Below are 115,343 nucleotides of genomic sequence, written 5' to 3'. Positions count from 1 at the left end.
AGTCTTCTGGTGGTTTCGCAATATAAGAGGCACCCAAACTCATTAATATAAAGTACGTTCCACCAAGGATATAAAACGTTGTTGGAATCCCCACTGTATCCATTAACCTTGCAGCAACAGGGCTTGCAATTAATGATCCTGCACCAAAACCGAACACAGCCATCCCGGTTGCTAAACCTCTTCGGTCAGGGAACCACTTTACTAATGTTGAAACGGGTGAAATATAACCAATCCCAAGACCAAAGCCACCGAGAACACCGTACGTAAAGTAAAATCCGATTAACGATTCCATACTAATCGCAAAACCTGTACCGATTAATCCAGCACCATATAATACTGCGGCTACAAAGGCAGAAACCCGAGGACCGCGCTTCTCAACAAAACGCCCGAAAAAAGCTGCCGAAAGGCCTAAGAAGAAAATAGCTATCGTAAAAGCTGTCGTTACCGCTGAATAATCCCAACCAAGTGATTGATTTAAAGGTGTTTGAAATACACTATAAGCGTATACTGAACCAATGGATAGATGTATGAAAACTGCTGAAACAGCAATTAACCATCGATTTTTCTTCATATCGTTCTCCTTTCTTTTTTTCTTATATCACTTATCTAACTCTTATCTTAGTAGTAACCACATTTATAGAAATTAGGCATTGATGTGCAGTCCTTCTTTTACCAAAATTGCTAAAGCTTGAATTACATGAACAAGTGACCTTTGCGTATAATAAAAAAAAAGACCAAGTCATGTGACTTAGTCTTCTTACATCATTCTCATTCTTTTATAAAGCTAATTTTCATAATAGTACATGCCAATTTTTTCTCCGGCTTCCTTAGCATGTTGACGAGCTTGTTCTACTGTTTCAGCCTTACTTAACACAACTCCCATACGACGACCAACATTTGTATTAGGTTTTCCAAAAACACGCACTTGTATATGAGGGTCAGTTAAGGCATCCCTGACTCCTGAAATTTGATAATGGTTACTTTCTTTCGCTGCTTTAATAGCTCTGCTCGATCCTGTTGAAAGAAGTTCTACTGCCGTTACCGGAAAACCTAAAACAGCTCGAACATGAAGAGCAAACTCTGACTGGTCTTGGGTTGCTAACGTGACCATCCCAGTATCATGAGGTCGAGGTGATACTTCACTAAAATACACACCTTTAGAAGTAATAAACAATTCCACACCGAATACACCATATCCTCCAAGTTCATCGGTAATTGTTTTCGCAATAAGTTCTGATTCCTTTATTTGTTTTTCGGTCATTGGATGAGGCTGCCAAGACTCGATATAGTCGCCATCTTGCTGAACATGACCGATTGGTGAACAATATGTTGTACCAGAAGAAGAACGAACCGTTAATAATGTAATTTCAGAATCAAATGAAATAAACTCCTCAACTATCACCCGACTTTGGTTACCGCGTCCATCTTGGATTGCCTCCATCCAGGAGTTTTCAGCATCTCCCGGTGTACGGCAAACGGTTTGACCTTTTCCGGATGAACTCATAATCGGTTTAATGACACAAGGTGTACCTATCTTTTTAACGGCTTCCTTTAGTTCCTCTAATGTATTCGCGAATTCATATTTAGCTGTAGGAAGACCTAATTTTTCAGCTGCTAAGCGGCGAATCCCTTCACGATCCATAGTTAATTTCGTTGCATATGCTGTCGGCACGACATTATACCCTTCACTTTCCAGTTCCAAAAGCGTATCAGTAGCAATTGCTTCAATTTCTGGCACGATGTAATCTGGCTTTTCTTGCTCGATCACTTTACGTAACTGTTGACCATTAAGCATATCAATTACATGAAAACGATGGGCAACTTGCATTGCAGGTGCTTCTTCATATCGATCCACCGCGATTGTCTCAATGCCAAATCGTTGTGCTTCAATCATGACTTCCTTCCCTAATTCCCCTGACCCTAAAAGTAGTAGTTTTTTCGCATTTGTTTGTTTTGGTGCTCCGTACATTTTATCCCCCCGTTCGGTTTACGTATATATCATAACGTCAAACCCTTTTATATCGCAACTATTTATCGTAAAACTACGAACATAATTTGCATAGTTTTGATTAAAAGTTCGTCTTTTTTAGGGCGTATGACAGATGCTTAACATTTACATAAAAAAAGATGAAGGAGTTTTCTTTAGAATATTGAAGTATTATTAGATATAATAATCGTTGGAATATTTCTTCTATTTAGAGCGTGAATACATATAGTTGAAGGAGAATTATCGATGAACCATAATATTATTTCTCGTAATAATGTAATAGTAAAAGGTAAAGGAACACAACCTATCATCTTTGCTCCTGGATTTGGCTGTGATCAAACCGTATGGCGGGATGTAGCTGCAGCGTTTGAACAAGATTATAAGGTGATCTTGTTTGACTATGTCGGGTTGGGAGAATCTGACATAACTGCATTTGACCCGGAAAAATACAGTGAACTTGTCGGATATGCTCAAGATGTTTTAGACGTATGTGAATCACTAAACGTAAAGGATGCAATATTAGTTGGTCACTCGGTGGGAAGTATGATTGGTCTTATCGCTTCATTGCGTGAACCGGATTACTTTTCCGATCTCGTCATGATTGGACCATCACCTTGTTATTTAAATGATCCACCTGAATATATGGGCGGGTTTGAAAAAGAAGACTTAGTAGGCTTAATTGAAATGATGGAAAAGAATTACATAGGATGGACGAATGTTTTTGCCGGTACATTGATGAAGAACTCTGACAAGACAAATGTAACAAAGGATTTAGAAGATCGTTTCTGCTCTACAGACCCTATTGTTGCACGTCATTTTGCCGAGGCGACTTTTTTTGCTGATAATCGGGAAGACTTACCAAAGGTAACTGTTCCATCACTCATTTTGCAATGTTCTAAGGATATTATTGCTCCTAATGTTGTAGGAGAGTACATGCATGCAAACTTGCCCAATAGTACGTTAAAATATATGAAAGCAACTGGACACTGTCCTCATATGAGTCACCCTGAGGAAACAGTACAATTAATTCGCGAATACTTATAGGATACGTCTGTTAAAACTGTTCAGTAAGAATAGGGGCCGAATTGGATGGATGAACTTTTGAATTATGCACCATGTGGATACTTAACATTAGATAACGAAGGCCATATACATACAATCAATGAAACATTACTAGACAAATTAAATTATTCGTTTGATCAGTTAAAGGGAAAACATATGAATAACATTTTGTCTGTTCCTGCCCGTTTGTTTTTTCAATTATATTTCACCCCACTTATAAACGTTGAAAAACAAGTGGAGGAAATGTATATATCACTTATATCAAGTGATGGTAAAGAGATACCCGTTCTCATAAATGCTCATCAACGAGGCAACAGTAAATCCGTTGAATGTGTTCTCATTCCAATGGAAAAGCGTAATGAATATGAAGATGAATTGTTAATAGCAAAAAAGAAAGCAGAAACTGCTTTAAAAGAAAAAGATAAAATCAATACTGAGTTACAAAATACATTGAGAACGTTAGAGGACAAGCAAGAAGAGTTAATTGCGTTAAATGAACAAAATCAAAAATTTAAACATGAAACACAAAAAGAGTTGCAGTTAGCGAAGAAGATTCAAGAAACTTCGTTAACTGCTCCCATTATTAACAAAGACATTCAAATTGAATCTTATTATAAAGCGTCAAGTGAATTATCTGGGGACTTATATGGCTTTTATCAAATTGATGACAACCGTTACGGAATCATTTTGTTAGATGTCATGGGACACGGAATTTCATCAGCTTTAGTTACAATGTCCCTTCATTCCTTATTTCAACGTCTCATTACGAGAGGTGTAACAGCAGATATTGTAATGAAGGAACTTGATAAACACTTACATACTCTGTTTCGAAATGATGAAGAAGCTTGGCATTATTGTACAGCTATTTATCTTGTTATTGATACAAAGAAGAAGGAAGTTCAATTCGTCAATGCAGGACATCCTCCTGCTATCTGGCAGGATACGAGCGGTAAACAACAAGAATTAAAAACAAAAACACCTCCTATTGGTACGATAGAAGGCATTTCTTTTGAATCGAAGTCGTTTACATACAAGCCTGGTTGTAAGTTGCTTCTTTATACAGACGGTGTCGTTGACCCTTATGATGCAAGCTTTTTACATACTATATTGAAAGAAAACCGAAACCGTTCTTTAACAAGTCTGAAGCATGAACTCATCCACACAATTCATCAAGAGGATATAAACATTGATGATGATCAATGTTTCATCTTAGTTAACTTAGATTAATACAAGTGGGAGTTTCTGATTCTCACACCAGCTCTAACACTTTTTGAAGAATTTTCGACATGTTACCGCATCCTGAAGGTTAAACTTTAACTTTTAGGGTGTTTATTTATGAAAAGTTTAATCAAATAACACTTTAGCAGCTTTAACTCTAAAAAAAGCATCTATTTCACAATTCATAGGAACCCCATCAAATAACTTCGCCTTCGATAGCTTTAATTCTGCTTTAGTGCTGTCTTTGACTATGCTTGGAATTGATACTGTGACTTCCTCCGCTTTAATTGCAAAAATAAGTGACATTCATCGTTTCGCAACTTCTGATAAACTCGCAAGATATGCAGGAATAGCCCCTATTAAATAGGGTCGGGCGGTAGAGAAATGATGAAGAAAACCAAGCAAGGAAATCGTAAGTTATATGACATCCTTTACAACTTAGCTGTGCAACAAGTACAAGTATGTAAAGGTAGTCAAATCCCTCGTAATCCTGTGTTCCATACTTACTACAATCAGAAGTTAAATGAAGGGAGATCTAAGTAGGGGCTAGTAGGGTATATTTTTTAAAGTGTACGCACTTTAAAAACACTAAAAAATTATAACCTAATGTCTGAATAGTTACCTTTAACTCTTTATCTACCTTCTTGATTTCCTGTTTTTTAAAGCGAATATCTCTTACTATGCTTTGAATGATAAAGTCTCTAGATGTCTGATATTCACGCTTTACTTCACCATCAGATTGAACAAGGGATAATATCAGTTCTGCTTTACTAGTTGAACAAGCATTGTTACTCGCTTTAAGTAGGAATGTCCGTAATCCTTCAACCGTTTGCCCCTCCAAATGTGATGGTGAAGAGTAACTCTCCCAAAAGGCTAAAGCAGTTTTTCCATCCACTTCTGAAAAGAAATCCTTGTAGCTTGGATAATGATAGTTTAATTGCATATGCAGTTGGTTTTTCAATGCTGTTTGTGCTTTCACTATCGCATTTCTTCTACCAACCAATTGAGCGATTATCCAATGAATATCTGATGGTGTAGCTTCAGGCAAATACGGTAGGTCACGTATTAAAACCCTTGCCACACATTGAGCGTCCCAACTATCATTCTTTTGTGTCATCGCATAGCTGTTCCGTTCTGCATTGGACAAAGAGGAATTAACGAATTTTACATTGTAGCCTTGTTCAATCAGATATAACGCTAAACCTCGTCCATAACCGCCCACATCTTCTAATCCAAATACAGGGGTCAACTCTTCTGTAAGATACCTATTTACATATTCTAATAAACCAGGAAAGATGGATGGCTTATTTTGAAACGTTATTTCTCCTAGCTTTTCATTCCAACAATCCATTATCACCGCTGTATGTTGAAACTTGTGTAAATCTAGTCCTATATAAATATACTTATCTCTTCTCATCAGAAAACCTCACCCCTACTTTAGATTTTAACGATTAAAGCAAGACAGAGAATGTCGGCAACCTTAGGTCGAGCGTTAGTCTCATAGAGACTCGCAAGGGTACGAAAACCTATCCATTCTCTATCTGTTAACCGTTATAAAATGGCTTGATGTTTGCCATTTGCAGCTATTTCACCATAGCGGTATAACCCACTATAAAACGCTTTTCTATCTAAAATCCGTTTAACTTGGACTTTACTAAACCTCTTATCTTGTTTCGTTCGATGTCCTTCTTCATTCAATCGTTCTGCAAGTTGTGTTAATGTCCATAAAGGATACTGTTCCTTTAGGTCAAACACTCTTTGAACGGTATGTGCCTGTCTGCCATCTATGACAAGGCTTTTCTTACCTTTTTCCACTTTGTAACCTAATGCAACATTTCCACCTGCATAGCCACCCTGTGGGGCTTTCTTGTTTCGCCCTCTCCCTAGCTTTCAAGAAATTTCTAATCGTTGATATTGGTCTAATAACTCCATTAAGCCATTGATTAAAAAGTCGCTAGGGTCTTTCTTATGGATACTGTATTGCGGTTGTTCAATACTCCGAATGTCTACCCCATACTTTTTCAATTCTCGATGAACTAACACTTTCACAATGTCTGACCGCCATAATCGGCTTGTATTCAACGTGACAACATAATCCACCTCATGATGGGATAGATACTCCAACATCTCCTGAAAGCCTAATCTGTCCACTTCTAACGTTTCTTCATCGACTTTAGCCCCACTGATACCCTCGTCCTTAAACAAGCGTTATAGCGTGTATCCTTGAGTCTGACAATACGCTTTGATTTCATCTTCTTGGTACGCAAGGCTATATCCATCCCTTGCTTGACGTTGTGTAGATACTCGAATATATCCGATAACATTCATGATAGTTTCCCCCTCCGTTACGCTAATTGAGATTAACGTAACGCTTAGCCGCTATATTTAATATAAATTCATTGTATGCGGCTTTAGCGATACAATCAACCCCTTTACCGATACAAATTTATTGTGTATCGTAAAAGTAACATGAAGAAGAGGAAGGGAGATACCATGCCAATCAATATAAAACTCAAGGAAATTCTTAAAGAACGTGACCTTTCACAACGTGAGTTAGCACGAATGACAGGATTACGTCCCAATACTATAAGCCATCTTTGTTCAGACAACGTGGACAGAGTTTACCTATCTACATTAGAAACAGTATGCAAAGTGTTAGACATCGACATTCAGGAGTTAATTGAGGTGGAGTAATCCTCTTGCCATAGTAATCGTTCTATGTACGTAAAAGTTGCGAAAAATTTAAAAGGCAGGGGGAAAGCGAAGGTAAAGTATTTGGGGATAATCATGGAGGTATCTGGTTATTTTGGTTATTTTACAAGAAATGAAACTCAGTAAATAGGGTATATGTTTTAAAGGTGTTGTACGTACTAAAGAATTTGACAAAATATCATCTAGGGTTTACAAGAGTTATCTTTAAGCTATGAATAAAGAGGCGTTTATTCGGCACTCCATACCATAAAAAAACCTATGGAGTTCTCTTCCATAGGTTATATTAATATTTAATTATTTGTTACTTTTTAACTCATGTGCATATCTTATCTTTACTGCATCATGTCCAAATACTCCATAAGGTTGTGAGTCTCCCTTATTTTCTTCTGTAGTCTCTATTGAATAAGCCTCTTCGTTTTCCTTCATAAAATATTCCCCAGGTACAAGGAGTATTTTATTAGGATTAAATACATCTTTTTTCCAAAAACAAGGAAGTTTCACTTCTCCCTCCAGAGGTATATTACCTATTACATTCCATTCCCCTTTACTTAAACCATGATTTGAACACCATATTGATAATATTGTATCCATACCCTTTAATTCTTCAACAGTATATTTCTGTGAAGGGGTTATACTATAAAATTCGCAAAATAATATTGGGTAATCAACAATTAATATTCTCCCATAACCAATCTCGCTGTTTTCTAAAGGAATTTCAAAAACATCTCCAACTTTATTTTTAAATCTTTTAGACATTTACTCACCTCAATCTTAGGACTTTATTTCCCTCATCCAAATAAAACGATTTCCTTGGATTAATTGGACTAATCGGATTAATTTTGTTTAATAGATTTTCTTTACCACCATTATTTCTAAACAACGTATGCTCTATCCCTCTAGCTTGAGGATAGGTTAATCCTTGTTTAGCAGGAGTAAACACTAAATCACTTTTATCTTCAGTATTCTTATGTGCTGCTTTACGAGCATCAACATTTTTTGTTCTTCCAACATATCTAACTTCACTTGTAATTGGGTCATTTAATGTATATACCGTATGGCTTGTATTCTTTACATTACCTGTACCCTATGTTGTAATCTTAAAATCTATAAATAAAAAAACAACCAATTTATAACCTTATTAAACTACTTCTTTCTCTATTACTATCGGCATTTCATAGGCTGTTTTGTACTTCATCATACCGTAAATAATATTCACAAGCCTTCTCATAATACAAACCAATGCTTGTCCCTTTGTTTTGCCTTCCTTAAGCTTTCGTTGGTAATATGCATAAAATACTGGGTTCCTTGGCAATTTACTCCCCTTTGCTACTTGCACTTGTTGCACGGCCAAGTTGTAAAATAAAGCGTGTAACGCCCGATTTCCCTGTTTGCTTTTTTGTTCCTTGCCTTTCCCACCAGAACCAAAGTAAACAGGTGCAATTCCCGCAAATCGTGCTAATTTGTTGGCATTTGGAAAACGTCTTACATCACCTATCTCGGCAATTAATGCGGAAGCTGTCACAAGGTCAATTCCTGGCATAGAGTCTAGTTGAAAGTCTAGTAATCTCATTAAGTCTTTTAATTCTCTTTCCACCTTGCCTATTTCCTGCTTTCCAAATAAAATGTGACGGACAATGCTTTCTACCAAAAAGTCTCGTGTTTCTTGATGTTCTTTTGTTGTATTCCCATCCTCTTTCACTAACTTAAATATTTTATTCGCTTTTTTCACCGAACAAGTATTGTTGCTCACTTCTAACAAAAAGTTGGTTAATTGTTTTATACTCACACCTTCTAAACATGAAGGTGAAGGGTATTTTCCCCAAAACGCCAATGCTGTTTTTCCATCTACTTCCGAGAAAAATTTCTTATAGCTTGGATAGTGATGGTTCAATTGAATGTGCAGTTGGTTCTTTAAAGCACCTTGGGCCTTTACTAATGCATTTCTTCTAGTGACCAATTGTTGTATTGACCAAAATAAATCATTCGGTTTCGCGTCAGGCAAATGGTTCAGTTGGTTCAACAAAATGCGTGCCACACATTCTGCATCCCAGCTATCACTCTTTTGTGTGGTCATATGGCTTTTTCGTTCAGCGTATGAAAGATCTGGGTTTACTTCTTTGACAACCTGTCCATGATCGGTTAAAAACTGTGCTAACGATCGTCCATATCCACCTACATCCTCTAAACCAAATACAGGTGTCATTCCTTCTTCTATTAGTTTATCAATATCCAATAAAAAAGTTGGGAAGGCAGACGGTTTATTTTCAAATTTTATTTCCTTTAGCTTCTCTTGCCAACAATTAATGACCACTGCCACATGGTGTTGCTTATGCAAGTCTACTCCAACATACAAGTATTTCTGTTTTTCATGCATTTTCTCATCCCCTATTCAATTAAATGAAAATGCCGGCAACCTTAGTTCGAGCGTTCACCAATTGGTGCGCATTGGTACGAAAGCCTATCCATTTTCGTCGTTTCATAAGAACTTATAAGAAAATGAGTCCCTTTTTTAAGTAACCTTTTAAATTATTGCTTCATGTTTCCCATTTGCCTTTATTTTTCCGTATGTATATATCCCTTGATAAAAACTTTCTCGGTCTAATATTCGCTTCACTTGTACTTTCGTAAATGCTTTACCTTGAGTTGTTTGATAACCTTCATCATTTAATGCTTCTGCTAACCTAGACAGTGACCATTTCTTATATTTTTGTTTAAGTTGAAATAATCTTTTTACTACTTCTGCATGCCCGTTATGTATTTTTAGTTCTTTTTCACCCTTTTGTTTGGTATAGCCAAATGTCGCTCTTCCTCCTGCATATCCGCCTTCCTTTGCTTTCTTGTTTCTGCCTTTCGTTAGTTTTATGGCTATTTCAAGTCGTTGGTATTGGTCTAATAACTCCATTAATCCATTGACCAAAAAGTCGTTTGGGTCTCTTTTATGAATGCTGTAAAACGACTGTTCAATGCTTTTAATATCACAGCCATATTTCTTTAGCTCTCGTTGTATCAACACCTTTACAATGTCTGACCGCCATAATCGGCTTGTATTCAGCACCACCACATAATCAATTTGGACAGACGAAAGGTGAGCCAACATTTCCTGTAAGCCCACCCTATCAATTTCTAATGCTTCTTCATTCAGTTTTGCGCCACTAATTCCTTCATCTCTAAAAATATGTATCAAGTTAAAACCCTCTTCTTCACAGTATGCATTGATTTCATCTTCTTGATATTTCAAGCTATATCCATCTCTTGCTTGTCCTTGAGTGGAGACTCGTATATACCCAACAACGTTCAACTTTTCACCCTCCCGTTACGGAAATTAAAATTTATGTAACGCTTTTTAAACGAATAGCGAGTATTATACGACCGTCTCTAGTAAATATACAACCCAAAATTTAAATGCCAAGGCAATAAAACAACTCTCTTTCACGTTACCTATTGTTTATCGCCACGAGCTTTGTCATTCTCGTTAGTTTGTTAGCCAATCCATGTCATAACTACCCCTGCCATATAAAATGTCATATCGACCAATTCTCACACTTGTTCATTCCTTCCAAGTATTAAAACAATACTCCATGATGGTACAACCTTCATGAGTTATGAATTTCACATAAGCATTATTTAATTTTCACCAAACATAAAACCTTACCTTTTATTGATTCATTCATTTTCTTATGATACAAGTTTATTTCGTTATTAATCACTACGCTCTTTGTTATTCTATTGTGTGAATTTAAATCAAGTAGTAAGTGTGGTCATTATATTTAAATGTCACTGCAACCATTCTCGTAAATTCTAGTTACCATCATTAGTTTTTGATTCAAATACTAAATAATTGTTTAACCATAAAACTTATAAAAATGAAAAAACCTTGAAAGGCTAATAGCCAATCAAGGTACATAACTTTAAGTAAACTGAACACCTTTAATATTATTTCTTTCAAAAACCTCTTTAAGAACATCAGATACAAGGACATGAGACTTATAATCAAGGTTTCTAACTATATGATGATTGTTTGGTAAAACGTCAAATTTATATACTATCTTCTTAAAGTTCAGAATTGCATCAGTTCCTTTAATTGTAGTATATTCTGATTTACTTTTATCTACTACCTCAACAGCATTTACTATATTTAAAAGGTAGTAATTAGGGATTTTATTTTCCCCTATATAAACATTTGCTTCAAATACCTGAATATCTTGAGGACAAATTTCTGCTAGAATTTCTACTATTTTTTTTGAAACTATCAGCAATAGTCCACTATTCGGTAATACATCATATAGGTGCTTTTCTAAACATTCAAATACAATTTTTGGGGGAACTATTTGCTCAGTTAACTCTCTTCCCTCTCTAAAAATAAATCTATCAGTACCGCTACCTTTTACATATTCACCTATTCTTTTATTTGGAAAATCCTCCGGAACAGACCATATCCATAACAAGTATATCACCTCATTATTAATTAGCCCAAGGGCGTTTATTTTTATTTAAAGCTCTACTGCCATCTCTTAACAACTGTCTCTCCCCACTTATTATACCACGAAGAGCATCGTTATATTGTTGTTGAATCCACCCATTTGCTCTACCATACTCAAGAACTTCATCCATTTGATTTGCTAAATTTTCACTAACTCTATTAGTATGTCTCCCTTTATGAATACTTCTTGTGGGATGCAAGGACTCATTGGTCGGTAAAAACATTTTATTATTTCGAGACTGCAAATCATATCCAGCTGCATCTAGCAACTCGTGATTTTTTGTCAACTTATTTTTGTCACTAATGATATGGTGATCTTGAAACCCTTGTTTCTTTAAATTAGCTTCTCTAGTACCCTTAGCACTCTTCGTCTTCGACAGCTTTGATCCTGCTTTTAGTGCTGTCTTTGCTGCGACTTTTGTTGTTCCGCCTGTGAATACGCTTGCTGCTGTGGCTGCCCGTACGGCTGGGGTCAGTTGTTCACCTGTGACGAGGTCTCGTCCAGTGATCACTTCTACGCCACTTTTCACATTACTAACGACAGGTATTAGATCTAACCCTGTTGAAATGGCCGGGGCCGCCTTTTTTACGGTCTTCTTAACAGATGAAGCAATTTTACTAAAGAACCCTTTTTTCTTTTTTTTCTGTTTCGGCTTCGTTACGGTTTCGGCTTTTGGCTTAACCGTGTTACGACTATATCCATACGATGTGGCTTTTCTTGATGTTTGAATACTGGAGCCGACCCAGTTTTGATTATAACCATAGGAACCACTGTATGCGGTTGGCGTTGAGCCCGCCATAAGATTAAAGGACGCACTTCGCTCTGCCCGTATTTCTTCTGGTGTTGGTGGTGCCGGCGTTGGTTCGGGTTGTGGATCTGGCTCAGGTGCTGGTGTCGGTGTTGGTTGAGGTGTACTTCCTCCTCCACTTCCTGGATTTGCACCCCCGCCTGTATCTCCTGAATCATCGCCCGAACCTGTACCTCCACCATATCCTGGAGGAACACACTCATATGAATCAGGATCTATAATTAGGCATCTACCTGTTGGATCTGTGTATGTTGCAGGGTTGTTATGTGTATATGTGTATCGGTTTGTACTTGCCGGTAAATCAGTCCATCCTGTGAACGTATCTTTTGTTGTAAATCTTCCTTCACTAGGACTATACCATCTCGTTGCGTAGTCCATTAATCCCGCTTTAGCGTCATACGCTTTTCCTGTATATCCGTGTGCATTAAAAGGGGCTGCCATTTCGTTAAACATGTTTCCAAATGCATCATAACGATACTTCATGACGAGTTCGCCAATTCGGTCTGTAACATCCATTACATTACCTAGAGCATCTTCCTGATAGTACATTAATCCACCACGTGTTCGTATGTTGCCTTCATAACCTGCTTGTTTACGACCATGGAAGCCAAACATCTTTCTTGCTAACATTTGGTCACCGGAACTATAGTATTGAGCTATTGGTTGTCCATTTTCGCCATATTCATTTAATAATGTACTTCCATTATATAAATAGTGAGTAGACTCATGGAATGTAGCACTTTCATATCGCTTTTTCAAACCATTCTTTTTCCCTTGACCTCGATCGATGGCGTTAATAGGACCTTGGCCTATACCATTCGATAGTTTGTTAATGTCATACTCTGTTTCATGACGTGAAACTTTACGGCGTAACGCATCGTACTCATACTCTACTTGTGACCCATCAGCATAATAAACACCTTGTAAGCGATTGTCTGTTGTATATTCATATTTTATCGTACCTGTTTCAGACGCTTTTTCTATGAGATTACCATTCTGATCATAATAATAATTATGGTCATTTACTTGAACTAGTTGGTTATCTTCATTGTAATGATATTGTGTAAAGTCCCCATCTGCATTTTGCTGGATACGGTTCCCAACTGCATCGTACTGATAGGTGACACGCTCAATCGGCTTCTTCACATAATCAGGTGATTCATAGCTGGAGTCCTCTGTATAAAACTTGTTCCACTTCGTCGTTTCTCGGTTTTGTTTCGGTTTATTCTCTTTCCCTTGATTCTTCCTTTTATCTTCTTCATTTACATCCTGTTCTTTCCCTTGTTTCTTTTGCTTTTGTTCACTGTCCTCTTTATTAGATTGGTTTGATTGATTTTTATTTTTCCCGTTATGAGCTTTTGGCCCCTTGTTTTCGGCTGATACAGTTATAGTAAAAAATTGAAATACATTTTTCCACATATTTTGAAAGAAGTTCCCAACACTCTTGAAGAAGATTTTAACCCCTTCTAATGTCTTCGATACCAATCCTTGCTTCGGTTCCTCTACATCATTCTCATTCGATTCATTTGCTGCCTCTAATGTTGGCTCAGATAAAGCGCCCTCAATTTGATCTATCTCTTGACCTTCTTCGTCTGAGTAGGACTCTTCATCAATCGTTGATTCAACATTATCTTCACCGTTTACAGTGGACGTTTCATCTACTTCAGTAGAAATTACTTCATCTTCGTCATCAATTTCCTGATCTTGAACTGGTTCCTCTAACGTGTCTTCTTCATTGGAATCTTCATTTGATTGATCCAATATTTCTCCTTCCTGTTTGTTAGTTGGGTCCGATTGTTTTGAAGTATCTTTCTTCTTCTCATTAGGTGGTGTATAAGACGCATTACGTATAGATTCATTTTTTCCTTTCGGATATATAGCTTCTTTTAGGCGGTAGACATCATCATAAGCAAAAGTAGTTGTTGCACCATCTTCTTCTAGAATTGAGAGACGATTTCCTACTTTATCATACGTATATTGGTAGGAAGATTCGTACTTTTCTCCTTTATGACGAAGTAATTCGAGCTGTCCGTTTGCATCATATTCATATGTTGATGTAACACCATTTGGTCTAACGATAGATAAAGGATCTCCGAGTCCATTATACGTAAAGGTTGTCTCATTCTCATCAGGATCAGTGAACGACGTAACTTCATTACGATTGTTATATTGATAGAGAAAAACTCGGTCTTCTGGATCAATTAATTTCGTTTGATTCCCAACTGCATCATATTCAAGTTGTACAGACTTGTTAAACTTAGATTCTTGAATAGATGTAATCCGGCTTAAAGCGTCATATTTGTACGTTTCGGTTACAGCAGGACTAGCTGCTCTAACCATATTTCCATTTGGATCATATGAATAGGATAACTGTTCATTTCCTAGGTCTATATTCGTAAGCTCTTGTCGTTTGTTATACGTGTACGTAATCTCATTTCCTATAGGATCTATTTCCTTTTTCAAATTTCCAATGGAATCATAAATATATTGATGTACACTTCCCCGTGCACTTATTTCTTTTACTAGCTGACCGACTTCATCATATTCCCACTTCGTTTCATTTCCATTCGCATCTATCATATTTGTGGGTTGGCCCATAGCATCATAGTTGTAAGTGATCATTTCACCCAATGCGTCAATGATCGTTTCTACGTTCCCTAACTTATCGTAGGTGAATTTCGTTTGATTCCCTTCTGCATCCGTTATTGTCGTTATATTTCCTACTGCATCATAAGTATATGTAGTTGCGTACCCATTAGGGTCTTCTTCCTTAATCAGCCTATGCACAGCATCATATACATATCGATGCGCATTGCCCTCTTGATCGACGTAACGAACCAGATTCCCCGCAGGGTCATATTCGTAAGCCTCTGTATATTGAAGAGGATCTATCGTTTTGATCAGCTGTCCTACTTTATCATAAGAATAAGTTGTTGTTGCACCATTTTCATTTGTAACAGATGTAATGTCCCCTAATTGATTATAAGAGAACTGAATTTTATTTTCGTGTGGGTTTGTTATAGATGTTAGTTGGTCATAACGATCATAATCATACTTCCACACTTCTCCCGCCTTATCTGTTACAGCTTTCAAGTTATATTCATCGTCATAAGCCAGTTTCGTTACATAACCTTCCCGATCTATAATTTTGGTTGTATTTCCTACTGCATCGTATGAATAAGATATAGATTGTCCTAACGCATCTGTAACTTTTATTAAGCGTTGAAGGGCATCATATTGATACGATGTCTTATCTCCTTGCGCATCAATGACAGCTGTACGGTTACCATAAGCATCGTATTCATAAGTTGTTGTTTCTCCTAACGGGTTCGTTTCAGCAATTACATTTCCAACGAGATCATATTGTAATTGTGTTATACCGCCATTAGGTGCAACAATTGACTCAATTTGACCAATCCCATTGTATTCATAGGTTGTAACCTCTTCTAATGGGTTTACGATTTTCGTTAGTTGATCTAAACTGTCATATTCATACGTATAAGCCTCTCCAAATGGATCAACGACCTTCACTAAACGTCCCCAGCCATCATATACATACTTAGTTTCGTTTCCATTTGGGTCTACAAATGAAACTGGTAAACCTTCCTGATTATATGTATATACAGCTTTTGACTTTAATGGGTTTGTAATCGTCACCTTATTGTTTTCATCATCGTAAGCAAAAGTCGTTGTATAACCTGCCTCATTCGTCGTACTTGTAATTCTGTTCCGTTCATCATAGGTAAACGACTCGGAGTTGTTTAATGGGTTCGTTACTTTGATTACGTTTCCCATGTCATCATAATGAAATTGATAGATTTGACCAGATTGTGTGGTAAAACTATCCATTAGTCCGAGCTCATTATAGCTATATGTTGTCTCTTTCCCGTTTGCGTCTGTCTCAGATATTAGCTGTCCTAAACCATCATATGAAAAGGTCGTTATATATCCTAAGGGGTCTATAATACTTAATACATTTCCAAGCGCATCATATGTGTATGTGGTCTCTTCCCCATCTGGGCCTATTACCTTTGTCAGTTGCTGCAACGCATTGTATTCATATCTCGTTACATCACCTAAGGCATTCTCTTCTTTCGTGACATTGCCGAAATCGTTATACTCATATTTCGTTTCTGCTCCATTGGGTTCTACACTCCGCAGTAGGCGACCAACGGAGTCGTGTTCCAAAGTAAAAGTATTCCCATCTACATCTATGACTTCTTTCGGAAAACCATTTTTATCATAACGATAAGTTGTAAATAACGTATCATCTCGGTATATTTCCGTAATTAAACCTTGCTGGTTATATTCGTACGACCACGTTTCGTACGGTGTCGTATGTGTTGTCACATTATTTAAACTATCGTATTCAAAGGATTCTTCCATTATTCCGTTACCAGTTGTATGAACCAATCTACCTAAGTCATCATATTCGTACTGGACGTAGTAACGGGATGGACCTTCAATTCGAGTTAATTGACCCATTGCATCATATTCGTACGCAAAAGTAGCATCATTTGGTGCCAGTTTTTCTACGACTTGCCCTTTTTTATTGTAGGTATAACGGGTGGAGGAACCATTCGGCAACTTCTCCTCAACTAACCTACCATGACCGTCATATTTGTACTCAATCACCTGGCTTTTTGTGTCTGTTACTTTAAGAAGGCGATTTCTCTCATCATATTCATAATGAGTAGCAGCTCCGTTTGGTAATGTGTACTCAATTAATTGCCCGACTTCATTATATTTATATTTTGTAACATTCCCTTTAGGATCAACCATCTTGCTTAATTGACCATATTGATCATATTCGTAGTTCGTCTCATGCTTGTCCCCATTTATCGTCTTCGTCAATAAACCACGAGCATCATATTCAAAGAACTCCTTTGATCCTTGTGGGTATGTTAATTCGATAAGATTCCCAGCCTCATCATATTGTCTACGCCATATATTTCCGATCTCGTCTTCTGTTTTTATTGGCAAATTTAACTGATCATCATACGTTACAGATGTCTCTTCACCTAATGATGATACCGTGTTTGTTATATGATGATTTGCATCATAAGCGTATGTAACTGTCTCATCAGGTCCTACAACCTCTTCTAAACGTTGTTGGTCATCGTAATGATATTGATAGACATCACCATTAGGAGCCACTTTCTTCGCAATTTGCTCCTCGTTGTAGTAGTAGGTCGTCTTAGCTCCTTCACCGTTTGTTTCTTCAATTTTATTGCCTTGATAGGAATAATGGTACAGGTAATCCCCTTCGTGTAGTACCTTTGTAACTTGTCCTCCGTTATAACTAATTTCATATGTTCCTTCGCCAGAACGGGTAATAGATACTAATTTTCCATTTTTATATGTATAAGTCTCCAATGTACCATCTGGATATGTAACGGTTTGTAATAAATCATTATCATAAGTATATGTTGTTTGCTGTCCAAGTGGATTGGTCATAGATGTAATAAGACCATTATCATATTGAAAGGTTAATTTTCGGCCATCGTCACTCGAAATCGATGTAATGTTTCCTGAATGGTCATAACTAATCGATACTTCATTCCCTTGACGATCGTGGATAGCAGTTATTTTCCCAGCCTTTGGGTCTGCATTTTCCCTCCATGATGCTTTATATCCGTAAAATGTATAGACGGTGCCATTTGGCATCTCTACTTCATACTCATCTTTACTTACACGCTTTAATTCGGCTACATCATTACCTTCTGTCGTGTAGTACCCCTCGTCTAAAGGGTAGTAGATACTTTCATCACCATCGTACTCATCTACCATTAACTCTTCATCTTCTTGATGATATATATAGTTTACAACTGTGCCATCGGGCCGAAATTCGGATATATTGAAGTCCTCAAACATTTCAATAGAGTGAGCATATGGAAAGTTCCACCCATAACCAAAGGCAGATTTATCATTTTGGTGTTTCGATTGATATAATCGTTGAATCGTAATTGGAAAGCCGTATGATGGTAAAATAAAATCATCCGCTTGGTAATAAACATCCCCCTGTGGTAAGCGAACAAATTCATTTAAATAAGTAGATTGTAATTCCTCTGGTAAATCACTTGGTTCGACTCCCCACATTTGTGGTGGTTGTGATGGGTCTCTCCTTTCCCCACTTGAAGCAAGGGCGGAAAAGTTGTCTGTCCCGCTGGGAGGACCTCCAGGCTGTGGTAGCCAAGCATCTAGACCAGGACCGAAAAATATTTCCGGTGTTGCTGCATTAACATTCAATTTGTTTAAGCCTGGTACAAAGCTCGTCGCGATTAATAAGAAAGCTAAGAAACAAATAAAAGTCTTGTAAAGTAATCTTTTCAAAATGTTCTCCTTTCCTCCAAGTCAGAAAGGGCTTGTCCATTTGTATTCGGTAACCCAGCCATCATAGTAGATTTACTACCTTAGACCCGTGGCTTTGCGCCCTTAGTTTTCACTAAGTTTGCCCTTTCGTTATGGATTTACATTGATTATGAATCTATATTCTTATAAGTTCTCTTTGATGTTACCAATAATTTACTTTTTATTGAATGGTCTTTTATACTTAAAAACCTCCTCCTACACCCATTTTTATAGAACAAACTCCCTAACAAATTACATATATTGGATTTTTTATTAACTTCTATATTTTTTCTTACCATCTTGAGTGTAATATGTCGCTAAAGCTCTAAATTAGGAGTAAATAGATGAATAGCTTCATAAATGAGTCCTTTTGTATGATGTCAATCACTGAACGAACGAGATAGCCTCTCATCATGTTTTAACCGGAATAATGCATAAGAATGCAATTTGAGTTTATGTTTTGAATCTTATAAAATTTTTTAAGTAACAGTTCGTAAGGGGGGTATGCTGATGGTTCACTTCGTTAGGTATAACAGTATACATATCTTTATGTTACTAAACACGAAGTTAACTACCCATCAGCAAAAGCAATAGGAAACTATAAAACTACTACATTGGAGGATGTTATGAAAACAACGACGAAAAAGACTATCAAAACGATTTTATTTACGTTATTAATTGTTGCATTAACAGCTTGCGGTTCAGAAGAAAGCAATTCAAACGGACAAAAGAAAGAGGAAATTGTATTCGGTAATGGAGATTGGGATAGTGTTCGTTTTCATACCGCTTTAGCTCAATATATTGTTGAAAATGGATATGGTTATGAAACAGATGCAGTAACTGGTTCTACTCCTATCACATTAACAGGCTTAAAAAATGGTGATGTAGACGCTTATATGGAAGTATGGACTGGTAACTCTTCTGAACTATACGATGAAATTATCGAAAGTGGAGAGGTAGTTGAGCTAGGCGTCAACTTCGACGATAATGCTCAAGGATTTTATGTTCCAACATTTGTCATTGAGGGTGACGACAAAAGAGGAATAGACCCAATTGCACCGGACTTGAAAACGGTTGCTGATCTTGCAAAATACCCGGAGCTATTCCAAGACCCTGAAAATCCAGATAAAGGACGTATTATGGGTGGACCATCCGGATGGGATGCTACGATGATTATGGAAGAAAAAGTAAGTACTTATGGGTTAGATGATAAATATAATTTCTTTAAACCTGGTTCTGCTGCAGCATTAGCAGCTTCAATTGAAACGGCATTCCAAAAAGGTGAACCATGGGTTGGTTACTATTGGGAACCGACTTGGATTACTGGTAAATATGACTTAACGTTATTAGAAGAACCTCAATTCTCCCAAGAAAAATGGGATAATGGCTACGGTAGTGAATTTCCACCGAACGAAGTGGTTGTAGCAGCTACACAATCTTTACCAGAAAGAGCCCCTGAAGTAGCACAGTTTTTAACGGATTATCAATCAAGTAGTTTATTAACAGCCGAAGCATTAGCATACATGCAAGAAAACGATGCGCAAATTAATGATGCTGTTATTTGGTTCCTCGAAGAAAAAGAGGATGTATGGACGACTTGGGTTGACGAAGAAGTAGAAGCTGAAGTTAAAGATTCTCTTCAATAAATAAGGTAAAAGGTTGGACTATCATTAGTCCAACCTTTTTTAATAGGAATTGTAGTGAAACGAATATGGCGCTTTCAAATGTTGAACATATTTATTCGCATGTTCAATAAGTTCTTCCGTCGTATCTATACTTTCCTCAAATGTTTTAAATATAGGGATTGTTTTTGCTCGAATAAAGTTACAAGTAGCGTAAAATGGAGCTAAAATTTGTTCGATTGTAAACCGGTGAAGCCCATCAAATCGATACTCTTCAGGAGTAAAGGCTGAACTTATAGCAACCCCAAGCTCCTTACCCCGAAGGGCAAAGCCCTCTTTAAAAGCCCAGCCACGTTCCAACACTTCATCAAACCATTTCTTTAAAAGAGGGGGATAACTATACCAATAGTTTGGAAATTGAAAGACAATACGATCATGCTCTTCTAATAATTGCTGCTCTTTTTTTACATTAATTTGCTCACGAGGATAAGTACTGTATAGGTCATGAACCGTAATGTTTGGCTCGTGATCAATAGCTGATTTTAATGCCGCATTTAGCCTTGAATCTTGTAAAGATGGATGTACAACGATAACTAATACTTTCATACATTCCCTCCTACTTCCTTTAAACACAATATTACTTAGTGATAACTACTGCTATTTTGAGAAAGAAAACGGACCCCCAAAATACATGTTGAGAACATTTTGCAGTACTATTATTGACCACTTTCCCACTTGGAAATTTCTTCACGAACCCGTGGAGCAACCTCTTTTCCGAGTAATTCAATTGACCTCATGACATCCTCATGAGGCATTGTTCCGAGTGGACAGTGCAACATAAATCGTGTAATACCTACGTTTTTACGTAGATAAATAATTTTTTGTGCTACTGTTTCTACATCCCCTACGTAAAGAGCTCCTTCGAAACTTCGCGCCGCATCAAATGCTGCTCTATCATAATGACCCCATCCTCTTTCTCGACCAATTTCATTCATCACTTGCTGAGTGGAAGGGAAAAACTGGTTCGCTGCTGTGTCAGTATCTTCTCCTACAAAACCGTGGGAGTGAGATGCAATTGGAAGCTTTGATACATCATGACCAGCCTGTGCAGCTGCTTGTTTATATAAACGAACAAGCGGTTCGAACTGTAATGGACGTCCACCAATAATGGCTAATACAAGAGGCAATCCTAAAGTTCCAGCACGAACAACAGATTGTGGGTTTCCTCCACTTCCGATCCATATTGGCAATGGGTCTTGAACTGGACGTGGATAAACCCCTCTATTATTGATAGCAGGTCTATGCTTCCCTTTCCACGACACCATTTCCGCATCGCGTAACTTAAGTAATAACTCTAGCTTTTCATCAAACAACTCTTCATAATCATGCAAATCATATCCAAACAGTGGAAAGGATTCAATAAATGAACCTCTACCCGCCATAATCTCGGCTCTCCCGTTAGAAAGCCCATCTACAGTTGCGAAATTTTGAAATACACGAACAGGATCGTCAGATGATAAAACAGTGACGGCACTTGTTAACCGAATCTGTTTTGTTTGAGATGCCGCTGCCGCTAAGATGACCGCAGGAGACGAAGCAGCAAAATCCTTTCGATGGTGCTCCCCAACCCCAAATACATCCAGTCCTACTTGATCAGCCAGAACAATTTCCTCGACAACTTCACGAATTCTTTGAGCGTGACTAATCACTTTTCCTGTCTTTGGGTCTGGAGTTGTTTCAACAAAAGTACTTAAACCTATTTCCACAATAAATCCCCCTATTTTTATTTCGTCTATTCTTCGAACTATAGTATCGCAATTTTTGTTTAATAAATCCATGAATTTAATTTATCTTACCTTTTTCGTAACAAATTGACGGAAAGGTTTACATATTATAACCTTATAGAAACTTGCTTCTTCCCTATTAGAAAGGATGATTGCCTTGATACGTAAAAAGCCTGCCGAGATTAGTAAAGATGGATCTTTCAAACGGCAAATGAATCAATTTACAACCCCCTTTGGGTCGAAAGTTAACGAATTGCCAGTGGAACCGAAACGTTATCGACTAATTTGGTCACCGGCTTGTCCTTGGGCACATCGCGCTGTCATTGTACGGAGAATTTTAGGTTTAGAGGACGTAATCAGCTTAGGCACAACGAGTCCAATAAGGCCAAACATTGAACGAGTGGATTGGGAATTCGCGTTAGATGAACACGGTGTTGACCCAGTTTTAGGAATTACATATTTAAGTGAAATTTATAAACATACTGATCATCAATATGATGGCAGACCTACTGTACCTGTCATCGTTGATTTGAAAAAGAGGAAAGTAGTTAATAACGATTACTTTAAACTGACAAATTACTTTGAAACCGTATGGAAACCATATCATAAAGAAAACAGTCCGGATTTATATCCTGAACACTTACGTGGAGACATTGAACACATGAACGATGTCATTTTTCAAGATATAAATAATGGTGTATATAAATGTGGTTTTGCTCAATCGCAAGAAGCATATGAAGAAGCTTACGATGCTTTATTCCATAGATTAGACCAATTAGAAGGGCGTCTTTCTAAACAACGCTATTTATTCGGGGACTATATAACCGATTCGGACGTTCGGTTATACACAACCCTCGTACGCTTTGATATCGCCTACTTTACTGCCTTTTATGCGAATCGAAATTTAATCCGGGAATACCATCATTTATGGGACTATGTACGGGATCTATACCAAACTCCAGGGTTTGGGGACACAACTGACTTTAATGCGATTAAAAGACATTATCATCTTTCCATTACGTTATCACCCCATAAAGAACAGCTGAAAGTATTACCGAAAGGGCCTGATCTATCCGGTTGGAACACGGCACATGGCCGGGAAAGGTTAAGTAAAAAGGAAGAAAAATTCCTATTTACAGGAAGGTAGATGAACAATGGAAGAAATAAAAATCTATGATGCTGACCAAAGTATATTAAAGCAAGTCCAAAAGCAAAGAATACATGCTTACCGTGAATATGCTAAAGTGCTTCCTGAAGATCACTGGAATGCACTCAAAGCTACATTGACTTCCAATGTAGATCAGCAACCGAATGTAGACGTGATCATCGCAGAGATAAATGAGGAAATGGTAGGGAGTGTTGTCTTATTCCCAGCAAAAGTGGAAGCTTACGAATTTATAAATCAACTCGAATATCCTGAAATTCGCATGCTTGCAGTCTCTCCCGAAGCAAGGGGGAAAGGCGTGGCATTAGCCTTGATTAAAGAATGTATGACACGAGTAAAAGCAAGGCATTATGCCTCTATAGGTTTACATACCGGAGATTTTATGAAGGATGCTATTCAATTATATGAGAAGTTAGGTTTCAAACGATTACCCGAATTTGATTTTGAACCTGCTAATGATGGCATTATAGTGAAAGCATACATATATCGTTTTGATCAAAACTAAATGCTAGATTGTGTTTCTAGTAATGATTATAAGAAAAAAGGAGTCAAACTAGCACAGACAATGAACATGACGTAATTTTAAAATCGAGAAATAGCTAAAGCCCTTAATTCCTTGCTATAGCTCGTTCGCTAAATAGGAGTATAAGTCGTTTAAGTTACTATAACCTAACTGTTTCACGCTGCGTATGCCCTCTGACCATATATTGGCGGTTGCAATCGCATCATAAAGAGCATGATGTCTTTGTTCGTTATATATGCCGAAGTAATCACAATATTCATCAAGTGAAGTAAGGTTTAACTCCGGGCCAATTGGTTTCATTAAAAACGTCGTATCAAGAATACGGTGTTGGAAGTTTGTTTTCAAAGCTTCCCAGTTGGCACGCTTCATAAATTGTTTTTCATGATTAGAATGGTGTGCAACGAGAGTATCACTTTTCGCAAATTGGTAAAATTGCCTTAGCACTTCCTGAAGAGGCGGGGCTTTCATTAACTGTTCTTTTGTTATGCCTGTAAGCTTTTCTATTTTCTCGGACGGCCCTTCTTCACTATAGATGGCCGAGTAAAATGTATCATCTTCAAAAATCTGATCACCTACCATCTTTACAGCACCTATGGTTAAAATTCGATCCCCTTTATATGGGTAAAAGCCAGTAGTCTCTATATCAAATACAACGACTTGTAAATCATCAAATGGTATATTTAGCACATCATTTTTTTTTATTTCTCTTTGCAAGTTTCGAAGATATGCTATTTGATGCGGGTCTGATAAAGATGTATAATCATTTGAAATAAACCGACCTGAAATTTGCTTCATGAATTGAATCATATGATTCATTACCATGTGGAACACTCATTTTCTAATATTTTTTTTGTAGAAGAAAAAAGTTCATAACCTTTTTTCATCAAGTTTTTAAGTTCTTTCTTCTCTTTCTTTGTTAACCTTTCGACGGATATGAGATGAACGTCAGAATAACTTTGTACATCTTTTAAGAAGTGCAGACGAAACTGAAGTAACTTCATAAAGTATTGTTCATAATAATAAATAGAGGGGTGTTTTCCTTTTATTTGGTGAAATCTTGAAAGAGTAGATGAACCTTGAATTTCTTCTTTTATTGCTAGTAATCGTAACGCATTTACATATGGAAAGTACGTTGTTTTTTTAAATTGTATTTGCCCGGTGTGTTCACCATATAATTCTGGAAGTAATTGACCGAAAACACCTACTCCTTTTTTCATAAATTCAACATTTTCTACTAAACGAAGGTATAAGCTTGGTTGGCGACTTAATGTTGAAAAGGCATGTTGTTTAATACGTTCTAACATTTGCCTATCACCTAATAGTACTCTTGAATCAAAGAATGTAGAAATGTGACGCAATGACGTCCAGTTTGCATCTATTAACCAGTTAGAAACTTGTTGTTTCCAACTAGTCAAAGACTGGCACCAAAGCGGATTAGAGGCCATTACATTTCCATCACATCGTATATAGCCTACATGCTCTAACCCATTCACGATTTCTTGACCTAATCGTAAAAAGTAACTTTGACACCCCTGACTCCCCCCAAAAATAATACCGTGATCCTGATCACTCCATAATGACTGTTCAAACCGCCCAGCACTTCCCATTAAAAAGAAAGCAAAAGGAGCGGGAGGATTCCCCCACTCATTCTGCACCTTTTCTATAGCAATACTAATTGTTGCTTTCATTACTTCATCATGGAATTTGTTTAACGCTACATGATTCGTTGAAACAGTATTTATATTCGTTTGTCGCCATTTCTTTATATCTTCATAGCTATTCATGAATGTTTCCCCCTTGTTTCAACGATCATTCGTGAGACTAGGCTCCCTTTTGCCCACTTTCACTCGGAATATTCTCTGGATAACCGTAACCACCGTGCTCACTTAAGTCAAGCCCGACAATTTCCTCTTCTTCCGATACTCGAATACCTCCCATCACTTTATCCATAACCTTTAGAATAATAAAGGAAGCAACAAAAGCATATAAACCACTAGCTACAACCCCAATTGTTTGTACTCCTAATTGGGTAAAACCACCGCCATAAAATAAGCCGGCTTGCCCCCAGCCTATTTCAGTTGAATAAGCTGGTACTGCGAAGAGTCCATTAGCCAATGTGCCCCATACACCTACGGTACCGTGAACAGATAGTGCGAATATTGGATCATCAATTTTTGCTTTATCAAATAATCTCATACTGAATACGACAATAACTCCACCGATCATACCGATAATTACTGCCGCCCAAGGTTCTACGAAGCCTGCAGGAGCTGTTATCGCTACAAGGCCTGCTAATGCACCATTTAATGTTGTCGGAACATCCGCTTTACCCGTTAAAGCCCACACAACGAACATTGCCGATACGGCACCCGCTGCTGCAGCTAATTGTGTATTTAAAATGGCGAAACCAAAGAAAGCACCAGCCACTTCAAAAGTACTACCACCGTTAAAGCCAAACCAACCTACCCACAATAGTAATACACCCAATGCAGTGTATACTTGGTTATGTCCTGCAAGATCATTAGACGAGCCATCCTTATTATATTTACCAATGCGTGGTTTCAAGATTAACGTAGCTGCTAGTGCTGCCATTGCACCTGTTAAGTGAACCACCGTTGAACCTGCGAAGTCTTGCTTACCATGATCAGCTAACCAGCCACTACCCCAAATCCAATGCGCTACGACTGGATATACAAGCGCTGAGAACAAAACAGCAAAAATAATATATGACGATAGCTTTGCACGTTCAGCAAATCCGCCAAAAGCAATTGTTAATGCGATTAACGCGAACATCATTTGAAACATAAAATCAACTGCTGGAGATAACCCTTCTCCACTAAATGATGAATCTCCATAAAAGAAATCAGACAATCCGATAAATGCGTTTCCTTCTCCGTAAATAAATCCCCATCCTACTGCCCAGAAAACTAATGAACCAATACCTGCAGTGAAGATTGTTTTACCAGCTATGTGACCAGCGTTTTTCATTCGAGTCGAACCGGCCTCTAGTAAAATAAAGCCCCCTAACATCAGTAAAACTAAAAATGTACCAATGATTACCCATACATTATCCATTAATGCAATTTCCATTAAAACTTTCTCCCCTTTACGTAATTAGTGATGGTCAACTTGTTAGTTAATAAGTTACTATGGTCGGAAAATTCATACAATTAACTTGTTAGAAAATCTAACAAGGGGTGTGAGTTTTTTGTTGCGCTTGGAAGCGGTTCCATGTTTGTTGCGATGCAATGTCGGGGAATATTAAGATTTTCCATTATTTTTTTAAAAGGGGGCTATGAGTTAATTCTTATATAAAAAAAGATGTCCCTACAAGAGCTTTAACAACTCTTTAGGAACATCCCCTGTATCATCCATTAAAATGCTGGAATAGCCGTTTCATCATAATTTTCTTCTAAAAATTCACGAACTTCCGGGCTTGTCATTACTTCGGCAAGCTTTTGAATCGGCTCCCAATCAACATTATCTTCACGTGTGATTAATGTAATCGCAAAATCATTTTCTACCCCTTCTGTAAGAAGAGCGTCACTTTTAGGTGTCAATCCGAGTGGTGCAGCATAAGCAGGAGTCATAACAACTGCATCAGCGTCTTCATATGTTCTGGCTAACATTAATAAATCCACTTCTTCAAATTCATAGTTTTTCGGATTATCAATGATATCTGCCTTCGTATAATATGGGCCTGTTTTTTCTTTCAACGTGATAACATCATGTTGAGCTAATAAAGCTAAAGAACGGTCGACATTTGAGACATCATTTGCAATCGCTACGACAGCGCCCTTTGGTAGCTCTTCCATTGAATCGTACTCTTTTGAATAAACACCATAATTGGCAAAGTAAATAGGTTCTACCGGAACTAAATTCGCATCATTGCTGCGATTATATTCCTCCATATACGGAACATGTTGAAAGAAGTTTGCATCTACTTCATTTGCTGCTAGTGCAGTGTTTGGTTGTACATTATCACTTAATACGACCATTTCAAGGTTAATATTTTCCTCTGCTAATTTTGGTTTTACAAGTTCAAGAATTTCCGTCATTGGTGGAATTAATGAAGCCACTTTTAACGTTACTTCTTCTTCGTCTGCGTTTGCATGTGTATTATCATTTTCTTCTGCCTCATTTTGACCACAGCTAGCTAATATTAATAAAAATGTCGTTAGTATTAAAAAAGATAGTTTTTTCATTTATATTTTCTCCTTATTTTCATCTTTTATCTATCATTCTCGAAACTGTAGTACCAGTAAATTGAATGAACTGTACTATGATGACCATAATGATAATCATATAGAACATTAAGTCGGTTTTAAATTGTTGGTACCCGTAACGAATCGCAAAGTCCCCTATACCGCCCCCTCCGACTACACCCATAATAGTCGAATAGGAAATGAAGCTAACAATCGACGTTGTTAATCCAAACACCAGCCCAGAACGTGCTTCTACATAAAGGAACTTAAAAATAATTTCTTTCATTGATGCTCCCATTGAAACAGCCGCTTCAATTACACCTTTCGGCACATCTAATAAAGATTGTTCAACTAATCGTGAATAATGGGCAATGGCAATGATGGATAACGGCACAGTAGCAGCTGCCGTTCCAATTGCCGTTCCAACTATGATTCTTGTAAATGGAATTAAAAACACCACTAATAGTAAAAACGGAAAAGACCGTATAATATTTACTAATAGATTGAGTGAGGAAAAGACAAACTGGTTCTCAAGAATTTTTCCTTTTCTGCAGAGAAAAAGTAACGTTCCTACCGGAAGCCCTATTAATACAGCAGCTAAAATCGAAAAACCTACCATTATAAAGGTTTCTATGATGGCCTTCCAAATCTCGGATTGATATTGAATTAAAATTTCAGGCATGGTTATATTCACCAACCTATGTTAATTGTTCTACAAACCAACTTGGATTACTACTTAAATTGTGAATTCCTGTTGGTTCGATTGATAGTGTTTCGTACACTTCTCCCGCTGCCATGACAGATACGCGATTACATATACTTTTAATCACTTCCATCTCATGACTGACAATGACAATGGTAACACCGAGACGTTGATTAATATTTTCTAATACACCTAATATTTCAGCAGTTGTGTTAGGATCAAGTGAAGAGGTTGGTTCATCACATAACAATACCTCCGGCTGATTCGCTAAGGCTCTCGCAATTGAAACTCGCTGCTTTTGCCCTCCGCTTAATTCAGCAGGGTATTTTTCCATTACATGGCTTAAACCAACAAATTGAAGACATTCCATTACTCGCATTCGACGTTTCTTCTTTGGAACTTTTGCCAATTCTAATGGTACAGCGACGTTATCAAAAACCGTTTTATTCGCCACAAGATTAAAATGTTGAAAGATCATCCCAATGGATTGACGTGCTTGCCGAAGTTTTTTGCTATTCAAACTTGTTAAAGATTGCCCGTTAATTTCTACTTCACCTTCGTCTGGTACTTCTAATAGATTCATCAGACGTAGAAGTGTAGATTTTCCCGCACCACTTGCTCCTATAATGCCATAAATATCTCTATTGTTTATCGTTAAGGATACCGATTTAATAGCTTGATACTGCGAAAAACTTTTACTTACATTTTGTAAAATAATCATAAAAAAACCCCTTCTACTGAAAGGTGATTAGAACTTGTTCATTATAGCTTAATATGATGAAGTTGTCATTTTATCAATATTTATGTGTTTTTTCTGAAAATACAATAAGATGGATACTCCAATCTAACAGAAGACCTATCCCGTAACATTATTTGCTTCATTAGAAGACCGTTATCCTATTCTTATATTATTAAATTATCATGAAGGCCGTGGTTATGAAAAAGGCAAAAGCATTGGAGAAACACCAATGCTTTTGAATAATGAACTTTACTTAGTTAAAACATAATCTTTTGACGTTCATCGTTATAAAGAATTTGAGCATGGATGTATCGGTAACCTCGCTTTATTACTGAGATGACTTATACCCAAGCAGAGATAAGGGCAAACACAAACTTTTTTGTTATCTTCTGAGCGTGAACTTCTAAAAAACACGCCAGTTTATGAATTTGGACTGAAGATAGAGTCGTTAAAAACCCTCTAATTATCCGATAATATTAAGTCAATTATGACGTTTCTTTTTCTTTTACTTGATTTAAAGCCTGAACAAATGTTTCTGTTGGATGGGCACCATTAAGTGAATACTTCCCATTAATGAGGAAGAATGGAACACCAGTAATACCATACTGCTGCGCTTGTTGCTCATCGCGGCGAACTTCTTCTGACATATCATTACTAGCCAACATGTTCGCTACGGCCTCACTATCTAACCCAACTTCTACAGCCAATTCTGTTAATGTTTCATGATCACCAATATGCTTTGACTCCGTATAATAAGCATGTAAAATTCGATCAGTCATTTCTTTCATTAAGCCTTGTTTTTTCGCGAACATTGTTACACGATGGGCATCAAACGTATTGGTTAAAACGAGGTTGTCCATCTGATAATCTAAACCAACTTCCTTAGCCATTCGAACCATATTTTCTGTATTAGCCTTTGCTTGTTCTATACTCATCCCATACTTTTTCGCCAATTTTTCATATATGTTTTCCTTTACTTCCCGTTCCATTGTTGGTTCTAATTCAAAACACCTGTACGTTACTTCCACTGGATAATCAACCTTCTGAATAGCGTCCTCCAGACGCCTTTTGCCTATATAGCAAAATGGTCAAGCAAAGTCCGTCCACATCTCTATGTGCATTTATATCCCTCCTACTCTGTTTTTATTGTATAGCTTCATCACCGATCTTGAAAAACATTTGCTTATGTTTCGTAACGAACTATATAATACAAGCTTAAAATGCTTCACCTACTTATAATATGTACTTATTCACAACTGTATTAGGCTTGTCTCACATTAACCTTTGACTTAATGAACCAACTTATGCAAATTTTCATAAAAAAAGATAGGAGATTGTGTACCTCCTATCTTTTCTAAAGTATTATTTTTTTGCTATTCTGCTATCTGCTATCTGCTATTTCCTAAGATCAAAACGATCAGCATTCATCACTTTGACCCAAGCAGAGATAAAGTCACGTACAAACTTTTCTTTATTATCATCTTGTGCATAAACTTCTGCAATAGCACGGAGTTGTGAATTTGAACCGAAGACTAGATCAACTCTAGTTGCTGTACGGACGACTTCTCCTGTCTGGCGGTTGCGTCCTTCATATACTCCACCACCTACAGGCTTCCATTCTACTCCTATATCTAATAGATTTACAAAGAAATCATTCGTAAGAGTTCCAACTCGGTCAGTGAAAACACCGTGTTTCGTTCCACCATAGTTCGTACCTAAAACACGCATACCACCAATAAGTGCAGTCATCTCAGGTGCTGTTAAACCAAGCAATTGTGCTTTATCTACTAGAAGTTCTTCAGGGCTTACACTATACTCTTTTTTCTGATAATTACGGAAACCATCAGCATAAGGCTCGAGCACATCAAAACTTTCAACATCCGTTTGCTCTTCTGTTGCATCGCCACGTCCCGGAGTAAATGGAACTGTTACATCGAATCCTGCATCTTGAGCCGCCTTCTCCACTGCAACACTACCACCAAGCACAATCAGATCTGCAATGCTAACTTTTTTATCTAGATGACTTTGAATGTCTTCAAGTACAATTAGCACTTTTTCAAGTTGTTTCGGTTGGTTTACCTCCCAGTCCTTTTGTGGTGCAAGACGAATACGTGCACCATTCGCTCCTCCACGATAATCAGAGCCACGGAACGTACTTGCTGATGCCCAAGCTGTAGTCACAAGCTCGCCAATTGTAAGTCCGGAATCAAGGACTAATACTTTAATCTTCTCCACTTCTTCTTCCGTTAGTTCATAATCAACAGTTGGGATTGGATCTTGCCAAATTAGCTCTTCTTCTGGAACTTCCGGTCCAAGATACCTTGTGCGAGGCCCCATATCACGATGTAATAGTTTGAACCATGCACGAGCAAATGCATCTGCAAATTCTTCTGGATTTTCATGGAATCGACGTGCAATTTTTGCATATTCTGGATCCTCACGCAAAGCCATATCTGCAGTCGTCATCATTGTTTTAACACGAACAGACGAGTCCTCTGCATCTGGTGCAAGGTCTTCCTCAACAGGATTAACAGGAACCCACTGATGTGCACCAGCCGGGCTCTTTGTAAGCTCCCATTCATAACCAAAAAGCAAGTCAAAGTATCCATTATCCCATTGTGTCGGGTTTGCAGTCCAAGCACCTTCAATACCACTTGTGATCGTATCGCGACCCTTACCAGTTCCATGTGAGCTTAACCAACCTAAGCCTTGCGCTTCAATCGGTGCAGCTTCCGGTTCTGGACCTACATGTGCAGCATCTCCTGCACCATGTGCCTTTCCAAAAGTGTGACCCCCAGCCGTTAATGCAACTGTTTCTTCATCGTTCATTCCCATACGTGTGAAGGTCTCGCGAATATCACGAGCACTTGCAAGCGGATCTGGATTGCCGTTTGGACCTTCAGGATTGACATATATGAGTCCCATTTGAACTGCAGCAAGGGGATTCTCAAGTTCACGATCACCTGTATAACGGTTATCTCCTAGCATTTCTGTTTCAGAGCCCCAGTAAATGTCTTCTTCTGGATGCCAAATGTCTGCACGTCCAGCCCCAAAACCAAAAGTCTTGCCGCCCATTGATTCAATGGCAACATTACCGGTTAGAAGGAGCAAGTCTGCCCAAGAAATCTTGTTACCATATTTTTGCTTAATTGGCCATAGTAATCGACGGGCTTTATCAAGGTTGCCATTGTCTGCCCAGCTATTAAGTGGGGCAAAGCGCTGTGCACCAGTTCCGCCACCTCCACGACCATCTCCTGTACGATATGTACCTGCTGCATGCCAAGCCATCCGAATAAAGAACGGACCATAATGACCATAGTCGGCTGGCCACCAATCTTGGCTATCCGTCATTAGATCATGAAGATCTTTCTTTAACGCGTCATAGTCTAGCTTTTTAAATTCCTCTGCATAATTATAATCTTCTCCCATAGGGTTTGATTTTTGGTCATGTTGATGTAGAATGTTCAAGTTTAACTGGTTCGGCCACCAATCCTTATTCGTTGTTCCGCTAGATTTTTCAGTAGTTGCACTCCCATGGTGAAATGGGCAGCCCCCAACTTTAGCTTGTTCTTTGGAATCCATCATATTTCCCCTTTCTCTGTAAATTCAGAATCTAATATTGATTTTCTAATTAAAATTATTATAATTTAATCATTAATAAAATGAAAGCAAAAAGAACTAGCTTTATGTAATTTTATATAAAGGAAATGTTTCATGTTTCAAAAACTGTAGTCTTCATATAACAAATGTCTCTAAAGAACAAAACCTCTCCCTATATATTAAATGGACGAATGATTTAAACAGGTTATTTGTTACTAAAACATATGCTCTTTAAGGTTATTCATGCGCAGGATGTAGCAAATGGAGATACACTAGATTTAAGAATGCTTACTTTGAAACAGACAATTATCTATTAATTGAATTAAAGGAGGCATATATTAACCTGTGGAAAGTTGCGAACGTGGTAGATTGTTTCAGAAAGGCGCTTCTAAGTAACGTTGATACGACAATGCCTATTGTTTCGAACACTTGATATCCATTTCTGCATATGTTCTTATTAGTTATTGATAAGCTAAAGGATATAAGAAACCCCAGCTAAAGGACTTTTTTATCAGTCCAGTAACTAGGGTACGTAACATCACAATCTTATGTTCATTTTGTTTTCTTTAAAGCTGTATTTACAGTATTAACTATAAACGGGTTCATCTTCATTTAAATTAAGTGTTTCCGTTGTTGAAGTATGAATATGTTCAAATAGCTCTCGATCCTCCGCTAACGATATTCCGTAAGAAGGAATCATTTCTTTTATTTTCTGTTCCCAAGTCTTCCATTGTTGTGGAAAGCATTTCTCTAGTACCTCAAGCATTACATGAACAGCAGTAGAAGCACCAGGAGATGCACCGAGCAACGCTGCTATCGAGCCATCAGCAGAATTTACAACTTCGGTGCCAAATTGAAGAGTTCCCTTCCCTTCAATTTCATGATTTTTAATAACTTGCACACGTTGTCCCGCTACTATAACATCCCAATCTTCGCTTTTAGCGTCCGGGATAAACTCTCGTAATTGTTCCATGCGCTTTTCATTCGACAATAAAACTTGCTGAATTAAGTATTTTGTCAATCCCATCTCTTTTACTCCTGCCGCTAACATCGTAAGAATATTATACGGCTTTATGGAGCCTACTAAATCAAAAACAGAACCCGTTTTTAAGAATCTTGGTGAAAACCCTGCAAACGGTCCAAAGAGTAATGATTTTTGGTTATCAATATATCTTGTGTCAAGATGAGGGACAGACATTGGAGGAGCACCAACCTTAGCTTTACCATAAACTTTTGCATGATGTTGCTTTACAACATCTGGATTACTACATACCATAAATAATCCGCTTACAGGAAAACCTCCGATATTCTTCGACTCAGGAATACCGGTCTTTTGTAGTAAAGGAAGACTACCACCCCCGGCGCCGATAAATACGAATTTTGCATTATGGTATTTGATTTTATCATTTTCAATATCATGCACTTCCAAATTCCATGAACCATCACTCGTACGTATAATATTCTTAACACTATGCTTATAGTGTACCTCTACATTCTTATTTTCCAGATGGGCAAACAACTTACGTGTTAACGCACCAAAATTGACATCCGTTCCAGACTCGATTTTTGTTGCCGCTATTGGTTCATTCAATTTACGGCCTTCCATAATAAGTGGAAACCACTCCATCAGTTGTTCTGGATCATCGGAAAATTCCATTCCTTGGAATAGTGGGATTTTTGATAACGCTTTAAATCTCTTTTTTAAAAAAGAAACGTTTGCCTCCCCTTTTACAAAACTCATATGGGGTATCGGTCTAATAAATTCCTGCGGATTACGGATAATATTGCTATTCACAAGATAAGACCAAAATTGTCTTGAAAGCTGAAACTGTTCATTAATTTTAATCGCTTTGTTAATATCAATAGAACCATCAGACTTTTCGTATGTATAATTAAGTTCGCAAAGTGCAGAATGGCCTGTCCCAGCATTATTCCATTCGTTCGAGCTTTCTTCTCCTGCGTTTGCAAGTTTCTCAAAAACTTTAATTTCCCATTCAGGTGCTAACTCTTTCAGTAATGACCCTAAAGTGGCGCTCATGACTCCGGCACCTATTAGGATAACGTCTGTTTTTTTCTGAATATTATTCATGATAACCATCCTTATCCTTATAGTTGGAAAAAGAGTAGGCGCTCCTACTTAGGTGCCATAAGAGAACATAGTGCCACCCGGGAACACACCTTTCCGACCTCAATAAACCACAAGTTGATATAAATACGTACTATTATTTGTTAATTATAAACGAAATTGAGTATATAAAAAAGTGGCATCCGACTACAAGTTATTGTGACTACACGATAAACTATAATTTAAATCATTTTATCCTGAAGATAGATCTGTTCGTCAAAGACATTATTATTTTGCACATATTTATGAAAGGCTAATCGTTATCTTCCATTATTTCCAGAACTATAATTCCCATTTTCATTTGTTTTTCGTCTCACGCTCATCTTCAAATCTAGACCGAATCAATAATTGATTAAACCAACCGTAATCTATATTTTGGTTGACCTTTTCAATATGGGATAACCATAGATTATAAGGAATGTAGCATTATAAACACACGCATATTTATGAGTAAATTATGTTTCTATATCATTTCAGAAGTTACTTTTCAAACTAATAAAAAACCAACCTCTCTTATGAGGTTGGTTTTTGGGTTACCATTTTTATTCAGCATCTTTTAAATCTTCAATGGAATCAATGTCCATATAAGCGGGAACAACAAGGCCATTTTGTGTACCAGTAAGGTTTGGACCAAGATCTACGAAGTCTCCCTCAAATTTAGTGTAATACTTATCGTGTGTGGTAGGTAACCATGCGCCGACCATAGCATCAGCACTACCGTCAGCAACACCGGCCCACATTGCGCCAGCATCAACTTGAATTAAATTAACTGAATAATTTAACTCATTTTCCAATACGTATTTTACTACATTTGAACTTGCGATAACATCTGACCAAGAAACATATGTTAATTTAACTTCTTCACCGTTACCAGATTCTACTCCCTTAGTCCAAGCATCAACCATATCTTTATTTTCTGCAGCCCACTCTTTTGCTGCTTCTTGCTCATCCGTTCCGTTTTCGATTTTAACCATAACGTCTTGCAACTCATCTGGTCCCCATTCGAATTGGTCAAAGAACGAATATACACCTGGCAGATCCTCATCTAACCCTTGACGAACGATTGTATTGATATCCTCTTTACCACCGTAGAGCCCTTTAGGATCTTCAAGCATTTTTAAATCAAATTCAGAAAATTTCCAGTGTGGGATCCAACCTGTCACGATAATTGGCTCTTCCTTAGTAATTGCTTTTTTTAAAGCTGCTGTCATCGCCGCACCAGAACCTGATACTACATCCCAATTATCCTCAAGACCATACTCTGGTAATATTTTGTTGATCGTTATATCCATAATACCTGATCCTGGATCAATTCCAACAATCTTGTAATCTACTGAATCTCCTACAGTTTCATTTCCGCTTGCTTCTTCATTTCCACATGCTGTTAAGCCAATAGATAGTGCTAATGCTGCTGTTACTCCCATAAGTTTTTTTAACATTTACTTTTTTCCTCCCTGTTCTTTTTTACCTATATTTTGAGTAAGTCTATCAATCACAATTGCTACAACCACGATTGCAAGACCTGCTTCAAAACCAACTCCAGTTTCAATGGTTGTTACTGCCCGGTATACGTCAGCTCCCAGACCAGGTGCTCCTACCATGGAAGAAATAACTACCATAGATAGCGCCAACATAATACTTTGATTAACACCAGCCATAATGGTTGGCGTTGCGAGCGGTAATTGTACTTGTAATAACCTCTGTTTTGTTGTGGAACCAAATGCATCAGATGCTTCTATTAAATCAGCAGGAACCTGTTGAATTCCTAGTGTCGTTAAACGAATTGTAGGTGGTACCGCAAATATCACAGAAGCAAATACCCCTGGTACGACACCGATGTTAAAAAAGAAGATGGCTGGCAATAGATACACAAAAGCGGGCATCGTTTGCATAAAATCTAAAATTGGTGTAACAATTTGCCTTACTGTATTATTCTGTGAAGCCCAGATTCCCATCGGTATTCCAATAATAACGGAAATAAGGACGGCGATTAACACTAGGGCAACGGTTTCAAGCATTGCATCCCAATATCTCAAGTTATCGATTAAGTTCAATCCCAGGAAAATAAATAGTCCTATTTTCCAATTGCAAACCTTCCAACCTAGTAAACTAACAAGAATGATAAGTGCAATTGCTGGTATAAACCCTAAACCAATAACAATACCTTCTACTGCTCCTTCAATTCCAACTGCCATTCCCTCAAAAAATACTTCAAAGGTAAGAGTTAACCATTCTACGAACGCATCAACCCATTTAGCTAAAGGAAGCTTTGGTAAAAGTTCTTGCATCTACCTCACCTCCGTTTTTAATTGTTTTTCTTGCTGTTGTATTTCAGACATTTCATTAATATGTTCTTCATTACCAGCCAAAGCTCCTAGAACTGACCCGCGGATCACGATACCTTTAATTCGATTTTGTTCATCTACAACTGCTAGCGGAATTTCAGCGTTGGACACTTGGTCAAAAATATCTGTTAGAAGTGTATCTTGATTTACTTTTTCAACATCTTTAATCATTGCTTCTTGAAGCGTGAGATTTGAATCAACGGCTTTCCTTGCACCTTGTGCCATAATTGCACCTAATAATCGATTTTGCTTATCAACGACATAAAGGGAGGAAATTCCATTATCCTTCATTAGTTGCAACGCCACTCGTGGCCCTTTATCAACTTGAATCGTTTCTCCACGTTTCATAACGTGCCCGGCCGTTAATACTTTAGAAAGATCGACATCTTCAACAAATTTCTCAACATAATCATTGGCAGGGTTCATCAAGATTTCTTCCGGTGTTCCAATTTGATCAATACTTCCGTCCTTCATTAAGGCAATTCGATCGCCAATTCTTAATGCTTCATCTAAATCATGCGTAATGAATACAATCGTTTTTTCCATAGTGGATTGCAACTGCAATAGCTCATCCTGCATATCTTTTCGTATTAAGGGATCCAATGCACTAAATGCCTCATCCATCAATAATATATCCGGCTCACTTGCAAGTCCTCTTGCTAATCCAACTCTTTGCTGCATTCCACCACTCAATTGACTTGGGTACTGATTCTCATAGCCTTTCAGTCCTACTAATTCTAATGCGTTTAACGCTTTTTCACTTCTTACGTCCTTTTCAACATCTTGAATCTTCAAACCGTACTCCGTGTTTTCAAGTACTGTTTTATGCGGGAATAAAGCAAACTTTTGGAAAACCATGCTGATTTTTTTCCTTCTAACTTCCCTTAATTCTTCCTTCTTCATCTTCACTATATCTTTACCATCAATATGTACTTGCCCAATTGTAGGCTCAATAAGTCGATTAAGTAATCTTACTAAGGTAGACTTTCCACTACCAGATAAACCCATGATAACGAAAATTTCACCTGCTTTAACATCAAAGGACGCTCGGTTCACACCTACAGTTGACCCGGTTTCCTTCAAAATGTCATCCTTTGACTTACCTTCCTTTAATAAATGCAAAGCCTTTTTTGATGACTTACCAAATATTTTAGTCACATCACTGACTTTAATCTTAGTTTGTTCCTCTTTCATTATTTCACCTCGTTTAATTTGTCGCTTCCGACCTTATTAATTATAGTTTGATTATTTAATCAAATTCAAACCGTATATTGAATCTATATCATCCATATAATGCGTACAATATTTATTAAACAAACTAAACATCAAAATTATGTACAAATACTCTTATATCATCCAATTTCCTTTGAAAATGTGGTCTTTACATTTTCTCACCCAATATGTAACCTAAATGTTGGGATGTGATATAAATGTCTGAAGATAATACATTAAAACAAGGAAGAGCAAGAGTCATAGAAGCCATTTCACAAAATATGAACCTTTATGGAGTCAGTCCTTCCATTGGAAGAGTATACTGTCTTCTTTTCTTTTCCGATAAACCACTTACACTTGATGAAATGAAAGAAGAACTCGGAATGAGTAAAGCCAGTATGAGTCTTGCGGTAAGAACCTTACTTGACTTAAATATGGTAGAAAAGGCTTGGAGAAAAGGTGTAAGGAAGGATTTGTACGTAGTTAATGATAATTCTTATCAGCGCTTTTTTGATTACTTTACAACTAAATGGCGCGCAGCCGTTACAATGAATAAACGCGCCATTGAAAAAACGATTGCTGAATTTCAAGAGCTGCATGATAATTCAGAGGCATCTAATGAAATTCGTGAACAGGCTGAAGTTGATACGGAAAAGCTTCAAAAATGGCTTGAATATTATGATTGGCTTAACAGGCTAATTGACACTTTTGAAACAAAGGAAATCTTAAATTTTGTTCCCATTAAAAAGAAAAGGGATTTGGAAGAATAACGCTAGTCCAGTTAAAATCACTATCCTTCGCAATATACTAAATTTGAGAAACTACAGTTGAAAAACTGGTGTACTAATAAAAGAGCCGTAAATAAAGAAAACAACTCGCTTATCTACCAATAAATACAAAGGGCCAGACTTCTGATTACTAAGCAGAAATCTGGCCCCATCTTTATTTTGTGCATTTTTCATCACTTTTGTTGTAGATGAAAATCCATTCCTTTCTTTCATTTTAAATATCTTCATTAATGAAAACTACACCATGCAGCCTCACAAATTTATTTGAGGTGAGTAATCATTTGCATTTATGCCTTCTTATTAAATTAATCAAGAAGATGCACTTCATCATCTACTTGGATATCTCCTGTCTTTATCACGGAAGCATATACGCCGAAATTGTTATTTCTCTCCTTTATGATCGTTTTATGTAAACTTGGATCTTTTTCGGCATTCTCAGGATTAACCGTAATAATCATGCACCTTTTACAATGTCCGACGAACTCCATTTCTACTTCACTTCCTATTTTAATTCGCCTTCCGATCCACTCTTCTTCAATAAAAGGTTTTTTTTCCTTTAATGAAAGAAATAAATTAGGACGAAATCTTCTCAAATCAACGTCGTCTTTTCCCCATAATTGCTCCAGCTTATTTAATGAAGCATCTGTTGCAAGTAGAATATGTTCTACAGCTATTGGCCCAATAGGTACATAAGATGGCGAATATTTTCTCGTAGAGATTTTTCGGTTCGATTGTTTCTCTATTTCTTTGATTAATTCAATATCTTCCCAATCATAAACCGTCCCATCGGGTGTGATTACTTCGACTTCTGGATATTTGTCGATTGCCTCTTCTCCGCTAAATCTTGCTGTATATTGAACCATTTCTTGAAATTGGGTAATTGTTAAAAAATCCCCTTTATTCGTTTCATCTAAATAAGCATGGCTACGGTCTCCATATAAACCATATTTCATTACTTTTGTTTCTTTTACACTTTCTCCTCGTAAAGATTTTACCGGGTGACGAACGATTTCTTTTATATGACCGATTAACATTTCCTTCACTCCAATATAAAATTTATCCTACTAAGATTGTAACAAAGTGCATTTCTTAACTCTATTGCAACTAAAAAAGCTTACTTAACTTTACACATATGTTAGCATTTATTTCTTTTCTCCGGTAACTAAGCGATTATAGTTCAAGATTACAATTACTTAATTAAAAGAAAATCTCCTTTTTTGTTTACCGTTTTATATCATATAAATTATTATTTTTTACAAAAAACCGTCTAGACGGTACAATAAAATTGGTAAAGGTTATTTTAAATAAGGAGAGATTTTCAAATGAAAGCGAAAGCAGATGAGAAGCGTCAGCTTATTTTAGGTACAGCAAAACAAATTATCCTTGATAATGGTTTACAGTCTTTGACATTGGATGCTATTGCTAAGAAAGCTAGTATTAGCAAAGGTGGGTTGTTATATCACTTTCCAAATAAAAAGTCTTTAATCGAAGGACTAGCACAACATATTTTCGATGACTTTGCCTTTCATTTCTACAATGCGGCTGAAAAGGATCCAAATGAGACAGGGAAATGGTCCCGCGCATTAATTGAAGCTACAAAAATAGACATAGAGCAAAATGCGGAGTTAAATGTAGGAATTCTTGCTGCTTCATTTTTAGAACCAGAAATAACGGAAAATATTTCGGAAAGCTATGTAGATCTTTTGAAAAAATTGGAAGGTGACAAGATAAATCCGATAACTACAGATATTATTCGATTTGCGCTAGATGGTATTTATTACTCGAAAATGTTTAATGTAGCTTCACTCGAAAAAGAAAAGGTAGACCACGTAATGCAACAATTATGGGAAATGACAAAAAGGGAGGGATAATGATGAATGCCTATCTGTTATTAGGCCTTTCTATTATATGTGAAGTGTTTGGAAGTTCCATGCTTAAGGCAACCAACGGCTTTAAAAATCTCTTCCCTACTATTGGGGTGCTTGTCTCATATGGAATTGCTTTCTATGGTTTATCTTTAGCATTAAAGACGTTATCCCTTGGTACAGCATTTGCTATATGGGCAGGGTTAGGAACAGCATTAACAGCATTAGTTGGCATTACCATTTATAAAGAGAAAATGAACGGCAAAATAATCTTCGGTTTAACTTTCATTGTTTTCGGCGTTATATTATTGAACCTTGGTGGTGGACACTAAAAATCTACAGAAAGAAGGGATTATAATGAAAGGGTATACTGCATTAGCTATTTCAATTACCGCCGACATTTTGGCAGCTACAATGCTCAAAATATCAGAAGGATTTACCGTACTCTTGCCTTCCATAGCTGTAACTGTTGGATATGGAATTTCATTTTATTTCTTATCATTAAGTGTAAGATCCATCTCTTTAAGTTTAGCTTATGGTATTTGGGCAGGAGCAACAACAGGGATCATTGCATTTATAGGTGTAGTTTTATGGGAAGAGGCCTTGAGTACAATAAAAGTATTAGGGATTATCATGATTATTTTTGGCATTGTACTATTGAAGACTCCTAAGACTAGAAAAACGGTAACAGAACTTTCACGCTAAGGTCCTTCTAATCCCTCTCGTCTATCTAATTCGAATAACAACTTAGAGCATAAGAAAAATGAACTTAGCGTTAACCTAAGTTCATCAGACTCAAAAATCATACCACCCTATATGATATTATTTTATATTCGGCCCTCCGCTTCTTTTATCCTTTTTCTCTTATTCATGCTGACAGAAATCACAAAGAGAAATAATGGAATCAACGCTCCCATAATAATATTTAACGGAACGTATGAGACAAATAGGAACTCATTCAGTTCTGGGTAATTATTCGCAAATAGAATTGATCCTATCCCCATTAACCAGGCTAAAGGAATTACTAAGGGCTGGTATGTAGTTAAACGTAAAGATGAGCTATCATAAACTAAATCTCCTCCCCCTTTAGGAATCAATTTAATTATGAAACTTGTCGAAATTTAAGGCGACGATTTTGTATATTATTAGCCGGCTATATTGTCCATTTTAAATGTGACTCTTTCATCAAAACCTGTTTCTTTAGAGATAGCGGTAATTGACCATCCTTTTTGATGTAATTCTCTAATCATAAAAAATTCCCCAATCTTGATCATCATTTCTACACTCCAAATCTCTTTCTAGTATATAAATGATTATCTGTTATTTTTGGGAATTTAAAACCGTTGTTATTAGGGATTTTATCACCGTTGATTACAGGAATGTTGAGAAGGAGCTTTCTGTAGAATATTGAAATGTAGTTTTTCACCTTATCACTTACATATTAAGAGCCTGTTCCTTAACAAATTTAAAAGACCCTTCAAACTTATAAATTGTTTAAAGGGGCATTTAGAGATACTCTTACTTTTAATTACTCTTATAAGTTTATTTAATTACAGTTTTACCTCTATTTATGGTACGGTTCACCTCGATTTATGCGAAATGCGCGATAAATTTGCTCTAACAATATAAGTTTCATTAATTGGTGTGGAAATGTCATATTTGAAAATGAAAGTGCATAATCACTTCGTTTCAAAACATCGTCACTTAATCCTAATGAACCGCCAATGATAAACGCGATTTTACTCTTGCCATATGTTGAGAGATCATCTACCTTTTTAGCTAATTGTTCTGATGTTAATTGTTTTCCTTTTATTTCAAGCGTAATCACATATGTATCTGTGGATAACTTGTTTAAAATCCGTTCTCCTTCCTTCTCTTTCACATTCTCTTCTTCTGCCTCACTTAATATTTCAGGGGCTTTTTCATCTGGAACCTCCACTAGTTCCAATTTTGTGTACGCTGATAGTCTTTTCGTGTACTCGGCTATTCCTTGCTTTAAATACTTCTCCTTTAACTTTCCTACTGTTATAACTGAAATTTTTAGCATTTCCCCTACTCCTTTATTCGTCTCAATTAAAGTTATAAACAAATGTTGTGATTAAGTTGTGGATAACCACCTTGTACACAACTTTTCAACGTTTTAACACGTGTTATCCACATTCTTATCCACATATGCACATATGTTTCCCTTTTATTTTGTATCAGAATCTATGTTCGCTACTACATATAGAGCATTATTCTCACAATATTCACAGGCTGTTGATAACTCTTCATTTCCTGTTAATTGTTCTAACTTTGGTGGAAAAGCTGTTTCATCTATTAACTTTTCCATTGCTAAATCAACATGTTTTCCACAAACGTATTGTTTCATGTTAGTCCTCCTCTGAGATGAAAAAAAGCAGGGAATCATCCCCGCTTTTTTCTTAAAATTCTTGTGCTGACAGTGTAATCGATACTTCTCCCTGTTTTCCTTCCCTGTAATACGTGACCGTCATTTCATCTCCAGGATTTTTCTTCGTATATAAATGTTTTCTTAAATCAATAACATCCATGACTGGTTCACCATCCAGGGCTACGATTACATCATACCGTTTTAGTCCACCTTGGGATGCTGGTGCAACTGGTTCAATCATTTCAATAACTACGCCACCTTCTACACTCCGTGGCAACTTCAGTGTGTTTTGCCAATGGTAGCTGTGGATTTCTGAAAGTGATCGTGGTTCAATTCCCATATATGGACGAGCTATTTTTCCATCCTCTTCAAGATCATCAATAATTGGTTTTGCTACATCAATCGGGATAGAAAATCCAATCCCCTCTACCGCATGTTGGGCAATTTTCATCGAATTAATCCCAATTAGCTGACCCTGCATATTAATTAAGGCCCCACCAGAATTCCCTGGATTAATTGCCGCATCGGTTTGGATTACTTCTGCATGCCAGTCCTCTACTCCATCACCGTTTAAATCCTGTGGTACAACTCGTTCTTTACCACTTATGATTCCCTGGGTAACCGATCCTGCAAATTCTAGTCCCAAGGGGTTTCCAATCGCAATAACAGGTTCTCCAACCTTCACATTTTCCGAACTTCCAAGGTCTATTGCCTGGTCCACTTCTTCTGCTGATACACGCAATACGGCTAAATCGGAAAACATATCACTTCCTAACAATTTAGCTTCTATTCTTGACCCATCTGCTAGTACGACTTCAACTTCTGAAGCACCTTGTACAACGTGATGATTGGTTACTACATAAGCATACTGACCCTTTAATTTGTAAATGACTCCCGAACCAGTTCCTGCTTCGTTTCGTTGATTGATCCAAAAGTCTGATCCGCCAATATTCACTACACCAACTACGGTGTTTGAAACATTTTCCACAATGTCTGTAACCTGAGTTGATATGTTAACATTCACAGATTGTGTAGTGCCATCTCCATTACCTTGAGTAATTGTATTGTTTTCATCATCTATCGTGAATTGATATGGAAGTAAATTGGCTTGTATTAATGTAGGTAATGACAGTATGACGAGAAAAATACCTAAAATAAGTCCAAGTATAGACGGTATAATCCAGCTCTTTCCGCTTCGCTCTTGTCTTTTTGGTCCATGGTCATCATAATAACCCAATTTTATCACCTAACCTTTCTTCATACTCTTTTACTTTTAATAAATACGTACGAAAAAGGAAAATAGATTTATAAAATTAGCTAACTTCATAAAGAGGTGTCGCCTGTTTAGGATCTGTATCATATAATTCCAAGCTCGTATTCCCCATGAACCCACGTTCTTCTAGGATTTGACTCACGGACATACGTGCTAAATCTTTCATATTGTTATCTTGGCTTAAATGAGCTAAATAAATGCGTTTCGTTTTATTTCCAATAATATCTGTTAATGCGAGGGCACAATCTTCATTCGAAACATGACCAAGATCACCTAATATTCTTCGTTTTACATTCCAAGGGTAACGCCCCATACGAAGCATTGAAATGTCATGATTGGCCTCAAATATATAGGCATCAGCATTTTCCACGGTTTTCTTAATTCGTTCAGATACATAACCTAAATCTGTTACGAGTGCTACTTTTTTTCCATTATGGTGAAAAACATAAAACATAGGTTCTGCAGCGTCATGGGAAACACCAAATGATTCGACATCTATATCACCAAATGTTTGAGTTGTTTCCATATGAAACATAAACCTTTGACCAAGTTTTACGTCCCCTATTTTCCCTTCCATAGCTTTCCATGTTTTCTCGTTTGCATAAATCGGCAACTGATATCTCCGGGCTAATATCCCCAAACCTTTAATGTGGTCGCTGTGCTCATGTGTAACCAAAATCCCATCCAAATCATTAGGATTAATATCAATTTGGTTAAACAAATTCTCCATTTGCTTTCCACTAAGTCCCGCATCTACTAATAGTTTTTGTTTATCAGAGCCAATATAAAAAGCATTCCCCGAACTCCCTGATGCTAAAACACTAAAATGTAATGTCACTGTTCTTCACTCCGCCAGTTTGATTCAACTTCATTAATAAGTTGTTGTATTTCCTCTATAAATTCATTTTCATCTCTGGAAATCATTTGTCTCTCCATAGCATTAACAAAATAATTCCGATCCCTGTTAATTGTTACTCTCCAAGTCGGTACAAACGCTTGTACACCTTCTGTTAATGGAACTAACGTATGGTAACCGAGTACTACATCTGTAATTTCATCCCCTGAATAAACTGCGTTATTAGCATATAAAACTTCAACCGCTTGTATCGGTTTTATGATTTCTTTTTCGTTGCCTTGAATTTGGATGTCATCTAACATTTTTTGTACATATCGAACCATTTCGTTATCCTCATTTAAGAAAACGAGGAGCATTCCCCCTGCATTAAAGTATACAGGTTGATCTTCGTATCGTTGGAAAAACAGGAGGATATTTAAGTCGGTATTTAATCCCCAAAACATGTACTCGTTACTGTATAATACATTGTCGTTTACCTTTCGAATAATCGTTTCACGATTCGTTATATCATCAATTGCAATAGGTTGCTGAAATTCATAGATGAGTAGTTCATCATTATAAATGTTATAGGTACCGCGTTGATTTAAATGACTGACTTCCTCTTCTGTATATTTATGAGGCCGTGCAGAAATATAGTGGGCTTTTTCAGTTACATCTGGTAGATCATCGATGATAATTTCTTCCGCTTCAATTTGCTCTTCAAAGGTAGATTCCGAAATAACTTCCCAGTCTCCTTGGTTTTGTTTATTAACATATTGGGTAAATAGAAAGATATCCAAGGCAAGGAAGCATATGATAAAAATGGTTTTAATCTGCCCCCATTGCATCTTTACTGCCTCCTTGCTTTTCGATTGAGTCAGAGTTGTATAAAGGTATCCACGTTCCATTATACTCAATATACCACTCCGGTTCTAAAGAAATAATATCCCTCGAGAACCCTTCACTTTCCTCTTTGATGGTGTATCCAATTTTTATATCACTGATTAGGTTTGGATTATAATATGTCTCTATAAAGTTTAATACACGTTCCCCGGAGACTAGATTGATGACTTGATCATAACTTTCAAATGATGTTGTTAAACGGAATAACGGGCGATCATAACGATTCACTTCTTGGTTAATCCATTTTATATTAATGGCGCTTAGTTCGTCATGCCCAAAAATAGGAAAATTATTAAAATGCATTCGATATGTTACTGTGTTATCCGTACTGATTTGAAACAAATAATAATCTCCAGTCCATCCATGGTGATCATTAATAAATTGCACAGTATTATAGATTAACTCATCATGATCCAAACTGTTCCGCTCGTCAGTTACTGGATTAACAAACTCCATAAATCGTTGATTTTGAATCCCTTCAAATATACGTATTGAACGGCTGCCATCCGTGTAATATTCCTTCCCTAGATTCGCTTCATTTCTTCTTACAATAGACGGTTCGGTAAACAGCGCATTTACAAGCGGTGATACGGAAATATTGTTTGTTGTAAATGTTCGTCTCGGTAATCTTACTTCCTGACGAGGCAAATAAATCTCCGTATTTGGATTTATTTCGTATTTATTTACTTCTATATATTTTTCATTTCCGATTCGTTGAAATAAACCTGAGATATACTCATAAGACTCTTCATTTCGAACCTGAGCTGTAATTGTGTCATGATTTACAGACGATACAAATGAAATGTTAATCCCTAATGTACCATCTGCCAACTCAATAATCATTTTATCAAATTCACGATTAGCAAAGCTTTCATTATCTACAAGTAAAAGAGAGCCTATCATAGAATATGGAATTGGTTCTGGAAAAAGTAGTTCAATCGTTGTATGCTCCGAACTGTGTTGACCTCTTTGTGAAAAGTGGTCAAATTCATGTATCGGCCACTCTTGTAAATGGTTTAATAATTGGTCTCTGTCATGATTGTCCATCAATAAAAAGTGTTGGCCCATATAATTCATAACGATATGAGATGGTTTCACTACATCTCGAATCTCCTGTTCAGTCCCATTTATAAACGTATCATGTAAAATAACAGGCGTTTCTTCCAACTCATCATAAATTGGCTGATAACTCCAAAGACCTACAGTCAATACAATACTGAGACTTACAAGAATGACTAGTAAGATTGATTTTATCCGTTCAATATTCATAACTCATCACCCGGAATTTCTGTAAGAGGGAGAGAGAATGAAATGGTCGTTCCCTTTCCTTCCTTACTTCTAGCCCATATTTTTCCGCCATGAGCTTCAATTAACTCTTTTGCAATGGCCAACCCTAAACCTGTTCCTCCTAAATTACGTGAACGAGCTTTATCTACCCGATAGAATCTCTCAAAGACTTTATCTACCTGTTCCTTCGGTATTCCGACTCCTTCGTCTGAAATATGAACTTGGAGCAGGTTATTGTTTATTTCCATCCGAAATGTTACATTCCCGCCTTCTGGTGAATATTTAATGGCATTAGAAATAATGTTATCCACTACTTGTGTCAGTTTATCTTTATCTGCTAATACCCATACATCATCTTCTGCAACGTAGCGAACAAATTGAATATCCTCACGCTTGTTCATCTCAAACCGGTCAATAATATGATGGAAAAAAGGGGTAAAATTGATTTTCTTCCTACGAATTTTATAATCTTTATTATCCATTTTTGATAATTGTAATAAGTCGTTCACAAGGCGAATCATACGTTCCGTTTCCGTTTGCGTCACATGTAAAAACTTTGGGGCAATTACAGGATCTTTCCATGTTTCCCCTTCGGTTAAGGCATCAATATAGCTCCGCATGGTTGTTAAAGGTGTTCGCAGTTCATGGGATACGTTCGCAACAAACTCTTTTCGCTCTTGCTCTATTTTTTCTTGTTCGGTTACGTCACTTAATACTGTTATAAATCCATTCATTTCGTCATTTTCATCTTGAATAACAGAAAAGCGGGCTTTTAAAAGCAACGGCTGCTTAGGGGTACTGAAATCAATAATTATAGAATCTTTTTCCCATATATCTGTAATGTTCTTCAACTGATGATTTAAATCTAGGACTTCGATTAAGGGTTGTCCTTTTATTTCTTCAAATGGCTTTCCTAACAGCTTTATAGCCGGGTCATTCATGAGTATGATGTTACCAACATGATCTGTTGCGATGACCCCGTCATTCATATTTCCCAGTACGGATATGAGCTTACGCCGTTCTCCCTCGGTGTTGGCTTGAGCCTGTTTTAACTTATCATTAAGTTCGTTAAAGGAAATAGCCAGTTGTCCAATTTCATCCGCACCATATATATTCACTTTGTTGGAGAAGTCACCTTCTGCCATAATTTTTGCTTGCTTGCGCATCTCTGTAATTGGTTTGGAAATAGTTCGAGCCACAAAAATCCCTAATAATGCTGAGATGGTAACTGCGAGCATTGTTCCTTTAGCAAATATGTTATTGATTTCCTGTAACTGGTTATAAACGTTCTCTAAATTTGCTTGTAAATATATCGCTCCGCCTACCTTATCATCATTTATAAAGATAGGTACGGTCATGACGAGATTTCGATTTCCTGTATTGGGATCAAGTTGTTTTCTTTCCGAATGAGTCCCAAAAATTAACGTACGGTTTGCTCTTGTCGTCTTTTTCCCTATATCACTTTTATTGAATCGGTTTGTTGTTCCAACAATTCTACTATTCATATCGATCACTTGTAATTCTGTTACAACATCTGAATCAAAATCCGATAATATTGAACTTATCGATTCTTGTAGGGTTGGTGAGCCTTCCCTCCGTTCACTTGAAAAGGCTTGTTCTAAACTATATGTTAACAGTTGGATACGGTCATTAATGGATTGTGAATAGTTCTCTAACAGTTTCGTCTCTAGCTGTCTTGCAAAATAACCCCCAATTACTTGTATCGCAATTAAGAGTAACAGTATATAAATAATAATAATTTTAAATCGAATAGATTGGAAAAAGTTGATAATCCTTTTCATAAAGCACTACTCCTGCTCTGGATTTCGCAAATAATAGCCTACTCCTCTTCTCGTAACAATCCACATAGGATTACTTGGATTCTCTTCGATTTTTTCTCTAAGTCTTCTTACCGTTACATCTACAGTTCTAACATCTCCATAATAATCATAGCCCCACACCGTTTCTAATAAATGTTCCCTCGTCATTACTTGTCCAATGCTCTTCGCTAAATAATGGAGTAATTCAAATTCCCTGTGAGTAAGCTCTATTTGCTCCCCGCCTCTTGTTACCGTATAAGCATCTGGATGGATGACTAATTTTCCAATTGTAATATCCTGATTGTTTTCTTGTTCATCATCTGTTTTATTATGACGTCGTAAATTAGCCTTTACACGAGCTAATAGCTCACGATTACTAAATGGTTTGGTAACGTAATCATCCGCACCCAATTCCAATCCTAGTACTTTATCTATTTCCGAGTCCTTTGCTGTTAGCATGATGATTGGCATACTATATTTCTTACGAATATCACGACATACTTCCATCCCGTCTTTTTTCGGAAGCATAATATCGAGTAAAATCAAATCAGGCTTTTCTTGTTCAGCTAGTTGAATCGCCTCTTCTCCATCATATGCACAAACGACTTCATATCCTTCTTTTACTAAATTAAACTGCAAAATATCAGCTATAGGTTTTTCATCATCAACGACTAATATTTTTTGATCCATATTCATTCACTTCCTCTCGAAGCTTTTCCTTATAGTCATTTTATCGTATTTTACAAAAAAAGTCTTTTACGATTATATTAAGAAAAGATAGAAGACCTCTAGCCTTTAGCTAGAGGTCTTTTAAGTTTAATAATAATCCAATGGGTTCTGTAATCGCTCTTCGAAGTACATTTCAAAATGTAAATGGATTCCTGTCGAACTACCGGTTGACCCTATAAATCCAATGGGTTGACCCTTTTTCACTGATTGTCCTTCACTAACATGTAGTGTAGATAAATGGCTATATGTTGTTTCAAAACCATTTTGATGGTCAATTACGATTCTCTTTCCATATCCTCCTCTAATTCCAGAGAAAGTTACTACACCATTATCTGCAGCAAAGATATCTTTACTCTCTACCCCAGCGATGTCGATTCCTTTATGATAACTACCCCAACGCCATCCGATGTGGCTCGTAATCTCTCCTCCATCTGTAGGCCAATAAAAGTCTCCCGAACCCTTCGTTGGAATTTCTTTCGTACCTCGTATAATAATTTCATTTACAGGTTTTTTTATCATTTCTTCGCTCAATATTTCTTTTTCTTTTACTTCACCATTATGAATAAATAGACGGGAATGAACTAACATTTTTCCTTCCTCGCCAGGTTGCTTCACTTTCGTCTGACCCTCATATAATTCAGTAGATGTTTCATATTTAGTATTGTAGGCAATTGCCTTCTCTTCCAATTCTTCCTCTTGAACCATAACATGCAAATACGGTTCCCTCTCTTTAATAATAATATTATCCCCGTCTTCAACTTTCTGTTCCACAATATTGGGGTTATTTGTCTCGATTTCATCAAGTGACATTGCATACATTTCTGCAATTTGTTCGATAGTTTGGCCATCTTGAACAGTGTGTGTTCTTTCTACGTAGTGTCCCCTATCTAATAACTTCACCCCTTGTTCAACGAGCAATAAATCAGTTGGAGGTACCTTAGCCTCCTTTATTTCAACATCTTCTATTAATGTCACATCGACTACTTGTCGTTCCCCTAACGTTAATTGTTGTTCTATACTACTATGTTTATCTTGAGAAGTATCTATCTTTAATTGCTCTAATATATCTTCTGTTACGTATTGTTCTATATACTTATCGATAACTTGTTGGGCTAATTGTTTATTTTGAAAATACCCGACTAAGTGTCCATCCACTACTAATTGTACTCCGCGAATGCTATAAGTTAATTTATTATAAAGTCGTTTAATAACTTGATCGTTATTGTAAATAGGTTGGAATGATACTTCAGGAACGTATTCCACCGTTTCATTGATAGTTAAATTTAATTCATCATATTTTTCTTCCTCTGTTGTGATTTGCTTCTCAATATACGTTTCTACTAACTCTCTATTGCTTACAGTTCCCATAAACTGACTATCAATATATACATGGTAGACTTGAGGATATGCTGCACCGGATGCTTTAACGAGGTCCGACTTCGTTCCAGAACCAAAACATAAGGTGAAAACAATTATCATCATGATACAAATTTTTATTTGTAGCAATGTTCTATGTTTTCCCCTGCTTTTTTTCTTCACAACCTTTTCCTCCTATATCGCTTTTCTAGCGTTATCATTATTTCTATCCCTATACTTTTACAATCTACCACACGATTATTAAGAAGAAAATATAAGTAGAAACATTGTAATATACTTGTATAATATGGGATCGAATTATCGCTATAATAGTCTATCGTTAGACGTTATTCGTGATAATTAGCTAGTATTTCAAAACCCTTTGTTACAGTTATATTACAGGCAAAATAGACTACTTCTTTTTCACCTTTACCTATAATTCTAAAAAATATACCTGTTAATTGATTTAATTCTATCTTAAAGCAAAAAAAACTGCGTATGGAACCATACGCAGTTTTTGTTATTAATAAATTGATTTAAGTACGTTCGTCTGTTCACGGTCAGGGCCAACAGAAAAAATAGCTATATCTACCCCTGTTAATTCGGAAATGCGTGTAACATAGTTTTGTGTTTCTTTCGGTAATTCATCAAAGGCTTTTACGTCCGTAATATCTTCTTGCCACCCAGGTAGTTCCTCATAAATTGCTTCACAATCAGCCAAAACATTTAAACTCGCTGGGTATTCCTCTAAAACTTCACCTTTATATTTATAAGCAACACAAATCTTTAAAGTTTCAATGCCTGTCAACACATCTAACGAATTTAAAGAAAGGTCTGTTATACCACTCACTCTACTTGTATGCCTGACTACAACAGAGTCAAACCATCCTACACGGCGAGCACGCCCTGTTGTCGTTCCGTATTCCTTACCTGTTTCTCGAATGTGATTTCCGACCTGATCAAACAATTCGGTAGGGAATGGTCCATCTCCAACACGTGTCGTATATGCTTTCGAAACGCCCATAATTCGATCGATCTTTGTAGGTCCTACTCCAGTACCAACGGTTACACCACCAGCCGATGGATTTGAAGATGTTACGAATGGATATGTGCCGTAATCTAAATCAAGCATAACTCCTTGTGCACCTTCAAATAAAATGTTTTCCTTCTCATCAATAGCTTTATTTAATAAAACGGAAGTATCACAAACATATTTAGCAATTTGTTGGCCATATTGAAGATATTCTACGTAAATATCCTCAACATTTAATGGTTCGACTTCGTAAACTTTTTCAAGTAATACGTTCTTTTCTCTAACATTTGCTTCTAGCTTTTGGCGAAATGTTTGTTCGTCCAAAAGGTCACATATACGTATTCCCATACGAGCAGCCTTATCTGTATATGCTGGGCCAATTCCCTTTTTCGTCGTCCCAATTTTGTTATCACCTTTAGACTCCTCTTGAAGTTCATCCAGTCTCATATGATAAGGTAAAATGACATGGGCACGGTTACTTATACGTAAGTTATCCGCAGTTATATTTCTTTCTTTTAGATAGGCTAATTCCTCTAGTAATGCTTTTGGGTTAATGACCATTCCATTACCCATGACACAAACTTTATCATTATCAAATATCCCCGATGGAATTAAGTGAAGTTTATATGTTTCACCGTTAAATTTAATTGTATGTCCTGCATTATTTCCACCTTGATAACGTGTGACAACATTTGCTTGCCGAGATAAAAAATCAGTAATTTTCCCTTTTCCTTCGTCTCCCCATTGTGTACCAACAACTACCGCCGTTGTCATAAAGACACCTCCAACAATATACCTCTAATTACAAACAACACGCTTAATTTTACCAGTAATATTGTAGAATCGTCAACTAATTACCGAACATTTATAAAACGAACAACCATTTTGTTCGCAAATTCACCATAAAAAAACCGACCCTTTTCGGAGTCGGTTAGGCTGGTGGTATTTCTTCTGGTGAGTATCGATGGTCTAAATCAACGAACTTATTATATTCTTTTACAAATGCTAGTTCTACTGATCCTACTGGGCCATTCCTGTGCTTTGCAATAATTATTTCGATAATATTTTCCTTTTCAGATTCCTGATTGTAGTAATCATCACGATATAAAAACCCTACGATGTCTGCATCCTGCTCAATACTTCCTGACTCACGAATATCAGACATAATTGGTCGCTTATCTTGTCGTTGTTCAACTCCACGGGAAAGCTGTGATAAAGCAATTAAAGGTACATTTAACTCACGGGCCAATCCCTTCAAGGAACGGGAAATTTCCGATACTTCCTGCTGGCGGTTTTCGCTTCCATTCCCCTGGATTAACTGTAAATAATCAATTAAGATCATACCTAAACCGTGTTCTTGCTTAAGCCTACGACATTTTGAGCGAATTTCACTCACCTTTATCCCTGGGGTATCGTCAATGAAGATTCCTGTATTTGATAGATTCCCCATTGCCATTGTTAGCTTACCCCAGTCTTCTGCTTCAAGTTTACCTGTTCTTAGACGTGTTGCGTCTATATTACCTTCTGCACATAACATACGACTAACAAGTTGATCGGCTCCCATTTCTAAACTGAAGATAGCAACATTTTCCTGAGCATGTGTTGCCACGTTTTGAGCAACATTTAATGCAAATGCTGTTTTACCCACCGATGGACGAGCTGCAATAATGACTAAATCATTACGCTGGAATCCTGATGTAATTTGGTCTAAATCCCTAAAGCCAGTAGGAACACCTGTTACTTCCTCATCATGGTGATGAAGCTGTTCAATATTATCATAGACTTCTATTAATACGTCTTTTATATTTTTAAACTTACTTGTATTCTTCTTTTGTGAAACTTCTAATATACTTTTTTCCGCATCGTCTAAAACATTATCGACTTCATCTTCCTCAAAACTAGTTTTCACAATATCTGTTGCTGCTGATATAAGTCGACGAAGTGTAGCTTTCTCTTCTACGATTCTCGCATAATATTCAACATTTGCAGCTGTTGGAACCGAGTTAGCGAGATCACTTAAATAGGATACACCTCCAACTTCATCTAAAAGTTGGGCATTAGATAATGAAGTTGTAACTGTAACAAGATCAATAGGCTCACCTTTATTAGATAGATTCATCATTGCACTAAAGATACGCTGGTGACTAGCACGATAGAAATCATCAGGTTGCAATATTTCGGAGGCCGTAATCATCGCTTGGGGTTCTAAAAAGACAGCACCAAGCACCGCCTGCTCTGCTTCAATATTATGTGGTGGTGTTCGGTCATTCCACTCCTCGTTCAATTCCGGTTCCTCCTATCATGTCTTTATTTTTCTTTGATGTGTACTTTAATTGTACCTGTTACATCCGGATGTAATTTTACGGGTACATCTGTGTATCCTAAAGCACGAATCGGTTGGTCTAACTCAATTTTCCGTTTGTCAATTGAAATGTTATGCTTTTTCTTTAACACTTCAGCAATTTGCTTACTTGTTACCGAGCCAAATAAACGTCCGCCTTCTCCTGATTTCGCAGCAATCTCTACAGTTAAATTAGCAAGTGTATCTTTTAATTGTTTTGCCTCATCTAATTCTTCTTCTTTTAGCTGTTGTTCTTTTTTCTTTGTTTGTTCCAAAGCTTTCAAATTTGCTTTCGTAGCTTCAACAGCAAGATTGTTCTTTAACAGATAGTTTCTCGCGTAACCTTCAGAAACGTTTTTCACTTCACCCTTTTTGCCTTTTCCTTTTACATCTGCTTTAAAAATTACTTTCATTCGTCTTCTCTCCCTTCAAAGTATTCATCAACAATTTCCTTTAATTGTTGTTCTACTTCATTAATGGATGCTTCGCTTACTTGTGTAGCTGCGTTTGTTAGATGTCCACCGCCATGCATTTTCTCCATGATCACTTGGACATTAATGTCACCCAATGAACGTGCACTTACACCAATTTTCTCGTCTTCCCGCTCCGATATTACGAACGAAGCTTTTACACCACTCATTGTTAGCAATGTATCGGCTGCTTGTGCTATCAAAATAGGTCCGTAACGTTCTCCTTCGTTGGCTTTGGCAATCGCTACACCTTGTTTGTAAATATAGGCCCCTTCAATTAACTTACTTCGTTGTATATAAACGTCGATGTCCTCTTTTAGAATCTTTTGTACTAATATCGTATCAGCACCTTTTGATCGTAAATATGAGGCTGCATCAAACGTTCTTGAACCTGTTCGTAAAGTGAAATGCTTCGTGTCTACAATAATACCAGCTAATAAGGTTGTAGCTTCTAGCATGTTTAGTTTTAAAGTAGACGGTTGGTATTCTAATAACTCTGTAACCAGTTCTGCAGTGGATGATGCGTAAGGCTCCATATAAACTAATGTTGGATCTTCAATAAACTCTTCTGCACGACGGTGGTGATCAATGACTACAACATGTTCTGTTCGAGGTAACAGTCGTTCTTCAATAACGAGTGATGGTTTATGTGTGTCTACTACAACGAGTAACGTGTCTTTTGTCACAATATCCAATGCTTCCTCTGGCGTAATAAACCACTTTGCTAAAGATTCATTTTCGTAGATTACGTCCATTAGACGTTGCACACCTGCATTAAAACCATCAGGGTCATATATAATATACCCTTCTTTATCATTGGCTTGTGCTACTTTTAAAATCCCTATGGCGGCACCAATTGAGTCCATATCTGGGTTTTTATGGCCCATAATTAACACTTTGTCACTTTCCTTCGTCAATTCTTTCAACGCGTGAGAGATTACCCGTGCTCGGACTCTAGTTCGTTTTTCCATTGGATTCGTTTTTCCACCATAAAATTTCACTTTACCTTGTTCATCCTTAATGGCGACTTGATCACCGCCTCTACCTAACGCTAAATCTAAACTGGACTGTGACAATTCTCCTAAGTCAGGTAGAACAGAAGTCCCCTTTCCAACTCCGATACTTAATGTCAAAGGAACATTTTTATCGGAAGTAAGCTCTCGGACTTCATCTAATATTTCAAATTTCGTTTGTTCTAATTCTGTTAAAATTTCATTATTCATGATACCGATAAAGCGTTCTTGAGAAATACGTTTTAAATAAATCCCATGTTCATTTGACCATTTATTTAGTAAAGCAGTCATTCTTGAGTTTAAATGACTTTTTACCGTATCGTCCATTGCCTGTGTAACATCTTCATAGTTATCTAAAAAGATAATCGCCAGTACTGTTTGTTCGTTGATATATAAATTTTCAATTTCCTTTTGTTCAGTACGGTCAAAGATATAGAGTAAACGTTCATCTTTTTTAATAATGGTTTCAAATGTTTTTTCACCGTATTGAAACCACGTGCTTTCTTTTTCGTCTTTTAAAGCAGTAATAAGTTCATTAGATATCTGATTTAATTCATGACCTACTAATGTTTCTTCCTCAACAAAATCGTTCATATAAGGATTGGCCCATTCTATTTCAAAATCATCACTATAAAGCACGATTCCGATCGGCATTTCTAATAATGCTTCCTCTCCCACCTTTTTTACCCGGTAAGAAAGTGTAGATATATATTCTTCAGCTATATTTTGTAAATGCTTTTCTTTTTTCACACTGTAGTATACGGACCCAATTAATAAAACGGCAAAGATAGCTCCGAATACCCATTGATAGTAAGTAACAAAAGCTAATAAAATAATCGCTAACCCATATACAGTTAAAATGTGACTGCTAAAGGTTACCTTTTTTAAAAAATTCGACATGAATGTCAGCTCCTAACCATGGTTCCAACGTTAAGCAGAATCTTTTTCACTTAAACGTTTTCTAAGGTTGAATGCTATATCAATTATACCTAAAATCCTGATTGGATAAAGAACCAATAATGGGAAAAGTACGACCCCAACAATTGTAATAATAGGGACCGTTTTTGACCACTTTTTATAATGTACGTAATAAAAGATGAAAGACAAACCGTGCAATGCTAAAAACATACCTGTGAAGATATACACATTTACCGCTGCCTGGTTTATATAATTTCCGGATTCAGGATATATCCACATTAATACTAGGGCAATCATATAATACCAAAATACTGGAACGGGAATTTGAAACTCGCGAAATGGTGGAAAAGCATAAGATTGGTTGTCGATACGATTAAGTATTTTGAATCCAATCCATATTGTAATAAAGGAATAGATAACACCAACAATCCCTAATATAGTGGGAATTAAGTACGGTATTTGTTTCATCTGTTCTTCTAATTGGGTTATTGTATCTTCCGAAGTTCCTCCTATATCACCGATAATTTGTTCCGTATTGGATACAGATGTTTCAATTAATGTGTTCATTTCTTCAGTCCAATTGATTTGAAAGAACCATTGTGTGATTAGAAAAAGAAGGACAAATCCTAAGGCAAAAGCTAGGGATCCTTTTGCCCAAACTTCATATGGTGATTTCTTTTGGTATAAAGCAAAGCCTATTGTTAAACCGCCTATTCCTGTTAATAAAACTAACGGAATGGTGAAAATTGATGTCAGTAAAGACGCAACAATTATGACCGCTACAAACATGATTAATGCTTGCTTTAAACCGTTTCGACTCGTATAAATTAAAAATGGAATCGGCAATAAAAATAACGTGAAAACTTCTACTAACGGCACTAATAAAGTGATTAACAACATCACTAAATATGTGCCAACAAATAAAGCTCCTTCAGTTAAAGCTGTTAAATTCTTCATTACGGCACCTCGTTAAACATTCATTCCACAGTTGTTATTTTAACAGTGGACATAGTTTCTGTAAAAAAGTATGTGCAATTACATATATCCTCCATCATACCACGAAAAAACAATGTATGAACAAACAACATCTTAACAATGAATTCATTATTTCCTAGTTTTTTACTCTATATTACATTTCCGAATAGTATATCATCTTGTTGAAATGAAAAAAGAAATGATATAGATTTTGATCTACACCATTTCCTTTATGAAATCACTATTCCACTAAGTATTATGTTGACTGTTCCTGTCTTTTCACAAAATGTCCTGATCCTAACCAAGCAGACAATGCAAACATTAAATATATGGCCTGTGTGGCCGATTGCCCCTGTAAAAGAATTTGTAATCCAACACCTATTCCTAATGCCGGAATTACGAGTAGGAATGTCCTTATAATCCGTTCAATTCCCTTTTTAATTGGAAGTGGCCATATCTTTGAAAATATAACTCCTAATGCTACTCCTAAGCTTACGACTGTAAGGATTTGCATAATAATTGCTGGTGTAGGAAAAGGCCATTCAGCCATATACGCACCAATAAGATAAAATAATTCCAAGAAGAGGGCAATTCCAAAGACCTTTCGTATCACAAGCAAATTTAAATAAGGATGAACAACATATAAAGCAAGTGTGACAATTGCAAATAATATTGTTGCTACCATCTTTTATTTCCCCCTTTCCTTTTTTGAAAAAGGGAACCTCCATATGGAGGCCCCTTTTCCCTTTTATTCTGATTTTTCTTCTGATACTTTTGGAACTCGAATCTCTTCTACCATTTGAGAAATTTCTTCTGGTGGAGCTTTAGTAGATCGAGATACGATAAAGGAGACAGCAAAGTTTATAACCGCTCCAACAGCCCCAATACCTTGTGCATTTATGCCGAGGAATGACTCCATAACTTGTGTTTCTGTTCCAAATATTTGTGAAGAACGCATTAGTAATATCATCATTACCGTAAAGGATAGGCCAGAGAGAATACCCCAGATTGCACCCTCACGGTTCATCCGTTTATCAAAGATACCAAGGAAAATAGCCGGGAACAAGCTTGCTGCTGCAATTCCGAATGCAAAGGCCACAACCTCTCCAACGAAGCCTGGTGGATTCATACCGAAGTAACCCGCAACGATAACGGCTAGGAAAATCATCCATCTTCCAAAGGCTAAACGTTGTTTCTCTGAGGCAGTTGGTTTAATTATTCGATAATATAAATCGTGAGACACTGCACTAGACATCGCTAATAATAGGCCTGAGGCGGTTGATAGTGCGGCTGCTAGCCCTCCGGCGGCTACCAGTGCAATAATAAATGGTGACAACTCTGCAACTTCAGGTGTTGAAAGAACGATAATATCACGATCAATAATAACTTCGTTTGTATCATCTCCAGAGAAGGTCAACAAACCGTCACCGTTCTTATCATCAAGTTGGAGTAAGCCGGTTTCTTCCCATTTACTTACCCAGCTAATGTCCCGCACTTCCTCAACAGGTTCGTTGTTAAAGCTATTAATTAAATTGTATTTTGCGAAGACACCGATAGCAGGAGCTGTTGTATACAGTAATGCAATGAAGATGATCGCCCATCCAGCTGACCAACGTGCAGAACGTACATCTTTAACTGTGTAGAAGCGAATAATAACGTGAGGAAGACCTGCAGTACCAATCATTAATGCCAGAGTTACCGCAAAGACGTTTAAAGCTGATAGATTTTGAAATGGAGCTAAATACTCATTCATTCCTAACTCAATTTGAAGATGACTTAAGTCTTTTGCTAGACTTGAGAAGGTTAATCCTAATTGCGGAACAGGAATACCAGTAAGTTTTAATGAGATAGCTACTGCTGGTATTATGAAGGCGATAATTAGTACAAAGTACTGAACTACCTGTGTCCACGTAATTCCTTTCATACCACCCAAAACGGCGAAAAATGCTACAATCGTCATACCAATTAATACACCAATGGTAATTTCTACTTGTAGATAACGACTAAAGACAATTCCTACCCCTCGCATTTGTCCTGCAACATATGTCAAAGAGATAAACAATGTAGCAATTGCTGCTACCGCCCTAGCACCATTTGAATAATAACGGTCACCAATGAAGTCTGGCACTGTATAACGGCCAAATTTACGTAAATAAGGGGCCAATAATAGAGCGAGTAATACGTAACCGCCTGTCCATCCCATTAAATATATCGTACCATCATAACCTAAGAACGATATTAACCCCGCCATGGAAATGAAGGATGCAGCTGACATCCAGTCTGCAGCAATTGCTGCACCATTAGCCACTGCAGGGATTTCTTTACCTGCAACGAAAAAGTTGCTCGTATCCTTTACCTTCGACCACCAACCGATGTATATGTAGATGGCGAAAGTGAGTAATACCAGGGTGAGTGTTATATGTTCAACCGTCATGACTCATCCCCCTTTTTATCCTTTTCTGTCAAAATAACCTCTTTTACATCATACTGTTCATCTAATCGATCCATTTTAATGGCATAAAAGAAGATCAGGCACACAAATACGATGATAGACCCCTGCTGTGCAAGCCAAAAAGAGAATGGAACGCCAAAGAATGGTATATTGCTAAACGGATTGGCCATTATAATGGCACCAAACAATGATACAGAAGCCCAAATAATTAACAAAGTAATGATTAAGCGAATATTTTTCTTCCAATATTCTCTTTGTTTTTCAGAAATGTTCTGCTCATTTTTTACCATTCTTTTTAACACCTCCTTAATGTTTTAACGAAAACGCTTACAAACGAAACAAATATATTTTACTCCTTTCAACACCTCCCTCGGACTTCCTATAATTCATTCATATATTCCTAGATGGTAAAGTATTCTAAATTTTGCGTAAAAAACTATTTTTAGCTAAAAAAAAGGTATAGGAATTAGTTCCTATACCTTCTCATTTCATTCCTCATAAAAAAACGCAGTTAAAGTTGTCCCTTAACTGCGTCTATCCAAAAAATTATTCACTCACGTATGGCAATAGTGCCATTTGACGAGCGCGCTTAATCGCTTTTGTCAATTTACGTTGATACTTCGCTGAAGTACCTGTTACACGGCGTGGAAGAATTTTTCCTCGCTCAGAAATAAATTTTTTCAACAAATCTACATCTTTATAATCGATGTGCGTAATCTTGTTTACTGTGAAGAAACACACCTTTTTACGTTTGCGTCCGCGACGAGCCATGTTCTTCCCTCCTTCTTAATTGATATTAGAATGGTAAGTCATCATCTGAGATATCGATCGGTTCACCATTATTGGCAAACGGATCATCATCACGATTGTTATTATTTCCAGTATCGTAATTAGAAGAATTTCCCGTTGAACCTGAGCCGCCTTGAGGTGAGCCTTTCGACTCTAGGAACTGAATAGTATCAGCGACCACTTCCGTTACAAAAACTCTTCGGCCTTCTTGACCTTCAAAGCTCCTCGTTTGAATCCGACCATCTACACCAATTAAACTTCCTTTTTTCATAAAATTGGCTAGATTTTCAGCTGCTCTTCTCCATACTACACAGTTGATAAAGTCAGCTTCTCGATTTCCTTGCTGGTTAGAAAATGGTCTGTTAACAGCAACCGTAAAATTTGCAACAGCTACTCCGTTAGGTGTATAGCGCAAATCCGGGTCCTTTGTCAGTCTTCCTACCAAAACGACACGATTCAACATTAGAAACACTCCTTATTGATCATCTTCACGTACAGCTAAATGGCGAATTACATCGTCAGAAAACTTAGCTTGGCGATCAAATTCATTAATAGCTTCTGCGTTACCATTAAAGTTGATTAGTACGTAGTAACCTTCGCGGAAATCGTTGATTTCGTATGCAAGTCTACGCTTACCAAGTTCGTTAACTTCTGTAATTTCCGCACCGTTATTTGTAAGCACGTTGCTAAAACGTTCAACTACCGCTTTCTGTGCTTCCGTTTCTAAATCCGGGCGGATGATATACATAATTTCGTACTTTTTCATCCGTCTTCACCTCCTTTTGGTCTTAGCGGCTCCGTTAGGAGCAAGGAGTAATACTCACGTATTTACTCACAATTGTATATTATAGCAAAGTAGTCCTTAAGTTACAATAGTAACCTTCTTATACGTTAAAACGGAAATGAATAACATCTCCATCTTTCACCACGTAATCTTTTCCTTCAAGACGGACTTTTCCCTTTTCTCGCGCTACAGCCATGGAGCCTGCTTCCATTAAGTCACTATAAGATACGGTTTCAGCTCTAATAAAACCACGTTCAAAGTCACTATGAATAATGCCAGCAGCCTGAGGAGCTTTCATTCCTTTTTTAAATGTCCATGCTCTGACCTCTTGTTCTCCTGCAGTGAAAAAGGTAGCTAAACCTAACATATAGTATGAAGCACGAATTAACTGGTCTAATCCTGACTCCTCAATCTCGAGATCTTCTAAAAACATTTCTTTTTCTTCGCCGTCAAGTTCGGCAATTTCGGATTCAATCTTAGCACAAACTACAATAACCTTTGCGCCTTCGTTGCTTGCGTACTCTTGGACTGCTTGTACATTTGGATTGCTTTGTGGATCTTGTATTTCATCTTCTCCAACATTTGCTACATATAGTATTGGCTTTGATGTTAATAGATGCAGTTGTTTAACAAGTTTCTCTTCCTGTTCGGTGTACTCCAGGGCGCGTGCTGGTTTTTCAGATTCAAACGCTTCCTTTAGTCTCACTAGTACTTCGTATTCAGTTAACGCTTCCTTATCTTTTTGTTTTGCTAACTTTTCGACACGACTAATACGTTTTGTAACTGTTTCAAGGTCAGCCAATATTAATTCTAAGTTTATTGTTTCAATATCATCAATTGGGTCAACTTGACCAGCTACGTGTGTAATATTTTCATCATGAAAACAACGCACTACTTGACATATCGCATCTACTTGGCGGATGTGGGATAAAAATTGGTTCCCTAACCCTTCTCCTTTACTTGCTCCTTTTACAATTCCTGCAATATCGGTAAACTCAAATGTAGTTGGCACTGTTTTTTTCGGTTTTACTAATTCAGTCAAGGCTGTTAATCGTTCATCAGGTACTTCTACAATACCTACATTCGGATCAATTGTCGCGAACGGGTAATTGGCCGCTTCTGCTCCGGCTTGTGTAATCGCGTTAAATAATGTAGATTTCCCTACGTTAGGTAGTCCTACAATTCCTGCTGTTAATGACATTTATTCCACTCCTTATTCCGTCCCTTTTCCCTCTTCGGTCATACCAATTATAGAGAGTACCCAAAAAAAATACAAGCTAGAGACAAAGAAAAACAAGGAACATATCCCCTTGTTTTTTCACTTTATTTCTTATGAAAGTTTACATTTTTCCATGAAATATACTGTTGTTCTTTTTGTTTCACGTGGAACAAGAGTTATTTACTCACTCACCTTCATGTTTTACAAGTATCTTTTTTACTTTTTTTTCAAATTGTTTTCTTGGAATAAGTACGCTATGTTGACATCCTTCACATTTCACCCGTATATCCATTCCCATACGAATAATTTTCCATCGATTTGTACCACATGGATGTTGTTTTTTCATTTCTACTACATCATGTAAACCGAATGATTGCTCCTTTTGCACTTTATCCCCTCCTCTATTTATTTCATTTCATTTATTGGTTCCAGCTTAATTTTAGTAATGTATGTTCAATTTCTATTTTAGCAACCTTTTATTCAATTTTGTACCGGTTTGCGACGGGATATAATAAAATTGCTGACAAAATATATAAATTTAATATTCCATAGAGAGGATATAAATACTTAATTAAAGTGGCAAAGCCAAAACTTGTAAATGGAATCATTAATGAAATCGTGACCAAAGCTAGTAACCATAAAGGTAATTTCATTTTACCTTTTAACCGGCTGATAAAACCAAACACCCCTGATAATGCGGTTGTGAAAAGTGCTAGCCATAATAAAGCACTAATAAATAAGAAAAACTGATAGGGATAGTGTTTTAAGATAGCGAATAAAGGGATTTCATATAAAAGAATTTCCTCTGCTAAGTAGATTAAACTATTATTATAAATGTACGTTATCACTCCTAACACAAGCCCACTACCTACACTTGCAATCCAAATCTCACCTTTCACTTTCACATGTTTTCCAACAGCACCTAATACGGCAATTAACGGTAATATATTTAAAGCTGTGAATGGAAAGGCAGATGACCAATTGTGTTGTTCAACCCACTGAGCAGAAAGCGATAAATGTTGTTCCGCATGAAATATATAGAGCACATAAAATAGTCCACCTATTAAAAGAGGCAATAATAAATTATTCATGGATAAAATCCCTTTAATGTCCCATACAAACGCAATAACGAGAGGAATACATAGGGCCCCTATTCCCCACCAATAAGGAAAGTGAAAGGCTTGCCACGTAGCTCCACTGCCCGCCATCATTACGACAGTGGTTGTAAATAAATAAAACAAAATAAGTTTATCATAAAGAGATGTTAAATGTTTGCCTACAATTAACCTTAATACAGGCAAGTAGTGAGAGGACCTTTGTTCATAGCTGATGGATAATATGACGTAACAACATATCGCAAACATAACGGTAAACAAGATTATAGCTAGTCCACTGCCGTGGCCAAAAAATTGCCATATTTCCCTTCCAGAAGCATATCCTGCACCAATAGTTGTCCCAATTATAAGGAACATCCACTTCATTCCAGATTTAATCATGACGTCTCCACCACTTTCTGAACAATCGTTCAATAATCTTTACAACAGAGGTATAGGAACTGTAATTAATCCGTATACTTATACCATTATGTTTGTGGAGGAAGAGCTATGAGTCTAAAAGACATCCTTTTTTTAAAAAAGAAGGAACAAAGGTTTTCCTATTTAGAATCTACGACTCCATTAAAATTAGGTAAAACCCTTTTTCAACTTGTTCCTAAGGAGCACTCGGAAGTCGTTGTTATATGTATTGGAACCGATCGATCAACCGGGGATTCTTTAGGACCTTTAGTAGGTACCTTTTTAAAGGAATTCGAATTAAAATCAGTAACGGTTTATGGAACGCTACATCTACCTATTCATGCAAAAAATTTAGAGCAGCAAATTGAAGCGATCTCTAAAAGACATCATAACCCATACATAATTGCAATTGATGCTTGTTTAGGAAGGGCATCTTCTATTGGAACATTAATATGTGGTGTAGGCTCAATACAGCCCGGAGCAGCTGTACAAAAAAATCTCCCCAATGTAGGAGATGTATATATAAGTGGTGTCGTTAATGTACATGGATACATGGAATACTTTGTTTTACAAAACACCCGCTTATCTGTCGTCATGGAAATGGCTAAACAAATCGCACGTAGTATTAAATGGTTTGATCAGTACATGAACCGTGATAGAAAACAAAAAGAGAATTGGGTAAACTAGCCCAATTCTCTTTTCTATATTAAAATGGGAAAAATTGATGATAGAGATATAAAATAAAACCCACCGTTAAAATGCTAGGTAGTAGATTTGCAATACGGATTTTTGTAATATTTAACAAATTTAAACCTATTGCTAATATGAGTAGTCCGCCTGTAGCAGTCATGTCGTCAATAAAATAACCTAAGAAGGGCTCTGGAAGTAACTTTTCGATTTGCGTAGCAAACAAAGCTATAAACCCTTCATACAGAACAACTGGTATGATAGAGAATATAACGCCAATTCCGAGGGTTGTGGTCAAAACAAGAGCAACAAAACCATCAATCATCGCTTTTGTAATTAATATTTCATGGTCGTTCCGCAGCCCACTATCTAAAGCCCCAATGACAGCCATAGCCCCGATAACAAAAATAAGTGATGCTGTTACAAATCCTTGCGCTATAGTAGATGTCTCATTCGGTTTTTGAATCTTCTCTTCGATCCATTTTCCAAAAGCATTAAGTTTATCCTCTAGCCTCAACCATTCTCCAATGATTGCACCGGTTAATAGACTAAGTAAAATTACGATAATACGGTCTGAGGCAAAAGCCATACTAAGTCCAATAAGCATTACTGTTAAACCAATTCCACTCATAACTGTTTCTTTTATACGTTCTGGTATTTTTGTTAAAAACAACCCCAATAACGTACCGACTAATATACCAATTCCGTTTACAATTGCTCCTGTTAGTACCATATTCACAACTCCATATATGTTAGTTTGTTTCACGTGAAACATTAATTTATGAATTTCGTAAAGAAAAACGTGCTTATTGGAATAAGCACGCCTGTTAAGATGTTCCTTTCAAAAGGTGAAGTATTCGATCTAAATCATCTTCATTAAAGAATTCGATTTCAATTTTCCCTTTTCGTTTCCCTTTATGGATTAAAACATTCGTACCAAACCGCTCCCGCAAGTCTTCTTCTCTAGCTTTTATAAAGACATCTTTTTGTTCTTTTTTCTTTTTCGGTTGTGGTTTTTTATCATTGATTTCCTGGATCAGTTGCTCTACTTGTCTTACGTTTAATTCTTCTTGGCGAATTTTATCAACGACAAACATCACTCTATCCTTATCTTTCAAACCAAGTAAGGCACGCCCATGCCCCATCGATAATTCACGATTATTTATATAAGCTTGTACAGGTTCTGGCAATGATAATAAACGAACAAGGTTAGCAATATGTGGGCGACTTTTACCTAAGCGTTTTGCTAATTCTTCTTGGGTAACTCCTAATTCGTTTAAAAGTCGGTCATATGCTTGAGCTTCCTCTACCGGAGTCAAATCTTCACGTTGCAAGTTTTCCAACAACGCTAACTCCATCATTTTTTCGTCAGTTAAATCTCGAACAACTGCTGGGATATGTTCAAGGCCCGCTTCCTTCGCAGCACGAAATCTTCTTTCCCCTACAACAATTTCATATCCTTTGATACTGCTTCTAAGGATAATAGGTTGTAAAATTCCATGTTGGATAATAGATTCCTTTAGTTCTTCGATGGCTTCTGCTTCAAACGTCTTACGAGGTTGATATGGATTTGGACGACATTCTTTTATCGGTATATCGCGAACTGATTCGTCCTCTTTCACAACTTCCGGAAAAAAAGCATTAATCCCTTTACCCAACCCTCTGGCCATTTGCCATCACTTCCTTCGCTAATTCAAGATAAACCTCAGCACCGCGTGATCGGGAATCATAGCTCGTTATTGGTTGACCATAACTCGGTGCTTCGCCAAGACGAATATTACGAGGAATAATAGATTGGAAGACTTTATCTTGAAAGTATTTTTTCACTTCGTCTATAACTTGTATTCCAAGGTTCGTACGAGCATCTAACATCGTTAATAAAACTCCTTCAATCATTAACGATTTATTTAGATGTTTTTGAACTAGTCGAACTGTATTCAATAACTGACTTAATCCTTCCAATGCGTAGTATTCACATTGTACAGGTATAAGCACTGAGTCAGCAGCGGTAAGTGCGTTTATCGTTAATAGCCCTAAGGATGGAGGACAATCAATTATAATATAATCATACTCTTCACGAATTTGTTTCAACGCCTTCTGTAACCTTACTTCACGAGAAATGGTTGGAACAAGTTCGATTTCAGCTCCAGCCAATTGGATTGTTGCTGGAACTGCATGCAAATTTTCCACAGTTGTGTTTACACATACATTCTCAGCTGGCAAATCTTCTACTAGAACGTTATAAACACATTGATCTACATCAGCCTTTTCAATGCCTACCCCACTTGTTGCATTACCTTGGGGATCGACATCAACAACTAAAACTTTTGACCCTAATTGTGCTAATGATGCACTTAAATTTACGGCTGTCGTTGTCTTTCCAACGCCGCCTTTTTGGTTTGCTATGGCAATGACTTTGCCCATGGTGTCACCTGCCTCAATTTATATCATGTTGTCTCCTTTATTTTAACATGATTTTTGATAAAAAATAGGAGATTTTCATTGAAAAATCCCCATAGTCGTCATAACCATTTTTATAAAGGAAACATCACGATTTTTTCTTTGGAATTTTAATTGTTACTTGATAGTATTCATCATAATCTTCTTCATCCGTCTCAATTGAAATACCGGAGTCTGAGACCATGTTCAATGATTGACGGATTGTGTTCATCGCAATTCTCACATCACGACTAATGCCCTTTAATTTCGGTTTTCGTTTAGGTTGCTCTTTCGGCTCTTCTATTGATTTGATTCGATCCTCAGTTTGGCTTACGTTCAAATCTTTTTCTATGATTTCTTTTAAAATAGCTAATTGCTTATCTTCGTCTTTTAAACGAATCATTGCTCTAGCGTGTCTTTCTGTTATCTTTTTGTTTAACAATGCTTCTTGGACAGGGAATGGAAGTTTTAATAAGCGTAGTTTGTTAGCTATCGTAGATTGACTCTTTCCTAATCTTTGTGCTAATGCTTCTTGTGTTAAACCGTGCAATTCCAGTAATTGTGCATAAGCTGTTGCTTCCTCTACAACCGTTAGCTCTTCCCTATGTAAATTCTCAATTAAAGCAACAGATGCAGTTTCTGTATCTGTCATATCTTTAATAATAGCGGGAATTTGCTCCCATTCAAGGAACTGAACTGCACGCCATCTTCTTTCCCCTGCAATAATTTCATATTTTCCTTGATGTTCTTCTATTTTCCGTACAACAATTGGTTGAATGATACCGTGTGTTCTTATTGTTTGAGCGAGTTCTGTTATTTTATCATCATGAAAAATAGTTCGCGGTTGGTACCGATTAGGTTGAATATCGAGGACTGAAATGTGAACGACGTCCTCCTGCGAAGCACTTTGTTGATTTGATTTTTGCTTTTCCCCCAAGCCAAAAAACCGGTTCATAGGGTGCATATAAACAACACCACCTTTTCTTATCACTTCTAGTAAACATATTTCGAGATGTTCTGTGTAAATCCCTGCAATGTTTCACGTGAAACATTGGATTTTAATAAAAGCGCTACGTTTTTTCGTTTGCGCCGTATAGAGAAGCTTTCTTTCATATTCTATCATATTTTAAAATAAGAGACAGAAAAAAACCGATTTCTTTACGAAATCGGTTTTTTTATAGGCGTTCCTGGTTTCCGGGGATATTTTTTCGGCGTTTGTTTAACTTTCGATATGATTGCGATGTTTCTTTCACTATCCTCTTCCGGTAATGTTAAGGTGTGAACTTCGTCCCATTTCCCACCTAATAGTTGAACAGCTTTATCCGCTCCTTTTTTCTCCTCGTGAAATTGGGACCCTTTCATTGCTATCATGTGTCCACCTACTTTTACTAAAGGCAAGCAAAACTCAGTTAAAACTGACATTTTCGCCACCGCTCGAGCCATTACGACATCATATTGCTCTCTAAACTGTATATTTTGCCCGAAAATTTCCGCTCGATTATGATAAAAAGTAACATTATCAAGCTCTAACTCATCTTTTAACGTATCTAAAAACGTTATTCGTTTTTTTAATGAATCAACAATGGTGACGTGGATGTCTGGAAAAGCAATTTTAAGCGGAATGGAAGGGAATCCTGCCCCCGCTCCTATATCGCAAACTTTCAAGTTACCTTGAAACGGAAAGTAAAATGCCGGTGTTAAGGAATCATAGAAGTGCTTAGTGTACACGTCTTCTTCTTCCGTTATTGCCGTTAAATTCATTTTTTCGTTCCATTCAACCAACAATTTATAGTACTTATCATATTGGTTAAGCTGCTTTTCAGATAATGTAATCCCCTGCTCTTGTAATAAGTTTTGAAATGTTTGCTTATTCATTTCCATACTCCTTTAGTCATTGGTTACTTTGGCAATCTTCCCTTGTTCGATATATACAAGTAGGATTGACACATCAGAAGGATTAACACCAGATATTCTTGATGCCTGGCCAACCGAAAGTGGTCGTACAGATTTTAGCTTCTCTCTTGCCTCAGTCGCTAATCCTTGAATGGCATCGTAATCAATATCAGAAGGAATATGCTTTTCTTCCATCTTTTTCATTCGGTCTACTTGCTGTTTTGACTTTTCGATATATCCTTCATATTTAATCTGAATTTCAACTTGTTCTTCAACGTCAGTGGATAACGGTTTCTCTAAAGGATACAAGGACTTAATAAGATCATAAGTGATTTCAGGTCTTTTCAACAAATCCGCAGCACGAACGGCCTCTTTTAACGGTTGGGCCCCTGCATCTTCAAATACCTTTTGAACCTCTTCAGTTGGCTTTACGATGATTCCTTGTAAACGCTTCTTTTCTTTCGCTATCTCTTGTTTCTTTTCTTGAAATTTCCCATAGCGGTCTCCTGAAATCAACCCATATTGATAACCTATGTCTGTTAAACGCAAATCTGCATTATCGTGACGTAGCAGTAAACGATACTCTGCACGTGAGGTAAGTAATCGATACGGCTCGTTCGTTCCTTTTGTCACTAGGTCATCAATCATAACTCCGATATAGGCTTGGGAACGATCAAGGATAAGCGGCTCCTTATCTAGTGCCTTAGCCGCAGCATTTACTCCTGCCATCAGTCCTTGTCCTGCCGCTTCCTCATAACCGGATGTACCATTAATTTGACCGGCAGTAAATAATCCCTCTATTTTTTTCGTTTCCAATGTAGGCCATAATTGGGTTGGAACGACAGCATCGTACTCAATTGCATAACCAGCTCTCATAATTTCTGCTTTTTCCAAACCAGGAATTGTCTCTAACATTTTCTTTTGTACATCTTCAGGTAAAGATGTTGATAAACCTTGTACATAAACTTCTTCTGTATTACGACCCTCTGGTTCAAGAAAAATTTGATGTCTTGGTTTATCATTGAAACGTACGACCTTATCTTCAATGGATGGACAATAACGGGGTCCTGTCCCTTTAACTGCACCAGAATACATTGCAGACCGTCCTAAGTTTTCATCAATAATTTTATGTGTAAACTCTCCTGTATACGTTAACCAGCAAGGCAATTGATCGGTAATATATTCAGTCGTTTCATAGGAAAATGCCCTCGGTATATCGTCCCCAGGCTGAATTTCAGTTTTTGAATAATCTATAGTGTGACTATTGACTCTAGGTGGTGTACCTGTTTTAAATCGGACCAAATCGAACCCGAGTTCTTCTAGATGTTCTGATAATGCTGTTGAAGACCTTTGGTTGTTTGGACCACTTTCATATGCCAAATCTCCAATCAATACTTTCCCACGCATAAAGGTACCAGTTGTAATAATTACTGTTTTAGCGTAATAAACAGCCTTTGTTTCCGTTACTACACCTTTACAAGCACCATCTTCAACAACTAACTTTTCTACCATACCTTGGCGTAGAGTTAAATTTTGTTGATTCTCTAACACTCTTTTCATTTCGGCTTGATAAAGGACTTTGTCAGCTTGTGCACGTAGCGCACGAACTGCTGGTCCTTTACTCGTATTTAATAAACGCATTTGAATATGGGTCTTATCAATTGTTTTCCCCATTTGACCGCCAAGAGCGTCAATTTCTCTTACAACAACTCCTTTAGCTGGTCCTCCTACTGATGGATTACATGGCATGAATGCCACTAAATCTAAATTCAATGTTAACATGAGTGTCTTGGCACCACGCTTGGCAGCGGCAAGACCTGCTTCAACACCAGCATGCCCAGCACCAATCACAATTACATCATAATGCCCTGCATCATACATATGGATGTCTCTCCTTATCTTCAAACTTATTTCCCTAAACAAAACTGCGAAAACAGTTGGTCAATTAAACTCTCGTGAACTGTATCACCTATAATTTCCCCTAGAATTTCCCACGTTCGCGTTACATCTATTTGAACTACATCTATTGGAACTCCACTTTCTAATCCTGTCATAGCATCTTGTAATGCTTGTTTTGCCTGTTTAAGCAATTGAATATGACGTACATTTGACACATACGTTAAATCTGCAGCATCTAGTTCACCTTCAAAGAAGGTCGTAGCAATTGACTGTTCTAATTCATCTACCCCCTTTTCTTCTAATAAAGAAGTCATAACAATCGGGTGATCTCCTGCCCATTCTTTTACTTGTTCTAAATTAATCTTTTTCTCTAAATCTGTCTTGTTAATGATGACAATATAATCCATGTCCTTCGCTGCTTCAAATAAATTCTTATCCTCTACAGTTAATTGTTCCCCGTAATTTAATACGAGTAAAATTAAATCCGCTTCTTTCAGAACTTGCCGCGATCGTTCTACCCCAATTTTTTCAACAATATCCTCTGTTTCACGAATCCCTGCTGTATCGACTAATCGTAATGGAATTCCACGCACATTCACATACTCTTCAATAACATCCCTTGTTGTACCTGGTACATCAGTAACAATTGCTTTATTTTCCTGTGCAAGTGCATTTAACAATGATGATTTTCCAACGTTAGGACGTCCTATAATCGCTGTGCCAATACCTTCTCTTAATATTTTCCCTTGTTTTGCTGTAATGAGTAGCTGTTCAATTTCTTCCATTACTTCTGTTGCTTTTTCACGCATAATCTCATGTGTCATTTCCTCAACATCATCATATTCAGGATAGTCAATATTCACTTCTACGTGTGCTAATGTTTCTAATAGTTTTTGCCTTAAAGATTGGATCAGTTTTGACAATCGACCGTCCATTTGCTTTAACGCTACATTCATTGCCCGATCGGTCTTTGCGCGAATCAAATCCATAACAGCTTCGGCTTGAGACAAATCTATTCGACCGTTTAAGAAAGCACGTTTCGTAAACTCCCCTGGTTCAGCTAGCCTTGCATTATGCGCAAGTACCAGCTCTAATACACGATTGACTGATACTAAACCTCCGTGACAATTAATTTCTACAACATCTTCTCTTGTAAATGTCTTCGGTCCTTTCATAACAGTAACCATTACTTCTTCAACAATTGCATCTGTTGTAGGATCAACTAGTTTTCCATAGTGCATTGTATGTGACGGCACCGTAGATAAATTTTTACCTCTAAATATTTTATTTGTAATCGGGATTGCCTCTTCTCCACTTAGACGCACAATTGCGATAGCTCCCTCGCCTAATGGAGTTGATATAGCAGTAATTGTATCTGTATCCACTGTCAAACCTCCTATAGAGGATTTTTATTGTAAATTAAACTATTTCTAATTTATGAGAATAGCATAATATTGTTATGAAGACCAACTTAATCCGTAATCATAAAATCATTATTTTCCTATTTTGTGACAATTCCCTGGTCACCATACATTAGAACCCCTCAACATGAAACAACACCTCCAAATCGGAATCGATTTTTGGAGGTGTCATAAATTACTAGTTGTTTTCTGGTTTTATAATCACTTTACGTCGAGGATCTACGCCATCTGAGTATGTTTGAACTTTAGGATGATCATGCAACGCAGTATGGATGATTTTTCGTTCGTAGGAAGGCATCGGCTCTAGATGTACTTCTTTCATTGTCCGAATTGCCTTATCGGCCAGCCGGTTCGCCAGTTGCTGTAATGTTTCCTTCCGTCTTTCCCGGTAACCTTCAGCGTCTAACAACACTGTATAGTATTGCGTATTATCCCGATTCACAACAAGCTGTACTAAATATTGTAATGAGTTTAATGTTTGTCCACGCTTACCAATTAAGACAGCAATATCTTTTCCAGAAAGTTTATATCCTATTTCTTTTCCGTTTCTCTCTGTAGTTATATCTACTGATACACCCATCTGCTCAGCTACTTGACGGATAAATTCTTCTCCCTCTTTCACTTTATCTTGGGACAAGCGTACTTTAACAATCGCTGGTTTAGAGCCAAATATTCCTAAGAGACCTTTTTTACCTTCATCAATTACGTCTACATTTACAGCATCTCTAGATGCGCCAAGTTTCTCTAAACCTGAACGAGTTGCTTCTTCCACCGATGAACCGGTAGCCGTTACTTCTCTCACTTTTATTTCCCCCTACTTGCCGTTTTGTATGTCTTTACGTCGGATGAAATAAGTTTGAACAATCATAAATAAGTTACCGATTACCCAGTATAATGCAAGTGCTGCCGGGAAGAAGAAAGCAAATGAACCAATCATAATCGGCATTAAGTAAAGCATCATTTTCATTTGTGGGTTTTCTGCAGCTGCTGTATTACCTGCCATCATAAGTTTTTGTTGGAAATATGTTGTTAAGGCAGCGATTACAGGTAAAACAAAATCTGGTGAACCTAATTCAAACCATAGGAATGCATGATGTTTAATTTCTTCATGTCGATAAATTGCATGATAAAAGGCAATTAAAATTGGCATTTGAACAAGTATTGGTAAACAACCTGCCATCGGATTGACCCCATGTTTTTGGAAAAGCTGCATCGTTTCTTGCTGCAGTTTTTGTTGCGTCTTTTGATCTTTGGAACTATATTTCTCTTTTAACTCTTTTAATTCAGGTTGAATATCTTGCATAGCTTTTGAAGACTTTAGTTGTTTTACGTTTAACGGTAACAGAACTAAACGAATAAGAATGGTAACTAAAATAATTCCTAAACCATAGCTGTTATAAAAAAAATCAGCTACAAATTCTATAAGTAAAGCTAAAGGATAAACAAAGTATTCGTTCCAAAACCCTTCACTTTCCGAAGTTATGGGTTCGTTAATCTCCATACAACCTGTTAGAAGTGCAAGCATTCCTAGTAAGGCTGCGAATAGTAGTGTTTTTTTGCGCAATTTCTTTTTCCTCCTCACAAAAACATACCTTATGTAAACCTAAGAGTATTTTACCATTATTACCAATAAAGTATCTATATAAAATAGTACAAGTACGGTAGAAACCAAAACGTTTACTTCTGTTTCTCCAACAAATTTGATTTATACAATACGTGACTTACACTTTTTTTCACTTCAAAAAAATTAAGATCTTTTGCTGGTTGTCGAGCAATCACTATGAAATCATATTCATGCTTTATTTCTTGTTCCAGCTCTTGAAAGGCTTGTCTAATATAACGTTTAATTTCATTTCGTTTCACTGCATTACCTATACGTTTTCCTACAGATAATCCAATCCGAAAGTGACTCTGCCCTTTTTTCTCGAGATAATATAGAACAAATTGACGGTTAGCAAAAGATCTTCCTTTATTTAATATTTTTTGGAATTCTTCATTCTTTTTTATTCTGTATTTTTTTCTCATCATTACCAACTCCATTTTAATGAAGCCATCCATTTCAAGTATTTAACTAGAAAAAAGACCACTGACATCTTTTCAGTGGTCTATGCAGATAATACTTTTCTTCCTTTACGACGACGACGAGCTAAAACTTTACGACCATTTTTATCACTCATACGAGAACGAAAACCATGGACCTTTTTACGTTTACGGTTATTTGGTTGAAATGTGCGTTTCATCTATTGACACCTCCTGAGGAAAGTTAGCCTTTGTGTTTGAAAAGACAGTCCTAATCATTATACGAAATAAAACACTCAGATGTCAACCTACCATCTAAAACCAAAGCACATTCACGTTATCCACAGCCGATGTTATTTACTTATTTTTCACATTATGACTGTCCACAACATTTATCGACAAGTCATACACAAAATATAGTGTTGTGGATAAAAAATATACACAACAGATAGAATTTGTGGATAACTAACAGTAAATGATTGCAACAGTAGGGTTTATCTGATATTATATTTGTGTTTTAACGAGAAAAAAGTGATTGACTAAAAGGTGTTTATCCACAGAGTGTGGATATTATGTGGACATTTATTCACACATATGTGATTCAATGTATTCACATTGTTGTGGAAAATGTCGATAAATGACAGATTCAATCATAACACAGGGGATTAGTTATCCACAATGCACGAACAAGTACATTTGGATGTTTTTCCGTTGTAGGAAGGGGTGAATCAATGGAGAACATACACGAATTATGGTCTGAGACGCTCAAAAGCATCGAGACTAAAATTAGTAAACCTAGTTTTGATACTTGGTTAAAATCAACAAAGGCTAAGGGCTTAGAGAATCAAACGATTATTATTGCAGCACCGAATGAATTTGCCCGAGACTGGTTAGAAAACAGCTATTCAACATTAATTTCCGAAACGTTACTTGAAGTAACTGGATCAGAACTAAAACCGAGATTTATTATCCCTGATGATAAAGATCAAGAGCAAAAACCGAAAAATCCTGTTCACCCAACACCAAATATTCCAGCTGATAATGGAGATTCTCCAAAAAGTATGTTAAATGCGAAGTATACATTTGATACATTTGTTATTGGTTCGGGGAATCGCTTTGCTCATGCAGCTTCTTTAGCTGTCGCTGAAGCACCTGCAAAAGCTTACAACCCTCTGTTCATATATGGTGGTGTTGGTTTAGGCAAAACGCACCTAATGCACGCTATTGGGCACTATGTTCTTGAACATAATCCGTCAGCAAAGGTTGTTTACTTATCATCAGAGAAATTTACAAATGAATTCATTAATTCTATCCGTGACAACAAAGCCATTAACTTTCGCAATAAGTACCGTAATGTAGACGTGCTATTAATAGATGATATTCAATTTTTGGCTGGAAAAGAACAAACACAAGAGGAATTTTTCCATACGTTCAATACGTTACACGAAGAAAATAAACAAATCGTAATCTCCAGTGATCGTCCTCCAAAAGAGATACCTACATTAGAAGATCGACTTAGGTCACGGTTTGAATGGGGATTAATTACGGATATTACGCCGCCAGATTTAGAAACACGAATTGCGATATTGCGGAAAAAAGCAAAGGCAGAGGCTCTAGATATACCAAATGAAGTAATGCTATATATCGCAAATCAAATAGATTCCAACATTCGTGAACTTGAAGGTGCATTAATTCGTGTTGTTGCATATTCTTCTTTAATTAATCAAGACATTAATGCCTCTTTAGCAGCTGACGCTTTAAAGGACATTATACCGAGCTCAAAGCCTAAAACGATTACTATTCCTGTTATTCAAGAAGTTGTAGGACAAACGTATAACGTAAAATTCGAAGAATTCACATCAAAAAAACGAACAAAATCGATTGCATTTCCTAGACAAATCGCAATGTATTTAGCAAGAGAGATGACAGACTACTCCCTTCCTAAAATAGGTGAAGAATTTGGGGGAAGAGATCATACTACGGTTATTCATGCTCATGAAAAAATTTCAAAAATGTTAACGAATGACCAACAATTACAAAGAGATATCGAAGAACTGAAGGAAAAAATTAAAGCAAACTAATGTTAACAATGTGAATAACTCATCCATAGTTACACACAGTCTATCCACATGTGGATAGGCTTTCTTTCCTTCTACTTTTCTAGTTATGCACATATTCACAGGCCCTATTACTATTACTACGATATTTTTATAAAAAATAATATATAAAAGAACCTGTTTAGGAGGATTCATAATGAAATTTATCATTCAACGAAATTTATTAATGGAAAGTGTACAAAATGTCATGAAGGCAATCTCTTCAAAAACAACAATTCCTATTCTTACCGGAATGAAAATAGAGGCAAATCATGAAGGGATTACATTGACGGGAAGTAATTCAGATATTTCGATTGAATCACATATTCCTGTGGAAGAGGATGGAATGATTAATATTGAACAATTAGAAAGCGGAAGCATTGTTTTACAAGCGAAATACTTCCCGGAAATTGTTCGTAAACTTCCAGAAAAAAATGTGGAAATTGAAACTGATGATCAATTCAACGTTACGATTCGATCTGGGAGTGCAGAATTTCATTTGAACGGTCAAGATGCAGAAGAATATCCACAACTGCCAAAGCTACATACAGAAAATAGTTTTGAGCTACCGATTGATATTTTGAAAAATTTAATTTCTCAAACTGTATTTGCAGTCTCTACTTCTGAAACACGCCCTATTTTAACGGGGGTAAATATGAAGCTTGAGGAAGGAAAAATTCATTTTGTTGCGACAGATAGCCACCGTTTAGCATCAAAGAAAATTCCTGTGAATGGTCACCTTAACGAGCTTTCCTTCGGAAACATTGTAATTCCCGGAAAAAGCTTAAATGAACTGAATAAAATTTTGGAATCAGCCCAAGACAAAATTGAAATAAGTGTTACAGAAAATCAAATATTGTTCCGCACGAAACATTTATACTTTCTGTCTCGATTACTTGACGGCAATTATCCAGAAACATCTCGATTAATTCCTGATCAAAGTAAAACGGATGTACTTATAGATGCTAAAGATTTACTCCAATCAATTGATCGTGCAAGTTTGTTAGCGAAAGAAAGCCGTAATAATGTAGTAAAGTTAGTCACAAAAGCAAATAGTCAATTAGAGATATCCAGTAATTCTCCTGAAGTAGGAAATGTACTCGAATCTATTTCGGCAGCTTCTGTTGATGGAGAGGAATTAAAAATTTCCTTCAGTGCCAAATATATGATGGATGCTTTGAAAGCAATTGATTCTGAAAAGGTAAAAATCCAGTTTACCGGTGCTATGAGACCGTTTATCATTAAGCCAGAGGAAAAAGATGATGAAATTTTACAATTAATTTTACCTGTCCGCACATACTAAAATTAGCAAGGGATATTCCCTTGCTTTCTTTATAGTTCATCATTTAGTAAAATATAAATAGAGCTTTGGAGAGCAGGGTGAAAATATGCAAGAACAAATTGAAATCACTACAGAAACGATACCTTTAGGCCAATTTCTAAAATTAGCCAATGTTATTGAAACAGGTGGTATGGCAAAATGGTTTTTACAAGAATATAAGGTGTTTGTTAACGATGAACCCGAAAACAGGCGTGGAAAAAAACTTAAGCCTGGAGATATTGTAACAATCGAAGAAATCGGTACCTTTGAAGTGACAAGAGAACAATAGTTGCTCAGTCGTTAAGGAGATCTATATGAATATAGAACAGTTATCGCTTGCCAATTTTCGGAATTATGATCAATTAGACCTTCAATTTGATCATAAAGTGAATGTCATAATTGGGGAGAATGCACAAGGGAAAACGAATTTAATGGAATCTATCTATGTGTTAGCCTTTTCCAGATCACATCGTACGCCCCGTGATAAAGAATTAATCAAATGGGACGAAGACTATGCTAAAATTAAAGGGAAAGTCTTTAAACGCAATCGACACTTTCCAATGGAAATAACTTTAAGTCAAAAGGGGAAAAAAGCCAAATATAATCATATTGAACAAAAGAAACTTAGCGACTATATCGGTTTCTTAAATGTTGTTATGTTTGCACCAGAAGATTTGAATTTAGTCAAAGGTAGTCCCCAGCAACGTCGGCGTTTTATTGATATGGAAATAGGCCAAATTCAACCTACGTATGTTTATCATTTAGGTCAATTTCAAAAAATCCTTAAGCAACGTAATGCATTACTGAAGGACTATCAAAGAAAACAAACAAAAGACCGAACAATGTTACGCATATTAACAGAACAGTTAATTGAACATGCTGCAATTATTGTTAAACGTAGGTTTCAATTTTTACAATTATTACGGAATTGGGCGGAACCAATCCATAGCGGGATTAGTCGTCAGTTAGAACAATTAGATATTCGTTATGATGCAACCAGCGATGTATCAGAACAAATGGAATTGTCAAAAATAGTTAAAGTCTATCAAGATCATTTTTCTGATATCGAAACGAGAGAAGTAGAAAGAGGGACATCTTTAATTGGGCCACACCGAGATGATTTACTCTTTTACGTTAATGGACAAAATGTGCAAACCTTTGGATCACAGGGACAACAACGAACTACCGCATTGTCCCTTAAACTTGCGGAAATTGAACTCATCTATAATGAAGTAGGCGAATATCCGATATTGCTATTAGATGATGTGTTAAGTGAATTAGATGATCATCGACAATCCCATTTGTTAGATACGATTCAAGGAAAAGTTCAAACATTTGTTTCAACAACAAGTGTGGATGGAATACGTCATGATACATTAAGTAAATCGGAAATATTTCATGTCCAAAAAGGGACAGTTGTCAAAGAAGGGTGAGATACGTTGTTTATACATATCGGGGAGGATCACGTAATTCGCTCAGATGATGTTGTAGCTATCATTGATCACGCATTATTTAGCTCTTCTACAATCGTAGAAGAGATGATTATGAATCTAAAAAAAGAAAAAAAAGTAGTGGAGTCGTTATATGAGAGTGCAAAATCAATCGTAATTACAGATGATTTTGTTTATTTTAGTTCTTTAGCAGTTTCTACGTTAAGGAAACGATCTCAGCTTGCGATAACGTTAGATAAATTAGAGGATTACTCCGATAATTATGATGAGGAATAATCACTTTTTACCCTTTTAGAAATGAAGGTGAGTATGAATGGCAATGGAAGACAAATTAACAGAACAAGCATATGATGAAAGTCAAATACAGGTCCTTGAAGGATTAGAAGCAGTTCGTAAACGTCCGGGGATGTATATCGGTTCTACGAATGAAAAAGGACTGCACCATCTTGTTTGGGAAATTGTAGATAACAGTATTGATGAGGCGTTAGCAGGTTACTGTGATAAAATTGATATTATTATTGAAGAAGATAATAGTATTACTGTAGTGGATAACGGACGGGGAATTCCTGTCGGTAACCATGAAAAAATGGGACGTCCAGCAGTAGAAGTTATTATGACAGTGTTGCATGCCGGTGGTAAGTTTGGCGGTGGTGGTTACAAAGTATCTGGAGGTCTACACGGCGTAGGTGCCTCTGTCGTGAACGCTCTATCTACAATGTTAGAAGTATTTGTACACCGGGATGGTAACATTTATTACCAACAATATAGACGGGGAATTCCTCAGGAAGATTTGAAAATCATAGGTGAAACAGACATTACGGGTACAAGAACGCATTTTAAACCTGACCCTGAGATTTTCTCTGAGACTGAAGAGTACCATTACGATACGTTGGCCAATCGTTTACGCGAATTAGCCTTTTTAAATAAAGGGATTACGATTACAGTAGAAGATAAAAGGGAAGGTCAACAAAAGAAAGATGTGTTTTTCTACGAGGGTGGTATTGCATCTTATGTAGAGCATTTAAATCGCACACGTGAACCTTTACATGAAACAGTTTATGCAGAAGGTAAGATGGATGATATTTCGATAGAGGTAGCTTTACAATATAACGCAAGTTTTGCCAGTAATATTTATTCATTCGCAAATAACATTAATACACACGAAGGTGGAACTCATGAATCTGGGTTTAAAACAGCGTTGACCCGTGTTATTAATGATTATGCCCGTAAGAATAATATGTTTAAAGAAAGTGACCCAAACCTTACTGGAGATGACGTTCGGGAAGGTCTTACAGCTATTGTCTCTATAAAGCACCCGGATCCTCAGTTTGAAGGACAAACGAAAACGAATTTAGGAAATAGTGAAGCTCGGACTGTAACAGATTCTATTTTTAGTGAGTCGTTTTCTCAGTTTCTTTTCGAAAACCCTGATACAGCGAAGAAAATTGTTGAAAAGGGATTAATGGCTTCTCGGGCAAGAATGGCTGCGAAAAAAGCAAGAGAACTTACCCGTAGAAAAAGTGCGCTGGAAGTTTCCAGTCTGCCAGGAAAACTAGCAGACTGTTCTGCTAAAGATGCTTCTATTGGTGAATTATACGTTGTTGAGGGTGACTCGGCAGGAGGATCTGCTAAACAAGGTCGTGATCGTCATTTTCAGGCGATTTTACCATTACGTGGTAAAATTATTAATGTTGAAAAGGCACGATTGGATAAAATACTATCCAATAATGAAATTAGGACTATTATTACGGCGCTAGGAACAGGTATCGGCGAAGAGTTTGATATAGAAAAGGCCCGTTATCATAAAATTGTTATTATGACTGATGCTGATGTTGATGGCGCACATATACGAACGTTATTGTTAACCTTTTTCTATCGTTATATGCGTCCACTAATTGAAAGAGGATATATTTATATTGCACAACCACCTTTATATAAAATCCAACAAGGAAAAGCAGTATATTACGCATACAACGATAAAGAAATGGAAGAACGTATGTCTCAACTGTCAAAAACGCCTAAGCCTAGCTTACAACGCTATAAAGGTTTAGGGGAGATGAATCCTACCCAGTTATGGGAAACAACTATGTCTCCTGAAACGAGAACATTGCTTCAAGTTAGTCTTGAAGATGCAATAGAAGCGGATGAAATCTTTGAAATATTAATGGGGGATAAAGTAGAACCTCGGAGAGATTTCATTCAAGAAAATGCCCGATATGTTAAAAATTTAGATATATAGAACAGAAAACGTACGTCTAGTTTTCTCGTCCTTCACGAATAGGAGGTAAATATAATGGTGGATCAACAACGTCCACAAGTGCAAGAAATTAATATTAGTCAGGAAATGAGAACTTCATTCCTTGATTATGCAATGAGTGTTATCGTTGCCCGTGCATTACCAGATGTACGAGATGGATTAAAGCCAGTACATCGAAGAATATTATATGCGATGCATGATTTAGGAATGCATTCTGATAAAGCATACAAAAAATCTGCCCGTATTGTTGGAGAAGTAATTGGTAAGTATCACCCTCACGGTGATTCTGCTGTCTACGATACGATGGTGCGAATGGCTCAAGACTTTAACTTCCGTTATATGCTTGTTGATGGACACGGTAACTTTGGGTCTGTCGATGGTGATGCAGCAGCGGCCATGCGTTATACAGAAGCAAGAATGTCGAAAATTTCTATGGAGATTTTACGAGACATCAATAAAAATACGATTGACTATGCTGATAACTATGACGGAACCGAAAAGGAACCAGTCGTTCTACCATCCCGTTTTCCTAATTTATTAGTTAATGGAGCATCAGGAATTGCAGTAGGGATGGCAACCAATATCCCGCCTCACCAGTTAGGGGAAGTGATTGATGGTGTATTAGCGATTAGTAAGAATCCTGATATAACCATTCAAGAATTGATGGAGGATTACATTTTTGGTCCTGATTTTCCTACAGCGGGTCAAATTTTAGGTAGAAGTGGAATTCGAAAAGCTTATGAAACGGGAAAAGGATCTATTACACTCCGGGCGAAAACAGATATCGTGGAGAAAGATAATGGAAAAACGTCTATTATCGTAACGGAAATTCCATTCCAAGTGAACAAAGCGAAGCTTATCGAAAAGATTGCCGAATTAGTGCGAGATAAGAAAATAGATGGCATTACGGATTTACGTGACGAATCCGACCGTGATGGTATGCGTATTGTTATTGAACTTCGCCGTGATGTTAATGCCAACGTATTATTAAATAACTTGTACAAGCAAACAGCATTACAAACTTCATTCGGCATTAATATGCTTGCTTTAGTAGACGGCGAGCCAAAAGTATTGAACTTAAAACAATGTTTACAGCATTATTTAGAGCATCAAAAGATTGTCATTCGCCGCAGAACCGAATACGAACTAAAAAAAGCAGAGGCACGGGCACATATTTTGGCTGGCCTTCGTATTGCGTTAGACCACTTAGATCAAGTGATTGCGTTAATTCGTGGTTCTAAAACGACTGAAATTGCTCGAGAAGGGCTTATGAATCAATTTGAGTTAACAGAAAAACAAGCCCAAGCTATCTTGGATATGCGTTTACAACGTTTAACCGGTTTAGAGCGTGAAAAAATTGAGCAAGAATATGCTGAATTAGTTAAATTAATAGATGAATTAAAAGCCATATTAGCTGATAATGAAAAGGTATTACAAATCATCCGTGATGAATTGATTGAAATTAAAGAGAAGTTTAATGATGAAAGAAAAACAGAAATTGTCGTGGGACAAACGGACTTCATCGAAGATGAAGATTTAATTCCGGAAGAACAAATTGTTATCACCCTTACCCATAAAGGATATATAAAACGTCTACCTGCCTCTACCTACCGTAGTCAGAGACGTGGTGGGCGTGGTGTACAAGGAATGGGTACAAATGATGAAGATTTTGTCGAACATTTATTATCTACATCAACCCATGACACAATCCTTTACTTTACAAATAAAGGGAAAGTATATAAAACCAAGGGATATGAAATTCCGGAATTTAGCCGTACGGCTAAAGGAATCCCAATCATAAATGTGATTGAAATTGAAAAAGGTGAATGGATTAACGCAGTTATCGCTGTTAAGGAGTTTGTAGATGATTGGTACTTATTCTTTACAACGAGACAAGGAATATCCAAACGAACTACCTTATCTCAATTTGCGAATATTCGCCGAGGTGGATTAAGAGCGATTAACTTAAGAGAAGATGATGAACTAATATCTGTTCGTTTAACTGATGGAAACAAACACATCATGATTGGTACAAAACAAGGATATTTAATCCGCTTTGAAGAAGATGCTGTCCGCCCAATGGGAAGAACGGCTGCAGGAGTAAAAGGGATTTCATTACGTGACGAAAATGATGAAGTAGTATCTATGGAGATCATAGAAGATGGATTACAAGTATTAACGGTTACAAGTAAAGGTTACGGAAAACGTACAAACTCTGAAGACTATCGAATTACCAACCGTGGCGGTAAAGGAATTATCACTTGCAACTTGACGGAGAAAAATGGACATGTAGTAGCTGTTAAAGCTGTAAGCGGTGAAGAAGATTTAATGATTATTACGGAAAGTGGAGTACTCATTCGAATGCCGGTTGAATCAATATCTGAAACGGGTCGAAATACACAAGGTGTTATCCTGATTAAGTTAGGTGATGGTGAAGAAGTTGCCACTGTCGCTAGAATTGAAAATGAGGAAGATGCTTTTGAGGATGAGGAAGTAGTAGAGGATGAATCAGAGGAGTAATATGACTAGAGAGGACACAGCCGAGTTGTTGTTGTCCTCTTTTTAAAAATGACTAAGAGCAGGAAGAAGGTGAACCGCTTGCAAGTACATCCGAGTCAATTAAAACCGGGATGTTTACTTATTGAGGATGTGATGGGGAATACGTTAAAACCAATTATACCAAGAAACACCGTTATTCAACCTTTGCACATTGAGGTGTTACAGGCATTTTTAATTGAAGAAGTAGAAGTTTCAACCCGATTAGCAAATGGTGATAAGTTTGAGCCTAATCAAAAAGTACAAAAAAATGAGGAAGAGATTAAAAAAGAAGGTGTGTTAGACCTCTATTTTCATAGCGTGAATAAGACGAGGGAAATGTTTAAGCATTGGCAGGGAGGAAAAAGTATTGACATCCAAGCCGTACGTAACCATTTTGTCCCACTTGTAAAAGCGGCATTGAAATCACCTGAAGTTATCTTTTCTTTTTACCATTACGCAGAAAAGGAACAATACTTTTACCATCATGCTGTAACTGTTGGTATCATTTGCAGCTTTTTAGGTAAGCAATTAAATCTGTCTGAGGGAGATCAAATCCAAGTTGGTTTGGCAGGTTACTTTAGTGACTGTGGAATGGCTAAAATAGAGCCAAATCTTTTGAAAAAGGAAAAGTCCTTTACAATAGAAGAGCTTGAAATTGTGAAGAAGCACCCTGTCTATTCATACCGGATGATTGAACATATAACTGCTTTGAAAAAAGAAGTAAAACTCGCTGTGTTGCAGCATCATGAGCGACTTGATGGTAGTGGGTATCCTTTTCAAATGGATCAAAATCAAATCCATTTATATTCGAAAATTGTATCTGTAGCTGACGTATTCCATGCGATGACGTGTGAGCGAAGTTACAAACGAAAAAAATCACCATTTAAAGTAATTGAGGAAATGTTACATGAAGAATTCGGGAAATTAGATTTAATTGTAATGCAGACATTAATAAAACATTTAACCAATTATTCGTTAGGCACAAAAGTGAAATTGTCCAATTCTTTACTCGGGGAAATCGTATACATTGATTCACATGCACCAACAAGACCTATGGTTCAATTAGATTATAATAAGGAATTGGTAGCTTTAGGTGAACATACGGATCTATATATTGAAGAAATATTGCTATAGAGCATTCATTAATCGAATGCTCTATTCTTTTCAATTTGATGATATAAATAAAATCCAATCATAACCGATACCTTTCGTTGAGTAATTTCTAAAAAATAATGTATATACGAGTAATCTTCACTCCCGTGTGTATGAAGAAGATCTCCCCACCATTCTGTTTCATAGCGACAAATCATACTTAAATTGTACAATATTAAATAGTGAACCATGATCTCATGCAATGGAAAAAATAAATGGCGATTTCGCATTAAATAATAATGCTCATCCTCTAGATTTAAATATAAAAAATCGTTGAGAAACGGAAACAGAGGTTGTTCCAGTTGAACGCGCATGAATTCAGCATCATATGCGACAGATTCAAACTCGGGAACGAATATACTCATTTTTCGTTTGAATCGCTGTTCAGTTATGTGTAACGTGTTTAATACATTAGTAGGTATTAAAAATGTATCTTTGTGTACATGTCCAATTTTTATTTGGGAAGAGCCACTTTGGCGATCTTTAAATAACACATTCATCTCCGGAACTCGACGAAGTAACATTTCCATTGTAAATTTATCTACGGGAAAAGATTCTGTATGAAACAAATGTTTTGAAAAATAAGGGAACAATCCATGTTGTTGAACTTTTACTTCATCATGCAAAAAGCTGTAATCTTGTTTTTTTCGTTTACGGGCAGAGACACCATGCGATAGAATTTTTGTGTTTTCCGGATACTCTGGTCTTCTTGTAAGTAAACATGCTTTAATTAATTGTGTAAGTCCATAAAAAAGAAGGACCGGTTGAATATGAACCGGGACTTTTTGAGCTTCTTTTAAATAAATCTCACCATGTTCTAAATAGTATATAAACCGATCAGCATTCTGAAAGCTTAAGCGCTCACTTTCCTCAAAAAATAGCCGATTGTAGCAATCATTTAAAAAGCTTTGTACATAAGGAATAGCCTTTAGTTTTGCATATACAGAATCAATTTCCTTTGTAATCATGCTGACCACCTTTATATATTTAGCTTGAAAAATTAATGATAATGTCGTAATGTAGGTTAAAATATTTAAATCAGATATGTATATAGTGTAACCATTTTCATAAAAGCAATTAAAATAGGAGGCGACAACTTTTGCGTACAGATAAATTTGAAAAAGAAGGCTTAACGTTTGACGATGTATTACTCGTTCCATCGAAATCAGAAATACTTCCCCGTGATGTGTCAGTTGCAACTGAACTTTCTCCGACTTTAAAGCTTAAAAACCCATTGATTAGTGCCGGTATGGATACAGTAACAGAAGCAGATATGGCAATTGCAATGGCTAGACAAGGTGGTCTTGGAGTTATACATAAGAATATGTCCATTGAAGATCAAGCTGATCAAGTCGATAAAGTAAAACGTTCTGAAAACGGAGTTATATCTAATCCATTTTTCCTAACACCTGAAAACCAAGTATTTGATGCGGAACATTTAATGGGGAAATACCGTATTTCTGGTGTGCCGATTGTTAACAACGAGGAAGAACGCCAACTAGTCGGTATTATTACGAATCGTGACTTACGTTTTGTACAAGATTATTCAATCCAAATTTCTGAAGTCATGACAAGTGAAGAGTTAATCACAGCCCCTGTAGGTACTACAGTATTAGAAGCAGAGAAGATTTTACAAAAGTATAAAATAGAAAAGTTACCATTAGTTGATGATAGTGGTAAGCTAAAGGGTTTAATTACTATTAAAGATATAGAGAAAGTGATTGAATTTCCTCATGCCGCAAAAGATGAACAAGGTCGTTTATTAGTAGGAGCAGCAGTTGGTGTAACAGCTGACAGTATGCTTCGAATTGAAAAATTAGTTGATGCTGGTGTTGATGTTATTGTTGTTGATACTGCACATGGGCACTCTCAAGGGGTAATTGAGCAAGTAAAGGCTGTACGAGAAAAGTACTCGCAATTAAATATTATTGCTGGAAATGTTGCAACAGCAGAGGCAACGGTTGATTTAATTAAAGCCGGGGCAAATATTGTAAAAGTAGGAATTGGCCCTGGTTCTATCTGTACAACAAGAGTGGTAGCAGGGGTAGGTGTCCCTCAGATTACGGCTATCTATGATTGTGCCAGTGCAGCAAAGGAATATAATGTACCGGTCATTGCAGATGGTGGAATTAAGTACTCAGGCGATATTGTGAAGGCATTAGCTTCAGGTGCGCATGCCGTTATGTTAGGGAGTATGTTTGCAGGTGTAGCGGAAAGCCCAGGTGAAACGGAAATCTATCAAGGTCGTCAATTTAAAGTATATAGAGGCATGGGATCAGTTGGAGCAATGAAATCTGGGTCTAAAGATCGATATTTCCAAAATGAAAGTGAAGCAAATAAGCTCGTTCCCGAAGGTATTGAAGGTAGAGTTCCTTATAAAGGGCAACTTGCTGAAACGGTCCATCAATTGTTAGGTGGCCTACGTTCCGGTATGGGATACTGTGGAACGAAGGACTTAGAAGCATTGAGGAATGATGGGAAGTTTATCCGAATAACAAATGCTGGACTTCAAGAAAGCCATCCTCATAATATTCAAATTACAAAAGAGGCTCCAAATTACTCATAACATTACAGAAAAAAGGTAGATAGGTAAAATTTACTTATCTACTTTTTTTAACATTCCTATGATAAAATAACCTACGTGAGGCAAAAAAATAGCGGAGGGGAACATAGATGATAAACAACATCAAACCAATATTTATCGCGTGTTTAACGCTTTTCGTAACAGTTGTTTCTTTCATTCCTAAACCTATAGAAGTAGAAGCAGCTATTAATGTAGAGGCAGAATCTGCCATTTTAATAGATGCAGAAACAGGGAAAATATTATTTGAAAAACAAGCAGACAACGCACTTCCCCCGGCTAGTATGACAAAGATGATGACAGAATATCTTGTATTGGAAGCGATTAGTGAAGGGGAAATTAGCTGGGATACAACTACATATATTAGTGATTATGCGTATCGAATTTCAGCAGATCCTATGTTTTCAGGAATTGGATTAAGACAAAATAAAGAATATACAGTTAGACAATTGTATTCCGCAATGGCTATTTTCTCAGATAATGCCACAACAATTGCACTTGCAGAACTGATTGCAGGATCTGAAGGTGAATTTGTCCGAATGATGAACGAAAAAGGGGAAGAATTAGGTTTACCAGATTTTCAGTTTGTCAATTCAACAGGAATTCCAAATAGTCTGTTAGGTAATGATTATCCAGAAGGAACAAGTCCAACTGCAGATAATTTACTTTCAGCAAAATCAACAGCCCTATTGGCCTTTCATTTAGTGAACAATTACTCAGACGCATTAAATTATTCCTCCATGAAGCAATATGAATTAGATGGCATAACGAAAACAAATTTAAACTGGATGTTACCTGGTATGGAAGGGGACTATTACTCCTCCTTTGGTTATGAAGGAGTAGACGGTTTGAAGACTGGTTGGACGGACCTTGCAGGTTATTGCTTTACAGGAACAGCAGAGCGTGATGGCAGACGACTGATTTCAGTTGTAATGCGTACAAGTAGTGAAGCTGAACGTTTCAGAGAAACTCGTAAATTGCTTGATTACGGATTTAGTGATTTTGAAGTAAAAGAACTTTATCCTGCTGGTTACCAAATTAAAGACCAATCGGCATTACCAGTAGTAAAAGGGAAGCAATCAGAAGTATCCGTATCTACAACAACTCCGATTAAAACGCTTGTTAAAAAAGGCGAAGAAGATGCTTATGAAGCTGTTTACGAATTTGATGAAGAGCTTTTAACAGAGAAGGGTGAACTAACTGCCCCAGTGGAAAAAGGGGATAAGGTTGGAACAATGAAGGTAACATATACTGGTGAAGAGTCTCTCGGATATATTAACGACCAATATGAAAATGCAGCAACAGTTACAGACATTGTCGTAAACGACTCTGTTGAGAAGGCAAATTGGTTCTCTCTAACATTACGAGCAGTAGGTGGTTTTTTTGCTGATTTATTTTCAAATATCGTAAATGGCATAAAAAATATTTTTTAATTCTGATTGGGATAGTAGGATATTAACTTATAATGCGTTAAAATAAAAAAAAGAGTGAATATCAAGAATATTGGAGGAATTACATCATGTCAAAGTTAGGAACTGAACGTGTAAAAAGAGGAATGGCTGAAATGCAAAAAGGCGGCGTCATTATGGATGTCGTAAATGCTGAACAGGCAAAAATTGCTGAAGAAGCAGGTGCCGTTGCAGTAATGGCGCTAGAGCGAGTACCTTCTGACATTCGTGCAGCTGGTGGGGTAGCTAGAATGGCTGATCCAGGTATTGTTGAAGAAGTTATGAATGCTGTTTCCATTCCTGTTATGGCGAAAGCAAGAATTGGCCACATTGTTGAGGCACGAGTTCTTGAAGCAATGGGAGTAGACTATATTGATGAAAGTGAAGTATTAACCCCTGCTGATGATATCTTTCATATAAATAAACGTGATTATACAGTACCGTTTGTTTGTGGTTGTCGCGACCTAGGAGAAGCAGTTCGTCGTATTGCTGAAGGTGCATCTATGTTACGTACAAAAGGTGAGCCAGGAACGGGTAATATCGTAGAAGCGGTACGTCATATGAGAAAAGTACAATCTCAAATTCGGGAAGTCGTTAGTCTTTCTGATGATGAATTAATGGTATACGCAAAAGAAAATGGTGCTCCATATGAGCTGTTATTACAGATTAAAGAGGAAGGTAAACTTCCAGTCGTAAACTTTGCTGCAGGTGGTGTTGCAACGCCTGCTGATGCGGCCCTTATGATGCAATTAGGAGCAGATGGAGTATTTGTAGGTTCAGGAATTTTCAAATCCGATAACCCAGCGAACTTTGCTCGTTCTATTGTGGAAGCTACAACACACTATGAAGACTATGAACTAATAGCTAACCTTTCTAAAGGTATTGGAACAGCAATGCCGGGTATTGAAATGTCAACATTATCTCCAGGACAACGTATGCAAGATCGCAGTGAGTAAGGAGAATGGATAAATGGTTAAAATAGGTGTATTAGGACTTCAAGGAGCTGTAAGAGAACATGTCCGTTCCATTGAGGCATGTGAAGCAGAGGCAGTTGTCGTTAAACGTACTGAACAGTTACAAGAAATAGATGGTCTTGTTTTACCTGGTGGAGAAAGTACGACAATGCGTCGCTTAATTGATAAATATGGTTTCCTTTCTGAGTTACAAAAGTTTGGCAATGAAGGAAAACCGATATTCGGTACATGTGCAGGTCTCATACTTTTAGCAAAAGAAATTAACGGTCAAACAGGCGGCCATTTGCAGTTAATGGATATAAAAGTAGAACGTAATGCCTTTGGTAGACAAAGAGAAAGCTTTGAAGCCGATGTGCAAGTTAAAAATATTGCTGATGACCATAATGCTGTTTTCATCCGGGCACCATACATTTTAGACGTAGGAAACAATACGGATGTTTTAGCCACTTATAACGAAAAAATTGTAGCTGCGCAAGAAGGCCATTATTTAGCATGTGCCTTTCATCCTGAGTTAACAGACGACCATCGGTTAATGGAACATTTTGTACAGATGGTGAAAAGTTCAAAGGAGCAACTTGCAACGAGTTAAAAAAACGTATATATTATATAGCAAACAATGTAATGAGATAAAAGCAATGATAGGAAATAGTAACAGTTATGTTTTTTTCAGAGAGTCGGTGGGTGCTGTGAACCGATAAAAGGTAACTGTGAATCCATCCTTGAGCTGATATGCTGAACTGTTAAGAGTAGGCATATCCGGTTAAACACCGTTAGTGTAATTAAGCTGGAAGACTTTATGTCTTCAATTAGGGTGGTATCGCGGGAAGTAACTCTCGTCCCTGTTTCATAGGGCGAGAGTTTTTTTGTGTCTAATTTTAAACGAAGGAGGAATTGTTATGCTTGATATGAAATTTTTACGTGACCATTTTGCTGAAGTAAAGGCGAAACTCCAAAATCGAGGAGAAGATTTAACCGATCTTGATCATTTTGAAGAATGGGACAATCGTAGAAGAGAATTAATAAAACAAAGTGAAGAGTTAAAGGCAAAGCGTAATGATGTTTCAAAACAAATTTCACAAATGAAAAAAGAAAAGAAAGATGCAGATCATTTAATTCTAGAGATGCGTGAAGTCGGGGAAAAAGTAAAAAGCTTAGATACAGAATTAAAAGAAGTGGAAGAAAAACTTGAACAGCTTTTACTTTCAATTCCTAATATTCCTCATGAAAGTGTACCAGTTGGGGAAGATGAAGATGACAATATAGAAGTCCGTAAATGGGGAGAAGTCCCTTCCTTCTCTTTTGAGGCTAAGCCACATTGGGATATAGCCAGCGAATTAAATATTTTGGACTTTGAGCGTGCGTCAAAAGTAACGGGAAGCCGTTTTGTTTTTTATAAAGGCTTAGGAGCTCGACTTGAACGTGCATTATTAAACTTTATGATGGATTTACAAGCGGATGAACATGGATATGAAGAAGTTATTCCACCTTTCATCGTCAACCGTGACAGCCTAACAGGAACAGGTCAATTACCAAAGTTTGAAGAGGATTTATTTAAGTTAGAAGGTTGGGATTACCACCTTATTCCAACAGCCGAGGTACCAGTTACAAACTTACATCGTGATGAAATATTGTCAGAAGAGGAACTTCCGAAAAAATTCGTAGCATACAGTGCGAATTTCCGTTCTGAGGCTGGTTCTGCTGGAAGAGATACTCGCGGCTTAATTCGTCAGCATCAGTTTAACAAAATTGAACTTGTGCAAATGGTTAAACCAGAAGAGTCATATGACGTATTAGAAGAATTAACAGGCCATGCAGAAAAAGTATTGCAACTGTTAAATTTACCTTACCGTGTAATGAGCATGTGTACCGGTGACTTAGGTTTTACGGCAGCGAAAAAGTACGACATTGAAGTTTGGTTACCAAGCTCAAATACGTACCGGGAAATTTCATCTTGTTCAAACTTTGAGGATTTTCAAGCGAGACGTGCGAAAATACGTTTTCGCAGGGGACCTAAGGCTAAACCGGAGTTTGTTCATACGTTAAATGGTTCAGGTTTAGCAATTGGAAGGACTGTTGCAGCTATTTTAGAGCATTATCAGCAAGAAGACGGGACAGTCATCATTCCAGAAGTGTTACGTCCATATATGGGAAATAAACAACAAATAGGGTAAGGAGAGGGTACTTTGTACCTTTCTCCTTATATCTATAATTTTTTTGAAAAATAAAACATTTTACATAGGACTTGCACACTTTTAGTTCATATGATATATTTTTTAAGTGTCAGTCAACGGAGGAGTACCCAAGTCTGGCTGAAGGGATCGGTCTTGAAAACCGACAGGGGCTTCACGGCCCGCGGGGGTTCGAATCCCTCCTCCTCCGCCATTAATGCGTATATAATTGGAGAAGGAACATAAATGAAGCATCCCTAAAATTGGGATGTTTTTTTATTTTGTCATAATTTTAGAAGGAAAACAGAGCGTTTTGTCGAATTATAGGGAAAGGATTACATTGGTCGGGGGATAAAAATGATAAAGAAAAAAAATCGAAAAAAAAGAACTAAAAATTGGACAATATTAATTATGTCCGATGCGAATGAGAAAGTTCGCCAAGTTAATATTCGAAAATCGTTGTTTAAAAGTACATTATCAATATCCGTTCTTTTCCTTATAGCATTCATTGTTTTCTTCGCATTTTCTCAATCGGCGATTCAAAAGTTAAAGGAAAAAAATGAGATATTATTATCAAGTATAGAAGAAAAGTCGAGTGAACTACAATCAGCTAATGAGCAGATTCATTACTTTGAAAAGAAAGCGGAATTAATAGATGTAAAAGTACAACATTTAGATCAAATCGAGCAGCAATTAAAAGAAATGATAGCAGCTATACAACCAGAACAAATAGAAGCCACTTCTAGTGCAGGACCTTCAGGTGGAATTGAATTTACAAGTATAGATGAAATATCGCTAAAAGAAGATGTTAATCGACTGGAAAAGGACCGTGCCCTAGAGTTAAAGTACTCAGAATTAATTGATACCATTCCGAGTTTAATTGAACGCTTTGAAACTACATTGGAACATTTCAGCTCAGTAAGAGAAAAGTTAGCACGAACTCCAATTGAGTGGCCTTCAAGTTCGTATCGAGTAACCTCGAATTTTGGAAATCGGGTAGATCCTTTTACATTTCAAAAGGCTGTACACAGTGGAATCGATATCGGTGGTGGATATGGTACCCCGATTTATGCAACAGCAGATGGAACAGTTACTTTCGCTGGACGAAATGGAGGCTACGGTAACTTTGTAGAAATCAAACATTCGTCTGTGTTTTCCACGAGATATGCACACATGGCGAACTTACATGTGGAAGAAGGCGAAAAAGTTGAAGTAGGAGATCAAATTGGCACGATGGGATCGACCGGTAGAAGTACAGGAGTTCATTTACATTATGAAATATTTAAAAATGGAAGAGCAGTTGATCCATATCCATATATGACATTTATTAGTCGCGTCTTAACAGAATAATCATTGGTGGAGGTTTTTTATATGTTTGCGAAAAATGGTCAAAATAGCCAGCAGTCTGCTGAAACGATGGATACAGTAATAGGAGCAGGAACTGTTGTTGAAGGAAATGTTAAAACGGAAGCTAGTCTTCGTATTGAAGGAAAAGTTCTGGGGGAAATACATTGTGATGGTGATTTAGTTGTAGGTACAGGTGGGATAGTAGAAGCAAATATTGACGGAAGAAATATCACAGTTTCTGGAACAGTTTGTGGGGATGTAAATGCTTCCGGTACTATTCATATTGAAGCGAAGGGTCAATTAAAAGGGAATGCAAAGATGAAAGCTTTTGTCATCGATGAAGGTGGAATTTTTGAAGGAGAAAGTAAAATGGTTTCTGACATTACCGTTATAGAAGGAAAGGCAAAAGAAAATAAAGAAAAGGCAAAATAAAAAAGAGGACATTTCGTCCTCTTTTTCTAGATTGTAGTTTGTCTTGTTGTAATGTTTCTAGATTTTTGTATGAACTCACCGATTCGATTTAAAATTGGTTCAAGAGACGACTCATCTTCAACAATGTCGTATTCGGCAATATTAATTCGTAATACAGGACAAGTATTAAAGTTATCAATCCAGTTTTGGTATCTATCGTACATTTCTTCCCAGTATTCTAATGGAGTTTCTTGTTCCATAGGACGTCCTCTAGATTGAATACGCTTTACAATGTCATCAAAAGAACCTTCTAAATAGATTAATAAATCAGGATGTGGGAAATATGGTGTCATTACCATAGCATCAAAAAGACTTGTGTACGTTTCATAATCCACTTTAGACATTGTCCCTTTTTCATAGTGCATTTTTGCGAAGATGCCTGTATCTTCGTAAATGGAACGATCTTGCACAAATCCTCCACCATATTCAAAAATTCGTTTTTGTTCCTTAAAGCGTTCCGCTAAAAAGTAAACTTGTAAATGAAAACTCCAGCGTTGAAAATCGGAATAAAATTTATCTAAATACGGATTGTTTTCGACCTTTTCAAATGAAGTACGAAATTGAAGTGCATTGGCAATTGCTGTAGTCATCGTTGACTTTCCTACACCTACGGTTCCGGCAATAGTGATCACTGCATCATTAGGGATACCGTAGCGGTTTTTCCTATTCATGAAATAACTTCCCCTTTTTTTAAATGGTTCTCAATCTGCTTAATCATGTACTGCAAATCTTCCTCACGCTTTATAAAATCTAAATGGTCACCGTTAAATCGTAAAACCGGAATATCAGGATTTTCTTTCTCGAAGTTTTCCATGAAAGCATCATAATCTTGAGAAAGTTGCTGTAAATAACTAGCTTGAATATTTTGTTCTACATCCCGTCCGCGGAGACGAATGCGATTTAATAATGTATCTAAGCTAGCGTGTAAATAAACCATAATATTTGGTTTAGGCATATCATTAGTTAATATGTGATAAATCTCCTCGTATTTCTTTAGTTGGCTTTCTTTTAACGTCCGTTTCGCAAATATCATATTTTTCGAAATATGATAGTCGGAAACAACAGGCATCTTGTTTTGTAAATATTTGCTCTCAGTGTCTTCTAGTTGCTTATAACGATTGCAAAGAAAGAACATTTCCGTTTGGAAGCTCCACTCTTCAATATTGTCGTAAAATTTTCCGAGAAAAGGATTTTCCTCAACAATTTCTTCAAGTAAATGATATTGAAAATGGGAAGCAATTTTGCCCGCCAAGGAAGTCTTTCCAACCCCGATAGGGCCTTCAACTGCGATAAAAGGTATGGACTTCATCCTTTTCCCCCCTAAGATGATAAAATTAGACAAAATATATTTTAACACAACAAGGGTTACCGGAGTAGTTACATGCTGTTTTGATATGACACCAATATTTGTCGAAAAAAAACATATAGTTTTTGTTGACATAATTACGTTTAACTTGCATAATACTAAAAAATCAATATAAATAAAATTGGTAATGATCAGGCCAGTAAATAATAAAACGAACGCCAGAGAATGGAATCCACCGGCTGAAAGATTCCAACGTTACGATATTATTGAAACCTACCTGTGAACCTTCAGGGATAAACCTGAACGCAAAACTTGCGTTATCAGATATAAGAGGATAACATGTACTTTCTATTACGTGTTATCAATAAAGGTGGTACCGCGGATGTTCAACCCATTCCGTCCTTTTTTAGGATGGAGTGGGTTTTTATATTTGAATTAAATAGGAGGTTAGAAGCATGGCGGATAGTAAAATATCCTTCATCGGAGCGGGTTCTATGGCTGAAGCGATTATTTCGGGTATTGTAAGTAAAGAATATGTAAAAGGTGATCAAATATATGTTACGAATAAAACAAGAGAAGATCGCTTGCAAACATTGCAAACAACATACGGAGTGAAATACTCCCAAAACAAACGGGAAGTGATTGAAGGAGCAGAGTTTATTATCCTTTCTGTAAAACCGAAGGATATTGAAGTAGCGTTACATTCTATTAAAAATTATGTAACGGAAGGTCAAATAATTGTATCTGTGTTAGCAGGAGTGTCCACTTCATACATTTCCACTCAGCTTGAAAAAGAGAATCCAGTCGTTCGGGCAATGCCAAATACCTCTGCTACGATTGGCTATTCAGCTACGGCGATTGCAGCTGGAAAATACGCAACTGATAAACATATAGAAAAGACAAAAAGGTTATTTCAGACGATTGGTACGACAACAGTAGTAGATGAAGATGAAATGCACGTTGTGACGGGCTTGTCTGGTAGTGGACCTGCTTATATCTATTACTTCGTTGAAGCGATGGAAGAAGCAGCAAAGAAAGCAGGACTCGAAGCAGATACGTCTAAAGAATTAATATTACAAACGTTGCTTGGTGCAGCAGAAATGTTGAAAGTGACGAATGAGAGTCCAACATCATTACGAAAAAAAATTATGAGCCCAGGAGGAACGACGCAGGCTGGTTTGGATACGTTACAAAAATATAATTACCAAGAGGCTTTAGTGGAATGTGTCAAACGAGCTGCTGAACGTTCAGAAGAACTTGGAAGTTCCTTTAAAGAATAATGTAGAATACATTTGCATGTAGCAACTCTTTTATATAGTAAGATTTCTCAATGGCTCCGTATTTCAGAGGATTGAGCATCGGCCCTCTAAAGCGTGCGTTACGAGTTCAAATCATGTCGGGGCAATTTCGATATATTCTTAAGATAAATCTTGACATTTTTAGGGAAGCAAGGTAGTCTTAAGTTCAAACAATTAAATATAATAAGATTATTCTTATCCAGAGAGGTGGAGGGACTGGCCCTTAGATACCTCGGCAACAGGCTGATAAGCACTGTGCCAATTCCAGAAGCGAAATTGCTGAAGATAAGGAGAGACCATTTACTAGAATGTTAATGAATTAGTATAAAGCCCTCTTCTTAATGGAAGAGGGCTTTTTTGCTATAAAAGAAAACTTGAGGAGGAACACCGATGAAAAGAAGTTTGGAACAAAGATTAAAAGAGGGAACAGTTATCGCAGGAGAAGGATATTTATTTGAAATGGAACGGCGTGGATATTTACAAGCAGGTTCCTTTGTGCCAGAAGTTGCCTTGGAGCATCCTGACGTATTAAAGCAGACATATAGAGACTATATGAACGCTGGGTCTGATGTAGTTTTAGCTTTTACATATAATGCACACCGTGAAAAAATGAGAATCATTGGTAAGGAGCATTTACTTGAGCCTTTAAATCGTAATGCAATACGATTAGCTAAAGAAGTAGCTAAAGAGCATCCGATAGAGGAAGCACTTGTGGCAGGGAATATTTCAAATACTAACATATTTGACCCTGAAGATCCTCAATCGAAAGAGAAAGTAAGAAGTATATTTGCAGAAATGGTGAAATGGTGTAAAGAGGAGGGGGTAGACTTTATTAATGCTGAAACTCTTTACTATCATGAAGAAGCTGTGATTGCATTAGAGGAAATTCAGAAACAAGATTTACCAGCCGTTGTTACATTAGGGCTTATGGGTGAAAACATCTTGCGTGATGGCTATACGGTAGAAGAATCTTGCAAAATCCTTTCTGAAAAAGGTGCATTAGTAGTCGGAATGAATTGCTTCCGCGGCCCAAATACGATGCAACCATACTTGAAGAAAATAACTGAAGAGGTAGATGGTTTTGTTGGGGGATTACCAATTCCATACCGTACATCAGAAGAATACCCAACGTTTTTCAATTTACCAGACGGTGGTTGTAGCTGTCACCTGCCAACTGAAACAACGTTCCCAACGTCGCTGGACCCTCTGTATCATAATCGGTATGAATTAGCAGAGTGGGCTAAGGAAGCAAAAAGTATTGGTGTCAACTATATCGGTCTTTGTTGTGGTGCATCCCCTGCTATGTTAAGAGCAGTAGCGGAAGCAGTAGGTATAGAAACGATTAACTCTAAATATTCACCTGACATGGAGAAACATTTCTTGTTTGGGAAAGACAAAACGTTAAAGGAACATAATCTACAATATCGTACAAAAGCATAAGCGCAAAAAGAGCCAACAGTATGATGTTGGCTCTTTTTTTATTCATTCAGTTCATTTAATAGTTGCTCAATTGCTACCGCAACACCGTTTTCGTCATTTGTTTTTGTTACGTGGGAGCAAACCTCCTTTATATCTTCATTAGCATTTCCCATTGCCACACCTCTACCTGCCATTTGTAACATGGAGACGTCATTGTAGTTATCGCCTATTGCCATCACTTCGTTCATAGAAATGCCTTTTTCATTTACATATCTTTGTAAAACCGTTCCTTTCTTTGCATCCTGGTGATTAAATTCTAAATTCCCTTTCCCAGAAGAAGTAATTACTAGTTCTTCTTCACCCTTTAACCGATGATAAACATTTTGTAGTTGTTCTTCTTGTAGAGATAGAGCAAACATTTTATAAAACGTTAGGTTTGAATGTAAAACTTGCTCATACTGATCAGTAAAATGGAATTGTTCATCTTCCATATGTTGTTCAACTAATTTTCGAATATCCTCTAATGGTGTTTGATTGTGAATCCTTGCTAATAAGGTAACAAATGATTCAACCGTTTGTTCCTTACTGCTAGAGTATACACCTTCATTTGTATAAATATCGTAATAGACTCCTTCAGCACTACATGCCGCGGCTATTTTTGAACAAAGTTCTTTGTTTAGTGGGAAATTCATGATTATCTTTCCCTCTTCTGACCGAACCTCTCCTCCGTTAAAACCAATGATTGGTGTATGCAAATTCTTTTCTCGTAATAACCGTTTTGCAGAAATATAAGAGCGGCCAGTCACAACAATTACTTCAATATTATTAGCAATCGCCTTTTCGATTGCTTGTTTATTCTCATCACTAATATCACCTCTAGAATTTAACAATGTACCATCCATATCTGTTGCAATAATCTTCATTATCCATTCCTGCCTTTTTGTTTTAACTGGACCCAGTCCATACGAGTGTAAAAGTACATATTATTTTCTTAATACTAACGTAAAGATAACAACATTTAAAGTGATGTCCCCTAAATCATACATCCATACCAAACTGTAATCCTTCGAATATTAATGACAAAGATGGTATATTCGGGAGGGAAAGGTATGCAAGTCCAACTAGTTCAGAGCAATAGTGGTATGGAGAGTCAAGTCTGTTTAATACCGTCATTAATCATAGAGCAATTATCAGTTAAAAAAGGTGCCAGATATGAAATTCAAGTCGGTCAACGAAAAATAAACGTTGTCGTAGACAGTCATGATCATAATCATGACCAAATGTATTTACCAGATAATGTGTTTAACCATTTGTTATTGATAGATAAGATGTTTGTGAATGTATGGATTCGTAATGGAATCATCCATTTAGGTCCAGTAATAGGTATATTTGTAAATCCGCGATTTATTCAGCGGATTGAAGAAGGCTGTGTACCTGTAAGTGCGACTGAACATGTGAAAGCAAATACTGAGACACACGCTTTTCTTTATTATTTTTCATTAGACAATATATATTGGTTTAAAGAGCAAATAACCGGATATGTATATAACGAATTAACACAGTCATGGGAGCAAAGAAATTTACCGATGCCTAATGTTATTTACGACAGAGCTGTGAAATTTGACACGTCATTAAAACCATTAGTTAAACATATAAGAAACCAATTCCACGAACACGACAACATTCATTATATTAATCAAGTGGACTATTTCGGAAAATGGGATGTTTATAAAGCATTGTCGAAATATAAGGATATTAAAAGCTATCTACCTGAAACCGAAGTTTACGAACGATTTGAACAAGTAAAAGAAATGTTGGATAACTATCATTTATTGTTCCTAAAGTCCTTTTACGGGAGCCTTGGTAAAGAGGTGATGGCAATCACGAAAGTAGCAGAAGGCTATGATCTCTCTTATTATGAAAAGGGATTAAAAACGATTCAACTATCCTCATTATCCGATGTAAAAGAGTATGTAAACCAATTTCTAAAAAACAAAAAATATATTATTCAACAAGGGATTCATGTGAAACGATACGGTGGTAAACAGACAGATGTTAGAGTGTTAGTTCAAAAAGATGCAAGTGGTAAATGGATTGCTGCCCCGATCCAAACAAGGGTATCAAAACGGGATTCGGCAATTACAAACGAATCACTAGGAGGGGAAGTTGCGCATTATGATGCGTTATTTAAACATGATTCAAACATGCCAACAGATCATGAAGTGAAAGAATTTGCCATTCACGTTACATCATATCTTGAAAAAGAATATGGATCATTAGGGGAAGTGGGAATAGATTTAGCCATTGATCAACGTGGAGAAATATGGTTTATCGAAGCGAATGCTAAGCCTGATAAAAATCCTGTTAAAGGATTTGATGATACGGAAGAGATATTACCTCAATTTTTATCTGTATTGGAATACGGAACATATTTAGCAGATGGCCATTTAATATCTCCTCATAAATCTTGGACTTTAACGATAAAGGAATGTGAAGGGAGTCATAACGTTATTACTGTTCCGACATTTATTTTTGAACGTTTATCCAACAACGAAATTAGTTTGAAGGTTGGATTAAATGAGAGAGAGGTAAATGTAAGGAAACATGATCTACAAGAATCAATCATTATTCCAAGTTCGATATTAGAGAAACTTCATATACAAGAGGATTGGAAGGTTAATGTTAAAGTTGAAGATGGACATTCATTACGGATTGGTCCAGTAATTGCGGTCTTTTCCTCGAACGGAAATGTAAAAAAACTCTTGAATCAGCAATACCGGTTCCGGTCGGAAGAGTTAGCGTTAGCGAATAATGATGCAAATACGATACTTTACCTTTTTACAGTAAAAGATGTTAACTTTCTTGACCGAACAATAAATGGAACGTTTTATAACGAGATGAAGAAAAAATGGGAGAAGAAGGTAATGCCATTTCCAGATATTTTGTATGATAGAGGTGGGGGGGTTCTCAAACATCAAAAGCATATTGGTCGATTTATTCGTGAACAATTTAAACAACATTCTCATATCCAAACGGTTAATGCCCAGCACTATTTCGATAAATGGAAGTTACATGAACAATTATATAAGCAGCAAGAAGTAAGACAATTTATGCCTGTAACGCTACAATATGAAAAACGGGAAGATATCGATCAGATGTTATCAAAATACCATACTATTTATGTAAAAGACCGGCAAGGTAGTAATGGAAAAGGTATTATGCGAATTAAAAGGGTTAAGGATCGTTATCATTATAGTTACGTAGCAGATGACCTATTTGAGGAATATTGTGATGACTTAGCAGAATTAATAAAGGGAATGGATCAATTTTTTGATCAAAAAAAGCTAATCATTCAACAAGGGATTGATGTTTTACAAGTTGGAGAACAGCCAATTGATATGAGAGCTACGGTGCAGCGGAATCATTTAGGTCAGCTTGAGATTGTCGCCTACCCTGTGCGAATTGGAAAAGAACGTGCTCCTATTACGAGTACGAGAACCGGCTCAGATGTTTACCAATTTGACTACTTCTTTACAAAGATTTTATCGTATAAGAAAAATGAGCTAATCCATTTAAATCGAAGAATAGAGACGTTTATATTCAAAGTGTATGAAGCGGTGGAAAAAGAGTTTGGAACGTTTGGAGAACTCGGAATTGATTTTGCTTTAGATCAAGGACATAATATTTGGTTTATTGAATGCAATGCAAAGCCGGGGCAGGATTCGTTGTTTATATCGTACGACCGGAATACAATAAAACGTGCATTTTTAAACCCGCTACAATATGCAAAATATTTAACAGGTTTTTCGTAAAATGATATAAGATATATAAAAGGAACCTGGAGTTATTACTACATTGAAGACGATACAATAACAGATCCTTCTTTCAGAGGATTTTTTACTGTTTATTAACACAAACTGATTTAAAAAGCACTGATGCATGATGTTCATGAGCAGTGCTTTTTTTCTTTTTTTTCAAAAAATACCTAGAAATGAAGGAAGGCTGAAGCATGTGTCGCTTATATAGGTAAATAGTCATAAAAAAACGTTCCGAAATCAAAGGAGTAGGTCAATCTAATGAATTCTCGTTTTTATGACAATGTTAGAGTCATTCGTGCGGCTATGCTTTCATATAATGGTATGGAAATGCACCCTCCTGTCATAAGTTGTCGTTATGTTAGCAAGGGAAGAAAAGGATGTTTAGACAGGAAAAAGAGATTCCATCATTTTTTCATCTTGCCACCAAGACCTTGCCTCAGGAAGCTCAAAGGATTGGATGATGGCAATAAATTGTTCTACTAAGTTACCATCAAACTGGTTCCAGGAGGACTTAACCAATTCTTCTAACGCTTCTTCGTACGTTAGTGGTGTTTTATTGTAACTTCTCCGGTCAATGGTCATTGTATCGAATGCATCACAAATACTAATAATACGTCCTTGCAAGGATATATCATCACCCTTTAATCCTCGGGGATAACCGTTTCCATCCCATCTTTCATGATGGTCACGGATAAATCCAGCTGCTCTTGGCATATTCAACTGTTTTCGTACAATTGTATTGCCGATGTGACTATGGGATTGAATAATTTGATATTCCAAATCAGTTAGTTTTGTTGGTTTTAATAAAATTTGGCGTGATAATCCAATCTTACCGATGTCATGGAGGAGAGAGGCAACTTGCATATCGGTATCGAGGCAACCATTTTTCTTAGCCAGGTTACACGACATATGCATGACACGTAACGAGTGGTATTTAAATGATGCTAAAATCTCATTATCTTGGGCTACGTTGTTAAATAGTTCCTTTGCTTTATGTAACATGAATGACCTCCTCAGTCATTTAAGGATACAATGTATATACCAATTTTTAAAGATATAAGGTAAATATGCTTATTTTCATAACGTCATAAATCCTTTATAACTAAAATATAAGTGATTAAATCAATGTCAACTTTGTTCTCTATGAATATAGTAAATAGAGATATTTAATTTTTCAATAGGAGGTGTAGTAAATGGAAGCACTTCTCAACCTCGAATTTACAGCCTACGTTGCCCTTGCTTTTATTTTGTATGCCATTCGAAGAGCGAGCAGAATTAGCAACCGTTATATTCCGTTAATTGGTATCTTTTTAGGTCTAGGTTTTGCAGTATTAGAAGCAAAAGCATTTAATTTTGAAATTATGTTATCGGGACTTAAATACGCTTTATATGGGGTAGGGACCGTAGCAGGTATTAAATATGTACAAAATGGAAATGGAGGGCATGATCAAGCGCTACTCTCTCTCTTACCTAAAAAGAATAAGAAAGAGGGAGCAAACACAGAAGATAACGATAATGAATCGCAGAAGGCATCAACAAATTCAGATACAAATGATGAAAATTCTAATGGTGGTGGAAGTATCCATCAACCATAAACAAGGCGCACATGGAGTGCGCCTTGTTTGGTTTAGTCATCCGTGCAACTTGAATAAGCAATCAACTAGACGCATTTCAGTTATTTTCCTCCTCAAATAGCCGTATTCATGCAGATGATAGGTTTGTCATCTTGCGCTCTTTTGAAATAGTAGTTTCCACCCTTTTTCTAATATTTCCCTTTAAAAAAAGATGGATGTTAGATATTATAAATATATGGAATATTTCAAAAATTAAATATTTTAGAGGTACTGTGCATATGTTTGTACAAAGGATTTAAGTTTCTATTAAATGAAACCGATTACATTCAAAGGGGTGGGAGAAATATGAATATGAAACCGATACGTGCGAGAGAAGGAAACTACAACTTAAAAAATTATGACGATGTGTACGCGAACTTCGATTGGAAGGAAGTAGAGAAAGAGTTTACTTGGCATGATACTGGAAAAGTAAATATTGCATATGAAGCCATTGACCGCCATGCAGAAAACCCTGAAAAACAAAATCAAGTTGCATTGCTATACTCTGATGCAAACAGGGAAGAGAAAATAACCTTCTCTGAGATGAAGGAAAAAAGTAACCAATTTGCGAATGTATTGAAAAGACAAGGTATAAATAAAGGAGACCGGGTATTTCTGTTTATGCCGAGAAGTCCTGAATTTTATATGAGCTTTCTAGGAATTCTCAAAATAGGGGCTATAGCTGGTCCACTTTTTGAAGCATTTATGGAACAAGCGGTAGAAGACCGACTGCAAGATAGTGAAGCTGTAATGCTTATTACTACACCTGATTTATTAGATCGTGTACCACAAGAAAACCTGCCGGATTTGAAGAAGATCGTGTTAGTCGGTGATACAACGAACGTTGAAGGAGAACAATATGTAGATTTCTTTCAAGAGATGAATCAAGCCTCAACGAATTACGAGCTAGAGTGGGTAGACTTAGAAGATGGAATGCTCATCCACTATACTTCTGGCTCTACTGGAAAACCAAAAGGTGTCTATCATGCCCATAATGCAATGATTCACCACTATCAAACAGGTAAATGGGTACTAGATTTAAAAGAAGAGGATATTTATTGGTGTACAGCTGATCCAGGTTGGGTTACTGGAACGAGTTACGGTGTATTTGCTCCTTGGTTAAATGGTGTTACAAATGTAATACGTGGTGGACGATTTACTCCTGATGATTGGTATAGCACAATTGAAAAGTATAATGTAAACATTTGGTATTCAGCACCGACAGCATTTCGTCGTTTAATGAGTGCAGGTGAGGAAAAAGTAAAACAATACAACTTATCTTCTCTTCGCCACATTATCAGTGTAGGTGAACCGTTAAATCCAGAAGTAATTCATTGGGGTATCGACGCCTTTAACTTGCGAATTCATGATTCGTGGTGGATGACAGAAACAGGCGGAATGCTCATTTCCAATTATCCATGTGTAGACATAAAACCTGGATCAATGGGAAAACCGTTTCCTGGTGTAGAAGCAGCAATTATTGATAACGAAGGGAATAAACTTCCACCAAGGCAGATGGGGAACTTGGCAATTCGAAAAGGCTGGCCTTCAATGATGAGACAAATTTGGAAACGTCCAGAGAAGTATGAAAGCTACTTTATTGGAGATTGGTATGTGTCAGGTGATAGTGCATACATGGATGAAGATGGATATTTCTGGTTCCAAGGCAGGTTGGATGATGTGATTCTAACTTCAGGAGAACGTGTAGGTCCTTTTGAAGTTGAGAGTAAATTAATTGAACATCCTGCAGTAGGTGAAGCAGGGGTTATTGGTAAACCGGATCCTGTTCGTGGGGAGATCATTAAAGCATTTGTTACACTGCGTGAAGGATATGAACCATCCGATGAATTACTGGAAGATATACGCCTATTTGTGAAAAAAGGGTTAAGTGCCCATGCTGCTCCTCGTGAGATTGAATTCAAAGATAAAATTCCTAAAACGAGAAGCGGAAAAATTATGAGACGATTACTTAAATCATGGGAGCTGGGATTGCCAACAGGAGATACATCAACATTAGAAGAATAGGATGAAGGCAAGGAATGTTTAGTTCCTTGCTTTTTTACGTGTTTTTATTGAGTCCTACATTTCAGTAATATACCATGTATATATCTAGTAGCAATTATAAAAGGGAGAGTACCTTCATGGGGAGTAACATATCAAAGAAAAGTACATTTTTGGAAACGATGCAATGGTTTGTCTTCTTATTAGCGAGTTCTATTGCGTTACCAATTGTTATTGGTACAATTTTTGAGATGTCCTTGCTTGAAATATCAGGACTCATGCAAAGGACTTTTTTCATTGTGGGGATTTCTTGTTTTCTTCAAGGGGTAATCGGACATCGGTTACCGATTGTTGATGGTCCGGCAGGGCTATGGATAAGTATGTTTGCTGTATATGCGACTATAGCTAGCCAAAAAGGTGTTAGTTTCACTTTAACGTTGCGCGAATTAGAAATGACGATGATACTAACAGGGATTTGTTTAGTATTGATGGGAGTGTTCCGGTTAGCCGAGAAGGTGATTCGCTTATTCAATCCTCTTATTACTGGTGCCTTTTTATTTATGTTAACCATTCAGTTGAGTGGTACATTTCTTAAAGGGATGTTAGGCATTGATGGTGAGAAAGTTGTAGCACAGCTTGATGCAACCCTTATCTCATTTTTTGTTTTCTTCTTTGTGCTTGGGTTCTCCATTCTATGGAAGGGTCCTTTGAAAAACTACGCTGTATTAATAGGAGTATCCATTGGTTGGATTTTACACGGAATTATTCACAAGCCCAAAATTAACATAGCTTCACTGCCCGTAATTCAATTTCCTGAACTATTTGCATGGGGTGCACCAAAATGGGATTGGGGATCCTTTCCGATAGCCATATTAATTGCATTAATTTTGTTATCAAATATTGTGGGATCATTGGCAGCAGCAAATCAAGTGTTGAACGGGAGCCCAGTATTCACACATGAACAGATGAATCGTGGAAGTTATACGTTAGGATTAAATCATGGGATCTCTGCTTTATTCTCCGGGGTTGCGGTTGTTACCCTCGCATCATCATCAGGTTTTATGGATATAACAGGGCAAAAGAGAAAAAAACCGTTTATGTATGCTTCCATCTTATTAATTTTTTTAGCTTTATTTCCGCCCATCGTATCTCTTATATCGATGATTCCATCTCCAGTTGCAAATGCGGCCTTATTAGCAACGTTTGTTCAGTTAATGGGTATCGGTTTATCAAACATTGCCAATGAACACTTAGATCAAAGAAAACTGACCATGCTAAGTATATCTTTTTTAGTAGGGATTGGTTTAATGTTTATGCCATCCCAAACATTTCAAGTCTTTCCTGAGCTTGTACAGAGCTTGTTAAGTAACGGTTTATTAGTAGGTACTGTCCTAATTATATTGCTTGACCAAATGTGGAAAGATAATAAAAGGGTGTAAGTAAGATAGGGGGAAGTGAGATTTGATTGTTGTTGAGAATGAACATTACTTCCAATTAATAAAACAACATGAACACGGTATTATTTCCGGGGAAATTGCTAACCATCTTCTGCATCCGTTTTTCATTGATAATGAACATACAGTTAAATACGCCATAAAGCATCATGATATTGCTTGGGACAAAATAGACGAGTATCCTAAATGGAACGAAGAAAGAATGAAGCCGTACTCCTTCATCGACTACCCAACAAATAAAAAAGTAGGCTTCTATCAACAAGGGATTAGTCTAGTTGAGTCTTCTTATCCATATGCTGGTTTGCTTTGCAGTCTCCACTATGTATCCTTCTTTTCTATGAACGACGATGAAAAGCATGTCCAAACTTTCCTGAAGAATGAATTCAATAGAAGGCAACGTATATTAGAGCAAGTAAAAGTGAGTGAAAAACGTGTGGAACTACATAAAAGGACGTTACAATTCTGTGATGACTTATCTTTATATATATGTATGAACAAGCCCGGGGTAAGTAAAGAGGAGGAATTATCTTGGTTTCGGGAAGGATTTCAACAAAGGTTTTCATTTATGGAAGACAAAATTCATGGGCATTGGCGAGACAAGAAACATGTAGTCATCGACCCCTTTCCCTTTAAAACGAACTTCACGGTATCTATACCTTTTAAAAGAGTGAAAAAAACTGATATTCTAAAAGAAGGATTTGTAAAAGCTGAGAAAAAAGCAGAACAAGAGAGGCGAGACGTTTCATTTGTACCATGTTAAAATAAACGCCTTAGAACAAAGTATCTAAGGCGTCTTCTTTTTTAAGGGTTCTTTACGACATCAAATCGGCTCTCAATTAAAGCCCAATTTTGAGGGAAAGCCAAGCCTAGTTTCCAGTAGCTTACACCTTTTAAGTTTAATTCTTTTACTAGATCAAACTTCCGTTGTATCGACCTTGCATCCTCAAACCAAACTTCGTGACGTTTTCCCTCGTCATCAGTATAAAAGAAAAAAGGTGCTTGTGATTCTTCATCATATTGAATATGCACATTTTGCTCTTTAGCCAATTGAATGGCTTGTTGGGGGCTAAGAGCCTTCGCAAACTCACCGCCAGGTTCATATGGAAGTGTCCAGTCATAACCATATAAATTTTGACCTAAGAAGATTTTTTCAGCAGGCATAACTGAAAGAGCATATTCAACAACTTCACGAACAGGCTTTATTGGCGAAACAGCCATAGCAGGACCACCACTGTAACCCCATTCATACGTCATAAGCACAACAAAGTCTACAATTTCTCCATGGGCAGCATAATCGTGGGCGGTATACCATGCACCTTCTTGTTCTGCAGATGTTTTCGGGGCCAAGGCAGTTGAAATTTGTAATCCAGCGTTAGATAATCGTTGTTTTGCTTTCCGAAGAAATTGATTATAATCTTCACGTGTTTCCGGTGGTAAAAATTCTAAATCAAAATGAATATCGCGATAACCTACCTGATTTGCAGTGTTAATAATATTAGAAAGTAGATTATCTTGAAATTGTTGGTCAGTTACAATCAAGCGCCCGAGTTCTTTATTAAATTCTCCCTCTTCTAAATTCGTTACAACCATCATAAGAGCTGCATTATTTTCGGCAGCAATTTGAGGAAATTGGTCTAGAGGTGGTTCCACTAACGAAGCGTCCCGGTTCACACGATAACTAAAAGGGGCTAAATACGATAAATGACGGGTTCTCCTTCTAGTTGACTGGCGCAATGTCTCACTAACAGAATCGCCGATTGGTTCTGCATAAGCATTAAAGTATGCTCTCGTTTTTTGTTTTTGGGGCAATTGCAAAATTTGCCCAACCTCAAGGGAGGTGTTCGGCTGTATTTGATTTACCTCTGCGATTTGTTGTTGGGAAATGTTAAATGTTTGGCCAATTGAGTAAAGAGAGTCCCCTTGTTGTACTACATATTGGTTACTCGGTATAACAAGCGCTTGACCGACCACTAAGTTTTCTGGCGTTTCCAGCTCATTTATGTTTACAATTTGTTCAGTGGATACTTGAAAACGATTGGCAATTCGAAAAATAGAGTCCCCTTCTTTTACGACATATATCAGCATTAAGATACTCCTTTCCAAAAAAATACTCTATACATATGTATGAAGCCCAAAGTGAATTGTTCTAACGGACATGTTAATGAGTTGATTTTTTAAAAGAATGTATGAATGGATGATGAAAGTGAAGAATGATATGAAACATAAAAATCCGTGTATTAGTGATGAACATTATATGAGTTTGGCAATCGAGGAAGCAAAAAAGGCTGCTACAATTGAAGAGGTGCCTATTGGTGCTGTTATTGTAGACGAAAAAGGAGTAGTAATAGCAAAAGCCCACAATTTACGGGAAACAACTCAACTTGCGAAAAGTCATGCTGAATTTCTTGCAATTGAAAAAGCAAATGAACAATTAGGTAGTTGGCGCTTAGAAAACTGTACGCTGTATGTTACTCTTGAACCTTGTCCAATGTGTGCAGGGGCGATTATGCAAGCTAGAATTCCTCGAGTTGTTTTTGGGGCATATGATCCGAAAGCAGGCAGTTGTGGTTCTTTGTTAAATCTGTTACAAGACCCTCGATTTAATCATAGGGCAGAGGTTACCCCGAATATTTTAGGACAAGAGTGTGGAAAGCTGTTAACACAGTTTTTTCAGGCCTTGCGCAACAAGAAAAAGAAAATGTAGTAAAAAGTTGCCATTCGTAAACCATTGCATTTTATCGAAAAAGTGTATATACTTGTTTATGCACTCTTACAGTGCAACTAAAAATTGTTAGCAGATTTGCCGTGCTAGGTGGGGAGGTAGCGGTGCCCTGAACTCGCAATCCGCTATAGCGAGGCTGAATTCCCATCTGAGGTGAATTGGTTTTAAGGTCTGCCTTAAGAGATTGGTGTTGACACTCGGGTCCTGCGCAATAGGAACCCGTGAACCCTGTCAGATCCGGAAGGAAGCAGCAGTAAGCGGACATTCTTATGTGCCGCGGGATAGCCTGGGTCGAGCCATGAACTTAAGTAACGCTTAGGGCCAGTTCATCAAAGATGGGTGCACGGTATTAAATATAAACAACAGCTCACCATGAAAGGTGAGTTTTTTTGTTATATATGTACATATATAGTTTTTGAACAGAGGTTGAGATTCAGTTATAATGAGAAAGAAACCGCAAAGGAGAACGGGACTATGAGTTACCAAGCTTTATATCGAGTGTGGCGTCCGAAAATTTTTCGCGATGTAGTAGGACAAGAGCATATCACAAGAACTTTGCAAAACGCCATTGTTCAAAACAAGTTTTCCCACGCGTATCTTTTTTCCGGCCCCCGGGGAACAGGAAAAACGAGTGCTGCAAAAATATTTGCTAAAGCTGTTAACTGTGAGCGTTCTCCTATAAAGGAACCTTGTAACGAATGTTCTGCTTGTTTAGGGATACAAAATGGATCTATATCAGATGTTATTGAAATAGATGCGGCATCTAACAACGGAGTAGATGATATAAGGGAAATACGGGATAAAGTGAAATATGCCCCGAGCGCGGTGAGATATAAAGTATATATAGTAGATGAAGTACACATGCTTTCAACAGGTGCTTTTAATGCCTTATTAAAAACATTAGAGGAACCACCGCAACATGTTATCTTTATACTAGCGACAACGGAGCCACATAAAATTCCGTTAACAATTATCTCCCGTTGTCAACGCTTTGATTTTAAACGAATCTCCCAACACTCCATTATTAGTCGTCTGCAAGAAATTATGGATGCTGAAAACATTAAAGTGGAAGAAGAAGCGCTCAAAACCGTCGCCTTAGCTGCAGAGGGCGGAATGCGAGATGCACTAAGTTTGATTGATCAAGCGATATCGTACAGCGAGGATAACGTTGTTGAATTAAACGATGTATTAGCAGTAACAGGTTCGGTCTCTCAAAAGAAACTTGGAGAAATTGTACAATACTTAGATCGTAAAGAAGTTAAAAGTGCTCTACAGTTAGTTGACCAATTTTTCCAAGAAGGAAAAGACCCGGGAAGGTTTGTTCTTGACTTGATTTACTATTTAAGAGATGTACTTTTATACCAAAGTTCTTCCCAGGGTGAAGAGCTTCTTGAAAGAGCTATTCCCAATAACGTGTTTTATGAACTTTCGGAAACATTAAATGCTGGCTGGATTCAAAGTGCGATTAAACGATTAAATGAATGTCAACAGGAGATGAAATGGACAAATAGTCCGAAAGTCTTTTTAGAAATCGCACTATTACACATAGCGGAAGCAGAAGGTGTAACAAGTAAGGCAGAGGCAGAAATAGCAACAATACCTAGTGAATATGTTCAAAAAATAGAGCAATTAGAAAAGGCCTTGCATACGTTAAAACAGTCGGGGATAGAAGGAGAGAAAAAAGAGAAAGAAAAACCTTCTACGCCGACAAGGTCAGCAGGACGTAAATATAAAGTTCCATATGAACGAATTCGGGTTGTTTTAGAAGATGCATCAAAACAAGTGTTGAAATCGATACAAAGCCAATGGGGTTCATTTATGGACTCAGTAAAACGAAACAGTGCTCCTGCTCATGCAAAGTTAATGAATAGTAAGCCGGTTGCAGCTTCTGAAGATGCCCTCGTCTTATCATTCAAATATGAAATACACTGTTCCCTCGTTTTAGAAAATCAGGAAACCATTGAGTCTTTGTTAGCTGATTATTTAGGGAAGCGGATGACTATCATTCCAATACCCGAAAATGATTGGATTCAATTACGGGAGGAATATGTTAAGAAACAACGGCAGCAGGAAGGATCAAACGAAGATGAGCAACAGGAGGAAGATCCGGTTGTTGCGGAAGCCCGAAAACTTGTTGGCGATGATTTGTTAGAAATTCAAGATACTTAATTATACTAAGGAGGAATCATTATGCGTGGTGGAATGGGAAACATGAATAATATGATGAAACAAATGCAAAAAATGCAAAAAAAGATGATGGAAGCACAAGAGGAACTGCACAAAGAAAGTTTTGAAGCGACAGCCGGTGGAGGAATGGTGAAAGTTGTTGCAAACGGGAAAAAGGAAATAGTAGATGTAGAAATTAATGAAGAAGTTGTAGATCCTGATGATGTTGACATGTTACAAGATTTAATCATCGCAGCCACTAATGACGTATTGAAACAAGTAGATGAAAAGACAAATTCAACAATGGGACAGTTTACGAAAGGGTTGAATATGCCAGGCATGTTCTAGGAGGAATCAACAAATGTATTATCCTGAACCGATTTCCAAACTAATTGACAGTTTTACCAAATTGCCAGGAATTGGGCCAAAAACGGCGGTTCGCCTGGCCTTTTTTGTTTTAGATATGAAAGAAGATGATGTATTAGATTTTGCCAAATCATTAGTTAGTGCAAAGAGAGAATTAACACACTGTTCAGTTTGTGGTTATATTACAGATCGGGATCCTTGTTCTATATGTGAGGATGAATCAAGAGATGAGTCAATCATTTGTGTTGTTCAAGACTCTAAAGATGTAATAGCTATGGAAAAGATGAAGGAGTATAACGGACGTTACCATGTGTTGCACGGAGCAATATCCCCGATGGATGGAATAGGTCCAGAAGACATTAATGTCCCTTCCTTGATCAACCGGTTAAAAAACGAAAATATTAATGAATTAATTTTAGCGACAAACCCGAATATAGAAGGTGAAGCAACAGCTATGTATATCTCTCGATTAGTAAAACCAGCTGGTATAAGGACAACTCGTATAGCACACGGTCTTCCGGTTGGAGGCGACTTAGAATATGCAGATGAAGTAACATTGTCCAAAGCATTGGAAGGAAGAAGAGACTTGTAAGGAGTTGAGTTGGATAATGTTTGGAAAGAGGAAATTTAAACGCAAAAACTATGACCAACAATTAATAGAAAATATCGATTTGTTTCGAGGAAGATGGAATCAATTAAATGACATCCTGGAAAATAGTATTGAACCAAGTGAGAAAGGATTATTTGACCAGAAACTGGCGAAGGCAAAGTATTTCTTCCTATTGAGAGAAGCAAGACATCGTCATATAAAATAGTTCTACCTCTTCATTCTTAGTCATATCATTTAATAGAAGGACAAGAATGGGGGATTTGAGAATGAATTCGTATCTTGTTATAGGTGTCATACTAGTCGTTATCTTACTATTTTTATTAAAAGGTGTACCTTTAAAGGCGGTACGTCTTTTGTCGTCGGGACTAGTTAAAGTTTTGATTGGTGCGCTATTACTGTTCTTTTTAAATGTGTTTGGTGCGAATTTTGGCCTTCACGTTCCGATCAACTTGTTTACAGTATTTGTATCTGGTTTTTTAGGTTTACCAGGTCTTGCTTCTTTAGTGGCGATACACATTATCTTATTACCATAAATTGGGCTGGCCCAACAGCCCAATTAGTGTTGCAAAGATATATCACTCATGATATATTATTCCTTGCCTGACAAAAGGGTAACAAGTTATACGTAATTATTAAAAACATTATAAAAATGTGTTGACTTAAACAAATCAGTTATGTATAATTATAAAAGTCGCCAATTTGGCGCAACAATATAGTTCGAACCTTGAAAACTGAACAAAACGACCAGTAATGTCAATTTCGATTTTTTTATTATTTAGCTAGAGACCAAGTTTTCTAACTTTTATGGAGAGTTTGATCCTGGCTCAGGACGAACGCTGGCGGCGTGCCTAATACATGCAAGTCGAGCGCGGGAAGCAATTGGATCTCTTCGGAGTGACGATTGTGGAACGAGCGGCGGACGGGTGAGTAACACGTGGGCAACCTGCCTGTAAGATCGGGATAACTCCGGGAAACCGGGGCTAATACCGAATGAGATCTGAGACCGCATG

Annotated in this window: 103 protein-coding genes, 1 tRNA gene, 1 rRNA gene, 1 other RNA gene, 3 pseudogenes, 2 riboswitches and 2 other annotated features (1 of these 113 running past the window's edge); of the genes and pseudogenes, 43 read left to right on the top strand and 66 right to left on the bottom strand. The window is 37.0% G+C overall.

Annotation, left to right across the window (positions count from 1 at the left end; all coding sequences use genetic code 11):
* Together NLW78_RS10550 and purT are read right to left on the bottom strand one after the other, a co-directional pair.
* Nucleotides 1–571 carry the start of an L-lactate MFS transporter gene (locus NLW78_RS10550; protein ID WP_254497101.1) on the bottom strand. It extends 671 nt beyond the left edge of the window, so 571 of the gene's 1,242 nt are visible here — the first part of the coding sequence; its start codon is at nt 569–571; its stop codon lies beyond the left edge, outside the window.
* A gap of 213 nt (nt 572–784) precedes the next feature.
* Complete coding sequence (purT, locus tag NLW78_RS10545; RefSeq protein WP_254497100.1) at nt 785–1,969, bottom strand: formate-dependent phosphoribosylglycinamide formyltransferase; 1,185 nt, start codon at nt 1,967–1,969, stop codon at nt 785–787.
* Between the two features lie 264 nt (nt 1,970–2,233).
* Between purT and NLW78_RS10540 the strand changes: the two genes are divergently transcribed.
* The 3 genes and pseudogenes from NLW78_RS10540 to NLW78_RS10530 all read left to right on the top strand — a co-directional run.
* A complete protein-coding gene (locus NLW78_RS10540) occupies nt 2,234–3,031 on the top strand; it encodes an alpha/beta fold hydrolase (protein WP_254497098.1) in 798 nt (265 codons plus the stop codon).
* Nucleotides 3,032–3,076: 45 nt separating this feature from the next.
* Nucleotides 3,077–4,276 carry a SpoIIE family protein phosphatase gene (locus NLW78_RS10535; RefSeq protein WP_254497096.1) on the top strand — a complete coding sequence of 400 codons (1,200 nt, stop codon included), beginning with the start codon at nt 3,077–3,079 and terminating at the stop codon, nt 4,274–4,276.
* A 238-nt stretch (nt 4,277–4,514) separates the two neighbouring features.
* A pseudogene (locus NLW78_RS10530) lies at nt 4,515–4,807 on the top strand (transposase); the annotation flags it as partial.
* A gap of 61 nt (nt 4,808–4,868) precedes the next feature.
* Here the strand turns inward: NLW78_RS10530 and NLW78_RS10525 are convergent.
* Together NLW78_RS10525 and NLW78_RS10520 are read right to left on the bottom strand one after the other, a co-directional pair.
* Nucleotides 4,869–5,684, bottom strand: a pseudogene (locus tag NLW78_RS10525) (IS110 family transposase); the annotation flags it as partial.
* Nucleotides 5,685–5,818: 134 nt separating this feature from the next.
* Nucleotides 5,819–6,595, bottom strand: a pseudogene (locus tag NLW78_RS10520) (recombinase family protein).
* Between the two features lie 165 nt (nt 6,596–6,760).
* Between NLW78_RS10520 and NLW78_RS10515 the strand changes: the two are divergent.
* Nucleotides 6,761–6,961: a helix-turn-helix domain-containing protein gene (locus NLW78_RS10515; RefSeq protein WP_254497095.1), complete on the top strand. Its 201-nt coding sequence runs from the start codon at nt 6,761–6,763 to the stop codon at nt 6,959–6,961.
* A 312-nt stretch (nt 6,962–7,273) separates the two neighbouring features.
* Here NLW78_RS10515 and NLW78_RS10510 read toward each other — a convergent pair whose 3' ends face one another.
* The 5 genes from NLW78_RS10510 to NLW78_RS10490 form a co-directional block, all read right to left on the bottom strand.
* On the bottom strand, nt 7,274–7,735 hold the full coding sequence (locus NLW78_RS10510) for an immunity 26/phosphotriesterase HocA family protein (RefSeq protein WP_254497093.1): 462 nt from the start codon (nt 7,733–7,735) through the stop codon (nt 7,274–7,276).
* Between the two features lie 382 nt (nt 7,736–8,117).
* Complete coding sequence (locus NLW78_RS10505; protein WP_254497092.1) at nt 8,118–9,353, bottom strand: IS110 family RNA-guided transposase; 1,236 nt, start codon at nt 9,351–9,353, stop codon at nt 8,118–8,120.
* Nucleotides 9,354–9,500: 147 nt separating this feature from the next.
* A complete protein-coding gene (locus tag NLW78_RS10500) occupies nt 9,501–10,277 on the bottom strand; it encodes a recombinase family protein (RefSeq protein WP_254497091.1) in 777 nt (258 codons plus the stop codon).
* Between the two features lie 610 nt (nt 10,278–10,887).
* The gene (locus NLW78_RS10495) at nt 10,888–11,424 is read right to left on the bottom strand and encodes an imm11 family protein (RefSeq protein ID WP_254497090.1); all 537 of its coding nucleotides are present in this window, start codon (nt 11,422–11,424) and stop codon (nt 10,888–10,890) included.
* Between the two features lie 16 nt (nt 11,425–11,440).
* A complete protein-coding gene (locus NLW78_RS10490; RefSeq protein ID WP_254497088.1) occupies nt 11,441–18,601 on the bottom strand; it encodes an RHS repeat-associated core domain-containing protein in 7,161 nt (2,386 codons plus the stop codon).
* 45 nt (nt 18,602–18,646) lie between these two features.
* Nucleotides 18,647–18,734: riboswitch (cyclic di-GMP riboswitch) on the bottom strand.
* 511 nt (nt 18,735–19,245) lie between these two features.
* Between NLW78_RS10490 and NLW78_RS10485 the strand changes: the two genes are divergently transcribed.
* Entirely contained in the window at nt 19,246–20,265 is a 1,020-nt protein-coding gene (locus tag NLW78_RS10485; protein ID WP_254497087.1) for an ABC transporter substrate-binding protein, read from the top strand.
* A 39-nt stretch (nt 20,266–20,304) separates the two neighbouring features.
* Here NLW78_RS10485 and NLW78_RS10480 read toward each other — a convergent pair whose 3' ends face one another.
* Entirely contained in the window at nt 20,305–20,847 is a 543-nt protein-coding gene (locus NLW78_RS10480; RefSeq protein ID WP_254497086.1) for an NAD(P)H-dependent oxidoreductase, read from the bottom strand.
* Nucleotides 20,848–20,957: 110 nt separating this feature from the next.
* Nucleotides 20,958–22,007, bottom strand: coding sequence for an LLM class flavin-dependent oxidoreductase (locus tag NLW78_RS10475; RefSeq protein ID WP_254497085.1), 1,050 nt, complete (start codon nt 22,005–22,007; stop codon nt 20,958–20,960).
* A 229-nt stretch (nt 22,008–22,236) separates the two neighbouring features.
* Between NLW78_RS10475 and NLW78_RS10470 the strand changes: the two genes are divergently transcribed.
* The gene (locus NLW78_RS10470; RefSeq protein ID WP_437181970.1) at nt 22,237–23,172 is read left to right on the top strand and encodes a glutathione S-transferase family protein; all 936 of its coding nucleotides are present in this window, start codon (nt 22,237–22,239) and stop codon (nt 23,170–23,172) included.
* A 7-nt stretch (nt 23,173–23,179) separates the two neighbouring features.
* A complete protein-coding gene (locus NLW78_RS10465) occupies nt 23,180–23,695 on the top strand; it encodes a GNAT family N-acetyltransferase (protein WP_254497083.1) in 516 nt (171 codons plus the stop codon).
* Nucleotides 23,696–23,809: 114 nt separating this feature from the next.
* On the opposite strand, the gene NLW78_RS10460 is transcribed toward NLW78_RS10465, so the two are convergent.
* The 12 genes from NLW78_RS10460 to NLW78_RS10405 all read right to left on the bottom strand — a co-directional run bounded on the left by NLW78_RS10460 (nt 23,810) and on the right by NLW78_RS10405 (nt 38,624).
* Nucleotides 23,810–24,535: an exonuclease domain-containing protein gene (locus NLW78_RS10460; protein ID WP_254497082.1), complete on the bottom strand. Its 726-nt coding sequence runs from the start codon at nt 24,533–24,535 to the stop codon at nt 23,810–23,812.
* Nucleotides 24,529–25,497: a DUF294 nucleotidyltransferase-like domain-containing protein gene (locus NLW78_RS10455; RefSeq protein WP_254497080.1), complete on the bottom strand. Its 969-nt coding sequence runs from the start codon at nt 25,495–25,497 to the stop codon at nt 24,529–24,531. Before NLW78_RS10455 ends, NLW78_RS10460 begins: the two co-directional genes overlap by 7 nt.
* 37 nt (nt 25,498–25,534) lie before the next feature.
* Nucleotides 25,535–26,803: an ammonium transporter gene (locus NLW78_RS10450; protein WP_254497079.1), complete on the bottom strand. Its 1,269-nt coding sequence runs from the start codon at nt 26,801–26,803 to the stop codon at nt 25,535–25,537.
* Between the two features lie 284 nt (nt 26,804–27,087).
* Nucleotides 27,088–27,918, bottom strand: coding sequence for a MetQ/NlpA family ABC transporter substrate-binding protein (locus tag NLW78_RS10445; protein ID WP_254497078.1), 831 nt, complete (start codon nt 27,916–27,918; stop codon nt 27,088–27,090).
* 19 nt (nt 27,919–27,937) lie between these two features.
* Nucleotides 27,938–28,600, bottom strand: a complete 663-nt coding sequence (locus NLW78_RS10440) for a methionine ABC transporter permease (RefSeq protein WP_254497077.1) — start codon at nt 28,598–28,600, stop codon at nt 27,938–27,940.
* A gap of 16 nt (nt 28,601–28,616) precedes the next feature.
* The gene (locus tag NLW78_RS10435) at nt 28,617–29,342 is read right to left on the bottom strand and encodes a methionine ABC transporter ATP-binding protein (protein WP_254497075.1); all 726 of its coding nucleotides are present in this window, start codon (nt 29,340–29,342) and stop codon (nt 28,617–28,619) included.
* Nucleotides 29,343–29,845: 503 nt separating this feature from the next.
* Nucleotides 29,846–30,436, bottom strand: coding sequence for a DsbA family oxidoreductase (locus NLW78_RS10430; RefSeq protein ID WP_367617680.1), 591 nt, complete (start codon nt 30,434–30,436; stop codon nt 29,846–29,848).
* A 319-nt stretch (nt 30,437–30,755) separates the two neighbouring features.
* Nucleotides 30,756–32,942, bottom strand: a complete 2,187-nt coding sequence (katG, locus tag NLW78_RS10425) for a catalase/peroxidase HPI (RefSeq protein ID WP_254497073.1) — start codon at nt 32,940–32,942, stop codon at nt 30,756–30,758.
* Between the two features lie 604 nt (nt 32,943–33,546).
* Entirely contained in the window at nt 33,547–35,049 is a 1,503-nt protein-coding gene (locus tag NLW78_RS10420) for a malate:quinone oxidoreductase (protein ID WP_254497072.1), read from the bottom strand.
* A 578-nt stretch (nt 35,050–35,627) separates the two neighbouring features.
* Nucleotides 35,628–36,524 (bottom strand): glycine betaine ABC transporter substrate-binding protein, encoded by an 897-nt coding sequence (locus tag NLW78_RS10415; RefSeq protein WP_254497071.1) that lies wholly within the window; start codon nt 36,522–36,524, stop codon nt 35,628–35,630.
* A complete protein-coding gene (locus NLW78_RS10410; RefSeq protein WP_254497069.1) occupies nt 36,525–37,373 on the bottom strand; it encodes an ABC transporter permease in 849 nt (282 codons plus the stop codon).
* The gene (locus tag NLW78_RS10405) at nt 37,374–38,624 is read right to left on the bottom strand and encodes a quaternary amine ABC transporter ATP-binding protein (RefSeq protein ID WP_254497068.1); all 1,251 of its coding nucleotides are present in this window, start codon (nt 38,622–38,624) and stop codon (nt 37,374–37,376) included. It lies immediately after the preceding gene.
* A 236-nt stretch (nt 38,625–38,860) separates the two neighbouring features.
* Here NLW78_RS10405 and NLW78_RS10400 point away from each other — a divergent pair, with 236 nt between their 5' ends.
* Complete coding sequence (locus NLW78_RS10400) at nt 38,861–39,412, top strand: GbsR/MarR family transcriptional regulator (protein ID WP_254497066.1); 552 nt, start codon at nt 38,861–38,863, stop codon at nt 39,410–39,412.
* Nucleotides 39,413–39,463: 51 nt separating this feature from the next.
* Here the strand turns inward: NLW78_RS10400 and NLW78_RS10395 are convergent, their stop codons facing one another.
* Both NLW78_RS10395 and NLW78_RS10390 read right to left on the bottom strand, forming a co-directional pair.
* Nucleotides 39,464–39,643 (bottom strand): hypothetical protein, encoded by a 180-nt coding sequence (locus tag NLW78_RS10395; RefSeq protein ID WP_254497065.1) that lies wholly within the window; start codon nt 39,641–39,643, stop codon nt 39,464–39,466.
* 92 nt (nt 39,644–39,735) lie between these two features.
* Nucleotides 39,736–40,464, bottom strand: a complete 729-nt coding sequence (locus NLW78_RS10390) for an MOSC domain-containing protein (RefSeq protein WP_254497064.1) — start codon at nt 40,462–40,464, stop codon at nt 39,736–39,738.
* Nucleotides 40,465–40,752: 288 nt separating this feature from the next.
* Here NLW78_RS10390 and NLW78_RS10385 point away from each other — a divergent pair, with 288 nt between their 5' ends.
* From NLW78_RS10385 to NLW78_RS10375, 3 genes are read left to right on the top strand one after another with little or no spacing between them, the layout of a single operon-like run.
* The gene (locus NLW78_RS10385) at nt 40,753–41,301 is read left to right on the top strand and encodes a TetR/AcrR family transcriptional regulator (protein ID WP_254497063.1); all 549 of its coding nucleotides are present in this window, start codon (nt 40,753–40,755) and stop codon (nt 41,299–41,301) included.
* A 2-nt stretch (nt 41,302–41,303) separates the two neighbouring features.
* Entirely contained in the window at nt 41,304–41,627 is a 324-nt protein-coding gene (locus tag NLW78_RS10380; RefSeq protein ID WP_254497062.1) for a DMT family transporter, read from the top strand.
* A gap of 25 nt (nt 41,628–41,652) precedes the next feature.
* On the top strand, nt 41,653–42,000 hold the full coding sequence (locus NLW78_RS10375; RefSeq protein ID WP_254497060.1) for a DMT family transporter: 348 nt from the start codon (nt 41,653–41,655) through the stop codon (nt 41,998–42,000).
* Nucleotides 42,001–42,440: 440 nt separating this feature from the next.
* Here the strand turns inward: NLW78_RS10375 and NLW78_RS15580 are convergent, their stop codons facing one another.
* The 24 genes from NLW78_RS15580 to NLW78_RS10260 form a co-directional block, all read right to left on the bottom strand.
* Nucleotides 42,441–42,572: a hypothetical protein gene (locus NLW78_RS15580; protein WP_302328546.1), complete on the bottom strand. Its 132-nt coding sequence runs from the start codon at nt 42,570–42,572 to the stop codon at nt 42,441–42,443.
* 287 nt (nt 42,573–42,859) lie between these two features.
* The gene (gene rlmH, locus NLW78_RS10370) at nt 42,860–43,342 is read right to left on the bottom strand and encodes a 23S rRNA (pseudouridine(1915)-N(3))-methyltransferase RlmH (RefSeq protein ID WP_254497059.1); all 483 of its coding nucleotides are present in this window, start codon (nt 43,340–43,342) and stop codon (nt 42,860–42,862) included.
* A 144-nt stretch (nt 43,343–43,486) separates the two neighbouring features.
* On the bottom strand, nt 43,487–43,666 hold the full coding sequence (locus tag NLW78_RS10365) for a CxxH/CxxC protein (RefSeq protein WP_254497058.1): 180 nt from the start codon (nt 43,664–43,666) through the stop codon (nt 43,487–43,489).
* Between the two features lie 52 nt (nt 43,667–43,718).
* On the bottom strand, nt 43,719–44,924 hold the full coding sequence (locus NLW78_RS10360) for a S1C family serine protease (protein WP_254497057.1): 1,206 nt from the start codon (nt 44,922–44,924) through the stop codon (nt 43,719–43,721).
* A 76-nt stretch (nt 44,925–45,000) separates the two neighbouring features.
* Nucleotides 45,001–45,798, bottom strand: a complete 798-nt coding sequence (locus NLW78_RS10355; RefSeq protein WP_254497055.1) for an MBL fold metallo-hydrolase — start codon at nt 45,796–45,798, stop codon at nt 45,001–45,003.
* A complete protein-coding gene (locus NLW78_RS10350; protein ID WP_254497054.1) occupies nt 45,795–46,643 on the bottom strand; it encodes a two-component system regulatory protein YycI in 849 nt (282 codons plus the stop codon). The genes NLW78_RS10355 and NLW78_RS10350 overlap by 4 nt, the downstream gene beginning before the upstream one ends.
* Nucleotides 46,624–47,967 (bottom strand): YycH family regulatory protein, encoded by a 1,344-nt coding sequence (locus tag NLW78_RS10345; protein WP_254497052.1) that lies wholly within the window; start codon nt 47,965–47,967, stop codon nt 46,624–46,626. Before NLW78_RS10345 ends, NLW78_RS10350 begins: the two co-directional genes overlap by 20 nt.
* Nucleotides 47,964–49,787, bottom strand: a complete 1,824-nt coding sequence (walK, locus tag NLW78_RS10340; protein WP_254497050.1) for a cell wall metabolism sensor histidine kinase WalK — start codon at nt 49,785–49,787, stop codon at nt 47,964–47,966. The genes NLW78_RS10345 and walK overlap by 4 nt, the downstream gene beginning before the upstream one ends.
* Nucleotides 49,788–49,793: 6 nt before the next feature.
* Nucleotides 49,794–50,495 carry a response regulator YycF gene (yycF, locus tag NLW78_RS10335; RefSeq protein ID WP_254497358.1) on the bottom strand — a complete coding sequence of 234 codons (702 nt, stop codon included), beginning with the start codon at nt 50,493–50,495 and terminating at the stop codon, nt 49,794–49,796.
* Between the two features lie 126 nt (nt 50,496–50,621).
* On the bottom strand, nt 50,622–52,073 hold the full coding sequence (locus NLW78_RS15680) for a peptidoglycan DD-metalloendopeptidase family protein (RefSeq protein ID WP_254497049.1): 1,452 nt from the start codon (nt 52,071–52,073) through the stop codon (nt 50,622–50,624).
* Nucleotides 52,074–52,413: 340 nt separating this feature from the next.
* Nucleotides 52,414–53,697, bottom strand: a complete 1,284-nt coding sequence (locus NLW78_RS10325; RefSeq protein ID WP_254497048.1) for an adenylosuccinate synthase — start codon at nt 53,695–53,697, stop codon at nt 52,414–52,416.
* Between the two features lie 157 nt (nt 53,698–53,854).
* On the bottom strand, nt 53,855–55,207 hold the full coding sequence (dnaB, locus tag NLW78_RS10320; RefSeq protein ID WP_254497047.1) for a replicative DNA helicase: 1,353 nt from the start codon (nt 55,205–55,207) through the stop codon (nt 53,855–53,857).
* A gap of 23 nt (nt 55,208–55,230) precedes the next feature.
* Nucleotides 55,231–55,677, bottom strand: a complete 447-nt coding sequence (rplI, locus tag NLW78_RS10315) for a 50S ribosomal protein L9 (RefSeq protein ID WP_254497046.1) — start codon at nt 55,675–55,677, stop codon at nt 55,231–55,233.
* Complete coding sequence (locus tag NLW78_RS10310) at nt 55,674–57,647, bottom strand: DHH family phosphoesterase (protein ID WP_254497045.1); 1,974 nt, start codon at nt 57,645–57,647, stop codon at nt 55,674–55,676. Before NLW78_RS10310 ends, rplI begins: the two co-directional genes overlap by 4 nt.
* A gap of 30 nt (nt 57,648–57,677) precedes the next feature.
* A complete protein-coding gene (locus NLW78_RS10305; protein ID WP_254497044.1) occupies nt 57,678–58,622 on the bottom strand; it encodes a YybS family protein in 945 nt (314 codons plus the stop codon).
* 274 nt (nt 58,623–58,896) lie between these two features.
* Entirely contained in the window at nt 58,897–59,325 is a 429-nt protein-coding gene (locus NLW78_RS10300; protein ID WP_254497042.1) for a hypothetical protein, read from the bottom strand.
* A 63-nt stretch (nt 59,326–59,388) separates the two neighbouring features.
* The gene (locus NLW78_RS10295; protein ID WP_254497040.1) at nt 59,389–61,074 is read right to left on the bottom strand and encodes a sodium:solute symporter family protein; all 1,686 of its coding nucleotides are present in this window, start codon (nt 61,072–61,074) and stop codon (nt 59,389–59,391) included.
* Nucleotides 61,071–61,382, bottom strand: coding sequence for a DUF4212 domain-containing protein (locus tag NLW78_RS10290; RefSeq protein ID WP_254497038.1), 312 nt, complete (start codon nt 61,380–61,382; stop codon nt 61,071–61,073). The genes NLW78_RS10295 and NLW78_RS10290 overlap by 4 nt, the downstream gene beginning before the upstream one ends.
* 256 nt (nt 61,383–61,638) lie before the next feature.
* Nucleotides 61,639–61,863 carry a 30S ribosomal protein S18 gene (gene rpsR, locus NLW78_RS10285; protein ID WP_254497036.1) on the bottom strand — a complete coding sequence of 75 codons (225 nt, stop codon included), beginning with the start codon at nt 61,861–61,863 and terminating at the stop codon, nt 61,639–61,641.
* Between the two features lie 25 nt (nt 61,864–61,888).
* Nucleotides 61,889–62,344: a single-stranded DNA-binding protein gene (ssb, locus tag NLW78_RS10280; RefSeq protein ID WP_254497034.1), complete on the bottom strand. Its 456-nt coding sequence runs from the start codon at nt 62,342–62,344 to the stop codon at nt 61,889–61,891.
* Nucleotides 62,345–62,356: 12 nt separating this feature from the next.
* Nucleotides 62,357–62,647: a 30S ribosomal protein S6 gene (gene rpsF, locus NLW78_RS10275; RefSeq protein WP_254497033.1), complete on the bottom strand. Its 291-nt coding sequence runs from the start codon at nt 62,645–62,647 to the stop codon at nt 62,357–62,359.
* Nucleotides 62,648–62,765: 118 nt separating this feature from the next.
* Entirely contained in the window at nt 62,766–63,866 is a 1,101-nt protein-coding gene (gene ychF / locus NLW78_RS10270; protein ID WP_254497032.1) for a redox-regulated ATPase YchF, read from the bottom strand.
* 202 nt (nt 63,867–64,068) lie between these two features.
* On the bottom strand, nt 64,069–64,272 hold the full coding sequence (locus NLW78_RS10265) for a DUF951 domain-containing protein (RefSeq protein ID WP_367617675.1): 204 nt from the start codon (nt 64,270–64,272) through the stop codon (nt 64,069–64,071).
* A gap of 88 nt (nt 64,273–64,360) precedes the next feature.
* Nucleotides 64,361–65,380, bottom strand: a complete 1,020-nt coding sequence (locus tag NLW78_RS10260) for a YkvI family membrane protein (protein ID WP_254497031.1) — start codon at nt 65,378–65,380, stop codon at nt 64,361–64,363.
* A 108-nt stretch (nt 65,381–65,488) separates the two neighbouring features.
* Here NLW78_RS10260 and yyaC point away from each other — a divergent pair, with 108 nt between their 5' ends.
* Nucleotides 65,489–66,085: a spore protease YyaC gene (yyaC, locus tag NLW78_RS10255; protein ID WP_254497030.1), complete on the top strand. Its 597-nt coding sequence runs from the start codon at nt 65,489–65,491 to the stop codon at nt 66,083–66,085.
* A 19-nt stretch (nt 66,086–66,104) separates the two neighbouring features.
* Here yyaC and NLW78_RS10250 read toward each other — a convergent pair whose 3' ends face one another.
* From NLW78_RS10250 to rpmH, 11 genes are all read right to left on the bottom strand, one after another.
* Entirely contained in the window at nt 66,105–66,818 is a 714-nt protein-coding gene (locus NLW78_RS10250) for a DUF554 domain-containing protein (protein WP_254497028.1), read from the bottom strand.
* 94 nt (nt 66,819–66,912) lie between these two features.
* A complete protein-coding gene (locus NLW78_RS10245) occupies nt 66,913–67,755 on the bottom strand; it encodes a ParB/RepB/Spo0J family partition protein (RefSeq protein WP_254497026.1) in 843 nt (280 codons plus the stop codon).
* Nucleotides 67,736–68,509 (bottom strand): ParA family protein, encoded by a 774-nt coding sequence (locus tag NLW78_RS10240; RefSeq protein ID WP_254497025.1) that lies wholly within the window; start codon nt 68,507–68,509, stop codon nt 67,736–67,738. Before NLW78_RS10240 ends, NLW78_RS10245 begins: the two co-directional genes overlap by 20 nt.
* 124 nt (nt 68,510–68,633) lie before the next feature.
* Nucleotides 68,634–69,488, bottom strand: a complete 855-nt coding sequence (gene noc, locus NLW78_RS10235) for a nucleoid occlusion protein (protein ID WP_254497024.1) — start codon at nt 69,486–69,488, stop codon at nt 68,634–68,636.
* Between the two features lie 194 nt (nt 69,489–69,682).
* Nucleotides 69,683–70,399: a 16S rRNA (guanine(527)-N(7))-methyltransferase RsmG gene (gene rsmG / locus NLW78_RS10230; protein WP_254497023.1), complete on the bottom strand. Its 717-nt coding sequence runs from the start codon at nt 70,397–70,399 to the stop codon at nt 69,683–69,685.
* Between the two features lie 12 nt (nt 70,400–70,411).
* Nucleotides 70,412–72,298, bottom strand: coding sequence for a tRNA uridine-5-carboxymethylaminomethyl(34) synthesis enzyme MnmG (gene mnmG / locus NLW78_RS10225; RefSeq protein WP_254497022.1), 1,887 nt, complete (start codon nt 72,296–72,298; stop codon nt 70,412–70,414).
* 26 nt (nt 72,299–72,324) lie between these two features.
* Nucleotides 72,325–73,701, bottom strand: coding sequence for a tRNA uridine-5-carboxymethylaminomethyl(34) synthesis GTPase MnmE (gene mnmE / locus NLW78_RS10220; protein ID WP_254497021.1), 1,377 nt, complete (start codon nt 73,699–73,701; stop codon nt 72,325–72,327).
* 214 nt (nt 73,702–73,915) lie between these two features.
* Nucleotides 73,916–74,539 carry an RNA-binding cell elongation regulator Jag/EloR gene (gene jag, locus NLW78_RS10215; protein WP_254497020.1) on the bottom strand — a complete coding sequence of 208 codons (624 nt, stop codon included), beginning with the start codon at nt 74,537–74,539 and terminating at the stop codon, nt 73,916–73,918.
* A gap of 12 nt (nt 74,540–74,551) precedes the next feature.
* Nucleotides 74,552–75,301, bottom strand: coding sequence for a YidC family membrane integrase SpoIIIJ (gene spoIIIJ / locus NLW78_RS10210; protein ID WP_254497019.1), 750 nt, complete (start codon nt 75,299–75,301; stop codon nt 74,552–74,554).
* A gap of 113 nt (nt 75,302–75,414) precedes the next feature.
* On the bottom strand, nt 75,415–75,762 hold the full coding sequence (gene rnpA, locus NLW78_RS10205; RefSeq protein ID WP_254497018.1) for a ribonuclease P protein component: 348 nt from the start codon (nt 75,760–75,762) through the stop codon (nt 75,415–75,417).
* Nucleotides 75,763–75,842: 80 nt separating this feature from the next.
* Nucleotides 75,843–75,977 carry a 50S ribosomal protein L34 gene (gene rpmH, locus NLW78_RS10200; RefSeq protein ID WP_254497016.1) on the bottom strand — a complete coding sequence of 45 codons (135 nt, stop codon included), beginning with the start codon at nt 75,975–75,977 and terminating at the stop codon, nt 75,843–75,845.
* A 510-nt stretch (nt 75,978–76,487) separates the two neighbouring features.
* On the opposite strand from rpmH, the gene dnaA reads away from it, so the two are divergent.
* From dnaA to NLW78_RS10160, 8 genes are all read left to right on the top strand, one after another.
* Nucleotides 76,488–77,837 (top strand): chromosomal replication initiator protein DnaA, encoded by a 1,350-nt coding sequence (gene dnaA, locus NLW78_RS10195; protein WP_254497015.1) that lies wholly within the window; start codon nt 76,488–76,490, stop codon nt 77,835–77,837.
* 172 nt (nt 77,838–78,009) lie between these two features.
* Nucleotides 78,010–79,155 carry a DNA polymerase III subunit beta gene (dnaN, locus tag NLW78_RS10190; RefSeq protein WP_254497013.1) on the top strand — a complete coding sequence of 382 codons (1,146 nt, stop codon included), beginning with the start codon at nt 78,010–78,012 and terminating at the stop codon, nt 79,153–79,155.
* Nucleotides 79,156–79,240: 85 nt separating this feature from the next.
* Nucleotides 79,241–79,462 (top strand): S4 domain-containing protein YaaA, encoded by a 222-nt coding sequence (gene yaaA / locus NLW78_RS10185; protein WP_254497012.1) that lies wholly within the window; start codon nt 79,241–79,243, stop codon nt 79,460–79,462.
* 25 nt (nt 79,463–79,487) lie between these two features.
* Nucleotides 79,488–80,606: a DNA replication/repair protein RecF gene (gene recF / locus NLW78_RS10180; RefSeq protein WP_254497011.1), complete on the top strand. Its 1,119-nt coding sequence runs from the start codon at nt 79,488–79,490 to the stop codon at nt 80,604–80,606.
* Between the two features lie 6 nt (nt 80,607–80,612).
* Nucleotides 80,613–80,900: an extracellular matrix regulator RemB gene (gene remB, locus NLW78_RS10175; RefSeq protein WP_254497009.1), complete on the top strand. Its 288-nt coding sequence runs from the start codon at nt 80,613–80,615 to the stop codon at nt 80,898–80,900.
* A 43-nt stretch (nt 80,901–80,943) separates the two neighbouring features.
* A complete protein-coding gene (gene gyrB / locus NLW78_RS10170; protein ID WP_254497356.1) occupies nt 80,944–82,863 on the top strand; it encodes a DNA topoisomerase (ATP-hydrolyzing) subunit B in 1,920 nt (639 codons plus the stop codon).
* A 54-nt stretch (nt 82,864–82,917) separates the two neighbouring features.
* A complete protein-coding gene (gene gyrA, locus NLW78_RS10165; RefSeq protein ID WP_254497007.1) occupies nt 82,918–85,401 on the top strand; it encodes a DNA gyrase subunit A in 2,484 nt (827 codons plus the stop codon).
* A gap of 69 nt (nt 85,402–85,470) precedes the next feature.
* The gene (locus NLW78_RS10160; protein WP_254497006.1) at nt 85,471–86,553 is read left to right on the top strand and encodes an HD-GYP domain-containing protein; all 1,083 of its coding nucleotides are present in this window, start codon (nt 85,471–85,473) and stop codon (nt 86,551–86,553) included.
* A gap of 8 nt (nt 86,554–86,561) precedes the next feature.
* Here the strand turns inward: NLW78_RS10160 and NLW78_RS10155 are convergent, their stop codons facing one another.
* Nucleotides 86,562–87,539, bottom strand: coding sequence for a YaaC family protein (locus tag NLW78_RS10155; protein ID WP_254497005.1), 978 nt, complete (start codon nt 87,537–87,539; stop codon nt 86,562–86,564).
* Nucleotides 87,540–87,670: 131 nt separating this feature from the next.
* Here NLW78_RS10155 and guaB point away from each other — a divergent pair, with 131 nt between their 5' ends.
* From guaB to NLW78_RS10115, 8 genes are all read left to right on the top strand, one after another.
* The gene (guaB, locus tag NLW78_RS10150) at nt 87,671–89,137 is read left to right on the top strand and encodes an IMP dehydrogenase (RefSeq protein ID WP_254497004.1); all 1,467 of its coding nucleotides are present in this window, start codon (nt 87,671–87,673) and stop codon (nt 89,135–89,137) included.
* A gap of 107 nt (nt 89,138–89,244) precedes the next feature.
* Nucleotides 89,245–90,585, top strand: coding sequence for a D-alanyl-D-alanine carboxypeptidase family protein (locus tag NLW78_RS10145; RefSeq protein WP_254497003.1), 1,341 nt, complete (start codon nt 89,245–89,247; stop codon nt 90,583–90,585).
* 86 nt (nt 90,586–90,671) lie between these two features.
* Nucleotides 90,672–91,556, top strand: a complete 885-nt coding sequence (pdxS, locus tag NLW78_RS10140) for a pyridoxal 5'-phosphate synthase lyase subunit PdxS (protein ID WP_254497001.1) — start codon at nt 90,672–90,674, stop codon at nt 91,554–91,556.
* Between the two features lie 13 nt (nt 91,557–91,569).
* Nucleotides 91,570–92,163, top strand: a complete 594-nt coding sequence (gene pdxT, locus NLW78_RS10135) for a pyridoxal 5'-phosphate synthase glutaminase subunit PdxT (RefSeq protein WP_254496999.1) — start codon at nt 91,570–91,572, stop codon at nt 92,161–92,163.
* A gap of 37 nt (nt 92,164–92,200) precedes the next feature.
* Nucleotides 92,201–92,418, top strand: a binding site (T-box leader).
* A 52-nt stretch (nt 92,419–92,470) separates the two neighbouring features.
* Nucleotides 92,471–93,745 carry a serine--tRNA ligase gene (gene serS, locus NLW78_RS10130; protein ID WP_254496998.1) on the top strand — a complete coding sequence of 425 codons (1,275 nt, stop codon included), beginning with the start codon at nt 92,471–92,473 and terminating at the stop codon, nt 93,743–93,745.
* Between the two features lie 118 nt (nt 93,746–93,863).
* Nucleotides 93,864–93,956 (top strand) — tRNA-Ser (locus tag NLW78_RS10125).
* Nucleotides 93,957–94,099: 143 nt separating this feature from the next.
* The gene (locus NLW78_RS10120; protein WP_254496996.1) at nt 94,100–95,092 is read left to right on the top strand and encodes a M23 family metallopeptidase; all 993 of its coding nucleotides are present in this window, start codon (nt 94,100–94,102) and stop codon (nt 95,090–95,092) included.
* Between the two features lie 21 nt (nt 95,093–95,113).
* Nucleotides 95,114–95,521, top strand: coding sequence for a bactofilin family protein (locus NLW78_RS10115; RefSeq protein ID WP_254496995.1), 408 nt, complete (start codon nt 95,114–95,116; stop codon nt 95,519–95,521).
* Between the two features lie 26 nt (nt 95,522–95,547).
* Here the strand turns inward: NLW78_RS10115 and NLW78_RS10110 are convergent, their stop codons facing one another.
* Nucleotides 95,548–96,231 carry a deoxynucleoside kinase gene (locus NLW78_RS10110; RefSeq protein WP_254496993.1) on the bottom strand — a complete coding sequence of 228 codons (684 nt, stop codon included), beginning with the start codon at nt 96,229–96,231 and terminating at the stop codon, nt 95,548–95,550.
* Nucleotides 96,228–96,869: a deoxynucleoside kinase gene (locus NLW78_RS10105; RefSeq protein WP_254496992.1), complete on the bottom strand. Its 642-nt coding sequence runs from the start codon at nt 96,867–96,869 to the stop codon at nt 96,228–96,230. The genes NLW78_RS10110 and NLW78_RS10105 overlap by 4 nt, the downstream gene beginning before the upstream one ends.
* 175 nt (nt 96,870–97,044) lie before the next feature.
* Nucleotides 97,045–97,273, top strand: a binding site (T-box leader).
* Nucleotides 97,274–97,321: 48 nt separating this feature from the next.
* Here NLW78_RS10105 and proC point away from each other — a divergent pair.
* Together proC and NLW78_RS10095 are read left to right on the top strand one after the other, a co-directional pair.
* Nucleotides 97,322–98,146, top strand: a complete 825-nt coding sequence (gene proC, locus NLW78_RS10100) for a pyrroline-5-carboxylate reductase (RefSeq protein WP_254496991.1) — start codon at nt 97,322–97,324, stop codon at nt 98,144–98,146.
* 210 nt (nt 98,147–98,356) lie between these two features.
* Nucleotides 98,357–98,456: riboswitch (SAM riboswitch) on the top strand.
* A 98-nt stretch (nt 98,457–98,554) separates the two neighbouring features.
* Nucleotides 98,555–99,604: a homocysteine S-methyltransferase family protein gene (locus NLW78_RS10095; protein WP_254496990.1), complete on the top strand. Its 1,050-nt coding sequence runs from the start codon at nt 98,555–98,557 to the stop codon at nt 99,602–99,604.
* A gap of 38 nt (nt 99,605–99,642) precedes the next feature.
* Here NLW78_RS10095 and NLW78_RS10090 read toward each other — a convergent pair whose 3' ends face one another.
* Nucleotides 99,643–100,506, bottom strand: coding sequence for a Cof-type HAD-IIB family hydrolase (locus NLW78_RS10090; RefSeq protein WP_254496989.1), 864 nt, complete (start codon nt 100,504–100,506; stop codon nt 99,643–99,645).
* Nucleotides 100,507–100,692: 186 nt separating this feature from the next.
* Between NLW78_RS10090 and NLW78_RS10085 the strand changes: the two genes are divergently transcribed.
* Nucleotides 100,693–103,395 (top strand): YheC/YheD family endospore coat-associated protein, encoded by a 2,703-nt coding sequence (locus NLW78_RS10085; protein ID WP_254496988.1) that lies wholly within the window; start codon nt 100,693–100,695, stop codon nt 103,393–103,395.
* 387 nt (nt 103,396–103,782) lie between these two features.
* On the opposite strand, the gene NLW78_RS10080 is transcribed toward NLW78_RS10085, so the two are convergent.
* A complete protein-coding gene (locus NLW78_RS10080) occupies nt 103,783–104,403 on the bottom strand; it encodes an HD-GYP domain-containing protein (RefSeq protein ID WP_254496986.1) in 621 nt (206 codons plus the stop codon).
* A gap of 191 nt (nt 104,404–104,594) precedes the next feature.
* Here NLW78_RS10080 and NLW78_RS10075 point away from each other — a divergent pair, with 191 nt between their 5' ends.
* The 4 genes from NLW78_RS10075 (at nt 104,595) to NLW78_RS10060 (ending at nt 109,229) form a co-directional block, all read left to right on the top strand.
* Nucleotides 104,595–104,996 carry a phage holin family protein gene (locus tag NLW78_RS10075; protein ID WP_254496985.1) on the top strand — a complete coding sequence of 134 codons (402 nt, stop codon included), beginning with the start codon at nt 104,595–104,597 and terminating at the stop codon, nt 104,994–104,996.
* 324 nt (nt 104,997–105,320) lie between these two features.
* On the top strand, nt 105,321–107,039 hold the full coding sequence (gene acsA / locus NLW78_RS10070) for an acetate--CoA ligase (protein WP_254496984.1): 1,719 nt from the start codon (nt 105,321–105,323) through the stop codon (nt 107,037–107,039).
* Nucleotides 107,040–107,155: 116 nt separating this feature from the next.
* Nucleotides 107,156–108,454: a purine/pyrimidine permease gene (locus NLW78_RS10065; RefSeq protein ID WP_254496983.1), complete on the top strand. Its 1,299-nt coding sequence runs from the start codon at nt 107,156–107,158 to the stop codon at nt 108,452–108,454.
* Nucleotides 108,455–108,476: 22 nt separating this feature from the next.
* Nucleotides 108,477–109,229, top strand: a complete 753-nt coding sequence (locus NLW78_RS10060; RefSeq protein ID WP_254496981.1) for a DUF3891 family protein — start codon at nt 108,477–108,479, stop codon at nt 109,227–109,229.
* Nucleotides 109,230–109,270: 41 nt separating this feature from the next.
* On the opposite strand, the gene NLW78_RS10055 is transcribed toward NLW78_RS10060, so the two are convergent.
* A complete protein-coding gene (locus tag NLW78_RS10055; RefSeq protein ID WP_254496980.1) occupies nt 109,271–110,554 on the bottom strand; it encodes a glycoside hydrolase family 18 protein in 1,284 nt (427 codons plus the stop codon).
* A 130-nt stretch (nt 110,555–110,684) separates the two neighbouring features.
* Between NLW78_RS10055 and tadA the strand changes: the two genes are divergently transcribed.
* From tadA to NLW78_RS10015, 8 genes are all read left to right on the top strand, one after another.
* Entirely contained in the window at nt 110,685–111,173 is a 489-nt protein-coding gene (gene tadA, locus NLW78_RS10050; RefSeq protein WP_254496979.1) for a tRNA adenosine(34) deaminase TadA, read from the top strand.
* Nucleotides 111,174–111,272: 99 nt separating this feature from the next.
* Nucleotides 111,273–111,538, top strand: an RNA gene (gene ffs, locus NLW78_RS10045) — signal recognition particle sRNA large type.
* A 127-nt stretch (nt 111,539–111,665) separates the two neighbouring features.
* Nucleotides 111,666–113,360 (top strand): DNA polymerase III subunit gamma/tau, encoded by a 1,695-nt coding sequence (dnaX, locus tag NLW78_RS10040; RefSeq protein ID WP_254496978.1) that lies wholly within the window; start codon nt 111,666–111,668, stop codon nt 113,358–113,360.
* Nucleotides 113,361–113,381: 21 nt separating this feature from the next.
* The gene (locus NLW78_RS10035) at nt 113,382–113,705 is read left to right on the top strand and encodes a YbaB/EbfC family nucleoid-associated protein (protein ID WP_254496977.1); all 324 of its coding nucleotides are present in this window, start codon (nt 113,382–113,384) and stop codon (nt 113,703–113,705) included.
* A 13-nt stretch (nt 113,706–113,718) separates the two neighbouring features.
* On the top strand, nt 113,719–114,315 hold the full coding sequence (recR, locus tag NLW78_RS10030; RefSeq protein WP_254496976.1) for a recombination mediator RecR: 597 nt from the start codon (nt 113,719–113,721) through the stop codon (nt 114,313–114,315).
* Between the two features lie 16 nt (nt 114,316–114,331).
* Complete coding sequence (locus NLW78_RS10025) at nt 114,332–114,538, top strand: YaaL family protein (RefSeq protein ID WP_254496975.1); 207 nt, start codon at nt 114,332–114,334, stop codon at nt 114,536–114,538.
* A gap of 61 nt (nt 114,539–114,599) precedes the next feature.
* Nucleotides 114,600–114,866 (top strand): pro-sigmaK processing inhibitor BofA family protein, encoded by a 267-nt coding sequence (locus NLW78_RS10020; protein WP_254496974.1) that lies wholly within the window; start codon nt 114,600–114,602, stop codon nt 114,864–114,866.
* A gap of 268 nt (nt 114,867–115,134) precedes the next feature.
* Nucleotides 115,135–115,343 (top strand): 16S ribosomal RNA (locus NLW78_RS10015); the annotation flags it as partial.

Origin of the sequence: Salirhabdus salicampi, from assembly GCF_024259515.1 — a bacterium.
GTDB classification, from domain to species: Bacteria; Bacillota; Bacilli; order Bacillales; family Alkalibacillaceae; genus Salirhabdus_A; species Salirhabdus_A salicampi.
The sequence above is the reverse complement of the archived record's forward strand: the minus strand, read 5'-3'. Positions and strand labels throughout refer to the sequence as shown.

Excerpts from the sequence above, each read along its gene's own strand:
- yaaA (WP_254497012.1), top strand. The coding sequence starts at position 79,241 with ATGCAAGAACAAATTGAAATCACTACAGAAACGATACCTTTAGGCCAA.
- NLW78_RS10365 (WP_254497058.1), bottom strand. The coding sequence starts at position 43,666 with ATGAAACAATACGTTTGTGGAAAACATGTTGATTTAGCAATGGAAAAG.
- rnpA (WP_254497018.1), bottom strand. The coding sequence starts at position 75,762 with ATGAGAAAAAAATACAGAATAAAAAAGAATGAAGAATTCCAAAAAATA.
- NLW78_RS10065 (WP_254496983.1), top strand. The coding sequence starts at position 107,156 with ATGGGGAGTAACATATCAAAGAAAAGTACATTTTTGGAAACGATGCAA.
- NLW78_RS10445 (WP_254497078.1), bottom strand. The coding sequence starts at position 27,918 with ATGAAAAAACTATCTTTTTTAATACTAACGACATTTTTATTAATATTA.
- NLW78_RS10345 (WP_254497052.1), bottom strand. The coding sequence starts at position 47,967 with ATGAATATTGAACGGATAAAATCAATCTTACTAGTCATTCTTGTAAGT.
- serS (WP_254496998.1), top strand. The coding sequence starts at position 92,471 with ATGCTTGATATGAAATTTTTACGTGACCATTTTGCTGAAGTAAAGGCG.
- NLW78_RS10450 (WP_254497079.1), bottom strand. The coding sequence starts at position 26,803 with ATGGAAATTGCATTAATGGATAATGTATGGGTAATCATTGGTACATTT.
- rplI (WP_254497046.1), bottom strand. The coding sequence starts at position 55,677 with ATGAAAGTAATTTTTAAAGCAGATGTAAAAGGAAAAGGCAAAAAGGGT.
- dnaA (WP_254497015.1), top strand. The coding sequence starts at position 76,488 with ATGGAGAACATACACGAATTATGGTCTGAGACGCTCAAAAGCATCGAG.
- NLW78_RS10440 (WP_254497077.1), bottom strand. The coding sequence starts at position 28,600 with ATGCCTGAAATTTTAATTCAATATCAATCCGAGATTTGGAAGGCCATC.
- NLW78_RS10085 (WP_254496988.1), top strand. The coding sequence starts at position 100,693 with ATGCAAGTCCAACTAGTTCAGAGCAATAGTGGTATGGAGAGTCAAGTC.
- NLW78_RS10145 (WP_254497003.1), top strand. The coding sequence starts at position 89,245 with ATGATAAACAACATCAAACCAATATTTATCGCGTGTTTAACGCTTTTC.
- NLW78_RS10515 (WP_254497095.1), top strand. The coding sequence starts at position 6,761 with ATGCCAATCAATATAAAACTCAAGGAAATTCTTAAAGAACGTGACCTT.
- NLW78_RS10075 (WP_254496985.1), top strand. The coding sequence starts at position 104,595 with ATGGAAGCACTTCTCAACCTCGAATTTACAGCCTACGTTGCCCTTGCT.
- rpsF (WP_254497033.1), bottom strand. The coding sequence starts at position 62,647 with ATGAAAAAGTACGAAATTATGTATATCATCCGCCCGGATTTAGAAACG.
- NLW78_RS10420 (WP_254497072.1), bottom strand. The coding sequence starts at position 35,049 with ATGAATAATATTCAGAAAAAAACAGACGTTATCCTAATAGGTGCCGGA.
- NLW78_RS10415 (WP_254497071.1), bottom strand. The coding sequence starts at position 36,524 with ATGTTAAAAAAACTTATGGGAGTAACAGCAGCATTAGCACTATCTATT.
- NLW78_RS10120 (WP_254496996.1), top strand. The coding sequence starts at position 94,100 with ATGATAAAGAAAAAAAATCGAAAAAAAAGAACTAAAAATTGGACAATA.
- acsA (WP_254496984.1), top strand. The coding sequence starts at position 105,321 with ATGAATATGAAACCGATACGTGCGAGAGAAGGAAACTACAACTTAAAA.
- NLW78_RS10385 (WP_254497063.1), top strand. The coding sequence starts at position 40,753 with ATGAAAGCGAAAGCAGATGAGAAGCGTCAGCTTATTTTAGGTACAGCA.
- gyrB (WP_254497356.1), top strand. The coding sequence starts at position 80,944 with ATGGAAGACAAATTAACAGAACAAGCATATGATGAAAGTCAAATACAG.
- NLW78_RS10380 (WP_254497062.1), top strand. The coding sequence starts at position 41,304 with ATGAATGCCTATCTGTTATTAGGCCTTTCTATTATATGTGAAGTGTTT.
- dnaX (WP_254496978.1), top strand. The coding sequence starts at position 111,666 with ATGAGTTACCAAGCTTTATATCGAGTGTGGCGTCCGAAAATTTTTCGC.
- NLW78_RS10325 (WP_254497048.1), bottom strand. The coding sequence starts at position 53,697 with ATGACAACGGCGGTAGTTGTTGGTACACAATGGGGAGACGAAGGAAAA.
- NLW78_RS10110 (WP_254496993.1), bottom strand. The coding sequence starts at position 96,231 with ATGAATAGGAAAAACCGCTACGGTATCCCTAATGATGCAGTGATCACT.
- NLW78_RS10035 (WP_254496977.1), top strand. The coding sequence starts at position 113,382 with ATGCGTGGTGGAATGGGAAACATGAATAATATGATGAAACAAATGCAA.
- NLW78_RS10250 (WP_254497028.1), bottom strand. The coding sequence starts at position 66,818 with ATGGTACTAACAGGAGCAATTGTAAACGGAATTGGTATATTAGTCGGT.
- NLW78_RS10240 (WP_254497025.1), bottom strand. The coding sequence starts at position 68,509 with ATGGGCAAAGTCATTGCCATAGCAAACCAAAAAGGCGGCGTTGGAAAG.
- NLW78_RS10405 (WP_254497068.1), bottom strand. The coding sequence starts at position 38,624 with ATGAAAGAGGAACAAACTAAGATTAAAGTCAGTGATGTGACTAAAATA.
- rpmH (WP_254497016.1), bottom strand. The coding sequence starts at position 75,977 with ATGAAACGCACATTTCAACCAAATAACCGTAAACGTAAAAAGGTCCAT.
- purT (WP_254497100.1), bottom strand. The coding sequence starts at position 1,969 with ATGTACGGAGCACCAAAACAAACAAATGCGAAAAAACTACTACTTTTA.
- NLW78_RS10245 (WP_254497026.1), bottom strand. The coding sequence starts at position 67,755 with ATGGCCAGAGGGTTGGGTAAAGGGATTAATGCTTTTTTTCCGGAAGTT.
- NLW78_RS10510 (WP_254497093.1), bottom strand. The coding sequence starts at position 7,735 with ATGTCTAAAAGATTTAAAAATAAAGTTGGAGATGTTTTTGAAATTCCT.
- NLW78_RS10435 (WP_254497075.1), bottom strand. The coding sequence starts at position 29,342 with ATGATTATTTTACAAAATGTAAGTAAAAGTTTTTCGCAGTATCAAGCT.
- yycF (WP_254497358.1), bottom strand. The coding sequence starts at position 50,495 with ATGGATCAAAAAATATTAGTCGTTGATGATGAAAAACCTATAGCTGAT.
- NLW78_RS10455 (WP_254497080.1), bottom strand. The coding sequence starts at position 25,497 with ATGAATAGCTATGAAGATATAAAGAAATGGCGACAAACGAATATAAAT.
- recR (WP_254496976.1), top strand. The coding sequence starts at position 113,719 with ATGTATTATCCTGAACCGATTTCCAAACTAATTGACAGTTTTACCAAA.
- NLW78_RS10390 (WP_254497064.1), bottom strand. The coding sequence starts at position 40,464 with ATGTTAATCGGTCATATAAAAGAAATCGTTCGTCACCCGGTAAAATCT.
- NLW78_RS10395 (WP_254497065.1), bottom strand. The coding sequence starts at position 39,643 with ATGAAAGAAAGGAATGGATTTTCATCTACAACAAAAGTGATGAAAAAT.
- NLW78_RS10155 (WP_254497005.1), bottom strand. The coding sequence starts at position 87,539 with ATGATTACAAAGGAAATTGATTCTGTATATGCAAAACTAAAGGCTATT.
- tadA (WP_254496979.1), top strand. The coding sequence starts at position 110,685 with ATGAAACATAAAAATCCGTGTATTAGTGATGAACATTATATGAGTTTG.
- NLW78_RS10290 (WP_254497038.1), bottom strand. The coding sequence starts at position 61,382 with ATGGTAAAAAATGAGCAGAACATTTCTGAAAAACAAAGAGAATATTGG.
- walK (WP_254497050.1), bottom strand. The coding sequence starts at position 49,787 with ATGAAAAGGATTATCAACTTTTTCCAATCTATTCGATTTAAAATTATT.
- NLW78_RS10470 (WP_437181970.1), top strand. The coding sequence starts at position 22,237 with ATGAATCAATTTACAACCCCCTTTGGGTCGAAAGTTAACGAATTGCCA.
- NLW78_RS10480 (WP_254497086.1), bottom strand. The coding sequence starts at position 20,847 with ATGAAAGTATTAGTTATCGTTGTACATCCATCTTTACAAGATTCAAGG.
- NLW78_RS10310 (WP_254497045.1), bottom strand. The coding sequence starts at position 57,647 with ATGTCGAATTTTTTAAAAAAGGTAACCTTTAGCAGTCACATTTTAACT.
- dnaN (WP_254497013.1), top strand. The coding sequence starts at position 78,010 with ATGAAATTTATCATTCAACGAAATTTATTAATGGAAAGTGTACAAAAT.
- NLW78_RS10025 (WP_254496975.1), top strand. The coding sequence starts at position 114,332 with ATGTTTGGAAAGAGGAAATTTAAACGCAAAAACTATGACCAACAATTA.
- NLW78_RS10485 (WP_254497087.1), top strand. The coding sequence starts at position 19,246 with ATGAAAACAACGACGAAAAAGACTATCAAAACGATTTTATTTACGTTA.
- NLW78_RS10535 (WP_254497096.1), top strand. The coding sequence starts at position 3,077 with ATGGATGAACTTTTGAATTATGCACCATGTGGATACTTAACATTAGAT.
- yyaC (WP_254497030.1), top strand. The coding sequence starts at position 65,489 with ATGAGTCTAAAAGACATCCTTTTTTTAAAAAAGAAGGAACAAAGGTTT.
- pdxS (WP_254497001.1), top strand. The coding sequence starts at position 90,672 with ATGTCAAAGTTAGGAACTGAACGTGTAAAAAGAGGAATGGCTGAAATG.
- NLW78_RS10115 (WP_254496995.1), top strand. The coding sequence starts at position 95,114 with ATGTTTGCGAAAAATGGTCAAAATAGCCAGCAGTCTGCTGAAACGATG.
- proC (WP_254496991.1), top strand. The coding sequence starts at position 97,322 with ATGGCGGATAGTAAAATATCCTTCATCGGAGCGGGTTCTATGGCTGAA.
- mnmG (WP_254497022.1), bottom strand. The coding sequence starts at position 72,298 with ATGTATGATGCAGGGCATTATGATGTAATTGTGATTGGTGCTGGGCAT.
- NLW78_RS10080 (WP_254496986.1), bottom strand. The coding sequence starts at position 104,403 with ATGTTACATAAAGCAAAGGAACTATTTAACAACGTAGCCCAAGATAAT.
- katG (WP_254497073.1), bottom strand. The coding sequence starts at position 32,942 with ATGGATTCCAAAGAACAAGCTAAAGTTGGGGGCTGCCCATTTCACCAT.
- NLW78_RS10540 (WP_254497098.1), top strand. The coding sequence starts at position 2,234 with ATGAACCATAATATTATTTCTCGTAATAATGTAATAGTAAAAGGTAAA.
- NLW78_RS10095 (WP_254496990.1), top strand. The coding sequence starts at position 98,555 with ATGAAAAGAAGTTTGGAACAAAGATTAAAAGAGGGAACAGTTATCGCA.
- NLW78_RS10410 (WP_254497069.1), bottom strand. The coding sequence starts at position 37,373 with ATGCAAGAACTTTTACCAAAGCTTCCTTTAGCTAAATGGGTTGATGCG.
- NLW78_RS10505 (WP_254497092.1), bottom strand. The coding sequence starts at position 9,353 with ATGCATGAAAAACAGAAATACTTGTATGTTGGAGTAGACTTGCATAAG.
- NLW78_RS10020 (WP_254496974.1), top strand. The coding sequence starts at position 114,600 with ATGAATTCGTATCTTGTTATAGGTGTCATACTAGTCGTTATCTTACTA.
- NLW78_RS10090 (WP_254496989.1), bottom strand. The coding sequence starts at position 100,506 with ATGAAGATTATTGCAACAGATATGGATGGTACATTGTTAAATTCTAGA.
- NLW78_RS10465 (WP_254497083.1), top strand. The coding sequence starts at position 23,180 with ATGGAAGAAATAAAAATCTATGATGCTGACCAAAGTATATTAAAGCAA.
- recF (WP_254497011.1), top strand. The coding sequence starts at position 79,488 with ATGAATATAGAACAGTTATCGCTTGCCAATTTTCGGAATTATGATCAA.
- NLW78_RS10300 (WP_254497042.1), bottom strand. The coding sequence starts at position 59,325 with ATGGTAGCAACAATATTATTTGCAATTGTCACACTTGCTTTATATGTT.
- NLW78_RS10305 (WP_254497044.1), bottom strand. The coding sequence starts at position 58,622 with ATGAAGAATTTAACAGCTTTAACTGAAGGAGCTTTATTTGTTGGCACA.
- NLW78_RS10350 (WP_254497054.1), bottom strand. The coding sequence starts at position 46,643 with ATGCAATGGGGGCAGATTAAAACCATTTTTATCATATGCTTCCTTGCC.
- NLW78_RS15580 (WP_302328546.1), bottom strand. The coding sequence starts at position 42,572 with ATGATGATCAAGATTGGGGAATTTTTTATGATTAGAGAATTACATCAA.
- rpsR (WP_254497036.1), bottom strand. The coding sequence starts at position 61,863 with ATGGCTCGTCGCGGACGCAAACGTAAAAAGGTGTGTTTCTTCACAGTA.
- NLW78_RS10460 (WP_254497082.1), bottom strand. The coding sequence starts at position 24,535 with ATGGTAATGAATCATATGATTCAATTCATGAAGCAAATTTCAGGTCGG.
- pdxT (WP_254496999.1), top strand. The coding sequence starts at position 91,570 with ATGGTTAAAATAGGTGTATTAGGACTTCAAGGAGCTGTAAGAGAACAT.
- ssb (WP_254497034.1), bottom strand. The coding sequence starts at position 62,344 with ATGTTGAATCGTGTCGTTTTGGTAGGAAGACTGACAAAGGACCCGGAT.
- noc (WP_254497024.1), bottom strand. The coding sequence starts at position 69,488 with ATGCACCCTATGAACCGGTTTTTTGGCTTGGGGGAAAAGCAAAAATCA.
- NLW78_RS10295 (WP_254497040.1), bottom strand. The coding sequence starts at position 61,074 with ATGACGGTTGAACATATAACACTCACCCTGGTATTACTCACTTTCGCC.
- NLW78_RS10260 (WP_254497031.1), bottom strand. The coding sequence starts at position 65,380 with ATGATTAAATCTGGAATGAAGTGGATGTTCCTTATAATTGGGACAACT.
- NLW78_RS10105 (WP_254496992.1), bottom strand. The coding sequence starts at position 96,869 with ATGAAGTCCATACCTTTTATCGCAGTTGAAGGCCCTATCGGGGTTGGA.
- gyrA (WP_254497007.1), top strand. The coding sequence starts at position 82,918 with ATGGTGGATCAACAACGTCCACAAGTGCAAGAAATTAATATTAGTCAG.
- rsmG (WP_254497023.1), bottom strand. The coding sequence starts at position 70,399 with ATGAATAAGCAAACATTTCAAAACTTATTACAAGAGCAGGGGATTACA.
- ychF (WP_254497032.1), bottom strand. The coding sequence starts at position 63,866 with ATGTCATTAACAGCAGGAATTGTAGGACTACCTAACGTAGGGAAATCT.
- NLW78_RS10400 (WP_254497066.1), top strand. The coding sequence starts at position 38,861 with ATGTCTGAAGATAATACATTAAAACAAGGAAGAGCAAGAGTCATAGAA.
- NLW78_RS10055 (WP_254496980.1), bottom strand. The coding sequence starts at position 110,554 with ATGCTGATATATGTCGTAAAAGAAGGGGACTCTATTTTTCGAATTGCC.
- NLW78_RS10375 (WP_254497060.1), top strand. The coding sequence starts at position 41,653 with ATGAAAGGGTATACTGCATTAGCTATTTCAATTACCGCCGACATTTTG.
- rlmH (WP_254497059.1), bottom strand. The coding sequence starts at position 43,342 with ATGCTAAAAATTTCAGTTATAACAGTAGGAAAGTTAAAGGAGAAGTAT.